This window comes from Agromyces indicus (genome assembly GCF_031432295.1).
In the GTDB taxonomy this organism is placed as follows: domain Bacteria; phylum Actinomycetota; class Actinomycetes; order Actinomycetales; family Microbacteriaceae; genus Agromyces; species Agromyces indicus.
This window is the reverse complement of the sequence record NZ_JAVKGS010000001.1, coordinates 110137-225479: the sequence shown is the minus strand read 5'-3', so window position 1 is coordinate 225479 and position 115343 is coordinate 110137. Positions and strand designations below refer to the sequence as shown.

Sequence of the window (115343 nt, the reverse complement as noted above, 5' to 3'; positions counted from 1 at the left end):
GTCCCGACGGGCTGGCATGCACCGGTCCGGCGATCTCGCCCCATGTCTTCTTCGAACTTCCCCCGGACTGGCCACCGGGCGAGCCGTTTCCGCGACGCAACGTCCGGGACTGACCTGCGCAATGAGGGATCGAGATCGGACATAGGGTCGAGGCATGAAGGAGGCGGCATCCTCAGCGCTCGGAGGCATCAGCGTCTTCGCGCTGCTGGTCGTTCGAGGCCTGCTTCTATGGATTGTCATCCCGGTCGGCTTCATCGCTTGGTTGCTGTTCGGCTGGGTTCTTGGCGCCGGACCAGGTCAGTTCCTCGGATGGGTCGACCTCAACATGATTGCCGCGCTCCAGCGGGTCCTTGTCCACCGCGTCAACGGCGACTGGCCGATGGCACGAGTCGCTTTCGTCCCGATTGGCAAGCTGCAATCCGTTCGTCATCGCGTTAGCGTGCTCGATCCCGTCTGAGGGCGTCGTCATTGAGGGATCCCTCCACGGAGTGAGTTTCGGGTTCAAGCCCCGTTTCAGTCGGACTCGTGGCGGCGATCGGACTGGGTGCGGATCGTGTGTTCAATGATGCGGGCGGACGCGGCCGCTCCGTCCTCGCGCGCGTATGCAGCACGCACGCGTTCGGCCGCGGCGCGGATTGTGTCATCTCGCACGGCGCCGGCAACTGACGCCCCGCACACCTCTGAGCGTGACGCGAATCGAGGGCCCTCCCCGAGCACTTCATCGGACAGGGCCTTCTGCGAGTGACTCGACGTCCCGGCACCGCCGACTCTCGGCGGCGCCGCCGGCCGGCATCGATGTCTCGCGGAGGGACTGTGTTTGCGTGTTACCCGGTCGAATTCCTCGACCCGGCGCCCAGCGGCTGGGGGGCGTGCTCCCCACGATCCTGCCGCGCGTCGCGCTGGCGCTTGCGCTGGCCGCCGCGCTGTGGGGCCCGGACCAGAATCGCCCGGCACGGCATTCGAGGTGTCAATCCCCGTCCGCAACTCGTGAGAACCGGTGGCACTCTTTCACGCTTCGCACTACCGTGCGGAATATGCCCGAGCACGCCGCGCGACGGAGTGAGCGACCGTGACGTTCGACGTCACCCTCTTCGTGGTGATGGCGGAGATCGCGGGCGTCTTCGTCGGTTTCGCCGCGCTGATCAGCGTCACGGGGCGCGACGAGGTGTCACCGGCGCAGTTGGCGCAGGTACGTGCAGTGGTCACGATCGGCTTGGTCGTGATAGTCGCCTCTCTCGTGCCGATCGTGCTGGACAGTTATGGGATGCCGTCGTCGTCGATGTGGCGGATCAGCGGTCTGCTCTTCCTGGCGCTGGTCTGGGTCGTAATCGTGCTGGCACTGCGGCGTCCGGAGAACCGAGACACGGCGCGTGCGCAGGCTCGGTCGGCTCCGGGGCTGGCGGTCGTGTTCTGGGGCGTTCTCGAGGTCGCGATCCAGGTGCCGCTGGTGCTCGTCGTGGGGGGCGTGGTCCCCGAACTCGCCGCCGCGTTCTATATGACCGCGCTCGTCGTGCATTTGTTCGAGGCTGCGTTCGTCCTCGGCCAGTTCGTATACGCCCGCATGTCGTCCTCCGCCGACTCGTGACGGCGATGGACTGACGGCCTCAGAGGCCGAGGAGTACGAGGTCCTCGGGTGGAGGCTCCGCTGCGGCAGCCGCGAACACCGCGAAGGCGCGCGCGACGATCTCGGCATCCTCGGGCGTCAAACGGCGGAGGACCTCGGAGATCTCGCTCCGACGCCGGTCGGTGACTTCCGCGACGAGTTGCGCACCTTTCGGCGTGAGGTGGACAAGCACCTCACGCCTGCTGGTCGGGCTCGCTTCCCGCACCACCCATCCCTGCTGCTCCATCCGGTCCATCGAGCGGGTGAAGGTCGATGGCACGGAGCGGACGCGCTTGGCCAACTCCCCGATCCGCATCGGCCCGTTGCCGGCGAGGATAACCAACACCCGGAACTGCGGCAGGGTGACCAGATCGAGCGTCTCGGACAGGGAGCGGGCGACCAGGCCTAGGAGCGCCCGCGACGTGGTCAGGGTGGCCTCGACCGGGTCGCCCTGCAGTGCCCGCTCGATCCGTACCGGATCGTGGCCGGACTCGTGTTGCATGTCGGAAGTGTCGCACACCCCGGCGGCGACTGGACCGTGTCGCGTGCAAAACGCAACACTACGCATTGCGCAACAGTTGCATCGATGCAATCATTGCGGTATCAACCCGCTGCCCTGACTGGTTCGCTGTTGCGTCACCACGGGTAGGCGTCTGGAGATCGCGAATCACCTGGGCCTGGCCAGCGAGGAGTGATCGCTGATGCAACGTCACGCAGAGTCCACCCGGACGACGGCACCAACCACAGTACGGATGAGAGCGGTCGTGCGTCACGACTACGGCGGCCCCGAGTCCTTGCAGCTCGCCGAAGCCGCCGTCCCGACCCCGACCGCGGGGCAGGTTCTCATCGAGGTCCGCGCTGCGGGATTGGATCGGGGCGCGTGGCACCTGATGGCGGGGCTGCCCTACCTGACCCGGCTGATGTTCGGTCTGCGGCGGCCGAGGCAACCGATTCTCGGGATGGAGGTCGCAGGAACCGTCGCCGCCGTCGGCGACGGCGTGTCCCGATTCGCCGTCGGTGACGACGTATTCGGAACCGCCGACGGCAGCTTCGCCGAGTTCGCCGTCGCCGACGCGGCGAAGCTCGCCCTGAAGCCGGCGTCGGTCGATGTCGAGGGCGCCGCGGTCGTCGCCGTCTCTGGTTTGACGGCGCTGCAGGCGGTTCAGGACGTCGGCGAGGTTCAGGCGGGGCAACGCGTGCTCGTGATCGGCGCCTCGGGCGGTGTCGGCAGCTTCGCCGTGCAGATCGCCGCGCACGCGGGGGCGGCGGTCACCGGCGTCGCCAGCGGAGCCAAGGCCGACTTCGTCAGGTCACTGGGCGCGACCGACGTGATCGACTACACGAGCACCGACATCACCGCGACGACCGATCGATTCGATCTCATCATCGACACGAACGGACGCCGCAAGGTGCGGCTGCTGCAACGTATCCTCACCCCCACGGGCACGCTCGTCATCGTGGGCGGCGAGGACGGCGGAAAGCTCACCGGCGGCATCCAACGACAACTCGGCGCGCCGATCCGGTCACTGTTCACCCGCCGCCGCCTCACCTTCTTCATCTCGACCGCGAACCCTGCCCGGATGGAGCAACTCGCACACCTCCTCGAAGACGGAGTCATCACCCCCGCGGTGGGCGCCCGGTATTCGCTGGGTGAGGCGCGTCGTGCGATGACCGACCTACTCGCGGGCCGGATCGCCGGCAAAGCCGTCATCCGGATCCCCGACGCCGCCTGACATCCAGATCGGAACGAACCCATGACTGCTACCACCATGACCCGCGCCATCGACGACACGACGTCCAGGACCGCCGCACGCACCGCCGGCATCGGCTACCTGGCGATCTTCGTCCTGGCGATCTTCGCCAACTTCCTCGTCCGGCAGACGATGATCGATCCCACTGACGCCGCGGGCACGGCGACCAACGTGTCCGAGTCCGAGCTCCTCTTCCGATCGGGCATCGCCGCGTTCGTGGTGATCTTCCTCGTCGACGTCCCCGTGGCATGGGCCCTGTACGTGGTCTTCCGCCCCGGCGGTGCATTGCGATCGCTGCTGGCCGCGTGGTTCCGGATCGTCTACACCGTCTTCCTCGGCGTCGCCGCGGTGTTCCTGTTCCTCGGCCTGCAGCTGGTGACCGATCCCGCGGGCGAAGCGGGGAATGCCGACGCCGGGATGCTGATGTTCGAGGGCTTCAACTACACCTGGCTGGTCGGACTGATCGCGTTCGGGGTGCACCTGATCCTGCTCGGCCGACTCATCGTGAAGTCGGGACTCGCCCCGAAATGGATCGGATGGGCGCTGACTATCGCCGGGGTCGCCTACGGGATCGACACGCTCGCCTACACGTTGCTGCCCAACTACGCATCGATCGCCGGCGTCATGCTCGCCCTCGTCGCCATCCCGTCGGTCATCGCCGAACTGTCGTTCATGGTCTGGCTGCTGCTGACCGGGTTCAAGCGATCGCCGTCGACCGCATCATGACCGGGGCCCCCATGCTGGGCCTGCTCGCCGTCCTCACGCTCGGGCTCAGCGGGGCGTCGCCCGCGAGTGCCCCCGACACCACGTCGATCGACGCGTTCATCGCGCAGGAGATGCCGGTCGCCGGAGTGCCGGGACTTGCGTATGCCGTCGTGGAAGACGGCGAGGTCTCCGCCGTCGGCGCACACGGCGTGGTCCGAGCCGGCAGTGACGTCGACGTGACAACGGACACGCCCTTCCTTAGCGGCTCGATCGCCAAGAGCTTCACCGCGCTCGCTGTGATGCAGCTCGTCGAGGCAGGCTCCGTCGGGTTGGACGAGCGGTTGTCGCGGCACCTCGCCGACTTCGACGGCCAGCCCGCCGGCGACATCACCATCCGGGAACTGCTGAGCCACACCAGCGGATACTCCACCCTCCAGGGCAACGCGTCCCACACCGATACGGGCGGCGGGACGGATGAACTCGCGCGGATCGTCGACGCACTCGCCGCGGTGGCGCCCGCTCACGCCCCCGGCGAGCGGTGGGAGTACTCGAACACGAACTACCAGATCCTCGGCCGCGTGATCGGAGGTCGCCAGCGGCGAGGAGTACCAGGCCTACGTCGAGGGGAACATCCTCGACCCCATCGGCATGATCGACAGTCTCGTCGCCGACGGCGGCACCTACGACACCATGGCCACCGGTCACCGGCCTTGGTTCTGGACCAAGCTCCCGCTCAGCGAGAACACCACCGACCGAACCACCGCGCCGCAGGGTGGGATCATCGCGAGCGCCACCGATCTCGCCCGATACCTGCAGACGATGATGAACGGCGAAGACGACATCCTCACCGCCGAGAACAAGGCGCTGATGATGCGCCCCGCCAGCACCGCGTCGCCGTTTTACGGCCTCGGCTGGTTCATCGACTCGGACAACGGGACCGTCTGGCACTCCGGGGCGACCCCGGGCAACGAAACGCTCGCCACGATGATGCCGACCGAGAACCGGGCCGTCGTCGTGCTGGTCAACGGAGGAAGCGGCATGGGGTTCGGGGAGACCACCGAACTCCGCAACGGCATCACCGCCCGAGCGCTCGACCTCGAGTACGACGGTGAAGGGTCGCGGTGGTTCCAGCAGATCACCTTCATCGCTCTGGTGCTCTCGCCGTTCGCGTATCTGTTCAGCATGATCTGGGCATGGCGCCGGCGCGAGCAGCTCCGCGCCAAGACGGGCTTCGCGGGGACCTTCAGCCTGTGGTTTCCGCTGCTCACCACCGTCGTCGCGGCCTGGGTGATCGTCAGCCTGGTCCCCGGCCTGCTCGGCTCCCCCATCGGCACCATCGCGCTGTTCCAACCCGATCTCGGCCTCGCCCTGATCGCCACCGCCATCACGGGGGTGCTGTGGGCCGTCTTCCGGCTCGGGGTGGCATACACCGGCCGATCATCACGACAACGGCGTGACGGCGCGAAGGCCGGGACCGAAGATCAGCCCGAGACCATCACCGACGCATCAGCCGCCGTCGACGGCGCCGAGCCTCACGAGGTCCTCGGACGCGCCCGCCCGTAAGCCGGCCCCGAAGCCAGCGCAGACTTGGCGATTCTTCGAAGTCCACGGTTCGGCGTCGAACGACCCCCTGCGCCGACGCTCGTCGCGCCGCGATTGCCCGTTTCCCATCGCCTGGAGGTGGAAGAGAACGCCAACCAAACGGCGCCTCACCCGCACGCGACGCCCCCAAGCGTGCACCGACCGCACAGGGATCCCCGGCGAGCAGATTGAGTCACGGGGCTTGAACCCGAAACTCACTCCGCGGAGGGATCCTCTCCGGCCGCGATCCGGCGTCGAGTTCTCTGGGCCGCGTACGGTCGAGGTGTGATGGGCTACGAGCGACCCGCGCTCCCGGCGGGTGTGTATGTCGATGAGGATGGCACTCCGATCGAGTACGGCAACCGGTGGGGCGTGAACGGGCCTCCTGAGGACGCCTACTCGCGCACCAGCAACCTCGATCGCTTCGCTGGCATGCACACCGTCGCGTATGCGCTGATCGAGTGGCTACGATTCACGTTCGATGTCGATGTCGAGACCGGCCCGCAGGTGGCGGCGGACCTGCTTCTCCTACCCGTCGATCCGATTCACTCGGTGCGATTGACGCCCAGGTCGACTGAGTCGGCGCCGTTGACGTTCGTGCTGACCTCGTTCCCGGGCGTTTGCCTGCACGCGGGGGTGCTGCATGACTTTCACTTCCCGGTGTGCGGGTGCGACGCTTGCGATGACGATGTCCGTTCCCTCGCCGACGAGCTGGAGTGGACGGTGCGCATGGTCGTCACCGGCCACTACCGCGAGTCCGTGAACCCGCAGGGGAGCGGCTGGCTCGGATACCGCCTGGAGGAGCCCGGCGTCCGCACCAGCTCGGGTCGATCGCGAACAGACGAAGTACCGGTCGAGCGCCTCGAAGGCGCACGCCGCCTCGTTCCCGCTGATGGCTGTGGCGACCGTGGCCGGCGCTGGCGCGCTGACTCAACCTTCGATCGCTCAACCCTCCGCTGCCGGATAGGGCGTGCGGACCGACCCATCCCGCCGAGCTCGTCACACGGTCGGTGAACCAGTGCGCGAGCCCGTGATGACGACGGTGTTGTCACCGATGAGGCGAACGTCAGCTCGAATTTGTGACTATTAAGTGACTACGAGAGCGATTTCGCAATCGAGAGTCGCGGCTACGTTGTAGTCGAAATCCCTGATCAGACTCGTAAACCTATCGAGGTGTATCCGCGTGGACTGTTTCCGTGCGATAGATGGGATCGCGCGCCTGCTGCCGGAGCATGGAAAGCGCGTCTGATCAGGGAATTTACGGAGAGCCGATGACGGGAATCGAACCCGCGCTGTCTGCTTGGGAAGCAGAAGTTATCCAGTAGTGGTTCACTCTGCTTCACTCGGGCTCACGAGCCGCGGAATCACGGGGGAGTGTGAGCTCGAGTGAACCACTGTGATGCCGAATTTGTGACCATTAAGTGACCACTAGGTGTATGAGGCCAGGACGTTGTTGACGCGAATTGGCACGAGCGTGGCCGGCGGCTGACCGTCCGCGGCACCGTGCGGGCGGTGGTAGTTGTAGTGCAGGTTCCAGCGCTCGAGGGCGTTGGCGCGTTCGTCTTCTGAGGTCCATGTCCGTGCATAGAGGAACTCTTCGGTAAGGATCCGGTTGTACCGCTCGATCTTTCCGTTGTGGCGGGGCGTGTAGGGCGTGATCCGTTGGTGCCGCGACCCGGCCAGTTCATCGGCGAACGCTGAGGCGCGGTAACAGGATCCGTTGTCGGTCACGATCCGTTCGATGTGCGTGATGCCATGAGCCGCGAACCATGCCCGCGCTCGCGCGAGGAACGCAACGGCCGTCGCGGCCTGCTCGTTCGGCAACGCCTCGGTGTACGCGAGGCGTGAGTAGCCGTCAATCGCTGAGTGGAGGTAGACGTAGCCGGCTCGCGTGCCGCGGGTTTTCGTCCGCGCGACGGCGCGAGCTTCCGGGCTGTCCTTGCCATGAGCCCGCCATCCGCCGCCATCGGGGATTCGGCCGACCTTCTTGACGTCCAGGTGAACCATGTGGCCGGGGCACCGAGCGACAATCTTCCTCGCTTCGCGGTTACTTTCCCCGGTCGGGTCGATGAAGCGGCGCCGGTTGAGCTGCAGGTCGGTGAGGATGCGACTCACCGTGCGCCGACTGATCTGAATGCCGACCTGTTCGAGCTCGAACGTGATCCGAGCCGCTGACCACTTGTGCTCGCGCCGCATGCGTTCGACTTCGCGAACAACGACGTTGGGGGTGGCTGTCGGGGATTGCTTAGGCGTCGATGAGCGGTCGAGCAGACCGACCTCACCGAACTCACGATGGCGATGGACCCACTTTGACGCGGTAGCGCGGGAGATTCCCATCTCAGCTGCCACGTGAGCGATCGGCCGGGTCTTGCAACGCTCGACCAGCCGCCGACGTCCCTCGACTGACAGTGGCGAGTTGCGGTGAGTCATGCACGTCCTTCGAAGAATGTTCCAGTCGAGTCGCTGAGTCCCGGACCAAGCCCCCCATTCAGCCGTCGGCTACTGACCCTCGTGGTCGCCGCCTGACACGCCGAGCCCGACGTTCGTGGTGTCGCAGCAGGCCTCCGGCGATTCGGAACTGGCTCGACGCCGCCTATGGGCGGCGCCATGGGCGAGTACTACGAGGAGGGAGATGACCGCGAGCGCCGCGATCGGCGCCGTGTGAGCCTGAACCCAGCCGGACAGGGTCGTTGAGAGCCTGGCGACACCGCCGGCACGGCCGGTCGCGACGAGGTTGTTGTCGGCGGTGGCGGCGGGCCACCAGTACCACGCGAGGTAGACGCCGGTGAGCAGCAAGACGGCGCCGGTGATCCGGGGGCCATAACTCCCGAGGCGTGCGACGTGGCGGGTTAGGCCGGTACCCGCGGCGGTGGTCGCGAGTGCGAGCAGCAGCAGGATGCTGGCTGAGCCGGCGGCGTAGACACCGAAGACCAGCAGCAGCCCCGCGTAGCTGGCGGTGGCCTGTGCCTGGGCGATGACAGCAAGGATCACTCCGAAGGTGCACGACAGGGAGGCGAGGGCGTAGCCGATCCCGAAGACCAGCATCCGGGCGGTTGGCGGGAGGCCTTCGGTTGCTCGGCCGGTGATCCGGGGCAACCGCACGGAGATCGAACGGCCGGCCAGCATCCACAGGCCGAGGAGCACCAGTAGGACGCCTACGGCGAGACCGAGTTTGGGCGCTGCCTGGATCAGGCCCCGAGCCCCGGCGCTCACCAGCAGGCCCGCAGCTGCGAGGGTGCCGGCGAACCCGATCGCCAGTGCGATTCCGGACCGCAGGGCCCTCAGCAGCCGCACCGGGACGGGCGAGGCGTCAGCGTCGCCGAGGGTCTGGCTGATCCAGGCCGGCAGCAGCGCGAACCCGCATGGGTTGACCGGCGCCACCATGCCGGCGGCGAAGGCGAGGCTGAGCAATCCGCCCATGGATCAGGCTCCGGCCTTGACGAGTTCGGCGGTGATCGTCTTCGCGTCGGGCTCGGTGGCACGGAAGGTCACCTTGCCGTCGCCGTCGATGACGATGAGGGTGGACAGGGCGGCAACGTCGAATCGCTGGGACAAGGCGGCACCCTCGTCTATGGCGGCCGGGACGTGTTCGGCGTCGACGTACTCCATGAATCCCTCGATGGTCTCCTTGGACTCGCCGGGGTCCATGTCGACGGCGAGGAAGCTCGCCCCAGCACCCGACTTCTCGGCAGCGGTGGCGGCCTCGCCGAGGGAGCGGACGCCTTCAACGCATTCGCCGCAGCCGACGGAGAAGAAGAACACCGCGGTCGGCTTCCCGCTGGCGGGCAGGCTGACCATCTGGCCGTCGATGCTAGTAACCGCCGCTGGCGTGCCCGCATCTGCGGCTGGTGTGGCGTCGGTGTTTCCGCAGGCGGTCAGAGCCAGGGAGCCTGCAAGCAGGAGGCCGGCGACCGAGAGGGGCGCGCGGCGGGTGCGGGTAAGCGTCATCGGTTCTGGTCGTCCTTCGTGTCGCTGGGGTGGGTGGAGTTCACAGGCGGGCAACAGCCATGCCTGGCGTTGTTGCCGCCGCTGCGGCGCCGCGTGGTCGCGAGGACCGCGAGCACCAGGACGGCGATGCCGGTGCCGATCACCCAGGGGTTGCCGAGGAACCCGCCGACACTGGCCAGCAGACCACCGGCGAGGAGCAAGGGAAGTAGGGCGCAGCAGGCGACCATGAGCAGCGCGGCCCCGGCTCCGAGGAGCAGGCCGCTGCCTCCCGGTTGGTCGTCGTGGTTGGACTTCATCGGAGTGGAGTTCCCTTCGGTGTTCTTGGTCAGCAGCGGCAGTGGCCGTCGTCGGCCACTGCCGCGTTGGCCTGGAACTGGTTGAGGAAGCCGGTCGTGAGGTCGGTACCGATCCGATAGGCAACGGCCACGGGCACGACCTCGGCGCGGGGGTGCTCGGCCAGCCAGCCCGCGGCGTCCTCATCGGAGGTGAAGTAGTGGACCTGGTTGCAGAAGGAGGACCGGATCGAGGTGATCTGGTCGGGGTTGACCAGCGACACCACCGCGGTGGCGGGTTCGACGCTGGTGACGCCGGCGACGGGGTCGATGGTGACCCGGATCGGCTCGCCGCTGGTCGGGGAGACCGACTCCACGCTCGCCGCGCGCTCGAGCAGGGTCGGAAAGATCAGGGTGTCCAGGGCGCACCAGGTGTAGAGCTCCTCACCGGCCACGGTGAACCGGTGAGGGGTGGGGCGCAGGGTGAGGCCCTGGCCGATGATGCGGCCCTGGTCGTCGTACTCGGTGTCCGGCACCGCGGCCAGACCCGTGCGTACGTCGTCGACCGGACGGCCGGCGGCCGCGGCGAACTGCTCGACGGTGACCGGGCCGCCCTCGACGATCAGCCGCAGCAGCGGGATCAATAGGACGGCGTCAAGGCCGGTCTCTTCGGTGTTGTTGAGTCGTTCGGGCAGTTGCGTCGTGAGCTCCGACATGGCGGTACCTTCTTCATGAGTCGGGTGGAGGCTGTCGGCTGCGGGTCACGCGCAGCAGGACAGCTTGGAGATGTCGGTGGTGAAGGCCTTGGCGGCGATCCGGATGCCTTCGGTCATGGTCAGGTAGGGCGCCCATGCGTCGGCGACCTCGGTGACGGTCTTGCCGAGGATGTGGACACCGGCGGCGGCGAGCTCGCCGGCGTCTTTGGCGACGGCGGTGAGACCGAGGATCTCGCCGGTCTCAGCGTTGGCGACGATCTTGATGAAGCCGCGGGTGTCGCGGTTGACCAGCGCCCGGGGCACGTAGTCCAGCGGCAGGACGCGGCAGTCGCAGCGGATCCCGGCAGCGAGCACCTGGGCCTCGGTCATCCCGACCGCGCCGATCGCCGGACTGGTGAAGGTCACCCGCGGCAGCCGGCTGTGGTCCACCGACCGCTCAGCGCCAGCGAACGTGTTCTCGGCGACCATGTTGCCGTGGTGGGCGGCGACGTAGACGAACTCGGGGTGCCCGGTCACGTCGCCGGCTGCCCAGATCCGGGGGTTGGAGGACTGCAGTTGGTCGGTGACCACGATCTCGCCCGTGTCGCCGGTCTTCACCTCCACCGCATCGAGGTTCAGCCCATCGGTGACCGGTCGGCGGCCGAGGGCGACGAGGACCTGTTCGGCGTGGAATTCCTGCTCGCCGCCGGAGATGTCAGCGGTGACAACAACCTGGCCCCTGACGTCGTCACGGGCAACGCGGGTCGGGACCGCACGGCGGACCACGCGGATGCCCTCGTCGGCGAAGACCTCCTGCAGCGCCTTGGATACCTCCGGCTCCTCCTTCGACGCCAGCCGGGAACGAACCAGCAGGGTGACCTTCGACCCGAGCCGGGCGAACAGTTGGGCCTGCTCCAAGGCGACGTAGCCGCCGCCGAGCACCAGCAGCGAGTCGGGAACCTCGGTCAACTCCATCGCCGTGGTCGAGGTCAGGTAGCCGGCCTCCTCAAGACCGTCGATCGGTGGGGCCCATGCGCTGGCGCCGGTGGCGACCAGGTAGTGATCAGCGTCGATCGTCTCGACCGCACCGTCAGTCGCGGTGACCTCAAGAACGGGCGCTTCTGGCGTGCCGGCGAACGCAGCGTCGCCGTGGCGGATCTGCCAGCCGTAGGCGTCGGCGACGTCGACGTACTTCTCACCCCGAAGTTCCTCGACGAGGTCCTGCTTGCTGCTGATCAGCGCGGGCATGTCTACGTCGTCCGCTGTGGTGGCGATCCCCGGGAAACGGTTGCCCGCCTCGGCAGCGGTCTGGCGGGCCTCAGCGGCGGCGATGAGCGCCTTCGACGGCACGCAGCCGGTGTTCACGCACGTGCCGCCGAAAGTGCCGCGCTCGATCATCACCACCGACTTGCCGAGCGTGGTCGCGCGGATGGCGGCGGCGAACGCGGCGCCACCGGATCCGATGATCGCAAGGTCGTACCTGGACTGCATCCCGATTCCTCCCCTGAGTCTTGGGAATTGCTCTTGATGCAGCCACAATGGACCTTCCAGTACGGGGGAAGGTCAAGTGCGACCTGTGACACATCGGAGACCCAGATGAGGATCGGCGAACTCGCCGAGGCGGCCGGCACCACCGCCAAGACCCTGCGGTTCTACGAGGAGCAGGGCCTGCTTCCCGCGGCCGAGCGCACCGCGTCGGGATACCGCGACTACGATCCGGAAGCAGCGACTCGGATCGACTTCATCCACCGCGGCCAGGCTGCCGGACTTACCCTCGCGCAGATCAAACAGATCCTCGACATCCGCGATGGAGGCGAGATTCCCTGCGGCCACGTCCGGGACCTCCTAGACGTTCGTCTGAAGGACATTGAGCGCCAGATCTCGGATCTCGTCTCCCTCCGCGACAACGTTGCCGCCCTCCGCGACGCAGCCGCAGAACCCGAACCCGAGACGTGCAACGCCGACGAGGTCTGCAGGTACCTGTAGCCAATCCGAGATGACGCGCGCAGAGGCGGAGCCTCCTGCCGCGACCTTCCTACGTGACCACAACGTTATGGCCAGCAACAACTAGGCGATTGGAGACGTCCTTCCGATAGGGCGGCAACACCCTGTGACCGATGTCAGAGGCTGGCAAGCAGTTCGGCACATGCCTGCTCGCAGCGGCGGCACGCGGCGGCACAGATGCGGCAGTGCTCGTGCATGTCGGCGTGGCTTTCGCATTCCTCGGCGCATGAGGCGCATGCGCTTCGGCAGGCTTCGAGTGTGGCGCGCGTGAGGTTGGCGTCGTAGCCGGTGTGCCGGGATAGGACGTTCGCGGTGGCCGCGCAGAGGTCTGCGCAATCGAGATTCGTGCGGATACACTTCGTCAGTTCCGCGACCATGTCTTCGCTGAGGCATGCGTCGGCGCAGGCGGTGCAGGCCTGCGCGCATTCGATGCAGGCTGCGATGCATTCGGAGAGCTTCGCCTGGTCGATTCCGCCGAGGTCCTTCGGATAGGTGCGCAGCATTTCGCTCGCGGTGGACATAGGGATGTCTCCTTCCGACGTGAGTTGCGTGCCTGCGACGTTAGTCACGCCGGTCGCGCGCTTCGACGGGCTTGACAAGCCCGATCGCGTCGTTGGGGGGAACGTTGAACTACCGGCGAAGGTCACCCATCGGAATTCTCTGCCTCCATACCGCAGGGGTATCAGACGCCGCTACACGTTGCAACGCCCTTGCGGCTGAGCCGTCCGTTCGCTCGCATGGAACGACTCGACCGAGGAGGAATCATGTCCGCGAACCCGAACACTCCGAGCCGGCAGGCGGAGGACGCGCGCTCCCACGGCGGCGACGACCAGCACGGAAGAAGGGATCACGACGAGCAGATGAATAAGGAGATGCGGTCGCGTCACACGCTCAACATGTACCTGCGATTCGCGGCGATGATCCTGACCTCGATGGTGGTCATGTACTTCGTGATGTTCGCCGGTTCGTGGGAGTGGACGCACATCCGGTTCAGCCAGAGCCGTATCTTCATGGCGATCACGATGGGCGGCACGATGGGCCTCGTCATGCTCGCGTGGATGCTCGGCATGTACAAGAGCACGAAGGGAAACATCGCCGTGGTCGCGGTGAGCGTGCTGCTCATCGGGGGCGGCATCGCGCTGGACCGCAGCCAGGTCACGGTGAACGACACGTCGTTCATGCGCGCGATGATCCCGCACCACTCGCTGGCGATCACCCGGGCGGAGCGGTTCCAGAACCAGGACGTGCGGGTGTGCGAGCTCGCGGTGGAGATCAGCGAGGCGCAGCGCCGCGAGATCGACGAGATGGACTGGCTGATCCGCGACATCGAGGAGAACGGCATCGCGGCCACTGCGGAAGAGGCCGAGGAGCGGGAGGTCCCGGACTTCCCGGCAACCGCCGACCGGCAGTGTCCCGCCGAGTGAATCCCGCCGCCAGCTCGACCGGTCTAGTCCGCCATCGGTAGGAGGATTGTCGCCGTATCGCCGTAGTCCTCGGTGGCGACAAGACCACGCTGATCCGCGATGAGCAACCACGGCGCCGCACCGTCCACGTACGCGAACGCCTCCGGCGTGCCGTCGGTGCGCCCGTGCGCGGTCCAGGTCGTCCCGTCGAAGGTGTGAATCACACCCTCGACATCGATGCCTACGATCGCGCCGGCATCGGTGATCGTCACCAGGAACAGCGCCGGGGCGCCGGAGACTGGAGCGAAGGTGGTCCCGGCATCGTCGCTGCGCAGGAGACCCTCGGCAGTCGTGGCATAAAGGCGGTCGGGTCGCTGGGGGTCGACGGCGAGGTCTCGGGCCTGGACGGAGGGCATCCGGTCCCAGGTCTTTCCGCTGTCATCGCTGACCAGGATCGTGGCATCCGCAGCGTCATGCCCGTAGATGCGGAGCTGTCCGTCGTCGAGTTCCACGGCCTCGAGGTCGTGGAAGTCCGTCTCACCGCGGAGGGAAAGGGGCATCCAGGTTTCCGCGCCGTCGACGCTGCTGATCAGGCCGAGGTTGGGCGGGTCCAGTTGTGTCTGCTGGGCCGGGTCCGGGTGTCCCGAGCCGAGCAGCAGCCCTGGCCGGGCGACGGTGAACCCCATGGTGTCCTGAGCCCTGCCAGCGATCTGCGTTGCAACGTCGGGTCCGGTGTCGCCGGCGGGGTAGCTGTCGGGCAGGTCGTCGGTGGGAACGAGCCAGACCCCATTGTGCGCGGACGCGTAGGTGCGTCGAGTCGCCGGATCGTAGTCCACGGCGTGGATGTGACCTAGTACCGGATCTTCTTTCGACGGTGCAGCGACCGGGGGCGCGAGCGTGCAGCCGGTGAGGACCAGTGCGGTGGAGGTGAGCCCGGCAAGCCCCCAACGGGCACGGCGAGGCGCGTAAGTCGAGGCGCGGTTCATGGGGTGACCCGTTCGCTCAGCCACGCGTACGGATCGGTCGGTGTGGTTCCGTCGAGGAGAATCTCGAAGTGAAGGTGGGGTCCGGTGCTCTGCCCGGTGTTGCCTACCAGCCCGATCATGTCGCCGACTTCGACGAGCTGTCCTTGGTCGACATTGACCGAGCCCTCCTGCATGTGCGCGTAGACGCTCGTGATGCGTCGTCCGTCGATGACGTGGTCGATCATCACGTACGCGCCGAGGCCGCCGTTGTCGACGCGTGAGATCTCCCGCACGATGCCGTCGGAGATCGCTTGGATCGGGGAGCCGTTGCCGGGGTTCATGTCGATGCCCTTGTGGAAGCTCGAGCACCCCCAGCAGGGCGGGATCCGGGGCCCGAAGTCGGTGCTGATCGGGACGCCGGTACGGAAGGGCCACTGGATCGGGCCCGAGTAGTTGACGAACGTCCCGGCGACCTGTGCGTAGTCTCCTGTGGTTCGTGCGTTCCCGGTGTTGTAGCCCTCCTGCGGAAGGGGGCTGATGCTGATCTCCGAGGACACCGCGATGGACTGCCCGTCGGTCGGACCGGAGGCCGCCGCCGGCCACGGTCGGCTCGCGGGGGAGATGGCGAGGGCAGGCACGGAGAGCCCGACGGCCATCAGCGAAACGGCGGTGATCGCAGTCGCCGCAAGAAGCGGGCTCTTCCGCTGGCGGCGTGAGCGCCCGCCCGATTGCGGAAGCAAGGCGGGCTCCGATCGGATGATCCGGCGGCGCCGATGCCGCACGGCGGCGTCGGCCTCGCGCGCCTCCCGGCGTGTGGAGGGACGCGCGGTCGTCTGCGGATTGCAGGCCGGCGGAAACGGGGGCATGGGGCGAGAGGGCATGGAGGTTCTCCGGTGGGCGGGTGGGGACCCGTGGCTTGGACACACGGCGGGCCCCCACCCTGGTGGACGTGACCAGGGGGGAGCAGGTCACGCCCGGTCTGCGGAACGGGGGGTCAGATCGTGGCGAGGAGATCCTGCATGGTGGCAATCTCCTCGGTCTGGTCCTCGACGATGCGTTCGGCGAGGGCGACGGCGTCGGGGTTCTCGCCCTCCTGCACCTGGTACTCGGCCATCTGGATGGCGCCCTCGTGATGAAGGATCATCTGCTCGAGGAACAGTCGGGATGCCTCTGCGCCGGAGGCGTCCTCAAGCTGCGCCATGTCCTCGTCGGACATCATGCCGTCGCCCATACCGCCCATGTCGTGGTCCATGCCACCCATGTCGCCGAGCTCGTCCTCGCCCCACGCGTCGAGCCAGTCCTTCATCTGGTCGATCTCGGGCTGCTGGGCGTCCTTGATCTGCTGTGCCAGGTCACGAACCTGCTCGTCGACCCCGTCCTTCTCGAGGAGGCTGTCGCTCATCTCGATGGCCTGCTCGTGATGGGGGATCATCATCTGCGCGAACATCACGTCGGCGTCGTTGAACTCCGCCTCTGCAGCCGGCGAACTCGCGGCAGGGGGTGCTTCGGTCTGGTTCTGCTGGCCGGTCGCGCAGCCGGCGAGGGTCAACGCCGCGACCAGGGCGGTGGCGGCGGTCAGGGTAGTGCGTGCGGTACGCATGCGTCACATCCGTTCTCTCGAAATCTTGGACTCTGAATCGGGGGCGCTGCCCGCGCGGTGGCGCGGTCGAGCGGAACCGGCGAATCAGGTTCGGCTGATCGAGAGAACGTGCAGGTCGGGTTGGAGATGTGCGGCAACGCTGTCACGGAGCACCGCGAGCACCGCGCGCCCCGCATCGCGAAGCCGGGCGAACATCGCGGGTCGGGCGGCGAGCGCGAGCACCACCGCGAACGCGATCATCATCGCGCACGCCATCGCGACCGCGGCGCAGTCGAGTAGGTCCGCCATGCAGGAGGTGTCGCACTCGGCGATCATCGTGGACACAGGGACGGGGGCAGCAATGGGGACGGACTCGGTCGGAGACGGCGCGGCGTGGACGAGATGCCCATCGTGCGGGGCCGATTCCGTGGCGACGGACGCGCCATCGTGAGCGAGGTGCTCGCCGCCGGAGTCGTGCATCGCGACCAGGCCCAAGACCACTGCGGTCATCAGTACGACGCTGAGGAGTGTCGAGCGGATGGTGCGGGAGCCGGGAAGGGCGGCACGACGTATCGCGTCCAGGCTCATGACACCTCCCGATTCGTCGCGCGGCGGGGCCGGAATACCGGCATAGAGTATCCCATCAGTCAGGGCGTCCGCCCGGGAGCCGGAATGGTTCGCGGGCCCTCAGTCAGACACTCCTCGTACGACGACGACGGTACACATCGAGTGATGGACCACCTGGCTCGATACCGAGCCGAGCATCAGTCCGACGAACCCGCCGTGTCCGCGGGAACCCACGACCAGCAGGTCGGCTCGCGCCGACGCATCGATCAGGATTCGGGCCGCGCCACCTTGGACGACCTCGGAAGTGACCTCGACGTCCGAATGTGGCACCCGGAGAAGCGTCGCGTCCAGGCCGTGTCGTGCACCTGCTTCGATCTCGCGCGTGTCGAGCGTCCCCTCCATGCCGACGACCACCGCCGGATACTCCCAGGCGGTGATCACATGCACCGCCGCCGAGCGTAGCCGCGCCTCAGCCACAGCCCACTCCAAGGCGCGCCGGGAGAGTGCCGAGCCGTCCACCCCGACGACGATTCGACTTGGGGCAGGGACTGCGGCGGCATCCTGCGGGTTCGTCACGCAGATCATTCTTCCCGAAGCCACCATGGCCGAGCATGTCGAAGGTCCTTCGCCTCGACGACTGCTCGAGGCTCGGCTCCGGCACACAACGGGCGCCGGTGCCCGGCCGGCCGGACACCAACCCGCGGGCAAGAAGATAACGTTCTGATAACACGGAACACTCAGGTTCGGCACGTACGTTGCTCCGGTCCCCGCCCCCTACTGGATACCCCCACTCCATGCGCAATGCCCAACGCGGTCGCCGCGCGGCCGGTCCCCCTACGACGCCGTTTCGACTCCGAAGAAGCGATCTCCCCGAAGCAACGCGTCGCACTGCCCACAGCCCAACAGTGTCACGCGCCGCTCGGCGCCCGCCCGCGCGAGGGATTCGATCCCTGTGGGCGATGGCATTCGCTGGGGGCATCCTCGTCACGACGAGCGTGCCGGCCCTGGCCATCAGTTCCAATCCGGCACAGAGCAGCGCCCTGGCGTCGTCGGCTCGAAGCGACAACCTCGACTCCCAGACGCTCGATGTCAGTGCCGCCGTGGAGGTGGCGACCATCGAAACCGATGGCTACACCGTCGAGGCGCCTCCTCCTCCTCCGCCCGTCGAAGTGGCGGAGGTGCAGGCCGCTCCGGTCGGCGTGCTGACCTCGGTCGCCTGGCCGGTGCTGTACCCCGACCGGATCAGCGACAGGTTCGGTCCCAGGATCGCCCCGTGCAGCGGGTGCTCCACCGACCACGACGGTGTCGACTTCAACTCCGGCGACGGCACGCCGGTGATGGCAGTCGCGGCCGGAACGGTGATCAGCTCGACGGACGCCGGCGGCGGCTACGGGGTGATGATCGAGATCGAACACCAGGTCGACGGAGAGACCATCACCAGCCTGTACGCGCACATGGGCTACGGTTCGCGCCTGGTCGACGTCGGTGACGCTGTCGTCGCCGGTCAGCAGATCGGCTCCATCGGGTCGACCGGTCAGTCCACCGGCGCCCACCTGCACCTCGAGATGTACGGGATCGACGGAGTTCGGTTCGACGGCTACGCCTGGTTGGCGGCCCGGCTCGGCTGACCCACCGTATGCCGAAGAGATCCGCTCCCTCGTGAGTTCTTACTCCACCGGCTGCCGGTGCGCGACAGGCACCTCCTCCGCGGCATCGGGGAGTTGCGCGGGCAGGCGAAGCCGCTTGAGCAGCAGTGCGTTGACGGCGACGATGACGCTCGAGCCCGACATGGTGATCGCCGCGATCTCGGGGCTGAGCATGATGCCGAACGCGGGATAGAACACGCCGGCGGCGATCGGGAGCGCGATGGCGTTGTAGCCGATCGCCCATCCGAGGTTCTGCCGCATCTTGCGCAGCGTGCCCTTGCCGATGCGGAGGGCGACCGCGACATCCATCGGGTCGGACCTCATCAGCACGACGTCGGCCGTCTCGATCGCGACATCCGTGCCCGCACCGATCGCGACACCGAGGTCGGCTTGCGCGAGCGCGGGAGCATCGTTCACTCCGTCGCCGACCATCGCGACATTCTTCCCCGCCTGCTGTAGTTCGGCGATCTTGGCGCTCTTGTCCTCGGGCAACACCTCGGCGATCACGGTGTCGATTCCCAGCAGGCCGGCGATCCGCTCGGCGGTCGGCTGGTTGTCTCCGGTCAGCATGGCCACCTCGGCCCCTGCCTCGTGGAGGGCGTCGATCGCGGCCTTCGCGGTCTCGCGGGGAGCGTCGGCCAAGGCGATGACTCCGGCCGCCTTCCCATCCACCGCGATCAGGATGGCGGTGCGTCCTGCCTGTGCCCAGGTCTGCTGGGTCGTCAGGAGGGGGCCGGCGTCGACGCCTTCCTGTGCGAGAAGCCGTCCGTTGCCGAGGAGGATGGCTCGACCGTCGACCGTGGCGGTCGCACCTTGTCCGGTCACGTTCTTGAACGAGCTGGCCGCACGGTGAGGAACGCCCGCCTGCTCGGCGTACGTGACGATCGCCTTCGCGAGTGGATGCTCGGATTCGCGTTCGGCGGCGGCAGCCAGGGCGAGCAGCTCGTCGCCGTCCATGTCGAACGACTGGTAGTCGGTGACTTCCGGTTCGCCCTTGGTCAGCGTTCCGGTCTTGTCGAGGACGACGGTGTCGATCCGAGCCGCGGTTTCTATGCCGGTCGCGTTCTTGAAGAGCACGCCCCGCTTGGCCCCGAGTCCGGTGCCGACCATGATCGCGGTCGGCGTCGCAAGCCCGAGCGCGTCCGGGCAGGTGATGACCACGACGGTGATGGCGAACAGGATCGCCTCCGGAACCGTGGCGCCGGCGAGGAGCCAGACGAGGAACGTGCCCGTTCCGCCGATCAGGGCGACCAGCACCAGCCAGAACGCCGCCTTGTCGGCCAACCGTTGGCCGGGCGCCTTCGAGTTCTGCGCCTCCTGCACGAGCGCGACGATCTGCGCGAGCGCCGTGTCGGCGCCCACCTTCGTCGCCCGCACTCGAAGGGTGCCGACCGTATTGACGGTGGCGCCGATCACGTCGGAGCCGGGGGCCTTCTCGACCGGCATACTCTCGCCGGTGACCATCGACTCGTCGACCTCGGATTCCCCGTCCTCGACCTGGCCATCGGTGGGGACCTTCGCGCCGGGTCGCACCAGCATGAGGTCGCCGGGCACCACCTCGGAGGTGGGGACTTCGAGCTCGCGGCCGTCGCGGATCACCACGGCGCGCGGCGGGGCCAGCTCGAGCAGTCGCCGGATCGCGTCGTTCGCGCCGCCGCGGGCGCGCATCTCGACCCAGTGGCCGAGCAGGACGAAAGTGGCGAGCACCGTCGCGGCTTCGTAGAAGACCTCGCCGCCGCCCGTCAGCGTCACGACGACGCTGTAGATCCAGCCGGCACCGACGCCGACGGCGACGAGGACCATCATGTCCAGCGTCCGCGCGCGGAGCGCCCGCCAGGCGCCGTCGAAGAAGATCCAAGCGGAGTAGAAGATGACGGGCAACGACAAGATGAGCGAGAACACGTCGTCGCGCAGCCCGAACGGAGTTGGAGCCTCGAATCCGAGCACGTCGTGTCCGATCGGCGAGTACAGCGTGATCGGAATCGAGAGGATGAGCGCGACCAGGAACCGGTTGCGCATGTCCCGGACCATCGCGTCCATGGACATGCCGGCATGACCGCCGTGGCCCATCATCGCCTCAGCGCTGTGCGCCGCCGCCGCGTGCTCATGCTGGGCCCCGGGCGCTGCCACCGGTGGCGCTGCGGTCGTCGGGGCCACGTGGTCGGCGTGGCGGGCCCCCGTTGCACTGGTGTCAGCTGACGTGCCATGCCCGGCGTGCCCGGCATGGTGCTGGGTCGTGACGTTGGAGTCGTCGCCCGGGTCGCAGATGTGGTCGGGTACTGACTGGCCGGCGCAGTGGTAGCCGCAGTCGCGCACCCACGTGCGGAGCTCCGCCACCGACGTGACATGCGGGTCGAAGGTGACATTGGCGGTCTGCGCGACGGGGTTGGCCTCGACGGCGAGCACGCCGGGCTGGCGAGAGAGATACGACTCGGCTATGGACTTGGATGATGCCCAGTGCACACCCGACACCTCGAGCACGACAGTTGATGTGGTTCGTTGCTTCACGATTGCTCCTCGCTTGAGTGGATTGCGAGCCCCAGTCACCGGCGTGATCACACGCTCCGGGCAGGTCGCGATCCGTGCCTACTGATGCTGCTCCGCTCCGTCGCGTGCGATCGACAGTCGTCGGAAGCGGAGCGGTGGGAAACCGGTCATCGTGCTGCACGCAGCGAGCGAACATCGGCCCCGACCGGACCACACGGATCAGGTGCGACTGACGGAGAGCATTGGAAGCGATGGCCGACTCGCCAGGCTCGGCCTGCCCGCGGGTCTACTCGACCACGGCGCAGGCTGCAGGGCGATGGACGCCGATCGTCGATCGGGCGGAGTGACCAGCAGCAGCATGACCACCAGGGCCAATACGCAGGCAGCCAAGAGATCGTGCTCGGGCGCGTTGACGGGCACGCTGCAGTCGCCTGCGCAGTGGGTGTCGCGGATCGCCGGGGCCGCGGCCGAATCCGCGAGTGCATCGCCGTGGGGCTGGCCCGCGGTAATTCCGCCGATCACCGCATGTGAAGCGTGCTGAGCGCCCGTGCCGTGCATCGCGAGGAGTCCGGCGACAATCGCAGCGGCGGCGACGAGTACCACGATCACCGGGGCCGAGCGCACGCGATCGGTGACGAGTGCTCGGATGCTGCGCATAGCCAGGTCCCTCTCGTCACGACTTCGCGCCTGTCGGTCGATGGTGCCACCCTACGCTCGCGGATGGTACCGAACTACCTCCCGAGCGAAGCCACCACCCCGCCGTCGCGATACTCACTCCCGCTGGCACGTCGATCGCAGGTGGGTCACGGGGAGGCGAGCCGGTAGCCGGCCTCCTCGACGGCCTCTTGCACGAGGCGTGCTTCGACGGGGCGCCGGCTGATGATGCGCACCTGCGATGCGACACCGCGGTTCAGTTCGACGCTGACGTCGAGCACACCCGGGATTGCCGTGAGCTCCTCGGTCACGCTGCTGACGCAGTGCGAGCAGGTCATGCCATCGACCGAGTACTCGGCCGACGCCGTTCCGGCGATCGCGTCAGCCTCCCTGTGTCGAGTACCGCCGGTCTCGGTCTGCTGGATGGGGGAGCAGCAGGCGCAGCCGGCGGTCTTCGCCGTGAGGCCGAGGTCACTGAACGCTGAGCCGGTCACAGAGGGATCCCTTCGATCGAGTTCTGCCATGCTGCGGCGTCCCCGTGCGCGGGCTGCCGATGTAGCGATCGTACTACCCCATGGGGGTACCCGGGTCATGCGCCTGACGTTCGGTCCGATGGGCCGAAGGGCCCTGACCGAAGCGCTGTCTGGTGGTTGTCTGGCTCTCGACGAGCGAGTGGCCTGACTTCTGACCTCGAGGGGAGCGGCATGTCTGCATCGTCGTCGGGGCCTCTCCTGTCCGATCATGTCCTCTCGGCCAGCCAGGTCTCCAAGGCGTACCGTCAGGGCGTCTGGCCGTTCCGTCGGCGGAACCAGGTGCTCGACGGCGCGGCGGTGACCCTGCATCGGGGCGAGGTGCTGGGACTGGTCGGGGAGAACGGTTCGGGCAAGTCCACCCTGATGCAGATCCTCGTCGGCCTCTTGACGCCGGATGCCGGCGAGGTCGACCTGCGTGGATCGCTGGGCTACTGTCCTCAGCGTCCGGTGGTGTTCGACCGGCTGACGTGCGATGAGCACTTCGAGCTGTTCGGCGTGGCGTACGGACTGACGCGCGAGGAGAGGCGGCGGTCGCAAGCCGAGCTGTACGAGGAGCTCGACTTCGCAAGGTACGCCGGTATGCGGGCCGACCGGCTGTCCGGTGGGACCCTCGCGAAGCTGAACCTTGCTCTGGCGATGCTGCCCGACCCCGACATCCTCATGCTCGATGAACCGTACGCCGGGTTCGACTGGGACACCTACGTGCGATTCTGGGACCTCATGGGCCGCCGCCGGGCGTCGGGCCGGGCGGTGCTCGTGATCAGCCACTTCATCGCCGACGAGGAACGGTTCGACCGCATCGTGCAGCTCACTGCCGGGAAGGCGGTCGAGAAGTGACGGCCTTCCCGGTGCTTCTTCGCCGGTTCCTGCTGGAGTACCTGCGCAACCCGGTGAACCTGCTCGTTTTGGTTCTCGTGCCGGTGGTGTTCGTGCTGGTCGCGGCAGAGCCGATGGCGGATGCCGCGGAGCTCCTCGGTGGCACCGGCGTCGCCGTCGAGACCGCCACGACGGGATGGGCGGCCGCGTTCCTGGCCGCGTTGGCGATGTACTTCCAGACCAGACAGGCCCGCTCAGCCGACCGGCGACTCGTGCTCGCCGGTCTCCGAGTCTCGGTGCTCGTGGCCGCACGCCTGTCCACCGGCCTGCTGATCGCGGTGTTCGTATCGGCCGCCGCGCTCGCCACGCTCTACCTGCGAGCCGACGTGGACGATCCGCTCCGGGTGGCGGCGGGAACGCTGATGTTCGCGGCCATCTACGTGGGCATCGGCGCAGCTGTCGGCGCCGTCGTCCAGGAGCCGGTCAACGGCACCGTCGTGATCCTGCTGATCTGGATCCTCGACGTCTTCTTCGGTCCGGCGCTGACCTCACCCGACCGGGTCGAGCTGACCCGGTGGATGCCGACGCACTTCACCACGCTCTGGATGGTCGACCTGCCGTCCGGCCACGGCGGCCGGCTCGGCGACCTGGGCCTGGCGCTGCTGTGGGTCGCTGTCGCGCTGATCGCCAGCTGGCTGCTCTTGGCCCGCGCGACGCGGGTGGGGCGGGCGAGGCGCCCGGAGCGCCACCCCGGCTGGCTGCGGCAGGCGGGTACCGCGTTCCGTCTCGGTGTGCGGGAGTACGGGCGGAATCCGGCGCTGTGGTTCCTGCTCGTGACGGTCCCGGTGATCTTCATCTGGCTGTCCAAGCTGATCACCGAGGAGCAGTACGCGGTCATAAGGGTGATCGATGACGGACGGACGGTGGACCTGCGCTACTGGCTCCCAGACACCCACGCCGGAACCATGGCGCCCATCGCGGTGGCATCCCTCGCCACGGTCGCCGGACTGTTCATCGCGCTGAATGCTCGCGACGGCGACCGCAGGCTCGTCCTCAGCGGGTTGCACCGGTCCGCGCTGCTGACCGGCCGGTTCGGGGAGGTCGCCGTCGCGGTCCTCGTGACCACGACCGCGTCGCTGGTCGTGACCGCGCTGGTCTTCCCAGCCGCGCAATGGGGCGCGTTCATCGGTGGGATGCTGCTGCTCGCGATCGTCTACGCGCTGTTCGGAATGTGTCTCGGATTCCTGCTCGACCGCGTCAGCGGGGTCCTGATCGCGTTCGTCGTGCCGTTCCTCGACCTCGGCATCACGCAGAGCCCGATGCTCAGGCTCCAACCACCCGGACCGGCACTCCTGCTGCCGGGCTACGGACCGTACCGCTTGCTCATCGACGCCGGGCTCACCGAGACCTTCGACGAGTGGGTGGGGCTGTCGATCGGCCTCACGTGGGTGCTTGGACTCGGCCTCGTCGTCGGCTTGATCTTCGTCGCCCGCACGCGAGTGGCCCACCGGGCGGCGCGCCATCCCAAGCACGTGCGCATGCAGAATCGTGCGGTGCAGGCCGGCCGGTGAAATGGGGAATCGGGTGACGAATTGGTACGTGCTCACGGGTGGGCCGAGTTCCGGCAAGACGACCACGGTCACGCTGCTGCGCGAGCGCGGATACACGACCACGATCGAGCACGCCCGGCACTACATCGACCTCCAGCGCCTCGGCGGCCGATCCGTCGACGAGATCCGCAGCCGCCAGCTCGAGTTCCAACGGGGCGTGGCCACGATGCAGATCGCTCAGGAAGCCGAACTCGACCCCGACGCGCTCGTGTTCCTCGACCGCGCCCTGCCCGATTCCCTGGCATACCTCCGGTTCCTCGACCTCGAACCCGATACGGAGCTTGTGGAGGCCGTGCGGCGGGCGTCGTATCGCAAGGTGTTCCTCCTCGACCTGCTCCCGCTGGCCGCCGACTACGCCCGTACCGAGGACGCTGAAGCCCAGCACCAAATCCACCGGCTGCTCGGGGGCGTGTATCGCGAGCTTGACATGCCGGTCGAGTCGGTGCCGGTCCTTCCGCCGACGGAGCGGGTCGACTGGATCCTCGCCCGACTCTGACCACGGCGCGCAGAGGGACGAACGACCTCGGAGCGGCGCCCGGACTGCGGTACGACGAGAGCATGATCCAGACGCTGAGGAAGCACCACTTCCACGAGGAAGCGTCGGCCGTGCTCGCCGCAGGCATGGACGAGGTCTTCGGATACCTCGACGACCACCGTTCGCTCGCCGGTCACATGGGATCCCGCAGTTCGCCAATGATGGGCGGCGGGGAGATGAGCCTCGAACTCGATGCCGGCGGCGGGCGTGAGGTCGGTTCGCGCATCCGCATGGGAGGCACCGCCTTCGGGCTGAGGCTCTTCGTCGACGAGGTCGTGGTGGAACGCATACCGCCACGCTCGAAGACGTGGCAGACGGTTGAGGAGCATCTCGTCGTGATCGGTGACTACGCCATGGGGTTCCGGATCGACCCGCATCCCGACGGATGCGCGCTGACGGTGTGGATCGGCTACGACCGGCCCGAGCGGAACCGTTGGCTCGGCGTGATCGGCGGACGGATGTACGCCCGATGGTGCGTGCGCCAGATGCGAGACACGGCGGTCGCGCGCTTCACCGGGTGATCCCTGCGGTCGCTGCGACCGAATTCACCTGTGACGACCCGACTCCAACGTCTCGATCAGCTCGCGGAACTGATCCGGTGTGATCTCGCCGCGCGCAAGTCGATCCTCGAGGATCCGCCGCGCCGAGTCGGGCTCGACCTGGCCCGGCCCGCCGGGGGTCTGGCCTCCCGACCTGGTCGCGCGCACGGCCAAGACGATCGCGACCACGATCCCCGCCACGATCAGCAGCGGGATGAGCACGCTCGGGATCCACATCCACCAGGCCCCGTACCCGTAGTCCCACATCATCAGCCCTGCCCACCTCTCGGATCCAACGGCGACATGGCCAAGTCAAGCCGGTCGGGACTGTGCCCAGAAGGGTCCTAGGGCCTCCAATGCCAGTGCCGCCGTCACCGACCGACCGGTGGTCGGCCTCCGCACACGAAGAAGGGGGCGGTTGCCCGCCCCCCTCAGGTGATGGCCGATCAGTCGATCACGGGTCGACGAAGATCCAGAGGCCGCTATCGCGGTCGCTGGCGACGACGTAAGTCATCCCGTCTTCGCCGACGAACGTCTCGACGCCCCAGAAGTCGTTGCCGGCCTCGTCGAGGTAACCCCCCACCTCCACGAGTTCGCACGTGCTGGTGTCGGTCACGGTCGCCGGGTCGTACGGCTCGCCGGCGCACATGATCTGGATGGCGCGGAGGCCGCCCGAATAGTACGCGAGGTACGCGAGCGACGGATCCTGCGGATCCACGGCCACCTCGTGCACCGAGAGGTCGCCGTAGCCGAACGCATAGTCCGGGTCGTGCGCCTCGTCGATGGCGAAGGTGTCGAGCTCGGCCATGGTCTCCGCATCGTAGAGGTGCACGTAGCCCCATCCGTCGAAGATCGAGCCGACCTCGATGCGCTCACCGATCGTGCCGATCGCGATGTCCTCCGGGTAGCTCCACGGGCCCTCGACCGGCTCGAGGCCGAACATCTTGTGGAACGCCTCGTGCGTGGTGCAGACCGCGACAACCTCGTCGACGAAGGCACCCGACCCGCAGAACGCCGTGTCATCGGCCACGTGCCGCTGGACGAAGACCACCGAGTCCCAGCCGGCGAGGACGGCCTCGTGGGCCTTCTCACCCGGGAAGCACGCCTCCTCGGTCGCGCTCGGGTCACCGGTCGGGCCGCGCTGGAGCACGATGATGGTCTCGTCGCCCTCCTCGAGCAGGTCGAGATATCCGGGGACGTCCTCGGGGCTCGGGATCGCCGCCGAGTCGGGGCAGCCGTAGCCGCCGTAGACGACCGGGCCGCTGAGGGTCAGGTCGTCGAGCGCGGCCGGCGGCTGGCCGCCGCCGACGATCACCGAGTCGTATTCGCCCGCGTAGGGGCCGGTGGTGATGTTGAAGGCGTCCGCGCGGTACGGCGAGAAGTCCTCGTCGGTGCCGATGAAGAGCCCGCCGTCGATCGTGTACTCCGCCTGGTGGGCGTTGCCCTCGGGCGTGAGGGAGACGCCAAGAGACTCGAGCAACTCGGGGTCGACCGCCGGGAAGTCGGTGTCGGCGACGAACTCGGCGTTGGCCGGGTCGTCCACGTCCAGGATCACGAACCCGCCGTCCCAGTAGGACAGCAGCATGTACCACGTGCCGTCGATCTGCTTCACGACCATGTCGTGGAGGAACGAATCAGTGAGTCCGAGCTCCGGCTGGTCGACGTCGAAGTCGTTCAGGTCGTACTCGGCGATGAGCTTCGGCCGCTTGGGGTTGGTGATGTCGAGGATGTCGACGTCCTGGCCCTCCACGTTGTCGGTGAGGACGACGTAGGCGTTGTCACCGGTGTCCCAGGCGAACGCGCTGTGGATCTGGTTCACATCGGAGCTGCCGGGCTCCTTGTCGCCGACGTTGGCGGCGAGCTTCTTGGGCTTCGACGGGTCGGAGACATCCCACAGGCTGACCCCGCCCTTGGCGTTCTTGCCGCACGGCTCGTTGTTCATCAGGAGCACGTCGCCGCTGAACTGCTTGGTGGTCATCTCGATCACCTGCATGCCCTCACCGGGACGCGTGTCCTGATGCGAGGGGATGAAGCCGATCAACTCGGGCTCGACCATGGGATCGCGGTCGACGCCGGAGACGTCGACGATGTAGGCACCGGCATCCGGGCTGTTCTGACCGCCGCGCTCGCGACCGGCGCAGTCCGGCTCCCCCCAGTTCGCGAGGTAGGCGGTGTTGCCGTCGGGGGAGACGGCGACATCGGCGACCAGGTCGTCGATATCGGTGAGCTCGAGGACCGTCTTCAGGTCGATCTTGCCCCATTCCCCCTCGCCCAGGAGATGACCCTCGAGTTCGCCGTGCTGATCGTCTGGATGCGCCGCGGCCGGTGCGCTGAGCCCGAGCGTTGTGAGCCCCAGGGCGCAGACGGCGGCCGTGATGAGTGACGCGCGTCGTTGCATCGTCGTTCTCCGGTTCCGTGTCATGTTGTGACGCCTGACGGTTGCCAGACACGGCAGAGGATAGGAGACCGGCGGAGCCAGATGCACCCTCTGGCGACCGCGGCGCGAACGGTCTACTATCGGCCGGTTGCCCGGATCGGGCCGTGCCCCTACGAGCTGGGCGGGTCACGACATGGCAGCGATCAGGATCGAACGAGGCGGGCGATCGCGGCGCTCGCCTCGCGGAGCTTCTCGTCGGCGACCGGCCCGCCTTCCGCGCTCGCTTCCGTGACGCAATGACTGAGGTGATCGTCGAGCAACGACAGGGCGACAGTCTCGAGTGCCTTCGTGGCCGCGGAGACCTGGGTCAGGATGTCGATGCAGTAGACGTCCTCGTCGACCATCCGCTGGATGCCGCGCACCTGCCCTTCCGCGCGCCGAAGCCGGTTCAACAGCTCTTCCTTGTTCGCGACGTAGCCGTTCATGCGACTCCTCCAATACCCTATAGGGGTATTAGTATAGCAAGCTTCGCGCTTCCGGGCGGCTCGGTGCAAGCAAGCGGCTACGCGGTCGGCGGTCGGCGGCCGCGGCCGTGGCGCGAAGGGAGCGCGGGTCGTGCGACCCGCGCTCCCCTGGAGCCTGCGAACCTCAGGCGTCGACCGTCGCCAGCTCGGCCTCCGGAGTGGAGGCGTTGGGCTGTGCCCCGCGGAGCGTGACGACGGCGATGAGTCCGCCGACGGCTGCCACCACGGCGGCACCCATGAACGCCGCTGCGTACCCGCTGGTCAGCGAATCCGCCCCCGTGCCGCTCCCGATGACCACCGAGCTGAGCGCCGTCACCGCGGCCAGGCCGACCGCCGAACCGATCTGGTAGCTGGTGTTGACGAGGCCGGATGCCACGCCGGTCTCCTCGGGGCGGGCGACACCGATGGCCGTGCCGAGTGAGGGCACGAACGCGAGCGCCATGCCGAACGCGGCGACCAGCGAGGCGGGCAGCACGTCGACGGCGTAGTTCCCGTCGGGCCGGACGAAGCTGAGCCAGACGAGTCCCGCGGCTAGGAAGGCGAACCCGGCGACGATGAGCGACTTCGCGCCGAAGCGTGCCAGCAGGCGCGGCGCGACCGTGGTCATGCCGAGCACGATGAGCGCCGTCATCGGCAAAAGCGCCGCGCCCGCGGCGAAGGAGCCCGCACCCAGCACCTGCTGGAGGTAGAGGTTCAGGAAGAACCACATCGGCACCCACGCGGCCCCGAGCAGCAGCTGTGCGATGTTCGCCGCGCCGAGCTGGCGGGTGCGGAAGATAGCGAGCCGCAGCAGGGGCTGGCGGGACTTGGCCTGAACGACGAAGAACAGGGCGAGCAGCACGACGCCGGCGCCGAGGGCGACGAGGGTCTCGACGGCGTTCCAGCCGACCTCCGTCGCACGGACGATGCCGTACACGAGCGCCGCGAGTCCCGCGGTGCCGGTCACCGCGCCGAGGATGTCGACCGAGCCGCGCTGGCCCGCGATGCGCGGCAGCGCTCCGGGGGCGAGGGCGATGACCCCCAGCGCGATCGGCACGGTGATGTAGAACACCCACGGCCAGCTCGCGTACTCGGTGAGCACGCCGCCGAGGAAGACGCCGGCGGTTCCGCCGATCGGGGCCGCGGCTCCGTAGACGGCGAACGCCTTCGGCAGTTCGGCGGTCCCGCCGAACAGGGCCATGAGCAGGCTGAGCGCGGCCGGGGCGATCAGCGCGGCGCCGGCCCCCTGGACCGCGCGGCCGGCGATCTCGATGCCGGCGCTCGAGGCGGCGCCTGCGAGCACCGAGCCGAGCGCGAGCACGATCCATCCGGTGATGAACACCTTGCGCGCCCCGAACAGGTCGGAGAGCCGTCCACCGAGCAGGAGCAGCCCGCCGAAGGCGATGACATAGGCGTTGAACACCCAGGACAGCGACTCGGCGGTGAAGCCGAGTTCCGCCTGCATGTCCGGGAGGGCCACGCCGATGATCGACGTGTCCATGATGACCACGAACTGGGCTGCGGCGATGAGCGCGAGCCCCAGCCATCGGCGTTTCGCCGGGGCCGTGGTTGATTGCGACATGATCCGTTCTCCTTCCGGGGCAATACCCCACTGGGGTATTAAACATATACCCCCCTAGGGTATTCCTTTGCAAATCCTTCCACTCGAGTCCCGCGCGCGATGTCGGTGCTGCCGCCGACGGCGGGCACGAAGCCAGGGGCGAATCCTTGCAAGCGAGACGAAGGGGTCGACGGAGTGTCCGTCGACCCCTTCATGGCGTGAGCCATCAGGCCATCGCGTACCTCTCCGGGTCGGCGTCGAAGAGCGGGCCGCAGGCGGCGCAGCAGAACCAGTAGCGCTCTCCGTCGTGATCGCGGTAGAGACCGGCTTCCTCGGCGTCGGCCTTGACCACGACGCTGCCGGGCATGACCCGGCATTCGGCGAGGTCCTCGGGTCCGCGGAGCAGGTCGGTGGCGTCGGCGGGCTTCGCCGCGTGGCCGTGGGCGTTGCCGGCGCCGGTCGCGTTGCCGGTGCTGCAGCAGTGTGCACTCATGAGGGTGTCCTTTCAGTTCGCGTGCGTCACGCGTGTTCGAGTTCCCGCGCCGAGGCGGCCGCGGTGGGGGTGGCGTCGGTGGCGCCGGTGGTCCGCGAGCGGAAGGTGCGCAGGCGGAGGCTGTTGCTGACGACGAAGACGCTGGAGAAGACCATCGCCGCGCCGGCGAGCATGGGGTTGAGCAGGCCGAGTGCGGCCAGCGGGATCGCGGCCACGTTGTAGGCGAACGCCCAGAACAGGTTGGCCTTGATGGTCCCGAGGGTGCGGCGCGACAGTCGGATGGCGTCGGCCACGGCCCGGAGGTCGCCGCGGACGAGGGTGATGTCGGCGGCTTCGATCGCGACATCCGTGCCGGTGCCCATCGCCAGGCCGAGGTCGGCCTGCGCGAGGGCGGCGGCATCGTTCACGCCGTCGCCGACCATCGCGACGACCTTGCCCGACGCCTGCAGATCGCGCACGATGCGGACCTTCTCGGCGGGAAGGACGTCGGTGATGACCTGGTCGATGCCGACCTCGTCGGCGACGTGGCCGGCGACGGTGGCGTTGTCTCCGGTCAGCAGCACCGGCGTGAGGCCGAGCCGGCGGAGCTCCGCGATCGCCTCGCGGCTGGTGTCCTTCACCCGGTCGGCGACCACGAGTACGCCCCGGGCGGCGCCGTCCCATGCGACCAGCACCGCGGTCTGGCCCGCTGCTTCCGCAGCGAGCTTCGCCGCGCGCAGGTCGTCGGGCACCGATATGACCCAGTCGCCGAGCAGTGACTCCCGGCCGACGACCGCGAGGCGGCCCTCGACGATGCCGTGCACGCCCCGGCCCTCGTCGTTCTCGAACGACTCGACCGCGGCGAGGTCGCCGACCCGCGCGGTCGCGCCGGCGGCGATGGCGCGGGCGATGGGGTGCTCCGAAGCGTTCTCGAGCGCACCGGCGATGCGGAGCACGTCGGTCTCGGACTCGCCCGCTGCCGTGTGCACCGCGAGCAGCGTCATCCGGCCTGTGGTCACGGTGCCGGTCTTGTCGAGCACCACGGTGTCCACCTTCCGGGTCGACTCCAGCACCTCGGGGCCCTTGATCAGGATGCCGAGCTGCGCGCCGCGACCGGTTCCGACAAGCAGCGCGGTCGGTGTGGCGAGGCCCAGCGCGCACGGGCAGGCGATGATCAGCACCGCGACGGCGGCCGTGAACGCGGCGGCGAGCGGGAACCCGGCGCCGATCCAGACGCCGAGCGTGACGACGGTGAGCGCGAGCACGACCGGCACGAACACGCCCGAAATCCGGTCGGCGAGCCGTTGCACCTGCGCCTTGCCCGACTGGGCGTCTTCGACGAGCCTGGCCATCTGCGCGAGCTGGGTGTCTGACCCGACACGGGTGGCACGCACCACGAGCCGCCCGCCCGCGTTGACGGTGGCGCCGACGACCGCGTCGCCGACCGCCACCTCGACCGGCACGGACTCGCCGGTCAGCATGGACTGATCGACGGCGCTGCGGCCCGCGACGATCACGCCGTCGGTGGCGATCTTCTCGCCCGGGCGCACGACGAACTCGTCGCCGGCGGTGAGCCGATCGATGGGAATCCGCTGCTCGAGGCCGTCGATGAGCACGGCCACGTCCTTCGCGCCGAGCTCGAGCAGGGCCCGCAGGGCGGCCCCTGCCGTGCGCTTGGAACGCTTCTCGAAGTACCGGCCGGCGAGGACGAACATGGTCACCCCGGCGGCGACCTCCAGATAGATGTTGGCGGCGCCGTCCGAGGGCGCCACGGACAGCTCGAACGGGTGGGTCATGCCTGGCAGTCCGGCGGTTCCGAGGAACAGCGCGTAGACCGACCACAGCAGGGCCGCCGTGGTGCCGACCGACACGAGGGTGTCCATGGTCGCGGCACCGTGGCGCAGGTTCACCCAGGCGGCACGGTGGAACGGCCAGGCCGCCCACACGATCACCGGGGCGGCGAGCACCAGTGACAGCCACTGCCAGTACGGGAACTGCAGGGCCGGGATCATCGCCATCAGGATGACCGGGACCGACAGAACGACCGAGCCCGCGAGCCGCTGCCGGAGGGACCGCAGTTCGCCGTCCTCTGCCCGGTCGGCGGCGGGGGCGGGCTCCGTGCTCGCGGGTGCGGGCAGTTCGGCCGTGTAGCCGGTCTTCTCGATCTCAGCGATCACCTCGGCCGTGCTCACGCCGGCCGGCACCTCGACGCGGGCCTTCTCGGTGGCATAGTTCACCGTCGCGCTGACGCCGTCGAGCTTGTTGAGCTTGCGCTCGATCCGCATCGCACAGGATGCGCAGGTCATCCCGCCGATCTCGAGTTCGATCACACCGGACGGCGGTGGATTCTGCGGGGGTCTCGCGTTCATCGCGCGTTCCTTCCTTCGTTGTCGGATGTCAGTGCTCGGCGCCGTGCCCGCCGGTATCGGCGTGCTCCCCGGACGTGGGCTCGACCGACGCGGCGCTGGCGCCAGTGGCGACGTCGACGGCGAACGACGCCGTGTGCACCTGCCCGTCGACCTGGAAGTCGAGGGACAGGAAGTATCCGCCTGCGGTCGGGGGCGTCGCGCCGAAGCGGATCTCGGGTCCGAGGGCGGTCGCGCCCGACGTCTCGGCCTCGTCGAGCGGGTGCACGTGCAGGTAGCCGAAGTCGCCGGCTCGCAGCATCACGAGGTGGCCCGCCGCGCCGAGGTAGGGCTGGACGTCCGTGACCGGCCGCCCGTCACGGCGCACCGTGAAGACGAGTTCCGTCGCCGTGCCCGCCTCGAGGTCTCCGGCAAGCTCGACGGTGAACGGTCCCGCTTCTGCGAAACGGTCGCCGGATGCCGCCACCTCCCCGGCGCGCACGTGCCCGTTCACCAGCGCGGTATTCGTGAGCGTGAGCGTGCGGTCGTGACCGCTGGGACGGAAGTCCGCGAAGAGCCGGTAGCCGCCCGCAGCCTCCCAAGCCCAGGGGATCCTCCACGTGCCATCCGGGCCCAGTTCCGGGTGCACGTGCCGGAACGAGCTGCCATCGGTGCGCACCGCGATGAGGTGCAGCTGCTTCTCGTGCGTCACGTCGAACTCGGTCACCGGCTCCCCGGCGGGGCTGAGGATCCGGAACTGCAGCTCACCCGGTTCGTCCGTTCCGGCCGGCGCAGTCAGGTCGGCGAACCGATACCCGTCCGCCTCGATCGACAGGCCCGGCACCTCGGCCGGCACCGGCTTCTCGTTCTGCATGTCGTGCTCCTCTTCTTCGTGCTCGCTCTGCTCAGCCCACGCGGTGACGGTGGTCGGCGGAACCACGATCGGGCCGATCGCCAGGGCCACGCCGAACGCCGCGGCAAGGCCCGCTCCGTACAGCCCGAGTCGGAGCGGCGTGCTCATCTCACGGGCACCGCGCTCCGCGGCCGGCCTGATCTTCGAGCTCTGGTCGCTCATCGCCTGATCCTTCCAATACGGGGGTGGGGTATAGGTTATGATTCCAAGCATATACCCCCATGGGGTATTCCGTGCTAGGGGGTTCTCATGGAGTCGAATCACGTCCTCGTCGTCGGGGGCGGGGCAGCCGGTTGGTCCGCGGCAGACGCGCTGGTGCGTTCCGATTGGCCCGGGCCGGTGACGATCGCCGACCCCCAGTCGCCGATGAACCGCACACTCGTGAACACGGGCGTGCTGACCGGACTGCTGACGCCCGGGCAGATCGCCCGCCAGGCACCGGCAGGCACCGAGCTGGTACGGGACGAGGTGGACGCGATCGAGCATGACGGCGCCGTCCGATTCCGGTCTGGGAATCTCGTCAGGCCCGCAGCCGTGCTTGTCGCCTCGGGGAGCGCTCCCCGGCCGTACGCGGACCAGGCCGGCGCGGATGGCGCCAGCACCAGTGAGCGCCTGACGCACCTTCACTCGATTGAGGACGCGCAGCGGGTCCGCACCCTGCTGCCGGCGAGCGGCGGGAGCGTCGTGATACTTGGCGCCGGCCTGATCGGATCCGAGACCGCGTCGTTGCTCGCGGAAGCCGGAGTCGATGTGACGCTCGTGTCCCGCTCACCGGTGCCCTTGCGTCGCGAACTCGGTCCGGTCATGGCGTCCGCCCTGCTCCATCGACACGACGCTCACGTCCGCACGCGCTTGGGCCATCCCGTGCGAAACATCACCGCGGGATCCGGATCCGCGGTCATCGAACTCGAAGACGGAGAGCGGCTCGAAGCACACGTCGCGCTCGTCGCCCACGGCACCGTCGCCCGTCGACCGGCTCTCCCCGGATCTCGCGAAGGAAGCATCGCGGTCGACGGGAGACTGCGGACCGGGCTACGCCATGTCTACGCCGCCGGCGGCGTCGCGGCCGTCCGCACCGGCGGCGTCTCCGTGCGGGTCGATCACTGGGAGGACGCGGCCGCGCAGGGCGCGCACGCTGCACGCTCGATGATCCATGACGTGCTCGGCGGTCCAGATCCCGGCGAGTACCGCTTCACTGCGAGCTACTCCAGCCGCATCCACGGCTCGACCCTCACTGCGTGGGGGGCCACATTCCCGGGGTCCCGCTGGACCCAACCGATTGACGGCACGGCCGTCGCCGTCAGTACCCACGGAAGACGCGCAACAGCAGTCGTCGGGCTCGACGCCGCCGGGACCGTCCGCACCATCGCCGCGGAGATCATGGCCGCCCGGCAGAACGACGACGGCGTTGCCGATGGGGCACCAGGGTGAGGGAGACACAACCCACTCGAGCTCGTCCTCTCGACACCCGGAACACGTTGAAGTACTGAGCTGGTCGAGGGCGGCACGGCGAGCACGTGATCGGGGCGTCGCGGGCTGCGGACCTGATCGTCAACGGTTCGCATTTCACCGCGGCGTCGCGCGCTTCTGCTCGGGTCCGCCTGGGCTCACGTCGCTCGGCATTGCCGAGTGCTCTGCGCATGTCGCGGGGAGTCACGCACCGGTCGATCGAGGGTGGATCTACGTCGCGGTCGTGCTCTCGCTCGCCCGACGCACGCTGCGGCGGTGGCCGGCCAGAGCGGCGCGGCGAGGGCGGTGTGTCACACGAAGCGGGGACGCCACGTCGAGTGCACGGCGCGCGCCGCCGCGGGCCTCCTCCGGCCGCGCCGGGAAGGAGGCTCCGCCCTCGCGGGCGGTGATGCGCCGCGGCCAGAGGGCCGGTGCCGCGATCGCGCCCGCTGCGGCGAGGACCCCGAGGATCGACCATGCCGTCATGACGCCGGCGGTCGCGCCGACCCAACCGACGAGGGGATACGTGACGAGCCATGCGAGGTGCGACAGCGAGAACTGGGCGGCGAAGGCCGCGGGCAGTCCCGCCGGGGTCGTGGCCGAGCGGATCACGCGGCCGGTCGGGGTGACGACCATCGCCGTGCCTGCGCCGATCACCGTCCAGATCGACGCCATCAACACCCAGGAGATCGTGCCGGTTGCGCTCATGACGACGGCCGCGATCATGCCTGCGACGAGCACGCCGGCGCCGGCGGTCATGACGGTGCGTTCGGCGATCCGGTTGAGGAGGCGGGGAACCAAGAGCGCGACGACGAGCGTCCCGCTGCCGGAGGCTGCGAGCATCCATGCGACGTCGGACTGAGCGCCGCCGAGCTCGTCACGCACGACGTTGACGGTGCTGACGATGACGATCGACCCGGCCGACGCGACCACGAGGTTCAGCGCGAGTATGCCGCGCAGCCGGGGAGTGGCAGCGAAGGTGCGGATGCCCGAGGTGAGCCGGTCCCGGACCCGGGTCTGGCCCGTGGGGCGGGCGTTCGGCACCCGCGCCGTGAGCACGAGGATCGCCGAGATGATGAAGCCGACCGACGTCCCGACGAACAGCACGTTGAAGCTCATGAAGGCGAGGGCGACGGCCGCGAGCACCGGGCTGAGCAGGCTCTCCATCGTGTAGGCGACCTGCGACGCGGAAAGTGCCCGCGTGTACGCGGCCTTGTCGGTCACGATGTCCGGGATGACGGCTTGGAACGTCGGTGTGAATGCGGCCGAAGCGGACTGCAGCACGCCGATCAGCACATAGACGTGCCAGACCTCCGTCACGAACGGCAGCGCGAGGACGACCGCGGCCCGCACGACGTCGAGCAGGGTCAGGAACAGCCGCCGCGGCAGGCGGTCCGCGTACGCGGCCGCCAGCGGCGCTATGACGACGTAGAGCACCATCTTGATGGTCAGGGCGGTGGCGAGCACCGCGCCGGCGCTCGGGCCGGCGAGATCGTAGGCGAGCAGGCCGAGCGCCACGGTTGCCAGGCCCGTGCCGAACAGCGCGATGATCTGGGCGCCGAACAAGTGGCGGTAGTCACGGATCTGGAACAGGCGCATGATGACGACTCCCTGAGAGGTGTGCGATGCACAACGCAACGAGATACCCCTGGGGGGTATTCCCCGGGAGCGCAAGGAATCCGCAGGAAGTCTCTTGGGCATTTTCGTCGCCCAGAGTTAAGCCGATCATCGAGAGCCGGATGCCACGCCTCGAGTCGTGCGCGACGTGTCGGCGCGTCGCGGTCGATCGCGGACCGCCTCGATCACCGCGGCGACGTCTCCGATGGGAGAGGGGATCACGCCCGGCCCCCTGACTGGGACCGGCGTCCTGAGACATCGCAGTCGGCGCCGTGAGTTTGAGAACAAAGTGACGATTAAGTGACCACTACGGGCATTCTGAGATCGAAATGGGTGCGCATTCTCGCGCTAAAACTCCTGATCAGAGCCGATGACGGGAATCGAACCCGCGCTGTCTGCTTGGGAAGCAGAAGTTATCCAGTAGTGATTCACTCGGTTTCACTCGGGCTCACGAGCCCCGGAATCGCGGGGAATCGTGAGTTTGAGTGAACGACTGTGATGCCGAATTTGTGACCATTAAGTGACCACTAGCCCGTGCTTGTCGCCATCGAGGAGTCCGACCGCATCGGGAGCGCGACCGAGGGCTCGTCTGCCACCTTTACGCGAGACCCGCTGATGGAGGACGCGACGACGGCGTCGACGATACGCGCAGAGCGGACGCCGTCGGCGAAGGTCGGGAGTCCGTCGCGGACGTCCCCGCGGACGGCCGCGTACGTGTCGTCCACGAACGCGTCGAAGCATTGGCCGTAGCCCTGCGCGTGCCCGGCCGGAAGTGAAGAGAGTCGACGGTGATCGGGGGAGCCGCGCGAGGGGTCGCGACGGAGTATCTCCTCCGAGTGTTCGGCGCCCATCCATGCTGTCTCCGGGTTCTCCTGGTCGAACACCGCTGATCGGTGAGCGCCATCGAACTCGAACCAAAGTCGGTTCTTCCTGCCGGCAGAGACCTGCGACACGTTCACCGAACCGAGAACGCCGCTGCGCGTGCGGAACATCACCGTCGCGGCGTCCTCCGTGTCCACCGTCATCGATTCTCCTGCGCTATCGCCACCGGCAGGGGGCCGAGGGCGCTGCGAAACGGTGGTGGTCACGTCAGCAACGACGGATTCGATCCGTTCGCCGGTGATGAACTCCATCAGGTCGCACCAGTGCGAGCCGATGTCGGCGAACGTGCGGGATGGTCCGCCGATTGCGGAGTCGATGCGCCAGCTCGTGGCCGTCGGAGAGAGCAGCCAGTCCTGGAGATAACTGCCGTGCAGCAACTGCCAGCTGCCGAACTCGCCCGCCTGCACGCGAGCACGGATTTCGCGCACGAGTGGATGGAATCGGTACACGAACGGGACGGTCGCGGTACGGCCCAGCGACTCGGCGAGATCGGCGAGTGCCTCCGCCTGTGCCGTGTCCACTGAGAGCGGCTTCTCGCAGATGACGTGCGCACCGGAGGAGAGAGCGGCCTTCGTGTGCTCGACATGTCGCTGGTTCGGTGTGCAGACGTGGACCACGTCGGCGCCGAGGTCGGCCAGCTCGTCGAGGTGACGTATCGGAGTCGTTCCCCACTCGACGGCCGCTCGTTCGCTGCGTTCGGGGGTGGATGCCATCACCCCCGCGATGTCGGCGCCCGCGAGAAGCGCCGCCCGCCGGTGGATGGCCCCGATCATGCCCGTGCCGAGGATCGCGACCCGCATGCTCATGATCCGAGCTCCGCGAACTCGATGAAGGCCGGATCCGCGACCTCGCTATCGCCGAGGTGTTCCAGACGGCCGTCAGCGCCGTCGACGCGGTATGCGCGGACGAGGTTCGCCGGGCGATCGGCGACGAGGAGCAGCGATCCGGACGGAGCGAAAGCGAAGCTGCGGGCGGCGAGCCCGGGATGGATGGACCGGCTGAGGGGAACGTGCCCGACGCGCGTCATCCGACCCGACTCATCGATGTGGAACCATGCGAGCGAGTCCTCGCCGCGGTTGTTGACGTAGACGAAGCGACCATACGGGTGGAGGCGCAGGTCGGCGGGCTCGTTGAGGCCGGTGAATCCCTCGCCGGTCGTGGTGACCTTCTCGATCAGCTCGAGCGTGCCGTTCTCGGGATCGAACGTGAACGACGCGACCTCGGACGAGAACTCGCAGGTGACGTACGCGCGGGTTCCCTCGATGTCGAAGACGAGGTGCCGCGGCCCGGTTTGCGGCGGCATTCGGTACTCGCTCGTCTTAGTCAGCCGGTCGCCGAGCGTGAACACGGTGATGAGGTCGGTCGCCTTGTCGCAGACGACGACGTACCGGCCCGATCGGTCGATCACCGCGCAATGTGCGTGCCCGCTCGCCTGGGCGTGCCCGCCGGCTTGCGGCGACGTATTGGGGTCGGGGCCGTGGCCGTCGAAAACGACCACGTCGCGCAGCCTGCCGATGGCGCCGTCCGACTCGAGTCCATAGAGCAGCACGGTGGAATCGTCGTAGACGTACTCCACGTCCCAGCCCTCGGCCGTGCGGATGATCCGCTCGACGTGTTCGAAGTCGCCGTGGTTCGCGCAGACAAGGACGCCTCGGTCGGCATCGAGCGCGAGGTAGGTCGGGCGTGGTCCCGGTGCCGCGCGCCAGTTCAGGGGAGTCAGGCCTCCGTCGGCTTGGTCGACCCGGAAAGCGTGCACCGCCGCCGGCGGGTCGACGGGTCCGCGGCCGTCGGTCTTGCGTTCGTCGACCGAGTACAGCGTGCTCGTCGACGGTGAGTAGACGAGGTAGCCGGCTTCCTTCGGTTCCGTTGTCCCGCTCAGCCGTGTGATCCGGTCGCCGTCATGTTCGACGGCGAGGACCGTGATCCCTCCGTCACCGCCGGCAGGGCCGCTGGCGTAGGCACCGACGAATGCGACGAGTCGTCGTGCGGAATCATCGTGCGTCGTCATGATGCGATCAGTCTCGTGAGCATCTCCTGGTGTCGCCGCACCTGCTCCACCTCGTCCTCGAGGTCGTCGATGCCGCGATCCTGGAAGTATCGCTGACCCTCGTACTCGGAGTCGATGTACCCCTCGAACCCGCCGGCCCTGAGTGCCGCGATGACGGGTTCGTAGTCGATCGAGATCTCCTGGTACCGGTCCGCCTCGCCGGGCACCGGCGACATGTTGTTGAACTTCCCGTGGACGTGGGTGATGCGGTCGGCGGCGGCGAGCTCGCGGAGCGTGTCGACCGAGGTGTGCGAAAGCATGAGTGCCTCGGCGACGACGGTGTAGTCGAGCTCGGTCGGGGCTTCGACGTTGGCGTCGGCCCAGGACTTCACGCCGTGGAACGCGTCGGCGAACTCGGGAACGAGGCCACCGGTCTTCAGGAACCGGCCGAACTCGGCTCGCAGATTGCCTGCGGTGTGAGCGGACATGTCGATGTGGCCGAACGGCGCGTTGTCGTCGCGGAGCAGCACGGCCAGTTCGACGGCGGCGTCGCAGGCGCTGCGCTGGGCGCCGCGCCGTACGAACCACTCCAGCTGCACCTCGGAGGGGCGGAACTGGAAGATGCCGAGGTCGGGGACGATCCCGACGTGCCGGCTGCCGGTGCGGTCGGCAAGCTCGAGGATCTCGTTGACCTGCTGGCCTTCGAGCACCATCGGCTGGTGGATCTCCTTGCCGAGACGGATGTCGAGCTTCTCGGCGTGCGGCAGCGCCATCTCGATGATGTCGATCGGCACGACCGAGAGCGTGCGGACGATGCCGAACCCGAGCGATTTGGCCAGCTCGATGTCGTGGATGAGCAGCTCTGCGCACTCCTCGTGGGTCATCACGTGGTCGCGGAACTGGAGCACGTCCATCTGCACGTCCAGCGCGACGGGGGTGGTGCCGTATTGGTCCATCCACGAGAACCAGCGTCGGGTGAATTCCTGACCGGGATCGGGGTAGTGCAGCGACATCTCGTCGATGAGCTCGATGCCGTCGGCTCCGAGGTTGGCGCCGACCTCGCGGACCTGCCCTTCGAGGTCGAGCTGCTTGAAGAACTGGGACTGCTGGTAGCTGTACAGCGAGACGCCGCGCTTGATGGTCATCGGTCGTCCTCGTCGTCGTTGAGGGTCAGCTGGTAGCTGACGATCTGCGGGGTCTTCTCGGAGCCCGCGCCAGTGCCAGGGATCGGCGGGTTCTTCACGAACTCCTCGTCGGTAGGCAGGTAGCCGTAGGCGGCCAAGACGGACTGCTGGAGCCGGACGGTGTGGTCGCCGGGGATGAGACCGCCAGGTGCTGCGACGTGCAGGATGCCCTCGTCGTCGTAGTCCCAGTGCTCCCAGACCGCCTGCTTGGTCTCCTCGAAGCTTCGCGGTTCGCGTCCGTTGATCTCGAACGCCTGGATCGACGTCGGGTAGTTCACGCCGTCGACCTCGAGGAAGTAGCCGTTGTGGAGCGAAAGGAACACGCCCCGGTAGTTGGCGTGACGGACCGCGAGGGAGAATCCCACGATCTGGCCGTCGCGGGTTTCGTTGCGGAGGCTGTCGGATCGGATGAGGAAGTTGTCGAACATCGCGCTTGCCTCCTCAGATCCGCTCGGCAAGGTTGCGGGCGCCGACCACCGACAGCGCGACGTTGGTCAGGGTGGGGTTGCACGCGGCGGGGGTGGGGATGGTGCCGTTGCCGCCGACGTACACGTTGTCGGTGCCCCAGACCCGCATCCTCGTGTCGAGCGTGCTGGTCTGGTCGTCGGTGCCGAATCGCGTGGTGCCCTGGTAGTGCAGGGATGCCCCGTGCGGCATCACGACCGGTTCGAGGCCATTGATCGCCGAGCCGAGCAGCTCGCCGACGCGGCCGGCCTCGCGGACGGCCTGGTCCAGTCGAGCCTGATCGTTGTCGGTGAATGTGTAGTGGATCCGGATGGCGGGCATTCCGAAGAAGTCCAGCTCGTCGTCGTCGAACTCGACCCGGTCCTCGAACCGCACGTCGACCTTGCCCATGAACAGGGAGCACTCCACGACGGAACCCGGCCATGCCTCGAACGACGCGTCGACCGGGATGGGGGAGGCATCCCATTGGGTGATCTGGCCGTGGAACGGGAAGGTCCGCTCGTCGAACGGGATCCAGCTGACCCCCGCGAGCAGGTCGACGGCGCCTTCGCTGGTCTTTCGCACTCCCTCGGCCGCAGCGCGCAGGGACGGGTCGAGCTGGATCGTGCTCGTAGTCATGGTGTGCTCGTTCAAGTAGTGACCGAGCGCGGTCGGCCGGATGCCGGACGCGTGGAGCAGCTGCGGTGAACGGAGCGAGTCGGCGGCGACGACGACGAACCGTGCGCCGACCTCGTACTCGCGATCCTCGCGCCGGTCGTACAGGAGCACCCCGTCGGCGTCGCCGTTGCGGGTCAGGATCCGGCGTGCTGTGGTCTCCGCGCGCAGCTCGAAACCATCGGCGTCGGCCGCAACCAGGAGGTCGCCGAGCATCGCGCCGGGCCCGGTCCAGTACCGCTCGCCGGTCTGCTGGACCTCCATCGCGAGCGGCATCGGCTGCACGCGCCGGTCAGCACGCCGGCCGGCGTCGTAGTGGTTGCCGAGCAGGTGGCGCACCTCCGCGCCGAGCGGAGCGTGGTCGAACGCGTGCTGGGTAACCAGCAGCAGACGCCGTGCCTCATCGAGCGCGGAGTCGAACTCGCGATCGCTGAGGTCGGTGCTACGTTCGCCGATTCCGGGCCACGGGCTCGCGCCGGACCAGTGGATGCCCATCCCGCCGACGTTGCTGGAGAGCGCGGCGGCCTGGAAGCCGGTCTCGCCGTTCGAGGTCGGGGTGGGGTTGAGCAGCCAGGTGCCGGGTCGTGCGGCGAGCCCGCTCGAGCGACCGCGGGACGGGGAGAGCGCCCGAGCCACGGCCTCGTCGTAGTCCGCCGGGTTGGCTGCCGGGCCCTGCGAGGCGAACTGCGCAGCGACGCGTTCGCGAGGCTCGGAGATCGTCCGGACGTGGCGTCCGAGCGGATCGGTGACGGCGGGACCGGACTCGACCATGAGTATCCGAGCGTTGGGAGCCGCGGTCCTAATGGTGCGTGCGTACGTGGCGCCGGCGGGGCCGCTGCCGATGACGACGACGTCGTAGGTGTCCTTCATGAGTGGTGCTTTCCGTATCGGGGCGCGCTTGCGCCTGCTTGCGAGTGGCGAACGAACGTGTTCGTTCAGTGCGCGACGGCGGAGTCCCGGGCGGGCGCCTCTTCGTCAGTGCCAAGGATCGTCAGCGGTTCCTTGCGGTTGTACCGGAAGAAGACGGTCCAGATGATCGCGGTGAGAATCGCGGACACGATCGGGATGAGCCACATCGGGGTCCATGCGGTGGGGCCGGCGTCCGGATTCGCGGCGACCGTGTTGGCGAACACCCAGCCGGAGAGCAGCGAGCCGAAGAACTGCCCGAAGCCGGAGATGACCAGGATCAGCATGCTCTGCGCCTGCGCGGAGAACTGGACCGGCGCGACCCGCCCGATGTACATCGCGGCAAGGACCAGGAAGAAGTCGACGCAGATTCCCTGCAGCGCGATCGCGAGGATGGCGACCCACGTCTGGCCGTCAGCGGCGACGATGAACAGTGCGAAGCGGACGCCCCACATCACCATGCCTGCCAGCAGCGCCCACTTCATGCCGACGTACTTGAGGACCAGCGGGATGGTGACAATGAATAGCACCTCGCCCGCCTGGCCGATGGCGAGCACACCGGCCACGTTCTCGATGCCGAGTGCGCCGAGGAACGGCGACGCCCACGCGTTGTACACGCCGAGCGAGATGGCCGTGAGCAGCGCGCAGATCATCAGTACGGCGAAGTTGCGGTAGCGGAGCAGCGTGAACGCCTTCGCACCCACGAGGTCGCCGATCGAGAACCGCACACCCTTCGCCGGCGCGGGGGTCGACGGCAGCGTGAACGCGTAAAGACCGAGCGCGATGCTCGCGCCCGCCGTGACATAGAACAGGTTCACCGAAGCGGACAGACCGAGCGCGCCGACTCCGAGACCAGCGATCACCCAGCCGAGCGTGCCGAACACGCGGATGTACGGGAACAGCTTCTGGTTCTCGCCGAGATGCCGGAAGGCGATCGAGTTCGTAAGACCCAGGGTCGGCTGGAAGAAGATCATGTAGGCGAAGATGAGCCCGAGCGCCACCGCGCCACTGCCCGCCGTGACGACGAGCGGCAGGGAGAGCATCACGAGTCCGCCGAGGATGTGGGCGATGCCGAGCGCCTTCTGCGAGGCCAGGAAGCGGTCGGCGATCGCCCCGAGGAACATCGGCGACACGATCGCCGCGACCGCGGCGAGCGAATACGCGAGACCGATGATGTCCGCGAGCCCGTTCGTGGCGAGCACGAGTCCGAAGGTCGCGAACCAGGATCCGAACACCATGAACTCGAGCAGCATCATCAGGGTCAATCGCACGAAGATCGTACGATTGCCGCTCACCGTTTCGTCGGTGGGTAGGGAGGAGAACGCCGCCGTGGGCGTCTCGTTGTCGCTTGTGAGTTGATTTCTCTTCATCGAGATCACCAGACCATTCGGTTTTAGAACATTCAGGAAGCCCCTCAAGGCCAGAGCATGCTAGAACTGAATCATTCTTGTGTCAACACACACGTGATCGTTTGTTTCTCAAGCGATGAGATCGCGCCGTGTCCAGTCGGGGAGCTCGCTGAGCGGGGTTTCGCGGTGCTCGAGTCCTGCAACGAGGGCCCCGAGCAGCACCACGTCGGCGGTGAGCTCAGCGGGCCGGAACTCAATGGTGGGTGAGACCGCTCGAAGGCTCGCGACTTCGACGGCGGAACCGAGACTTTCGAAGAGGGGCCGGCCTGCCGTGCGGAGTTCGCCGCCGATGACGATGACCTCTGGCGCCATCATCTTGCCGACGTTGGCGAGGGCCCGACCGAGCAGGCGGCCGACGTCATAGAGCACGCCACGGGCGGCGAGGTCGCCGTCCCGGGATGCCGCGATGATGTCGGTCATCGAACGCATGTCGCCGTTGCTGGAGGTCAGTGCGGCGAGCATGGCCGGCTCGGAGGCGTACATGGTCAGGCAGCCCCGGCTTCCGCAGACGCAGATCGGTCCGGCGGGATCGACGACCATATGGCCGATCTCGCCCGCCAGCCCGTCGCCGCCGCGGTAGACACTGCCGTTGAGGATGAATGCGCCGCCGACGTGGCTCGAGCCCAGGACGTAGAAGAAGTCGTCGCTGCCGCGGCCCGCGCCCCAGGTCCACTCGGCCAGACCGGCACAGTTGGCGTCGTTGTCGACGACGACCTCGACCTCGAGCGAGCGCGACAGTTCGTCGCGGATGACGGCGTCGCGCCATCCGGGCAGCTGCGCCGCGGCCCACGATGCGACGGTGCCGGCGTTCCGCGCGATCGGCGCCTGCATCGCCACGCCCACCACGTCGACCTGCGAAAGCTCAAGCTCGCTTTCGGCGACGAGTTCGCGCACGAGGGCTGCGGCCATGCCCGGCCCCGCGGCGCTGAGATCGTCGATGACGGCCCGACGGCGGTCGACCCGACGCTCCCGCTCGAAGTCGAACAAGGCTGCGTGCAACTCGGTCGCGCCGACGTGCAACGCGACAACGGCGCCGCGCCTCGCAACCAGCGCGACCACTGACTCGCGGCCGTTCAGCGACCTCGACTCGATGAGCTCCTGGTCGCGCAGCGACCTCACGATCGCATTGATGGTGGATGGCGACAGGCCGGTCGTACGGGCCAGAGCGGCCTGCGAGGCGGGCCCACCGACGCGAAGCGCGTCGAGCACTCGCTTGACGTTGGCCTGCCGGAAGCCAGTCTGGCCACGCTTGCCGGCGGGCTCCTGCTGGGGTGCGGAATCGGATTGACGCATGATCTCACTATACCGTTCGAGAACAGAATGATTAGGCACCACGGACGGGACTGAGCAACACTATCTCGTATGATTCGCGGCATGCCATCCCGCCCCTCGCGTTATGGCGAGTGGCGGCAGGCTGCGCGCGAGGTGTGGTCGGAAGTCATCCGGATCGGCCCGTACGCTCAGAATCATTGGGGCGCGCTGCAGGTCGCCATCAGCGTCAGCGTTCCCATCGTCGTCCTGCTCGCACTTGACCGTGCCGATCTGCTTCCGTATGCGGTGTTCGGGTCACTCAGCTCCGTGTACGGGAAGCGACTGGCCGGCCGCGATCGACTTCGTGTTCAACTTGGAACGAGCGCGATTCTCGTGCTCGCAGTCTGCCTCGGTGTTTCAGCCGGCGCCGTTCCTCAGCAGCCGTTGTTCGCTGTGCTCGCGATGGCATTCGTCTCGCTGCTCGGACTCGCCTGCGCCGAGCGCTTCGGATGGCTCCCCGTTCCGTCACTCTTCCTCGTGTTCGCGACCGGCACCGTCTCGTCCCTACCTCAGTCCTGGTCCTCCCTGCCGGTCGCCTTCCTGGCATCCACGATCGCCGCGCTGTTCGGCGTCGTCGTCGGTCAAGCAGTCCTCGTCGCGCAACGCGTGAGCCAGGTCGCGCTGATTCCGGTCACGACTCGCGGTGCACGTTTCAGGTCAGTTGAATTCCTCGAGAAGTCCTTCATCTACGCTGGCGCACCGTTGCTCGCCGGCGGCCTCGCGTTGACCCTGGAACTGGGACACGCCTATTGGGCGGCGGTGTCCGCCACCGTGCCCCTAGTAGGTGCAAGCCTTACTCAACATTTCGGCAGAGCGATCCTCCGCGTCGCGGGCACACTCGTCGGCGTCCTGATCGGGTACGTGCTGCTCATGTTCTCGCCTCCCCTCTGGGTGCTCGCCGCGGCCGTCGCGGTACTGCAGTTCCTCACCGAGATGTTCGTCGAACGGAACTACGGCATCGCCGTGGTCTGCATCACCCCGCTCGCCTTGATCCTGAGCTATATCTCGCACCCCACGGCGCCGGACGGACTCGTACTCGACCGGGTCCTCTCCACCCTGGTCGGAATCGCCGTCGCTGTGCTCCTGCTCGTTGCCGCGCGCGTCTTCATCCGTCGATTCGCGGGAGATGATCTCTCGGAGCGTGCTGGCGAAGACTGACGAGTGACGTGGGCGCTATCGTCAGCAACCCCACATTGACCTGCCGCTCCCCCGCGTATCCGGGCCGGAGCCTCGTCGTGCATAACGTCGCCAACCGTGCCGAACATGGCGGATCAATGGAGTGAACCCTGCGTCAGGGCTTGCCGCGCGAAGTCGCGCAGACCCGGTGCGAATCACTCCGACGCCGAGGCACGCGCCGACCGGGATCGATGAGTTGAATGACCGTCTCCGAGGGCCGCCCAAACGATTGTTCGCTCGAATTTGTGACCATTAAGTGACTACCAGAGCGATTTTGCAATCGAGAGTCGCGGGCGTGCTGGCTTGAAAATCCCAGATGAGCCCTGCGAACCCGTTGAGGCCCCGCCGCGTGGACTGTTTCCGCGCCATCCCCGGCGACCGGTTCGCTTCCATGCGAACTTCGGGAGCGGAAAAAGTGTCCTTGATCAGGCAATATACGAAGAGCCGATGACGGGAATCGAACCCGCGCTGTCTGCTTGGGAAGCAGAAGTTCCTAAGTGCCGATTCATAGTGCTTCACTCGAACTCATGAGCCGCGGAATCACGCGGAATGTGAATCCGAGTGGGCCACCGTGAACTCGGCAAAACCGTGAGTTAATCGTGAGCGGCCCGTTCGTTGAGGCCTGTCGACTTGCCGCGGTCACCGAGCCAAGGCAACGGCGAGATGCCGGAAAGGAACTGGGCGATCGAGCTGCGCTGACTCGCCTCGGGGCGAGAGATCGCGCGCTATCGAAGCGCTGTGGCGTCGCGCGGCGCCGTGGATGCGCGCTCGACCAGCGTCGCGCGCAGCTCGGGGGCGACACTCGGCGCGGGGCGCCCCTCGACCGCGCTGAGCGCGAGGTCGGCGAAGAAGCGGCCGAGGCCGGCCGTATCCACACGGATCGTGGACAGGGTCGGCTCCAGCATCGACGCGAGGGGGGTGTCGTCGTGCCCGATGACGGAGAGCTCGCCGGGCACGGAGAGCCCCGTGCGAAGCGCGGCGCCTACCAGGGCGCCGGCCACATCGTCGTTGTACGCCGCCACGGCCGTGACCCCCTGAGCGCGCCAGGTGCTGAGCGCAGCACGGGCCGAGGCATCCGTCAACTCGAGGTCGTCGGTGGGCAGCGCATCGAGGCCGAGCGAATCCGCGGCCTGCTCCGCGGCACGTCGCCGCAGCCGCACGAGGTCCGCGACGCGCGGGTCGGCTGAGCCGGCGAACGCGATCGCGCGGTGCCCGAGGTCGTGCAGGTGGCGGATCTGCAGGCTGGGCCCGTCCTCGGTCCACTCCTCAACGGTCGCATGTTCGGGGTCGGGGATGATGCGTGCGACTCCGGCCGCTCGGATCGCGGCCGCCTGCCCGGGAGCCCAGGGTGTCATCGACATGACCAGGTCGGGTTGCAGGGTCTCCCAGAGCGGGCGGGCGTGGCCGGTGGGGTGCGGCGTGTAGGTGATGAGCGCGTAGCCGGCCTCGTCGAGTGCGAGCGACGCCTCTTCGATATTGCGCCGGAGGTTGAAGTCGAGTGGCCAGTCAGGCAGCACGAGCAGCACGATGCGCGAGCGTCCGCTGGCGAGGGCGCGGGCCGCGATGTTGGTGCGGTAGCCCAGCCGCTTGGCTTCATCAAGCACGCGGGTGCGGGTCGCCTCCGAGATGGTCTGGCCGGGCGTGTCGTTCAGGACGAAACCAACCGTTGCGCGGGAGATGCCGAGGGAGCGGGCGATATCGGCTGCCGTGACCCGGCGTGGACTGGTCGTCTGCGACATCGGCTACCTCCTCCTGTGTCGGTACTTGCGCGCGCTAGTTCCCCAATGTAGCATCGGCTGCATTCGCTAGCACGCGCTAGTAGCGAGTCGAGCGGATATCGCAGACACTGTCCCCACTCACCTGACAACGGAGTCCTGATGAATCCCATCGACCGCGACGACGAGCCCATCGTCACCCCGGTGCCCTCCCCGCTGCCCACCGCGACCGTCGACCCCGAGGCGATCGCCGAGGAGCGGGATGCCGAGCGGCGGCACGACGCCGCCGGCGACCTGCCCAAGGTGAACGCCCGCTACATCTGGTTCATGGTCCTGGCGCAGTTCGGCGTCTTCATGGCCTTCATCACCCCGCTCGCCATCTCGCTGTCGATCCGGCTGAACGAGCTCGCCCCCGGTCGCGAGGAGGTGCTCGGCTACATCACCGGTGCAGGCGCGCTGTTCGTCATGCTCACCGCGCCGTTCATGGGCGTGTGGAGCGACCGCACCCGGACGGCCATCGGCCGTCGCCGCCCGTTCATGATCGGCGGCATGGTGGTCGGCGTCCTCTCGCTCGTCGTGATGGCCCTCGCGCCGAACGTGTTCGTCCTCGGCCTTGGCTGGGTGCTCGCGCAGTGGGGCTGGGGCACGGTGCTCGGCAACCTGCAGAACTCGACGGCCGACCGGCTGCCCGAGGAACAGCGCGGCAAGGTCGCCGGGCTCACCGGCTTCGCCACGCAGGTCGCGCCCGTCTTCGGCGTGATCCTCACCGTCGGGTTCACCGGCGACGCGCTGCTGCTGTTCCTCATCCCGGGCGCCGTCGGCGTCGTGCTCGTCACGCTCTTCGTCACGCTCGTGCACGAGGACGACAGCCGCGGTCTGCCGAAGGATGCGCTGACCGTCGGCGGCCTGCTGCGCAAGTACGTCTACGACCCGCGCCGCTACCCCGACTTCTCGTGGAACTGGCTCGGCCGCTTCCTCTTCTACTTCGGCCTCACGCTGAACACCACGTTCACGGCCTTCTTCTTCGCCAACCGCCTCGGCGTCGACGTCACCGAGGTGGCCGGCATCATCGCCACCCTTGGCGGCGTCGGCGTGCTCGCCGTGACCGCGGGCGCACTCGGCGGCGGGTTCCTCTCCGACCGGTTCCGTCGCCGCAAAGTCTTCGTCGTCACTGGTGGCGCGCTCATGGCCGTCGGCATGGTGCTCATGGCGCTGTCATCCGACCTGCCGCTGCTCATCGCCGGGTCGCTCATCGTCTCGACGGGCATCGGCATGTTCTCGGCCGTCGACCAGGCGCTCCTACTCGACGTGCTGCCCGAGAAGACCACCGACGCCGGACGGTTCATGGGCATCACCGGCTTCGCCACCTCGATCCCGCAGTCCGCCGGCCCGCTCGTCGCCTCCGCGATCCTCCTCGTGGGGGTCACGGGCGGCGACAAGAACTACTCGCTCCTCTTCATCGTCGCCGCGGCGCTCGTGCTCGCCGGCGGCCTCGTCATCCTCCGCATCCGCTCGGTGCGCTGAGCCGCCCGCGACCTCCGACCTCCGAACCCCGTGAAGGACCCCTCGTGAACATCACCATCACTCCCGTCCGCTTCGAGCACCACCGCGACGCGCTCGGCATCGGCGAGGCCGAGCCCCGCCTCAGCTGGATCGTCGAGTCGGCGCCCGCCGGGTGGCGTCAGGCGCGTTACGAGGTCGAGTCGAGGGCGACGGATGGCGCAGCGCCGGCCGTGCATGCCGTCGACAGCGCCGATTCGGTGCTCATGCCGTGGCCGTTCGCCCCGCTGGCTTCCCGCGAGCGGCGCGAGGTGCGGGTCCGAGTGACCGGGGAAGGCGGCGCGGCGTCGGAATGGAGCGAGTGGTCCGCGGTCGAGGCCGGCCTACTCGAGCCGTCGGACTGGCAGGCGCGGATGGTCGGTCCGGACCCCGATGGCGCGTTCGCGGGGGAGCGATCGCCGCTGGTGCGCGGCATCGCCGACCTCGACGACGTGCCGATCGTCCGGGCGCGCCTCTACGCGACCGCCCACGGGCTCGTCGAACTCGAGATCAACGGGGTGCGCGTCGGCGACCACGAGCTGACGCCGGGCTGGTCGGCGTACGAGTCGCGCCTTCGATACGCGACGTTCGACGTGACCGACCTGCTGCGTCCGGGTCGCAACGTGCTCGGCGCGTGGCTCGGCGACGGCTGGTGGCGCGGTCGCCTCGGCTGGGACGGTCGCGACGGGTTCTATGGCGATCGGCTGGGCGTGCTCGCGCAGCTCGAGGTCGAGTACGCCGACGGGCGGCGGCAGGTCGTGGCATCCGGCACTGATTGGATGGTCGGCTCGAGTGCGATCCGGGCGTCCGACCTCTACGACGGTGAGGACTTCGACGCACGCGCTCACGAGGCGGCGTGGTCGACGGCCGGCGTCGACGACGCGGGCTGGGAGGCATCCGTCGCCCAGGATCGAGACCCCGCCACGCTCGTCGCGCCCGATGGCGCGCCGGTGCGCGTGGTCGAGACCCTGCCCGTGCGGGAGGTGATCACGAGTCCGTCGGGCAAGCGGATCCTCGACTTCGGGCAGAACCTCGTCGGTCGCCTACGCATCACGGTCTCGGGCGAGGCCGGCGACGTCGTGACCTTCCGTCACGCCGAGGTGCTCGAGCACGGCGAGCTCGCGACCGAACCGCTGCGCACCGCGAAGGCGACCGACCGCTACACGCTCCGCGGCGACGGAGAGGAGACCTGGGCGCCGCGGTTCACGTTCCACGGGTTCCGCTACGCGGAGGTCGACGGCTGGCCGGACGAATTCGATCCCGCCGCGATCGTCGCCGAGGTGCTGAGCAGCGACCTCGAGCGCACCGGCGAGTTCGCGGCATCCGACCCGCTCGTCGAGCGCCTGCACGAGAACGTCGTCTGGAGCATGCGCGGCAACTTCGTCGACGTGCCCACCGACTGCCCGCAGCGCGACGAGCGCCTCGGATGGACCGGCGACCTGCAGGTCTTCGCACCGACCGCATCGTTCCTCGCCGACGCGTCGGGCTTCCTCGCGTCGTGGCTGCGCGACCTCGCGGCGGAGCAGACCAGGTATGGCGGCGTGCCGATGATCGTGCCGGCGATCACGGTCGGCAATACCGGCCCGACGGCCGGCTGGGCGGATGCCGCGACCGTCGTCCCCTGGACGATGTACGAGCGCTTCGGCGACCTCGGCGCGCTCGAGCGTCAGTTCGACAGCATGGCGGCGTGGGTCGACCAAGTCGAGGCGGCTGCGGGGGAGGACCGCATCTGGAGTGCCGGGTTCCAGTTCGGCGACTGGCTCGACCCGCTCGCACCCGCCGGCCGGCCCGAGGCGGCGCAGACGTACCCCGAGATCGTGGCGACCGCGTACTTCGCCCGGTCGGCGCGCATCGTGGCGGATGCAGCGGCGCTGATCGGCCGCGATGACGATGCCGCGCGCTACGGGGCACTCGCCGACGAGGTGCGTGCCGCCTTCCACCGGGAGTACGTCGCGCGGTCGGGGCGCCTGCTCTCCGACTCGGCGACCGCGTATGCGCTCGCCCTGCAGTTCGACCTGATCCCCGATGACGGCGAGCGCCGACGCGCCGCCGACCAGCTCGCCGACATCGTGCGCGGCAACGGATTCCGCATCGCGACGGGCTTCATCGGCACCCCGCTGATCACCGACGCGCTGAGCGCCAACGGCCACGCGGATGTCGCGTACCGCCTGTTGCTGCAGACCGAGGCGCCGTCGTGGCTGTACGCCGTGAAGCAGGGCGCGACCACCATCTGGGAGCGCTGGGACTCGATGCTGCCGGACGGCACCGTGAACCCCGCAGGGATGACCTCATTCAACCACTACGCGTTCGGCGCGGTGGGCGACTGGCTGCACCGGGTCGTCGCGGGACTCGCGCCGGACGCCCCGGGGTACCGCCGGATCCGGTTCGCACCGCAGCCGCCCCGGCGCGGCCTCACGTCGGCATCGGCGAAGCTGCGCACGCCGTACGGAACGGCGTCGAGCGCGTGGCGGCTCGCCGACGGCACGCTCGAGCTCGAGGTGACCGTGCCGGTCGGCGCGACCGCCGATGTCGTGCTGCCCTCGGGCGCCGAGCACCTCGGCCTCGAGCACGGCACGTACGGGTTCACCGAGCCGTTCGAGGTCGAGTCAGTGGAGCGAGCCGTCGTCACGGTCGACACCTCGCTGGGCGACCTCATCGACGACACCGCCGCGCTCGGTGTGCTGACGGGCGTCATCACCAAGTACGTGCCCGAGGCCGCCGAGCACATGTCTGCCGGATTCCGCGGCCAGGACGAGCTCACGCCTCGGCAGATCGCGGCTCTGCTGCCCCATCCCGATGCCGTGCTCGCCGACCTCGAGCGCGGGTTCGCCGCCGTCTCGGCGGGCGAGGAGGTGCCCGCGGACGTCCTCACCGCGCCCGAGCCCACGGATGAGGAGGCAGCGGCCGCCGACGCCGACCTCGCCGAGCAGGCGGCACTGCTGAGCGGCGCGAGCTTCTGGGCGACGCGCGAGGGCCGCGGCATCCGTTCGCTCACGCTCGTCGACGGGCCGCACGGCATCCGCCTGCAGCGCGAAGGCGAAGATCACCTCGGTCTCAACGCGAGCGTTCCGGCGACGTGCTTCCCGCCCGGGGTCGCGCTCGGCTCGAGCTGGGACCCGGTGCTCGCCCGTGAGATCGGCGAGGCCATCGGCCGCGAGGCCCGCGCGCTCGGCGTCGACGTCGTGCTCGGGCCCGGCATCAACATCAAGCGCTCGCCGCTCGGCGGCCGCACGTTCGAGTACCTCTCCGAGGATCCGCGCCTGACGGGCGTGCTCGCCACCGAGTGGGTGCGCGGCCTGCAGTCGACGGGCGTCGGCGCGTCGCTCAAGCACTTCGCCGTGAACAGCCAGGAGACCGACCGCATGCGCGTGAGCGCCGAGGTCGACGAGCGCACCCTGCGCGAGATCTACCTGCCCGCATTCGAGCGGGTCGTGAAGGATGCCGCGCCGGCCACGGTCATGAGCGCCTACAACGCGATCAACGGCGTGTTCTCGTCGGAGAACCGGTGGCTGCTCACCGAACTGCTGCGCGACGAGTGGGGGTTCGACGGCCTCGTCGTCTCGGACTGGGGCGCGATCAAGGATCGGGTCGAGGCGCTCGCCGCCGGGCTCGATCTCGAGATGCCGGGCACGGGCGACGAGGGCACCGACGCGATCCTCGCCGCGGTGCGCGAGGGGCGGATCGACCGTTCGGTGGTCGAGGCGAGCGTCGAGCGGCTGCGCCGTCTCGCCGAGCAGACGGCTCCGTCGACGGATGTCGCGGACGCACCCTCCGCGTTCGACGTCGACGCGAACCACGCGCTCGCCCGACGCGCGGCCGCGGCCTCGGTGGTGCTGCTCCGCAACGAGGACGCCACCCTCCCGCTGCGCGCCGGCCGGCGCGTCGCCGTGATCGGCGAGCTCGCGGTCGACCCGCAGTACCAGGGCGGGGGCAGCTCGCACGTGAACGCGACCCGCGTCGACGTGCCGCTCGACGAGCTCCGGCGCTCGCTCGGCGACAACCAGATCGCCTACGCGGCCGGGTACGCGCGTGGAGCCGGCGACGAGACCGCCGGCGCGCTGCTCGCCGAGGCGCGCGCCGCCGCGGCATCCGCCGACGTCGCCGTCGTGTTCGCCGGGCTGTACGAGATCGACCAATCGGAGGGCTTCGACCGTGAGCACCTCGACCTGCCCGCCGCGCAGGTCGCCGCGATCCAGGCGGTCGCCGCCGTCGCGAAGCGCACCGTCGTGGTCCTGTCCAACGGCGGCGTGGTCTCGCTCGACCCCTGGCACGACGACGTCGACGCGATCGTCGAGGGCTGGGCGCTCGGCCAAGCCGTCGGCGGCGCGCTCGCCGACGTGCTCACCGGTGCGGTGAACCCATCGGGCCGGCTCGCCGAGACCATCCCGCTCGCGCTCGCCGACACCCCGGCGTACCTGAACTTCCCCGGTGAGCAGGAGATCGCGCGGCACGGCGAGGGTGTCTTCGTCGGCTACCGCTACTACACGAGCGCCGACCGCGCCGTGCGGTACCCGTTCGGACACGGCTTGAGCTACACCGGCTTCGAGGTCGAGGTGTTCGACGTCGAGGCGAACGGGCCCGACACCGCCGTGGCGCGGGTCACCGTGCGGAACACCGGTGACGTTGCCGGCGCCGAGGTCGTGCAGCTCTACGTCGCGCCCGCGTCCTCGGAGGTCCGCCGCCCGGTCCGTGAACTGGGCGCCTTCGCGAAGGTCGAGCTCGCTGCCGGCGAGGCGACCACCGTCTCGCTCGAACTCGAACGCCGTGCCTTTGCGCACTGGGATGCGCGCGGCTCCCGCTGGTGGGTCGCCCCCGGCACCTACCGCCTGGAGCTCGGCCGCTCGGCGAGTGACATCGTCGCGGCACGCGACCTCGCCCTCGACGGCGACGTCGACCGGCCCGCGGCGCTCAGCCTCGACTCGACGGTCAAGGAGTGGTTCGGCCACCCCGTCGTCGGGCCCGCGCTCATGCAGGGCATGATGGCGAACGCCACGGCCGAGCAACAGGCCGCCGCCGAGGCGAACGCGAACGCCCTGAAGATGGTCGAGTCGATGCCGATGGGCCAGTTCGCACGGTTCCCCGGTGTCGACCTCGCCGACGACGTGCTCGACCGGTTCATCGCGCTGAGCCTCGCCGCGGCCCAGCCGGAGCCGGTCGCGTGAGCCGTGCGCCCGCGCCGGCCGCCGCTCCGGGCTCGGTGACGGCCTGGGACGACGTGCTCCCAGGTCGTCACGGCCCGATCCCGGTGCGCCGGTACCAGCCGCAGGCCGCCATCGCCGGTCCGGGCAGCGGCGCCGGGCTCGTGATCTGGCTGCACGGCGGCGCGTTCTCGCACGGCGGGCTCGACCAGCTCGAGTCGCACGCCGTCGGGCTCGCGCTCGCCGCGGCCGGGCACCCGGTCGTCGCGGTCGACTACCGCCGGGTGCCGCCGTGGAGCTGGTGGCGGCGTCCGCGCCCCGGCGTGCTCGAGGGCATCCGGTACCCGGTTCCGGTGGAGGACGTGATCGATGCGGTCGCCACCCTGCGCCGTGAGGCGGATGACGCGGGCCGCGAGCTCGTGCTCGGCGGCGCGAGCGCCGGCGCATGCCTCGCCGCGGCGGCCGTGCTGCGGCTCGGCGCCGAGCGCGGGCCCCGCCCCGACAGGCTGCTGCTCGTGTACGGGACTTACCACGCGGCGCTGCCGCCGATCTCCCGCGCGCTGCGGGCCCGCATCCGCGGACGTCACTCGCTCATGCAGTTCCGGCCGTCGACGGTGGAGCGCATGAACCGCAACTACGCGGGCCGCGCCGAGGTGATGGAGGACCCCTGGGCGTTCCCCGGCGGGCACGACCTGAGCGGGGTGCCGCCGACGCTCGTGCTCGACGCCGACCGCGATTCGCTGCGCGCATCGGGCGAGGCGTTCGCCGCCGAGCTCGGGGAGGCCGGAGTCGACGTGACGAACGAGATCGTGCCCGAGTCCTCGCATGGGTTCCTCGACCGGCCGGGCACCGCCGCGTTCGACGAGGGGATGTCTCGCGCCATCCGCTGGCTCGACCGCCACTGACCTACCGCCACCGCCCATCGCCATCGACCATGGAGGCATCCGCCATGACTGAAACGTTCCAATCATCACGGGGCCGCCGCCGTGTCCTGCTCACCGGTGCGTCCGGCAACTGGGGCCGCGCCACGCTCAGGGAGCTGCGCGAGCGCGCCGATCGGATCGACGCCATCGCCCTCGCCCTGCCGACTGAGCGCGACCGAGCGGCGCTCGCCGAATTCGACGACATGCCCAACCTCGAGATCGTATGGGGCGACCTCACCGACGCCGCGACCGTCGCCGCCTGCGTCGCCCGCGTCGACGTCGTGCTGCACGTCGGCGCGGTCGTCTCGCCGCTCGCAGACGAACGCCCCGAACTCGCGCACCGCGTGAACGTCGGCAGCATCCGCAACATCGTCGAGGCCGTGCTCGCCCTGCCCGACCCGGCCTCGGTCGCGATCGTCGGCGTCGGCTCGGTCGCACAGACCGGAAGCCGCAATCCGCCGCGCCACTGGGGACGCGTCGGCGACCCGATCCGGGTCTCGCAGTACGACGAGTACGGGCAGAGCAAGGTCGTCGCCGAGCGCATCCTCGTCGACTCCGGACTGCCCAAGTGGGTGCAGCTCCGGCAGACCGGCATCTTCCACCCCGGCATGCTCGAGATCCGCGACCCGATCATGACGCACTCGCCCTTCGGCGGGGTCATGGAGTGGGCGAGCGCCGAGGACTCGGCCCGGCTGCTCGCGAACCTCTGCGAAGCCGACGTGCCCGACGAGGTCTGGGGCGGCGTCTACAACATCGGCGGCGGCGAGGGATGGCGGCTCACGAACTGGGAGCTGCAGACCGCGATCGGGCGGGCGATGGGGGTCCGCGACATTCGCCGCTGGTACGACCGCGACTGGTTCGCCACCCGCAACTTCCACGGCCAGTGGTACGTCGACAGCGACCGGCTGGACAAGCTCGTGCCGTTCCGCCGCGACACGTTCGACGACGCCCTAGCCCGGGCCATCGCCGCGGCGCCCGCCTCGGTGCGCTCGGCCAGCCGGGTGCCGGCCTGGGTCGTGAAGCACCTGGTCATGAAGCCGCTGACGCGCAAGCCGCGCGGCACCATGGCCGCGATCCGGCGCGGCGACGACGCCGAGATCACGGCGCACTTCGGCTCCCGCGCCGAATGGGAGGCGATCGGCGACTGGTCGACATTCGAGCCGCCGAGCCCCTCGCGCGTTCCGAGCCTGCTCGACCACGGATACGACCAGTCGAAGCCCCCCACCGAATGGTCGGCGCTCGACTACCTCGAGGTCGCGGCCCACCGCGGCGGGCACCTGCTCAGCACCGAGATAGTGCGCGGCGACGTCGCGACGCCGATCGCGTGGGCGTGCGCATTCGGGCACGAGTTCAGTGCCAGCCCTCGACTCGTGCTCACCGCGGGCCACTGGTGCCCGGTCTGCGTGACGGATGCCGCAGGGTACGCGGCGCAGGCCGAGCGCAACGCATTCCTCGCGCAGGTGACCGGGGAGGCGACGTGACCGGCGACGCCATGGGGTCGGGGCGCCGGGTCGTTCCATTCACGGATAGCTGGACCATCGACTCCACGGGCGCGCCCCGTCGCGCGGTCGACCTCCCTCACGACGCCATGCTGGCCGAGCCCCGCTCGGCGGCGGCGCCGTCCGGCTCGCACGGCGCCTACTTCCCCGGCGGCCGCTACCGGTACCGCAAGGTCTGGCAGGCGCCGGCGGATGTCGCCGCGCAGCGGCTCTCGCTGCGCTTCGAGGGGGTCGCCGGTCGCACCCGGGTGCGCGTGAACGACGTCGATGCCGCCACGTGGGACAGCACCTACCGAGAGGTCGAGGTGCCGCTCGGCGGACTCGTCCGGGCCGGTGCCGAGAACGTCATCGAGGTCGACGTCGACAACTCGGCCCAGCCGAGCTCGCGGTGGTACACCGGCAGCGGCATCTACAGGAGGGTCTGGCTGGAGGCGGTGCCGGCCATCCATGTCGACCGTCACGGAGTCGCGCTCACGACACGCCGCTCCGGGTCGGATGCGACAGTCCGCGTAGGGGTCCCGGTTCTGGGGGACTCTGAGGACGGCGACGTCGTCTCGGCGGCCCTGTTCGATGCGGATGTGACCGTGGCGAGGGCGACCGGATCGGTCGCACACGGTGTGGCGCAGCTCGAGCTGCCTGTTCCCCAGGCGACTTTCTGGTCGGCCGAGCGCCCTCACCTGTACGAGCTCGCCCTGCGGCTCGCCCGGCACGGCCGTGAACTCGATGCAGTGACGCTTCGCATCGGCTTGCGCACCATCGAGGTCGGCCCCGAGTTCGGGCTCCGCGTCAACGGCGAGACGGTCCTGCTGCGCGGCGCCTGCGTGCACCACGACAACGGCGTACTCGGTGCGGCGACGTTCCGGGCGGCGGAATTCCGTCGGGCGAGGCTACTCAAGGACGCCGGGTACAACGCCGTCCGCAGCGCCCACAACCCGCTCTCACGCGACTTCCTCGACGCCTGCGACGAGATCGGCTTGTACGTCGTCGATGAGCTCACCGATGTGTGGTTCCGATCGAAGACCGCGTTCGACGGTGCCGACCGGTTCGCCGAGACCTGGCGCGATGACGCACGTTCGATGGTGCGCAAGGATCGCCTGCACCCGAGCGTAATCATGTACTCGATCGGCAACGAGAACGCCGAAACCTCCACCGCCGACGGGGTTGCTGTCGCCCGCGACCTCCGTGCCTTCGTCCACGATCTCGATGCCGACCGGGCGGTGACCGCCGGGGTCAACTTCATGCTGAACGCCATCGCAGCGCGCACCGGCATGAAGGCCGACACGACACCGCCGAAGGCGGACGGAACTCAGAACCGGCCCTCGTGGATCTCGAGCACGATGATCAACGCGATCGCGAATCGGCTGGGGAGGCTCACGCAGCTCCTGTCGCGACTGCCCGGCGCCGATCGCGCGACGCGGGATGTCATGGCCGAGCTCGACGTCGCGGGCTACAACTACGCGTGGTCGCGCTATGAGGCCGACGGCAGGCGCTATCCGACGCGCGTGATCCTCGGCACCGAGTCGCTCTTCGGCGAGCTGCCCGAGATCTGGTCGCGCGTCGAACCGCTCCCGCACGTGATCGGCGACTTCGCCTGGACCGGATGGGACTACCTCGGCGAGACCGGCATCGGCACCTGGGAGTACGACGCGGGCCGACGCTCGTCTCTGCTCGCGAAGCCCTACCCGGCGCTCGTTGCGGGCTCCGGCGCGTTCGACATCACCGGAGTGCCGGGCGCGCCGCTCGCCCTCCAGCGAGCGGTCTGGGGCCTCGCATCGGTCCCGGCGATCATGGTGCGTCCGGTGGACCTGACCGGCGCAAAGGTCCAACGCACCTCATGGCGCAGCTCGGATGCCGTCGCCAGTTGGTCGTGGTCGGGCTGCGAAGGTCGCGTTGCAGAGATCGAGGTGTACTCGGCAGACGAGTCGGTCGAGCTGCTCCTCAACGGCCGGCGCGTCGGCCGACGTCCCGCGGGCCCCCGCGCCGGGTTCGTGGCGCGCTTCCGGGTGCCCTACGAGCCGGGTGAGCTCGTGGCGGTCGGGTACCGCGACGGCCGCGAGACCGGCCGGTCCTCCTTGCGTTCCGCGGAAGCGGTATCGCTGCGCTTGCGCAGCGAGGCGGCGGCGATCGAAGCCGACGGAGATGACCTCGCATTCGTCTGGCTGGAGCTGGCCGACGAACACGGTGAAGTCGAGATGTGCGCGACGGACACGGTCTCGCTCACGGTCACCGGGTCGGCTCGACTCGCGGGCTTCGGTTCAGCCGCGCCCGCCACCGAGGAATCGTTCGCGGATCCCGAGCACACGACGTACCGCGGTCGTGCACTCGCGGTCCTGCGTGCGGCACGCGGCGCCGGTGTAACGGAGATCGAGGCGACGGGTGCGCACTTCGGTTCCGATCGGCTGCTGGTCCAGGTGATCGAGCCTTCGGGACAGCGCTATTGACCCGCGGCGGAGAGACCGAAAGTCGGAAGGTGTGACCATCAAGTGACTACGAGAGCGGCTCTTGCACTCGAACCCTGTGGCACACGGATGATGTGATCTCGGGATCAACGGGCGAACCCCGCCCGCTGAAGCGCGAGCGGGCTGGTTCCGATCACATCCGCGACGCAGCCCTGATGTCCCGTATCCCTCGCCATCAGATCAGGAGGGCCCTGGCGGAGTCGCCCTTGTCGCGGCGATCGACAAGTCATCAAGCGGACCGGGTGATGAGCCCAAGGTGCCTACCGAGCTGGCTGGCGACGTTGACCGCCTCGGGTTCAAGCAGCCATTGCAGCTGTAGCCCGTCCCAGATCGCGAGGGTCGAGGTTGCGGCGTAAGTCGAGTCGACGCCCGGCGCGAGGAGCCCCTGCTTCTCCATCGCCGCGAACACCGAATCGAAGCGCATTCGGAGCCGTCGGTAGCGGTCGCGGAAGTACTCCTTCCCGGGATGCTCCGGAGAGGACGCCTCGGCCACGAGTATCGAATAGAGCCGGATGAACCCGGGAGCCGACTCATTGTTCCTCGCGATCCGAAGGATCGCCTCGGGAATCTCTGCCGCATTCTCTGGAATCGGTCCGGCGATCTCATCTGCAATGCGGTCGCGATTCGCGAGCACCGCCTGAAGGATCGCGGTCTTGTCGGGAAAATAGTAGAACACCTGCGCTCCTGAGAGCCCGGCCCGCTCGGCAATCTCCGTAGTGGACCCGGCCAAGTATCCGTGGACGGAGAAGACCGCTGTGGCGGCCTCGATGATCCGCTGTCGCGTCACCGCCGACTTGGCATACGGGCCGCGCGGACGCGATGGCGCATATGTGCGGGCGTCTTCAGTCGGCGGCATCTCAGATGACCTCGAGGATGGCAAGGCTGAGCGTGCCGAACACGACGATGAAGACGATGTCGGGCACCTTGAGGCGGATCCGGACGAGCGGTACGAGTGCCGCGAGCGCGATGCTGGCGAGCACGGTCACCCCCGCTGGTGCACCGGCCTCCTCGGCGATTCGTACGTTGGACTGCAGCATCGCGACGGAGGTCGAGGCGAGGAGCCCGCAGATCACCGGCATGATGTACGTCGACACGTTGCGGACGAGCAGTGAGTTGCGGGCCCGGTCGTACCCGGCGAGAACGGCCACCGCGATCGCGCTGCACGATCCGACGGCGACGAGGAAGGCGGCGATAGCCGCCGGCAGCCCCGCCTCCCCGCCGAGCACGTATCCGATGCCTGCGGCGATCTTCACGAGGATCGGCCCGGGCAAGGCGTTGGCGACCGGCACGATCTGGCCGTAGAACACGCTCGACTCGAGGTCCCCGCCGGCAACGAAGAACCCGTCCGCGACGCCGACGTACGCTTCGCCACCGCCGAAGGATGTCACGGTCGACGCGAGCACCAGGCCGAGGAAGCGCAGCGTGTCCCCGGCCGGGGGTACGAGGACCGACACGGACAGGCCGACGGCGGTCATCCCTGCGAGCATGACGACCGAGCGGATGGCACGCCGGATCTGACCCGGACGCGGTTCATGCGAGTCGGACTCATCGACCCGGTGCCGCCGCAGGTACTGCCACAGCGACAGGATCGAGATCGCCACGAGCGCCACCAGGACGAGCCCCAGTGCCGAGAGTTCCGGAACGGCTCGGACCGCGTCGACGCCGATCAGCTCCTGCCCCAGCTCGACCGTCTTGCCAGCACCGCCCGCGAGGAATGCGATCACCGCGATCACGATCGGAATGGTTCGCACCCGGTGCTCCGGCGCGAGCACCTTCACTACGTAGTGCGCGAGCAGATACAGGATGAAGGCAGTCACGCCCAGCGAGGCGAACTCGATCGAGCGGATGGCGCCCGGGCCGAGCTGTGCGAACAGGGCCAGTAGCGCGACCGTCGCAGCCGTCCCGGGCAGCGCCACGACGAGCGCGCTCATCGACGAGAGCCGGGATCCACCGAGGCGGGCCCCCGAGAGCGCAGCCAGTTTGACCGGCAGCGCCCCCGGGGTGATGTTGGCGATCACGGTGTCTTGGACGAACTCACCGTCGGAGAGCCGCCCCGGCCGGACCAGTTCCTTCTCCATCACGGGGATGAGTGCGCTGCCGCCCCCGAATCCGATGACGCCGACCTTGAGCATCGCCGCGAGCTGACGCAGCCAGCCGCCCACGACGCGCTCGCTTCCGATCCGGTTGGTCATACCGTGACCGTGACATCCGCCGGCAGGTCGAGCACGGACGATCCGATCCGGAGCCGGTACTCGCCCGGCTCCTCGATCCAGCCGTCCTCCCAGTAGGCCAGGTCCCTGCGAGACACCCGGATGGCTGCATGCGCCGAGCTTCCTGCCTCGGCTCGGACCACGGCGAAGCCGACGAGCCAGCGGACCGGTCGGTCGACGCGCGAGTCGGCGCGTTCGGCGTAGACCTGAACGACATGCTTGCCGGCGCGATCGCCGGTGTTGACGACGGTGACGTCGACCGTCGCATGCTCGCCTCGGAAGCCTCCGGTGCTCACGTCCCTGATCTCCCAGCGGGTGTAGCCGAGTCCGTATCCGAACGGGTAGGCAGGTCGACTGCCGGCTCGGAGCCAGGCGCGGTAGCCGATGTGGATGCCCTCGTCGTAGGCGAGGACACCGCCGGCCGGGGTGACCGCGATGACCGGGACATCTTCGAGGCGTGCGGGCCAGGTCGTGGGCAGCCGCCCGCCGGGCTCGCTCTCGCCGCTCAGCAGCGCGCCGATCGCGGTGCCGTACTCCTGTCCGCCGAACCAGGTCAGCATCACCGCTGCGACCTGCGCTCGCCAGGGCAGGAGCACCGGCGAGCCGGAGTTCACGATGACGATCGTGCGCGGGTTCGCCTGGGCGACGGCGCGGACGAGATCGTCCTGTCGGCCGGGGAGCGCCAGATCCGCGCGGTCGAAGCCCTCCGATTCCACGCCGGAGTTGGTGCCCACGACGACGACCGCGACGTCGGCGTCGGCGGCAGCGGCCGCCGCCGCCGCGATCAGCGCCTCGGCGTCGGTGCCGGCGGGTTCCGTGCCGACCGTGATGCTGAACGCGTTCCCGAGGCCACCGCCCAGCCGCCGCGGTGTGAACTCCACTCGGATCCGGCGTGGGCGGCCGGCTTCGAACTCGACCGGCAGCGACGCCGACGGCGGATCGAGGAACGCACCGGCGACATCGTCGCCGGGCTCGGTCGGCGAGAGCTCGCCGAGCAGTTCACCGTCCAGCATGATCCGCCCGGCGCCGACCGAGGCGAATCCAAGGCGGACGGCACCGGTCTCGCTCGGCTCGTAATCCGTCTCGAGGACAAGCGAGCTCATCCGCGAGATCGGCGCGTCGCCTCCGAAGTAGACGAGTCCGCTCGCGAAGCGGTCCTCCGCGAAGATCACCCTACCGGCGGCGTCGAGGAATTCGACGCGCGCACCCGGTCCACCGGTCACGGGGTTTCGCATGCTCTCGCGCTCGAGTTCGGCCAGCCCCTCTTGGACGATCGCGCCGATCGAGTACGTGATCTGGGCGGCCGGGTACGCCGCGGCGATGCCCTCGAGCGGTGAGACCACTTTCTCCGGCAGGACGGTCGCGCTTCCGCCGCCCTGCGTGCGCGCGTTCCGCGCGTTGTGTCCGATCACCGCGATCCGCTTCGGCGCCGGCAGCGGCAGGATGCCGTCGTTCTCCACGAGCACGGCACCCTCGACCTCCGCTTCGCGTGCGAACGCGACCCCGTCGTCGACCTCCAGCGGCATCGGCGCCACAGGCTCGAACCCTTCGAGCGCGCCGACACGAGCGGCGAGCAGAAGGATGCGCCGCACCTTCCGGTCGATGGCGGACTCATCGACGTCGCCGCGTCGGACGGCATCGACAAGGGCATCGCCCCACGCGCCGACCGGACCGGGCATGGCGAGGTCCTGCGCGTGCTTCGCGCTCTCGATGCTGCGCACCGCCGTCCAGTCGCTGATGACGACGCCGTCGAAGCCCCACTCGGAGTTCAACGGCGTCTCGAGCAGCTCGTTCTCACTCGCGGTGGCACCGTTGATCGAGTTGTACGCGCTCATCACGACCCAGGCGTGCGCCTCGGTGACGGCGTCCTCGAACGCGCGGAGATACACCTCGCGAAGCGCCCGGCCGCTCACCCGGACGTCAGCCGTGAACCGCTCGGTCTCGAAGTCGTTGGCGACGTAGTGCTTGGGCGTCGCGCCGACGCCGTTCCGCTGCACGCCGTCCACATACGCCGCCGCGAGCTGGGCGGTGAGGACGGGGTCCTCGCTGAACGCCTCGAAGTGCCGCCCGCCCAGGGGCGATCGGTGCAGGTTGATCGTCGGCCCGAGCACGACGTCCACGCCCTTGCGTCGGGCCTCGACGGCGGACGCCGCACCGTAGCGGGCCGCGACCTGAGGATCCCACGATGCCGACAACGCGGTCGCGGAGGGCAGGTTCAACGACGGGGAACGCTCGTCCCACACCTCGCCGCGGACGCCGCTCGGTCCGTCCGAGACCACCATGGCGCGCAGTCCGATCTTCTCGATCGGCCAGGTCGACCAGAAGTCGCGGCCGGTGAGCAGCCGCACCTTCTCCTCGAGCGTGAGCCGGGCAAGGAGATCGTCGAACTCGGGGGCGTCGGGGCCGAGGGTGCGGGAGTCGCGTGCGGTCGCAGTGGCGGTGATGTCGTTCATGCTTCGTTCCAATCGTCAGTGTCCGAGCACGGGCAGCGGGATCTCCTCGCTGCCGCGGAATCCCAGGCGCCACGCGCGCGCCCACCGGGGAGCGTCGCTCGCCGGGAGCGGGTCGGTGAAGAGGCGCCAATGACGACCGTCGGGTTCGGGGTCGCCGTTGATGCGCTGCTGTCGGGAGCGTCGCGGGGCGGAGACGAGGGGCGGGTCGGCGGTCCACGCGATGAGGGCGCCGGGCGTCACGCAGGAGAGCCGGACCGCGCCATCCGCATCGGTCTCAGCAGCGGGTGGACCGGTGATGCGCCACCTCCCGCCGGGCCGCCACGTCGCGATCAGCTCGTCCTCATCCATCGGACCCAGGTCGCCGAATCGTTCCGTCCAATCATCGAGTGCTCCCGCCAGTCGCGCGAGCGTCTCAGCGTGGGCGGGGTCACCGGCGAGATCCCGCGTCTCGTGCGGGTCTTCCGCGATGTCGTACAGCTCCTCCTCGGGCTTGTACGGACCCGTGACGCGTCGCTGAAGGGCGGTGAGGCGGTCCGGCCTCTCTCCCGCCGCGCGCTGACGGGCCTCCTCATTCACGTGCTCCCGCAGTTGCCGCCACGTCGGGAACCGGTCCGCGAAATGCTGGTACTGCATGGGCGAACGATCCGGATGACGATGGCGCACGTACCGGTAGCGCCGGTCGCGCACCGTCCGGGAGCAGTCGTGCTGCTCGTCCATACGGTCGCGGCCGCCGAACGCGTACTCGCCCTGCTCGAGGTCGCGACCGGCCGCGTCGAACAGCGGCTTCGCGTGCATGTGCGCGGGCACCTCGAGCCCGGCCATTCGTAGCATCGTGGGCGCAAGGTCGGCGAGATGGACGACGTCCGTCCTGGCCCTGCCGCCCTCGATCCGGGCGGGCCACCGCACGATCACCGGCACACGCAGGCCGGCCTCGGTGGCCCAGCGCTTGGCACGCGGGAATCCCGCCCCGTGGTCGCTCCAGAACACGACGATCGTGTCGTCGGCCAGCCCGTCCTCATCGAGCTGCCGAAGCAGATTTCCGGCCCAGGCGTCCATCACGGTGACGAGGTCGTGATAGCGGGCCCATGCGGTGCGGAACACGTCCGTGTCGAGGTGGTACGGCGGCACGGGCACCGAGTCCGGATCGTGCCGGTCCTCCGCCGCGAGTCCGACGGTGATCTCGGCGAACGCGTCATCCGACACGTAGATCTGCGACTCGTGGGTGACCATCCCGTGGAAAGCTGCGAAGAACGGCTGCTCGGGATCGGGTCGATCCCGCCAGTGCGCGCTGGGCGTGCACGCATCGAACGCGGTACCCGGGACCTCGACCTGGAAGTCGGTGAACACGTTGTTGGTCGCGTAGTACCCGGCCATTCGGAAGTACTCGCTCAGCAGGCGCACCTCGGGCGGCGGCACCGCCTTGGAGCGCATGTGATGCGTCCCGATCGCGGTCGGGAAGCACCCTGTCATGATCGCCGAACGGGATGGCGCGCATACCGGCGTGGTCGCGAACGCCTGGTCGAACCGCACCCCTTCGGCGGCGAGCCGGTCGAGGTTCGGCGTGGTTGCGACATCCGCCCCCGGCCAGACGCCGCGATAGCAGCCCAGGTCGGGGTTGATGTCGTGCGTCGAAATCCAGACGATGTTCGGTCGACGCCCTGTGCCACCGCTCATCGCGATACCGACGGCGCCGCCGGGTTGGACCCCCCGGCGCCGGTCAACCGCGCCAGCACCGGGAAACGGTCGTCCCCCGTCACGGCGGCGCGATCCCATGGCGCGTCGTCGACCGCAGCCTGGGCCTGTGCGAGCTTGGCGCTCAGTCGTTGGCGGATGTCCCGGTACTCCGGGTCCCCGTAGACGTTCCGGAGCTCCTCCGGGTCGCGTTCCAGGTCGTAGAGCTCCCACTCCACCGGGTACTCGAAGAATCCGGCGCCCGCGAGGCCGAGGCTCTTGTTGTAGAAGCAGATGAGCTTGTACCGGTGATCGCGATACCCGTAATGGGCGGGCGCCTTGTGGAACCAGTCGTCGTTCTCCCAGTACCGGTAGTACATGCCGTCGGCCGGCGGGCTCGACGGCTCGCCCACGAGATCGCCCCAGAAGCTCCGGCCCTGCATCCGAGGATGGTGCTCGGCGCCGACGGCATCCAGGATCGTCTGCGCGAAGTCGACGTTCGTGACGATCCCGTCGTGCACCGTGCCAGCTTCGACCGCTCGCGGGTAGCTCATGATCAGCGGCATGCGCAGCGATTCCTCGTACATGAAGCGCTTGTCGAACCACCCGTGCTCGCCGAGGAAGAAGCCCTGGTCGGAGCTGTACATCAGCACCGTGTCGTCGAACTCATCGCGCTCGCGCAACCAGTCGATGAGCCGGCCCACATTGTCATCGACCGATGCCACGCACCGCAGATAGTCCTCCATGTACCGCTGGTACTTCCACAGGGCGAGCGCCTCGTAGTCGAGACCTTCGGGCGGGTCCACCTTCAGGTCCTCGCTGTTGATGTAGTCGGCGATGCGCATGAGCGCGCGACGGGCGGACGCCGACCGCGTGTCGTAGTCGTCCCAGAACGTGCTCGGCAGCGGGATGGGATCCGAGTACAGGTCCTTGTGCTTCTCGTCGGGCTCCCACGGGCGGTGCGGTGCCTTGTGCCAGACGAGAAGGCACCAGGGTTCGTCGCCGTCGAGTCCCTCGACCCACTTCATGGCCAGGTCGGTGATCACGTCCGTCGCGTAGCCCGGCTCGTGGCGGATGCCGTCTGCGGAGAGGAACCGCGGGTCGTGATATTCGCCCTGGTTGATGAGCACGTCCCAGTAGTCGAAGTGCTTGGGATTGGCGTCGGGTTCCTCGCCCATGTGCCACTTCCCGACGATGCCGGTTCGGTAGCCCGCCTCCTTCAACTGCGAGATGAAGGTGGGCTGGCTCGCGTCAATGGGGGTGAAGAGCGTCGTCACGCCGTTCACGTGGCTGTACGTGCCCGTGAGGATCGACGCACGGCTGGGTGAGCACAGCGAGTTGGTGACGAAGCAGTTGTCGAACCGAACGCCCTCCCGTGCGATCTCGTCGATCCGCGGCGTCTCGTTCACGACCGAACCGTACGCGCCGATCGAATGGGCGGCGTGGTCGTCGGTGAGGATGAGGACGATGTTCGGGCGGGGGTGGGGTGCATCTGGCACGATTGCTCCTTGATCGGCTGCGTGGGTGGTTCAGAGCGGCTGCGTCGCCGCCCGGGTTACTGCGAATTCGTCCTCTCGGACGGCGGCGACCGGGATCTCTCGAGCGGCGCGGCCAACCAGGTCGCGAAGCTCCGTGACCTGGTCGCGATAGCGCGGATCGCCGGCGAGATTGGTCCGTTCCGCCGGATCCACGAGCGTGTCGGCGAAGAACACGTCCTCGTCCTGCTCGGACGCGGGGGCGCCGCCCAGTCGACTCGTGAGGTCGAGACGGTAGCGGTTTGTCCGGGCGCACACCCGCTGGGGCCAGCCGCGCCCGTCGGGGCCCGCGCCGGTGTCGCGATTGGGGAAGGCCCGGCTCGTGGCGTGGCCGTACCCGATGGCCGACAAGACGACGGATGGCGCGACATCCGCGAAGAGGTCTCGGGCGGTGCACGTCGCCGGCTTGGCCAGGCCGGCCAGCCCGAGCAGGGTGGCGGCCAGGTCCTCGCTGACCGTGAGGTCGCCGCGTCGCTGTCCCTCGGGCAGGACACCCGGCCAGGAGACGATAAACGGGACGCGGTGGCTCTCGGGAGCGAAGGTGTGCTTGGCCATGATGCCGTACTCGCCGAGCGACGCGCCGTGATCGGTGGAGAAGACGACGATCGTCGACTCCCGCAGTCCCGACTCGTCGAGCGCCCGCATGATCGCGCCGACCTGATCATCGAGCCAGGCCACGGCAGCGTGGTACATCCGGAACGACGCCTGCACGTCGCCGACGCTCAGGGCATGGCCCTGGGTGAGTCGACCCCACTCGCGCTCGAACTCGTTGCCGGAATCGTCGGGCGAGCGAGGCACGTCGAACTCCACGTCGGCGTATCGGCTCGCCCACGGCTCGGGCACGACCATCGGCTTGTGCGGCTGCACGTAGGACGCGCGGAGGACGAAGGGACCCTCGGCCGCCGCGAGTGCCTCCGCGGTGGCGCGCGTGATCGTCTCGGAGCCGAGCTCGGAGCCCTCGGGGAGGACGGCTGAGAACACGTGGCCGATTCCGGGCGAGCGCCGGATCTCCACCTCGTTCTCGGCGGCACGTTGCAGCAGCTCACCCATGCCCGAACCGGCGTGGTCGTCGTGCTGCCAGGGCGAGCGCGCACCGGGGAGGTGCTCCTTGCCGAAGCTGGTCGTCGTCCAACCGCTTCGCGCGAACGTCTCGGTGAACATCTCGACGCGAGCCGCGTCCTCGGGTGCGTACCCTTCGTTGTTCAGGATGCCGCTCGCGAGCGGGCTCTGACCCGAGAGCATCGCCTGACGGGCGGGCACGCACACCGGAGACGAGGTGTAGGCGCGCTCGAACAGCACGCCGCGCGCCGCGAGCGCGTCGATGTTCGGCGTGGAGATCTGCGGCTGCGCGTTGCCGTAGCAGCTCAGCGCATCAGCGCGGAGTTCATCGGCCATGATCCACAGCACGTTCGGCTTCTTCGTCGACACGAACCACCCCTTCGTCGGAGGAAATGAGGAATTCTCGCTTGCAAACTTACCGAGTACTCACTAGGTTATGGGTTGCAAACCTACTAAACACTCACTAGGTTTGCAATCCCAGCACCATCTCAACGATGAGGAGTGAACACGATGTTGAAGCCACGGCAGCGCACCATCGCCGCCTTCGCCGCCGGCGCGGCCGCGCTCGCGATGACACTGAGCGGCTGCCAGTCCGCCGTCGACCTGGAGACGGAGGCGACGTCCGAGCCGGTCGAGGGCGGCATCCTAACCATCGCTCAGGCGTCGGACGCCCAGCCCGCCAACCTGCTCGCGGGTCGCCTCGGCAACCAGGCCTGGGCGTCCAACGTCTTCGAGACGCTGACGTACCAGGACGCCGACGGAGAGCCGCAGCCGCTCCTGGCGACAGAATGGGCGTTGTCCGGGGACGGGCTCAGCATGGATCTGACGATCCGTGACGACGTCACGTTCCATTCCGGCCGGGCGATGACGGCCGAGGACGTCAAGTTCTCGTTCGAGCAGGCCGCCGCTCCGGAATGGAACTCCCAGGTCGGCTACATCGCGAAGTCGTTCGAGGGGATCGACGTCGTGAGCCCGACCGAGCTAACCATCCGGTTCTCCCAGCCCACGCAGAACATCTTCGACTTCCTCGAGTATGCCTTCATCATCGACTCCGAGACCTATACGGGCTTGGCCGACGGTTCCCAGGTCATCGGAACCGGGCCGTTCCTCTTCGAGAGCTGGTCCCCCGGCACCGAGCTGACGCTCGTGCGCAACGACGAATACTGGGGCGACGAGGCGTACCTCGACGGCATCGAGATCGCCGTTATCAGCGACAGCACGGCCATGCTCAACGCCGTGCGCAGCGATCGCTCGCAGATCGCAGTCGGTATGAACCCCGTGGACGTGCAGTCGATGGCGGCCAACGACGCGTTCACGGTGGAGAACCTGGTCGGCAGTGTCTACCCGCTCGGCCTCAACGTCACGCAGGCTCCGTTCGACACCAAGGAGGCCCGTCAGGGGGTCAACTTCGCCATCGACCGGGAGCGCATCGCCGAGCAGATCTTCGGCGACGCCGGGGTGGTCACGAACCTCTTCTGGTCGGAGGACACCCCGGGCTATCCCGAGGACCTGGCGAACGCGTACGCATACGACCCCGAGAAGGCCCGAGAACTGCTCGCTGACGCCGGTGCCGAGGGCGCCGAGGTCACGATCAACGTGATCAGCCTGCCGCAGAACACGAGTGTCGCCGAGATCGTCCGAAACAACCTGGAAGAGGTGGGTCTGAAGCCAACCATCAATGCGGTGGAGACGCAGAGCTTCGGCCAGCGCCAGATCGCCGGCGACCTCGGTCAGGCATTCATGCCGCTGCACGGACTCAACGGCCTCGGCCCCGTCACGCTCATGGACACGCTCCCGTCGCTGCGGGAGGGCAATTCCTCACAGTTCTGGACGGATGAGTACGTCGAACTCCGAACGGCTCTCGCCGAGGCTGAGCCCGGTGACGAATTCGAGGAAGCGCTGCACGCGCTCTCCGAGTACATCGTGGACGAGGCATTCACGTCCGTGATCGCGCAGTCGAACGGTCAGGTCGTCGTTGCCGAGACCGCCCACGATCTCCGCTGGTCGTCCAGGGCATACCTCGACGCCAAGTCGGCCTTCGTCACCGAGTGAACCGCCGGTGCCCCCGCGGCCGCACCGCGGGGGCACCGCACCCAGAAGGGACTGTCGTGAACACCACCCCAAACGTGCTGCTGGTCATCGCCGACCAGCACCGCTTCGACTGGCTCGAGGGCCAGGATGAGCTGCCGGTGCGGACGCCGAACATCCGCCGCCTCCAGGAGATGGGCGTCACGTTCCGCCGCGCGACCACTCCGGCGCCGCTGTGCGCCCCCGCGAGGGCCTGCCTGGCCACCGGACTCGACTACCAGTCCGTGCCGGTCCCCAACAACTTCCACGACCTTCCGGTGGATGCCCTCACCTATTACCGCCGGCTGCGTGACGAGGCGGGATACCACGTCGCCGGCGTCGGCAAGTTCGACCTGCACAAGGCGACGTTCGATTGGAACCTCGACGGCTCCCGGCTGCTCGGCGAATGGGGGTTCTCGGACGGCATCGACAACGAGGGCAAGTTCGACTCGCTGTGGTCGACGATAGACGACAGTCCGCACGGGCCGTACATGAAGCACCTGTATGACCATGGCCTGGCCGAGGCCCATCGGACCGACTTCGACCGCCGCAGGCACGCGCCGTACGCCGACGTCTCACTCAGCCCCCTGCCCGAGGAGTCGTACCTCGACAACTGGATCGCGGCGAACGCGAACGTGCTGCTCGATCGCCGCCCGAAGGATGTCCCGTGGCATCTGGTCGTCAACTTCGCCGGGCCGCACGACCCGATGGACGTGACGGAGCGCATGCGCGATGCTTGGGCTGACGTCGACTTCCCGGCGCCGCACGACCCCGGAGACTTCGACGGGGACCACAACGAGGTGCGCCGCCGCTACGCTGCGATGATCGAGAACATCGACCGGCACCTCGGCCAGTTCCTCGACCGCCTCGAAGCGGAGGGCGACCTCGAGAACACGGTCGTCATCTACACGAGCGACCACGGCGAAATGCTCGGTGATCACGGGATCTGGGGCAAGCAGATCGCCCTCGACCCGAGCGTGCGCATTCCGCTCATTGTCGCCGGGCCCATCGTGACGGCTGCCGGTGCGTGGACGGACGCGCTCGTCTCGCTCGAAGACCTCGCTGCCACCATCCTCGACATCGGTGGCGTCGAGGTGCCCGATGCGATGACGGCCAGGTCGGTGCTCGACGTGCTCCGCGGCGTCGCCGACCACCACCGCGAATGGGTCGTGTCCGGCCTGGACCGGTCGGACGACGAGATCGCAGCGGCCGTGCGGCACTACGGCGCGAATCGCTGGGTGCAGCTGCGGAGCTGGCGCACCGTCACCACGGACGACGCCAAGCTCATCACCAGCCCAGACCTCGACGCGCCATACCTCGTCTCGGTCACCGATGACCCATACGAGGAACACGACGTCGCGGCCGAGCAGCCGGACACCGTCGCTCGGCTCCAGTCCTACCTGACCCCCACCAGTCCTCTCCGGGAGCGTGCCTGATGCTTCGCTTCTTCCTCCGCAAGCTCCCGTCGATCATCCTGGTCCTCTTCGCCACGTCGGTGATCGCATTCCTCCTGCCACGCTTCGCGCCCGGCGATCCCGCACAGACCATCGCCGGCTCCGACGCCACGCCGGAGCAGGTGGAGACGATCCGGCAGGCGCTCGGCCTCGACCAACCGCTGATCGTGCAGTACTTCACCTGGCTCGGTGGGGTGCTCCGCGGCGATCTGGGCATGTCGTACATCTTCAATCGGCCGGTCGGCGACCTCATCGTCGCACGCCTCGAGAGCACGATCGAACTGGCATTGCTCGCGTCCCTCTTCATGATCGCGATCGGTTTGGGGCTCGGCATCCTGGGCGGTTCCGCGATCTCGCGCTTCGCTCGCGTCGCCGCGGACATCACCAATACGCTGTTCATCGCGACGCCCGCGTTCCTCGCCGGCCTGCTCCTCATCGTCCTCTTCGGTGTCACCTGGCGGCTGCTCCCGGTCAGTGGCGAAGTGCCGTTGACCGAGAATCCAGGCATCGGCATCCAATACCTCCTGCTGCCCGCATTCGCGCTCGGCCTCGCCCAAGCGCCGGCGATCTCCCGACTGCTTCAAACCACCATGCGCGCCACATACGGTGAGGAGTTCGTCGACCTCGCGCGCGCGAAGGGCGCGTCTCCGAAGCGGATCACGTACCGGCACGTGTTGCGCACCAGCCTCGGGGCGGCGGTCGTCGCGATCGGCATCCGCGTCGGCGAACTGTTCGGCGGCGCCATCATCATCGAGGCCATCTTCGCGCGCAACGGCCTGGGCCAGCTCGCGGTGCAGGCCGTCAACTCGCGCGATTACCAACTCGTCCAGATCCTCATCATGGGCGCCGTCCTCATCGCGGTCCTCTCGCAACTGGTCACCGAGGTGATCCTCGCCGGCCTCGACCCTCGAGTCAGATTGGACTCCTGACATGTCGAACTCACCACGCACTACCAACGTGCCCGTTCCGCCCAGCACTGAGTCGATCCAATCGCTTCAGCGCCGGCAACGACGACTCACGCCGAACGCGACGATGCGTCGGTACATGGCGGCATTCAAGACACCCCGCGGCATCATCGGTTCAGCCATCCTGCTCATTCTGCTCGCGCTCGCATTGCTCGCGCCGGTGCTCTTCCCCGGCGGATACGACCAGCAGAGCGGCGACGCGTTGCAGGGACCGAGCCTCGCGCATCCCTTCGGCACAGATGAACTCGGGCGCGACCTGTTCGTCCGCACCGTCTACGGTCTCCGGATGGACTTCTCGATCATCTTGGTCGCGGTCCCGCTCAGCATGGTACTGGGCACGGCCCTCGGCCTCCTGGGAGCGATCTCGAAGGTGGCCGGCTCCATCGTCCAGCGGGTGCTCGACATCATCCTCGGCTTCCCCGGCGTCGTGCTCGGCGTCTGCATCGTCCTGATCATGGGAGCGGGCTGGGCGGCGCTCGTCGTCGCGATCACGATCAGCGGCCTTCCGGCCTTCGGCAGGCAGGCCCGGGCGGCCCTGCTCGAACAGATGCAGCGGGAGTATGTGACCGCGGCGAGAGCGCTCGGCGTGCCGAAGGGCACGGTGCTCGTGCGGCATATCCTTCCGAACGCGGTGGATCCGATCCTCGTCGGTGGTGCGCTCTTCGTGGTCGCGGCCATCTTCATCGAGGCCGGCCTCAGCATCATCGGCCTCGGCATCCAGCCGCCCGAGCCGTCCCTGGGTTCGCTGCTGAACGTCGGCATCCGCTTCATCGAGCAGGCGCCGATGTACATCATCGGACCGACCATCGTACTCATCCTCCTGGCGATGTCGTTCAGCCTCCTCTCCGACGCACTCAACGAAACGGTGATCCGCAAATGAACACCACTGGCACGCAGGCTCCGCTACTCCGCGTCCGCGATCTCGAGGTCACCTTCGATCTGCCCGATGGCCCGCTGAAGGCGGTCGACGGGGTCACCTTCGATCTCCGGCCGGGGCAGATCCTCGGTATCGTCGGCGAATCCGGGTCGGGGAAGTCCGTGACCTCCCGAGCCGTGATGCGCATGATTCGGCACCCCGGCCGGGTGACCGGCGGACGGGTCGAACTCAACGGCCGCGAGATCCTCGATTTCACCGAGAAACAGATGCTTGACGTCCGGGGCAAGGAGATCGCGATGATCTTCCAGGACCCGCAGGCGGCGCTGAACCCGGTCATGCGGATCAAGGACCAGATCGTCGAGGCGATGGTGATCCACGGCCTGCCCGGCGGGGACGCAGAACAGCGTGCGATCGACCTGCTCACGAAGGTCGGCATCCCAAACCCGGCGGAGGCGGCCGAGAAGTTCCCGCACCAGTTCTCGGGGGGCATGCGCCAGCGTGTAGTCATCGCCATCGCGCTTGCGAACAACCCCTCGGTGCTCATCGCGGACGAGCCGACGACGGCGCTCGACGTGACGATCCAGGCGCAGATCCTCGACCTCCTGCGACGGCTGCGGGATGAGCTGGGCGTCGCGATCCTGTTCATCACGCACGACATGGGCGTGGTGGCCGAACTCTGCGATGACGTGGTCGTGATGTACAAGGGCCGGATCGTCGAGCGCGGCCCGGTCCGACAGGTGCTCGCGGCCCCGACCGACGGCTACACGATCGGGCTCATGGACGCCATCCCGAAGATGGACTCGCCGCTTCGGGACGATCACCCCGCACAGGGCATGCCCGTTCTCGAGGTCCGCGACCTGCGGACCGACCTCAACGCGCACCGGAAGAGCCTCTTCAAGGCTCCCGTGCCGTTCTACGCCGTCGACGGCGTGTCGCTGCGGGTCGACGCCGGTGAGACGCTCGCGCTGGTGGGCGAATCGGGCTGCGGCAAGTCGACGCTGTCGCGCACGATCGTCGGCATCAACGAGGTGACCGAGGGCGAGATCCTCGTGAGCGGGCACCCGATCCACCGCATGACGCCCGACCAGCGTCGTGGCGTCGCCCGCACCATCCAGTACGTCTTCCAGGACCCCTACTCGTCGTTGAACCCGCGGCGCACCGCCGGCCAGTCGCTCGAGGAGGCGCTGCGGATCGCCGGCGTGCCCAGGAGCGAGCTCCGGGATCGGAGCGTCGAACTGCTGGACCGGGTGAGCCTCGGGCCCGAGCACCTCGATCGATACCCGTGGGCGTTCTCGGGAGGTCAGCGCCAGCGCATCGGCATCGCGCGGGCGCTGGCGACCGAGCCGCGGCTGCTGATCCTCGACGAGCCGGTCTCCGCGCTGGACGTCTCCATCCAGGCGCAGATCCTCGAGCTGCTCAAGCGCCTCCAGCGGGACTACCACCTGGCCTACCTGTTCATCTCGCACGATCTTTCGGTGGTCCGCGAGATCAGCCACCGGGTGGCCGTGATGAACAAGGGCAAGATCGTGGAGATGGGGCCGACGGCCGACATCTTCGAGCGAGCGGAACATCCATACACCCGAACGCTCCTGGCCGCCACGCCCGATATCGACAAGGCCATCGCATGAGCCGGCCGACGCAACACCGTCCGCAGGAGGCACCTTGAGAAAGATCAGCACGTTCGACGCATCGGATGCCCCCTTCCGCGCCGGGACGGCCACCAAAGCGCGTGGCGAGGCACGACGCAGGGAGATCCTCGACACCGCGATGTCGCTGTTCGCGGAGGGCGGGTTCAACACGGTGAGCCTGGCCGACATCGCCAACGACGTCGGGATCACGCAGGCGGGCATCCTGCATTACTTCCCGAACAAGGCCGCCCTGCTCGTGGCCGTGCTGCAGGAACGCGAAGCCCGGAACATCGCGACGCGCGAGCATCTCGAAGCCGACGGGGTTCCACCACTCGAGGCATACGTCCGGACGCTCGAGGAAAACGACGCCACTCCGGAACTCGTCCGCCTCTTCGTCATTCTCTCCGCTGAGAGCACGGCTCCGGGCCATGCCGGGCACGAGTGGTTCATGGAGCGGAACGACGCACTGATGGACGGGATGACGGAGCGGGTCCGGGCCACCATCGACGAGCGGAAGCTGCCGCCGGGGATCACTCCGGCGGTGATCACCCGCTGGCTGCTCGCACTCGCGCACGGGCTCGGGGCGCAATGGGTCCTCGACCCGTCCGCCTTCGATCGCGCCGGTCACGTCAGGCAGTTCCTGGAGCTCCTGGAACCATACCTTCGGGACCCGTTCGGCCGAGACGACACGACTCCAGACCGCCCCACCGCCGAGAAAGACTACCCATGAGCCGACCCAACGTGATCATCATCCTCGCCGACGACCTCGGCTTCTCCGATATCGGCCCGTTCGGCGGTGAGATCGACACGCCTTCGCTGCAGCGCCTCGCGGACCGGGGCATCCGGATGAGCTCGTATTACGTTACGCCGCGCTGCTCTCCGTCGCGGGCCGCCTTGCTCACGGGCCACCACCCCCACTCGGTCGGCATCGGCGTGCTCACGACAGACAACCGACCCACGGGCTATCCCGGATCGCTCACCACCACCGTGCCGACGCTCGCGGAACGGCTCTCCGAACAGGGTTACACGACCGGACTGTTCGGCAAGTGGCATCTGGCCTCCGAGTTCGTCACGCCGAGCGAGACGTGGCCCACCCGGCGAGGCTTCGACGAGTTCCGCGGCATCCTGCCCGGTGCCTCGAGCTTCTATCAGCCCCCGCTGGTCTCCGGCGAGGAACGGCTTCCGAAGGAAGCGCTGGGTGAGGAGTTCCACTTCACCGACGACATCTCGGAGCACGGCGCCGACTTCGTCCGTCGTCACGCTGCGACCGGCGACCCGTTCTTCCTCTTCCTCACCTACACGGCGCCGCATTGGCCGCTGCACGCGCGCGACGAGGAGATCGCCAAGTACCGCGAGCGGTTCGCCGACGGGTGGGATGCGATCCGGTCCGAGCGCCTGCGACGCCTGCAGTCCGACGGCCTCATCCCCACGGTGGATCACCTGCCGCCCGGCGTGATCCTTCCCGACTGGTCGGACGTCGACGGCCGCGAATGGCAGACCGAGCGCATGGCCGTCTACGCCGCGCAGGTCGAAGCGCTCGACCGCGGCGTGGGCCGAGTCCTCGACGCCCTCGCCGACGCCGGTGTCGAGGACGACACCCTGGTGCTGTTCATGTCGGACAACGGCGGATGCGCCGAAGAGCTGCCGCCTGGGATCTCCATCTTCGGGGAGCTCACCTGCCCGACGAAGACCAGGACGGGCGAACCGGTCGTCGTCGGCAATATCCCCGACGTAATGCCCGGTCCGGAGAACACCTACCAGAGCTACGGTCGGGAGTGGGCGACCGTCTCGAACACGCCGTTCCGGATGTGGAAGCGCTGGGTGCACGAGGGCGGGATCTCGACACCGTTCATCGCCTCGTGGCCTTCTGGAGGGATCCCGACAGGCAGCGCGATCAGCCACTCCATCGGACATGTCATCGACATCGTCCCATCGGTACTCGAGGCCGCCGGGTCGTCGTCGGACACGGAGGGTGAGAGCCTGTTGCAGCTCTGGCGCGACCCAGCCGCTTCCTCCGGCAATCGGACCCTGTTCTGGGAGCACATCGGCAATGCGGCGGTGCGTCGCGGTCGATGGAAGCTCGTTCGCGAATGGGGCGGCAGCTGGGAGCTGTACGACATCGAAGCAGATCGCATCGAGTCCGACGACCTGTCGGGCAGTCGTCCGGACGTCGTCGCGGAGCTTGCCGCGGCCTACGACGAGTGGGCGCGATCGCACGGAGTCATCCCCTGGCAGGACGTGCTCGACGACTACGAGAGCCGCGGTGTGCCCGCCGCCCACGCGGTCGGCTGAGCGCGCACGACGACGAGGAGATCCGAACGTGACGACACCCGTGAACATCATGTTGATCACGGCCGACGACATGGAGGGCACGACGCCGGGCGCCTTCGGTGGCCCGGACGGGGTGACCCCCCGTCTCGACGCCCTCGCAACCGAGGGGATGGTGTTCGATCGCGCCCACGTCGCGATCGCGGTGTGCCAGCCGAGCCGATCGGCCATCATGACCGGCCTCTGGCCGCATCGCAACGGCGCGGAGGGATTCGAGCCGATCGACGACGGCGTCCCGTTGCTGACCGAGCTGCTCGCCGACGCGGGCTATGCCACTGGCATCCTCGGGAAGGTCAACCATCTGCAACCGATCGACCGGTTCGGGTGGGACACGGCGGTCGGCATCACCGGTCTCGGGATGGGCCGCGACCCGAGGCGGTATGCCGACGAGACGGCCGCGTTCATCGGAACGGCGGGCGACCGGCCGTGGTTCCTCATGGTGAATGCCCACGACCCGCACCGGCCCTTCCACGGCGCCGACGACGTCGGACGCTTCTTCGACGAGCAGCAGCGGGCCGGCATCCCCGAGCCGAGTCGGATCTTCACCCCCGAGGAGGCGTCGCCCCTCCCCGGCTACCTTCCGGACCTGCCCGACGTGCGGACGGAGTACGCCCAGTATCTGAGCTCCTCCCGGCGATGCGACGACGTCGTCGGCGGGGTGCTCGACGTGCTCGACGCCGCGGGCCTGGCCGATACCACCCTCGTCGTGTTCCTGTCGGACAACGGCATGGCCTTCCCCTTCTCGAAGGCGAACTGCTATCTGCAGTCCACTCACACGCCGCTCATCGTGCGCTGGCCCGGGGTGGTTGAGCCCGGACGGCGCGAGCACGAGGAGTTCGTGACGATGCTGGATCTCTTCCCCACCTTCTGCGAGGTCGCCGGCCTCACCCCACGCGAGACGGACGGCCGGAGCCTGCTCGCGGCGCTCCGAGGCGCAGACGTTCCGGCCCGTGAGCAGGTCGTGACGGTGTTCCACGAGACTTCGATGGGCCGCCGCTACGAGATGCGCTGCGTTCAAGACGCCCGGTACGGCTACATCTGGAACGGCTGGGCAGATGGCTCGGAGGAGTACCGAGCGGAGAACATGATCGGTCTGACGTGGCCCGCCATGGTCGCGGCGGCGGAGTCGGATGCGGCATTGGCCGAGCGCGTGGCGTTCTACCGGACGAGGGTCGTCGAGGAGCTCTACTCCTTGGATGAGGACCCCGCCAGCCTCGTGAACCTGGCGGACGACCCGGCCCACGCACCCGAGCTGCGCGAGAAGCGCGAGGCGCTGCGCTCGTGGATGGCCGCAACCGGCGACCCGCTTCGCGACCGCTACGAGTCGCTGGTCTCGAGCGCGGCCTAGGGTGGAAGGCATGGCCGATTCGAGTGCCGCCCAGGGCTGCGGCCCGTCCTGCTCGTGCGGTGCGCCGGGGCGCGCACAGTTCCTCGAGTTCGGCGCCGGCCCGGTCGTCGCCGGGCGGGCATCGGTGCCCGCGGGCCGTCATCCGATCGAGCAGGCGCAGATCCCCGCCGGTCGGTTCGTGATGGGGGACTCGTCCGGGGACCGCAATCCGGGCGACGGCGAGGTGCCGATCCATCCGGTCGAGCTTGACGCGTACGAGATCGACGCCACCAGCGTCACCAACGACGCGTTCGCCCGCTTCGTGGAGGCCACGGGGTACCGCACGGAGGCGGAGGTCTTCGGGTTCTCGGCGGTGTTCCACCTCGCGCTCGCGGCGCCCCGGGAGGACGTGATGGGCCCGGCCGCGGGCACGCCGTGGTGGTTCGGCGTCCGTGGCGCCGATTGGGCGCACCCGGGCGGACGCGATTCGAGCCTCGACGGGCTGGGCGACCACCCGGTAGTCCATATCAGCTGGAACGATGCGACCGCCTATTGCGAGTGGGCCGGCCGCCGTCTGCCCACCGAGGCGGAGTGGGAGTACGCGGCTCGCGGCGGCCTCGAGTCGAAGAAGTACCCGTGGGGTGACGACGATGTCGATGCCGGCGGGTGGCGCGCGAACATCTGGCAGGGCGAGTTTCCGCGCCGCAACACGATCGAGGACGGCTTCCTCACCACTGCCCCGGTCCGCACGTTCGAGCCGAACGGGTATGGGCTTTGGCAGACCGTCGGAAACGTATGGGAATGGTGCCACGACTGGTTCGATCCCGGGTACTACGGCGCTTCTCCTGCTGATGATCCGCAGGGACCGGCTCGAGGCGGTTCCCGTGTGCTGCGCGGCGGAAGCTATCTCTGCCACATCTCGTACTGCAACCGCTACCGCAACTCGGCACGCTCGCAAAACACGCCCGACTCCTCCATGGGCAACGCCGGATTCCGCACCGTCGCCGCCCGCTGAGGACGACAGTTGCGGCCCCGGCTTCATCGGAGGCTCATCATCGCCCGCGCGGGGACGTAGTGAGCGCCATCGGCGGCGGCAGCACGTGCAACCCCTTCGGCGCCGATGCGTCGATCGACAGAGTTGAGCGGAGCCCGCTCAACAAAACAAGTTGAATCATTAACCGTGAGGTTAACCGTGATCTGACCAAAACAAATCGAATCGATGTCGGTCGATATTTCAACAAAAATTCCAGCTGATCAGGCAATTTTCACGAGGAGCCGATGACGGGAATCGAACCCGCGCTGTCTGCTTGGGAAGCAGAAGTTATCCAGTTGTCGGCGGCGGTCGAAAAGTGAACGGTCGCGGGCAGAGCCCGGTGGCCAGGTGCGTCTTGCCCGTGCCTGGCGGGCCGAGCAGCACCACGTTTCGGCCCTCGGTGAGGAACGCCCCGGACGCCAGGGCGCCGATCTGCTGCCGGACAGCGGGTTGCGCGTCCCAGTCGAAGTCCTCCAGCGTCTTCCGGGCGGGGAACCCGGCGGCGCGGATCCGCAGTTCGGCGCCGGACGCGTTCCGGGCGGCGACTTCCCGCTCGAGCACGGCAGCGAGGTAGTCCTCGTGGGTCCACCCGGCGTCGCGGGCGTGGTCGGCCAGCCGGGTGGCGGCCTCGGTGATCCGCGGCGCTTTCAGCGCGGCGGCGAGGTAATGGATCTGCTTGACCGTTTCGGACGGCACCTTCGACGCGGCCATCAGGCGCTCACCTCGTCCAGCCCGAACGCCCGGTCGTAGTCCGCCAGGTCCCGGCGCAGCCCATCGTCGACGGCTGCGAGGGTCCGGGGTTGCTCGAACTGGCGGCGCAGCACCGCGGCTTCGTCCACATGGCCCGGGTCGGTGATCGTGAGCCCGCGCGCCCACGCCCGCTCGTGCGCGGCGATGATCCGCCCGCCCATCCGGACGCGGACCCGCTCCAGGTCCGCGGCGACATCGACGACGCGGCCGATCGCCGCGGGGCCCACCGAGTAGTCGTTGGTGTCGACACGGACGTAGTAGTCCCGGCCCAGCCGCACCTGGTTGCGCCAGCCCAGGTGCAGCACGACCGGCGGCAACGGCAGCATTCCAGCCCGGTCGGCATCGACAAGGTCGACCGGGCGGGCCTTGATCGTACGCACGACCCGCTGGTTCGCGACAGCGAGCCAGTCGGTGAACTGGGCGTTGAAGTCCGCCGGCGACGCGAACGAGCGGCCCGGCATGAACGACGTCTCGAAGTACCCGTTGCGTCGCTCGACGATGCCCTTGGACTCCGGATCCCGCGGCCGCAACTGCACGATCTTCGTCGCGAGCGTCCCGGCGAACTCCGCCACCCCAGCGGCACGGCGCTGGCCACGGCCGATGCCCGGCTCGTTGTCCCAGATCAGCCGCCGCGGCACCCGCCCCAGCTGCTGCAAGAGCTCCCACGAGCCCAGCAGCAGATCCTCGGTCTTGCGGGTCGGGAGCATCCGACCGGTCATGAACCGCGAGTGCGCCGCCGTGATCACCAGCACCGGCAGCAGCACCCGCGTCCCGTCCTCGAGCGGGATCTTCCTCGGCGGGAACCACAGATCGCACTGCGCCGCATCGCCCGCCGCCCACGACAACCGGTCCGCCGGATCCGGGCGGGCCACGTCGCGGCGCACCCGGCGCACGTTCTCGCGGAACCACGTGATCGACCCTTCCCAGCCGACCCGCTCAGCGAGCACCGTCGCCGGCATCTCCGGCGTGTCAGCCAGCAGTTGCCGCACCCGTTCCTCGAACGGTGTGAACGAGGTCGACACCGCGGGTTTCCGCTCGTACCGCGGCGGCGCATCCGACGCGGCAGCCTTCACCACCGTCGTGCGCGAGATCCCCAACCGCTCAGCGATGCGCGCCTTCGGCACCCCATCCTTCACCAGCCGCCGGATCAACGCCCAGTCCTCCAAAGTGATCACACTCCAATCGTTGAGTGTTCACTTTTCGACCGCCGCTACTGTCCAGTTTTCGAGCGCCGCCGACACCAGTAGTGATTCACTGCGCTTCACATACGCTCACGGCCCTGCAATTTCGCGGGAGTGTGAGCTTGAGTGAACCATTGTGATTGAGTCCCCCCGGCGTGTCCGGAGACGGAATTCCTTGGAAGGATCGTCTTCATGGCACGTCCCAGCAAGTATCCGCGCGAGCTTCGCGAACGCGCCGTCCGGATGGTCGTCGAAGTGCGGCCGGATTATCCGAGCGAGTACCAGGCGATGACCGCGGTGGCGCAGATGCTCGGCATCGGCTCCCCGGAAACGGTGCGCACCTGGATGCGCCGGCACCAGGTCGACACCGGGGTCCGGCCCGGCGTCACGACCGAAGCTGCTGAGGAGCTCAAGCGGTTGCGGCGGGAGAACGCCGAACTGCGGCGGGCGAACGAGATCTTGAAGGCGGCTTCGGCTTTCTTCGCGGCCGAGCTCGACCGGCCACAGAAGCGGTAGTCGCATTCATCCAGGAGCACAAGGACCGCCGTGACGGTGGGCTCCGGTGGGGTGTCGAGTCGATCTGCGCCGTGCTCACCCAGCACGGCTGCAGCATCGCCCCATCGACCTACTACGACGGCCGCAACCGCGCGCCGTCGGCGCGGCAGCGTTCGGACGAGCGGTGGAAGCCGATCATCCTGACCACCTGGCAGCAGCACCACCGCCGGCTCGGGGCCCGCAAGCTCTGGCTCCGGTTGCGTCGCAACGGGCACGAGATCGCCCGGTGCACGGTGGAGCGGCTGATGCGGGACCTCGGGATCGGCGGCGTCGTGCGCGGCAAACGCAAGCATCCGGCCAATGTGGATCCGCGAGAGACCCGGCCGGCTGATCTCGTCGACCGGCACTTCCGACGGTTCCGCACGAACCAGCTCTGGGTGGCCGACTTCACGTACGTGTGGACGTGGTCGGGGTGGGTGTACGTCGCGTTCGTGTTCGACGCGCACTCCCGCCGGATCCTCGGCTGGCGCGCGGCGACGAGCATGACCACGCCGCTCGTGCTGGACTGTCTCGAGATGGCGTTGTGGACCCGACGCCGCGAAGGCACGGCCGGGTTCGCCGGGCTGACGCATCACACGGACGCCGGCTCGGTTTACACGTCGATCGCCTTCACCGACCGGCTCGTCGACGAGGGCATCGACCCGTCCGTCGGGTCCGTCGGCGACGCGTACGACAACTCCCTCGCGGAGTCACAGATCGGGCTGTACAAGTCCGAGCTGATCCATCACGAGGGCCCGTGGCGCGACGTCGATCAGGTCGAGGCCGCGACCGCGGGCTGGGTGCAGTGGTTCAACACCGACCGGACCCACGGGTCGATCGATGACCTCACACCGCTCGAGCTCGAACAGCTCGACTACGCTCGCACCGAACCCCTCGAACGAGCGGGCTGACACCAGCAACACGCTCTCCGGACACGCCGGGGGGACTCAAAGTCGTGGGTCCCGACACGATGTAGACACCGCCGGTTGCCAGCAGAAGTAACTTCGCACTCCTGCGGTGCTGGATGTGAACCCTCCAGCGTCGGTCGCTGATGGCGTCGATTGAATAGGAGTGGCCGCCGAGAGCGATCGTCAGGGGCGGTTCTCCGAGCGCGCGAAGGTTCGGCGCTGGGTCTCGCTCCGTCGCGGGCATTCCTCACAGTAGGGCCGCTTCATGCTGGAAGCGATGGGTAGAAGGTCCTCCCGGGTCCATTCCGCTTCGTATCCTGGGATGCCCTGGCAGTCTGGGGATCGGAGCCAGAACCCGGCCCCGGCGTCGCCTATGTAATAATCTGCGTATGAATGCAGATACGAGGTGTGGTCTGACTCCGGAGAGCCAGTACGTCGAGCTGGCGGTGGAGGTGTTCTCGATGCTGGCGGATGCGACCCGGGTGCGGATCATCCTCGCGCTGCGCGATGAGGAGATGTCGGTGAACCACCTCGCCGAGATCGTGGACAAGTCGCCTGCGGCGGTGTCGCAGCACCTCGCGAAGCTGCGGCTGGCCCGGATCGTCGCGACCAGGCAGGAGGGCACCCGGGTGTTCTACCGGCTGGCGAACGAGCACGCCCGCCAGCTGGTGGCGGATGCGATCTTCCAGGCCCAGCACGCGCTCGAGGCCAACCCCGCCCACCACCGCGGCGAGCACTCCGCACCCGCCGCGGTGAGGAGTGCCGCGAGTGCGTGAGGTGTTTCGGAATAGGTCGTACGCGAAGCTGTTCGCGGCGCAGGTCGTCGCGCTGCTCGGCACGGGCTTGCTGACGGTGGCGCTGGGCCTGTTGGCGTTCGATATCGCCGGCGGCGATGCGGGCGTGGTGCTCGGCACGGCGCTGACGATCAAGATGCTCGCCTACGTCGGGGTGGCGCCGGTGATCGCGGCGCTGACCAGTCATGTGCCGCGCAAGCTGCTGCTGGTCTCGGCGGACGTGCTGCGGGCGGGGGTGGCGATCAGCCTGCCGTTCGTGTCCGAGGTGTGGCAGATCTACGTGCTGATCTTCGTGCTGCAGGCCGCCTCGGCGACGTTCACCCCTGCGTTCCAGGCCGTGATCCCCGAGGTGCTGCCCGATGAACGGCAGTACACCCGGGCGCTCTCGCTGTCACGGCTGGCGTACGACCTCGAGGCCCTGGTCAGCCCGGTGCTCGCCGCCGCGCTGCTCACGGTGATCAGCTACCACAACCTGTTCGTGGGCACCTTCGTCGGGTTCGTCGGGTCGGCGGTGCTGGTGCTCGCGACCGCGTTCCCGAAGATGGCCGCATCCGCGCCGGCACCGTTCTTCGACCGGCTCACCCGCGGCGCCCGGGTGTTCGTGCGCACCCCGGAATTGCGCAGCTTGCTGGCGATGAACCTCGTCGTCGCGACCTCCACCGCGATGGTCATCGTGAACACCGTGGTGCTCGTGCAGGGCGACCTGGGTCGGCCGCAGACGGATGTCGCGCTGCTGCTGGCCGCGTACGGCGCCGGGTCCATGGCCGTCGCCCTGATCCTGCCGAAGCTGCTGGACCGGTGGCCGGATCGCCCGTTCATGCTCGCCGGCGCGACCGCGCTCCCGGTCGGCCTCGCCGCGGCGGCGCTGCTGATCGCCCTGCCCGCCGGGCCGGTGACCTGGGTCGCGTTGCTGCTGCTGTGGCTGTTCCTCGGCGCGGCGACCTCGCTGATCCTGACCCCGTCGGCGCGGCTGCTGCGCCGCTCCTCGGATGAGACCAACCGGCCTGCGGTGTTCGCCGCGCAGTTCTCCCTCTCTCACGCGTGCTTCATCCTCACCTACCCCACCGCGGGCATCCTCGGCGCTTCGCTCGGCCTCCCGGCCACCGCCCTGATCCTCGCGGGCATCGGGCTGCTCGCCGCGATCGCCGCGCGCGTCGCCTGGACTCACACGGCAGACTTGCGCCGCCCGGTGTCGAGCACGCACGGGTGAGCGCGGGGCGGCGGGGCCGTGTTCTGGTCGCGTAGGCTCGGATGCGTCATGGTTCGGGTTGCCACGGTCGGGTCCAGCCGGGCGGCGCGGACCGTGCGCGGCTCGGCCGCTGCCGCGATCGCCTTGTTCATCGCAGCGTTCTCGCACGGCATCGCCGGCGGCGTCCCGCCGGGAACGGTCGGGTTGCTCGTCTCGGCCGCGTTCGCCGTCCCGGTGTGCGTGTTCCTCGCCGGTCGGCGACTGTCGGTGCTCCGCCTTGCCGTGGCAGTGGCCGCAAGCCAAGGCGTGTTCCATGTGCTGTTCGGCGTCGGCGCCGGTGTCCCGCTCGGCGCACCGGTCCGGCACCTCCACGGTGACGAACTCCGCAACGCACTCGACGTGCTCGCGAGCACACCGGCGCACGCCCACGCCTCCGAGTCGATGTGGGGGTGGCACGCCGTCGCGATGCTGATCACCACGGCGCTGATCGCATGGGGCGAGACGGTGCTGTGCGCCGTGCTCGGCGCCCTCGACATGCCGTTGCCTCGGGCCCTGACCGCCGGACCTCCCGCCGCGCCGACCGCGACGCGGCGTTGGATCCCGGCGGCGACGGACGAGGGGTTCCGGGTCCTCTCGCTGGTGCTTCTTGGTTGCCTGCGGTGGCGGGGGCCGCCTGTCCTGGTGCGTTCCTGAATCGTGCGGTGCACGGCACCGCACCCTCCGTCGCCGTAACCGCGACACGCTCACCAGCACAGAAAGCAGACCACATCAGCATGCGTACGCACACCCTCCGCCGCGCCGGGATCGGCCTGGTCGCCGGCACGTTCCTCGCCCTGGCCGCCCCGCTCGCGGCATCCGCCCACGTCGGGATCGAGCCCGCCCAAGCCGAACCCGGCGAGCCGGCCACCTTCACCTTCACCGCACTGAACGAGAGCGAGACCGCCTCGACGATCCAGCTCGAGGTCGAACTGCCCACGGACACCCCGATCCTCAGCGTCCGCTACGCGCCGCTGCCGGGCTGGACGATCGAGGTCGTCGAATCCGAGCTGCCCGATACCGTCGAGGCGGAGGAAGATGAAGCACCGTCGCGGATGGTGCTCACCGCCGACGAGGGCAACGGCCTGCGACCGGGCCAGTTCCTGGAGTGGACGGTCTCGTTCGGCCCGATCCCGGACACCGGGCAGATCAGCTTCCCCACCACCCAGACCTACGACGACGGCGAAGTCGTGGAATGGGCCGCCACCCCCGACGAGGTCGAGGAGGACGACAGCCTGCTGCCCGCCCCGACCCTGTTCATCAACGACGACCCCAACGGCCACGGGCACGGCGAGACCGCCGAAGCCGGCACCGACGACCACGGCGAGGACACGCACGCCGTAACCACGGCCCAGCCCGCCGATGGTCCCTCACCGGTCGTGAGCTTCGTGCTCAGCCTGATCGCGGCCGTTGCCGCCGTCATCGCGCTGGTCGTCACGCTCGTGCGCACCCGCAAGGCCGAATAGCCGAAACCGTCCGGTGCCGGGGTGGTGGACTCGCGCCACCACCCCGGCAGGCGCGGGCTCCAAGGTGCGTCACGTACGGTGAATGATGTGAACTCCAACTCCGACTCTCCCTCCGACAAACCCAGTGCCCGGCGCACGCCGGGCACGGCCCTCTCGGCCGGTGGCACCCGATGAACGGGGACCTGCTGCTGAACATCGCGCTGGTCGTGGTGTTCGTCCTGATCGGCGGCGTGTTCGCCGCGACCGAAATGGCGTTGGTGACCCTGCGCGACAGTCAGGTGAACGCGATCGAGGCGCGCGGGCGCCGTGGCGCGAAAGTCGCCGCCCTGGCGCGCAACCCGAACACCTTCCTCTCGGCGGTGCAGATCGGCGTGACCGTCGCCGGGTTCGCGTCCGCCGCATACGGTGCCTCCTCCATCGCCCCCTCGGTGGCGCCACTGCTGGTGCCGCTCGGGTTCAGCGAGCAGGCCGCGTCGACGATCGCGACGATCCTGCTCACCCTCGTCATCGCGTACCTCTCCCTGGTCTTGGGCGAGCTCGCGCCCAAGCGGCTCGCGATCCAACGCAACGCGCAGTTCGCGTACGCGGTCGCGCCGGTGCTCAACGGATTCGCCCGGTTGATGCGCCCGGTGATCTGGCTGCTGTCGGTCTCCACGAACGCGGTGGTGCGGCTCCTCGGCGGAGACCCGAACCAGACCAGCGACAAACTCAGCGAGGAGGAGCTCCGCGACATCGTCTCCACGCACGAAGGGCTACCGGAAGACGAACGCCGCATCCTCGACGACGTGCTCTCGCTCCGCCACCGCCAGCTGAGCGAAGTGATGCGACCCCGGCCCGAGGTCGTCGCGGTCGACGGCGCCGGGACGGTCGGTGAGGCGACCGCCCGAATCGAGGAGCTGCCATTCTCCCGGTACCCGGTCGTCGACCAGTCGATCGACGACATCACCGGCTTCGTTCACGTTCGCGACCTGTACGACGCCGCCGCCGAGAACGCCGAAGCGCCGCTCGCGCAGGTGGTCGGTCCCATCCCGTATCTACCCTCGACCGCGCGGGTGCTGCCGACGCTCACCAAGCTCCGCGCGCAGAACACCCACATCGCCGTCGTCGTCGACGAGTACGGCGGCACCGACGGCGTCGTCACCCTGGAAGACCTCATCGAGGAAGTCGTCGGAGAGATCTTCGACGAGTACGACACCCGCGCAGCCGCCACAGAACTGCCGGAGGATGGCGGCATCGTGGACGCCCGACTGAACCTGCAGGACTTCGCTGAGGCCACCGGGATCGAACTGCCTCGCGGCACCTGGGACACCGTCGCGGGCTTCGTGCTCGACCGGCTCGGACGACTCGCCCAAGTCGGCGACGCAGTCGAAGTCGACGGCGCCACCCTCAAGGTCGTAAGCGTCGACCGCCGGCGCATCGCCGAAATACTCGTCACCCGCCGGCCCACGCTCGAGACCGCGGAGCGCTGACCTTCTCTTCCGGTCGGCACTCCGAGCAGTGGGGAGGTCGGCACGGAGTCAGGACGCCTCCGCGACCTCCAGCGCGCGATCTCACTTGAGCGTCCCAGCTGCACGTCCCGCCCGGGGACGCTCGGTGCAACGATGACCTAGTGAGAGGTGGGCGACCGCGAAAGTGGTCTGCGATCCTGTGCCGCTGACGACTAAACCGGTTGTCTGACATGCCAACTCTTGAACCTCGCAGCACGTCCCGTCACGCCGCCTCGCCCTCACCTTCCAGGTCCTCAGGGCCCTCGATGAGCAGGGGAGGGAGGTACTCGGCGTGCTTGCGGCGAAGGTAGTCGAGACCAGCTTCGGTGCTCGGATCGTAATCGAGCGATTCACGCACAAACTGCAATCGGTGTTTCGCGTCGCGTATTACCTGCGCCCAGGTGACTGCCCGTACAACCATGTTGGGGTTGTCGGTCGCGAGCGTCACCCCGGGTTCACGACCGCTCTGGTTCGTGCGGCCCCGTGAACTGTCCGCGATCTTGTCACCAACGATCCAGAACTCCCACCTCGTGTCGGTCGCCGCAAATCGGGTGTCATTTGCGACTGCTTCGGCGTACGCCTCAATCTGGTTGATCTCATCCCGGCCGATATGGACGCTCGGGCGCTTCAATTCGATAACGAGATGCTCGCGGTGGTCCCGTCGCTGTTCGACTACCTTGCTGAGCATCAGGTCGATGACCCCGACCCGTCCGTCACCGTCCACGACCTCAGCACTTTCGACATCCTCGACCGTGACAACCTCACCGCCGAGTTGGCCAAGGTTGTTCCGAAGGACAGTGCGAAGCGTCTGGTCATCCCCCACAAGTGCGTACTCCTCCCGAAATACCCACGTCTCGTTGGCGAGGATCCGATGCAGCTGAGAGCGTTCCTTCACGACCTTCTTCAGGTCCGGCTCATTGACAATCGCTTCGAGCGATGCGAGGAACTCCAGTCGATCTGTGATCTTGCGAGCTGACGAGATGAGCTTCGACAATGACGATTTCTGCGCTAGCTCTCGAAGGTCCGCTGCGTCCTGGTCACTGAGCTTCAGTACCTCTCGCAGCAAGGCATCCACCGAACCCGGATTCGTTTCCACGGCCTCCTTCAGCAACCGCAGCGAGAACTTTCTCGACGTTGGGTCCACCTTCTCGACCGCCGGCGCCGCCGCGACTGCGACGATGTCAAAGAGCTCCCGAGTAGCCCTTTCCGCCGGTTTGGTCGCTTCGCCTTCGAACGGATAGGACTGTTCCTTCTTCCACTTCTCGAGCATCCGGGTATGACGTTCGTCGGTGCGGCTCTTGAAGTGGGCGCGCAGGGCGTCACGCGCGGCTTCGACAACCGACCGCACTGGTTCGTCTGCTGCTCCCTCGATGAGGAGGTCGTGCGGCCGGTCCGCGAACCCGTCCCAGTTCACATATGCCGTGAACGTGAATCCCGGCGCCTGAATGCCGGGCGGCACCTCCTGGATGGCGATGCCGCTCGCGTTGCAAAGGTGGAGCGCCCTGTCAACGTTCGTGTTCCATTCGATAATCGTCACCGGAACGGTCGTGTCGGCGCCGAGCGTGGGAACTGGCACGTCGATGGTCGTCCGCTGACTGATCAATGCCTCAGGTTCCAGGACGCGCTCACGCCAGGTGATCCGCGGCTTGTACTTCAATAGGTACACCGCTAAAGCAGAGATCAGGCCGTCCGCGACACGGTCCGAATCCAAGTACTTCCGCGCTTGGGGGGTGAGATCGGTGACGCTGACGACTGTGCCCGTCGCCGACGCCTCGGATTTCTCGGTGACGACATCGAACTCATCTGGCAATGAATGCGACCCGTTGATAACCGTCAGTCTCCGCCCCGTTGTAGCGTCGCTGACCGACTCCCATCGGACGTCGTTGCCAAGTCCGTAGGCGGCAAAGCGCCCGCCGCCGAGCTTGCCATGCAAGGCACGGCCTGCGTCCGTGACCGTCGCCGCCCGTTTCCAAGATCCGCCCAACGCGCCGAACTCCTTCGCTGCGCGGTCAGCTGAGATCCCCCTGCCGTTGTCGGTTACGGTGACCGCCAGAGCACCACCCAAACCGTTGTCGGTTATGTCCGCGCGAACCTCCGTGGCGTCCGCGTCTAAGGCATTCCAGATCAGCTCGAGCAGGCCGACGCGGGGCGACGAGACCAACCGGTCGAGGTGGTCAGGCTTCGCCTCGACCTTGATGCGCGTCATTGCCAGATTGTCGCATACAGGTCGGACGCGGAGTCATGCTCGCCTGCGAGGGTAATCTGCGGGAACTGGCACGTGTGCGTGCTGGCGCGAGGGCACGGCCCTCTGAAGTTAGGACTCGACGCCGCGAGCGGCGAGCTCTCAAGGACGGTCGCCGGTGGAAAGTTGCCACGAGTGAGCCGGCGGCTCGACGCGGAGCGCGCGAGACGACTGCCCCCTGATTATCCGATGAGCGGAAGCTGCCTGCGCTCGACCGAGGCTCGATGGAGGCCTGTCGCGTATCGAAGCAGAACACGTCTGGCACTTGAGGGTCGTTGCGTCGCAACCGCGTTACGTCGAGTGCGCGCTGACGTCCATCGGGCGAGTGTGGAGCAGGAACAAGGAGCAGACGTTGAAATCGAGCACGGCGGAGAATGGTTCAAGCGAGCCGACGCGACGTCCGCAACCGCTGCCGCCGTGGGGGAGCAACCGTGACGCGCCACCTGTCGCGGGCGATGTCGACGCTCGGCGACGCGGCGCATGCGCCGCAGCGGATCGGGTACCGACGTTTCGCGTCGTGGTGTCGAGAGTGTCGCGGCCGCTTTGTCGCCGGCACGCAGCACGCGGCGTTCTGCTCGCAGCCGTGCCGCGACGCGGCGCGACGTCGACGGTTGCGTCATGGCCGTGACGCCGCGACATCCGTGCTGGTGCGACGCTGCGAGGCTTGCCTGTCGCGGTACGTGTCGGCGATTGGGCGTCAGCGATTCTGCTCGGCGACATGTCGCAAGCGTGCCTGGCATGACGCGTCGCGTGTCGCATCACCGCGCCGCACGACGTGCGCGAACGCCGCGTGTCGCGGCGACTTGCGGCAGCCCCGGGCGGGGCAGCAGTACTGCTCGACGCGGTGCCGTGTCGCGGCGCACCGGGCGGCACGACAGGGGGCGGCGACATGATCTCGATGGTGAAGATCGCGTCAGGCGAGGATGCGTGGCGCTACTTCCACGAGTCTGTCGCGGTCGAGGCCGGGCGTGGCGACGCCCTCGACTACTACGCCGCAGAGGGAACGCCCGCGGGCCGGTGGTACGGCGCCGGTGTCGCGGGCCTCGGTGTCGCCGAAGGTCGGACCGTGACCCCAGCGGAACTGTCGCAGCTGTACGGCGCCGGCGCGCACCCACTGACCGGTGAGCCGCTGGCGCGGAAGTACGTCGTCGTCGCGACACTCGAAGAACGAGTCGACGCCCGCGTCAAGCAGCTCGACACCTCGCTCGATGACGCGACACGCGAGCACGCCGTCACCAAGATCATCGCCGAGGAGACAGCGCACACTCCGCCATCATCCGTCGCCGGATTCGAGCTGGTGTTCAACCCGCCGAAGTCGGTGAGCGTGCTCTGGGCGCTCGCGCCGCCGTCCCTGCAGGAGCAGATCAAGGCCGCGCACGAGCAGGCGCTGCACGAGACTCTTGCGATCCTTGAGCGCGACGCGCTGCGGACCCGTGTCGGATCCGGTGGGGTCGCGCAGCTCGAGGTGCTCGGCGCGGTCGCGACCGGATTCGATCACTGGGATTCGCGGGATGGTGACCCCCAGCTGCACACCCACCTGCTCATCGCGAACCGAGTGCAGACGCCGGACGGCCGGTGGCGCACCATCGACTCCCGTCACGCGCTCTCACCGCACGTCGTCACCCTCTCGGAGACGTACGACGCGGCACTGATGGATGCGCTCTCGAACCGGCTCGGCGTGGAGTGGACAGAGCGGACCGCCGCCGTCGACGAGCGCGGCTACGCCCGCTTCCTGCAAGCCCGTGGGCTGTCCGATTCGCAGGAGGCACGGGGGCTATTTGCCGATGCGACCGGGGTCGCAGCGCGGAACCGGAAGTGGGAGATCGCCGGCATGCCGCCACGGCTGCTCGATGAGTTCTCGCAACGATCGACGGCGATCGCGAAGGCGAAGGACGACCTGATCGAGGAGTACCGGGCGGCGACCGGCAAGGAGCCGTCCCGGTTCCAGGTGTGGCGGATGCGCAACCAGGCGACCCGCCGCACGCGCGCCGCGAAGACAGTGCGATCGCTCGAACAACTGAGCGAGGACTGGCGGGAACGCGCCGCTCGGATCACCGACCCCGACGAGCTCGTCGCCGACATCGTTCGTGCCGGATCCGCCCGGCTCGCGGAACAGGGCCGCTGGTCGGTGCGTGGCGACGACCTCGCCGATGCGCTCGATATCGGGGAAGTCGCCGGCCGGGTGCTCGCGACGCTGGCCGAGGCGCGGGCGACGTGGACGCGGGCGAACGTGATGGCGGAGATCCACCGGGCGCTGAAGCCGCTCACGTTCCGCAGCATCCTCGACCGCGACGACGCATCCCGGAGGGTGCTGGAGCGCGTCATCGACCAAGCGGTCGCGGTCACCCCGCGAAACCCGTTGCATGCGCCGCGCGAATTTCGGCAGTCGGATGGTGCGTCCGCGTTCGCGCCGACCTCCCGCGAGCTATTCACGACACAGCGATTGCTCGAAGCCGAATGCCGGCTCCTCGATGCCGCATCGCGCCAGACCACGCTTCGAGTCGACGCCTCGATCTTGGAGGCACGGCTCGACAGGCCGGACCCGCAAGGGCGCATGCTCGGCTCGGACCAGCGCGACGCCGTCGCGATGATCGCCGCATCCGGGCTCGCGGTCGACGTGCTCGTCGGGCCGGCCGGTGCGGGGAAGACGACTACCCTCGCGAAGCTCCGCGAGCTCTGGGAGGAGCAGCACGGGCAGAACTCCGTCATCGGTCTCGCCCCGTCAGCATCAGCCGCGAGAGTGCTCGGCGAGGCGCTCGAGATCGAGACCGAGAACACCGCCATGTGGATCACCGGCTCAACCGGCCCCGCCCGCCGATTCGCGATGCGCTCGGGACAGCTGGTCATTGTCGACGAGGCCGGCATGAGCGGCACTCTCGCACTCGACGAGCTCCGCGCGCAGGCCGAGCGGGCAGGTGCGAAGCTGCTACTCGTCGGCGACTGGGCGCAGCTCGGCGCTGTCGACGCCAGCGGGATGTTCGCGACGATCGCCGCCTCCCGTGGAAAGGACGTCGCCGAACTCGACCAGGTGTGGCGATTCACCGCGGACTGGGAGCGCGACGCGTCCGTGCTGCTCCGCCTCGGCGACCCCGCCGCGATCGACGCCTACGCGGCGCACAACAGGGTCGAGTCGGGCACGAGCGAGCAGATGCTCGCCGACGCGCTCTCCGCATGGAAACAGGATGTCGCTGACGATCGCGACGCCCTCCTGATCGCGTCCGACAACTCGCAGGTCCGTACACTGAACGAGCAAGCCCAGCAATGGCTTCGCGACGCTGGCCGACTCGGCGAGGCATCCGTCGAGATCTCAGAGCGCATGCGCGCCCACATCGGCGACCGCATCGTGTCTCGGAACAACAACCGCACCCTGCGCGACAGCGCCGGCGACTGGGTTCGAAACGGACAGGAATGGGTCATCGTCCGGATACGGCGCAACGGAGAAGCCGTCGTCGAGAACGCCGACCGGGCCCGCGTGACGCTGCCGGTCGACTACCTGCGCGACCACGTCCAACTCGCGTACGCGACGACCGCGCACCGCTCCCAGGGCCGCACCGTCGACACGGCACACGTCCTGGTCGATGAGAGCACCTCCCGGGAGATCTTCTACGTCGGCATGACCCGCGGCAAGCACTCCAACCGGGCCTATGTCACCGCCGGTCTCGCCGACACCGACGCCACCCGGCAGCTCGAGCGCGGCTGGCGGGATGTGCTCGAGTCCGTATTGCGCTCGACCGGCGCCGAGACCTCGGCGACGGCAACCATCACGCGTGAGCATGAGCGCGTATCCAGCCTCCGTCAGCTCGCGGCTGAGTACGAGACACTCGCTGCACACGTCGCGCACGAACGCTACGGCCCACTGCTCGCCCACACGCTCGGCGACCAGTTGCACGACCAGCTTCTGCACCACGGCGGGTACGACGCACTCGTCGCCCTCATCCGCCGCGTGGACGAGCAAGGCCTTTCCGTCCGTGAGGTGGTGAGCGACGCCGTCCGCTCGCGTCAGCTGCATGATGCGACGGATGCTGCGGCCGTGGTGCATCAGCGGCTGACCGATCGCCTCGCGGTCGCCGCGGCATCCCGGCCTGACCGCCACAGCGAACACATCGCAGGCCTGATTCCGAGCATCACGACGGACAACGCAGACATGCGCCGCGCGCTCGAGGAACGCGCGGCCGCGATCGTCACGCGAGCCGACACCGTCCTTGACCGTGCGCTCGCGGATCGCGAGCCATGGGCGGAGCGACTCGGCGACGCATCCGGTGAAGGATGGCGATCCGCCGCCATCGCGATTGCCGCCTACCGCGACAAGTGGGGCGTGACCGCCGCCGACCCCCTTGGGCCCATCGACGACCTGAACCATCAGCGCCGCGCCGATTACACCGTGGCGAAGGGCGCGCTCGACCGTATCGAGCAGACGAGCCCGGATTCACCGAGAAGCCCGCGCCGAGGGCTGGTAGGCTCCCCTTCACAGGTTCCGACCGAACTGCACGAGCATCGTGGACCGCGGCTACAGTCGGCGCCATGAGAGGCGATCTCTACCGGTCGCTCGGCGTCGACCGTCACGCATCCGCCGAAACCATCGCGCGCGCCGCAACCGAGCGCGCCTTCGCGACCCATCCCGACCTGGCCGGCTCCCGCCGTACGCGGCGCGAACATCGCCGGGTCCTGGCTGCGGGTCGAGTGCTCACGGATCCAGATCGCCGGCGAGCGTACGACGAACGGTGCGGCCGAGGGGAGGGCCGCCGGCGGGCCCGAGGCTGGTTCCGTGCCGTTCTAGCCATCGCGATACCGGCCGCGCTGGTCGTCGCGTCGGCCGTTGCGATGAGCGTGTCGAGCAGCCGTCTCGCCGCCATCGGGGGCGAGCCTGCCACGGCCATGGTTCGGCTGGCCGGCGCCCAGCTTGCGTATGCGGCGTTCGTCCTCGGCGCCATCGTGGCATTCGTCCCGAGCCGGCGAAAGGTTCGCCGGGGCTTCCTCGGCATGATCATCGCCGGCGCCGCACTCACGCCCATCCTGACGTCAGCAGCGACCACTGACATGACGGATGCCGCGACCACCGCGTTCACAATCACCGGCGCGCTTCTCCTGGGCGCCGCGGCAGTTGTGGGCGGCGCCACGACACGTCATATCGCGGGCGCGTTCGCCCGCTGGCGCTGGGCGCGACTCGTGCGCATGGCCGAGGAGGGTTGCCACGGGATCCTCTACATAGAGCGAGCGGTACATGCTCGCGAACGCTCTCGTGTTCTCGCTCTCGATTACGCGACCGGAGAGTGGGTCGAGGAAGACCTCTGGGGCCGGGCCGCTCAGGGATACTGGCAGCTCGTCGATCGAAACCGCGGTGTCCTACTGACCCGGAGGGTTCGAGTCGGGTAACGCGACATCGCACGGTGACCAGACTGCCTACCGACGCGGGGCCGCCGCCGTGCGGGGCGACGTCACGGACGGCGGCTGTGACATCGATCCGATGCGAGTAGCCACCGCTGAAGGTCCGGCCGGCGACGCCTCGCTCCCGCCATTCCACATCCTGAGGTACGTCGATCGTGCCTCCGCACTGTCGAACTCCCGGACCTCGGGTCCGCCACGACTGATGGTGAGCAGCCGCGGGGAGTCGAACGCGTCGCTCACGAGAAACAGCTGCTGCGGCGCGACGCCGGCGCGCGAGGGGACGACGCGCCATCCGGCCCTCACATTCGCCTGCACCAGTTCACGAACGCTCCCGGCTCTCAGCACCGCTCCGCTCCGGTGCGGCTCGACGAGGCGTCCGGCGCCGCTCTGGCGGGCCTGCGCCTCACGGACCTCGTTAGCGGCGCGCCGACGGACCTCGAGCAACGTGTCGTAAGGCGGCTTGCCGGCAATCTCGCGCGCCCGTGAGTCGAGGAGGACGTCTCGGTGAAGCCGGGTGGCGTGGGCAAGCTGGTGGGTGTCGACGGCGCGCCGGAACAGGAGCCGCTCCCGAAGGCGAGCGTTCGTCTCGGTGAAGCCCTCGAGCAGCGCTTGGGGAGTCGGCCCGTCCTGCCCCCGGATCTGCGCGACCTCCTTGACGGTTCGCCGCCGGTCGAAGAACTCGTCCGCCGCAGCCGCATTGTTCCGCTTCTCGAACGCGAGCACGCGCTGCAGTCTCCGCGGGGGAAGCCCGGCCCTGGCGAGGGCTCGTTCGACGCGCTTCTTCTCGCGCTCCTGAGCCTTGTGCCGCTCGCGTTGCTCCGGCGACGGCGGCTTCGCAGGCTTGGACCGATCCCGCTTCTCGTAGTCGCGTCGCGCGCCTGCGCGCACCTGCTCAGCTGTGCGCGCCGCATCGCGCCGAGCTCGGATCGCCTCCTTGTTGCGGTGGTAGTACTCCCGCTGGGCTTCGCGATACTTCTCCGGGTTAGCCGCCTTGTAGCGCGCGCGCGCAGCACGGCGCTTCTCGGGATTCTGTTTGCTCCATTCGCGGACGCGCTCGACTTCGCGCGCCCGCCGCTTCTTCTCGGCGGCTTGAGCGCGCATGTACTCGCGGTTCTGCTCGCGGAGACGCTCGAGGTTCTTCTCACGGTGCTCCGCCCGGTATGTCGGGTTGGCGTCCCACCATGCCTGCTTGCGCGCCCGGTCCCGGGCAATGCGCTCCTCTTCCGGGAGGGGGCGAGTCATTCGGGCTGGGCGTCTGCGTCGGCCAGACCCGAGAGGATTGCGAAGAGTTCCTCGCGGTACTCGGTGGGCTCGACGATCGCTCGCCCGACGGTCTCCCTGACCGCGGTGAGAGCCGCTGGATCGAGTTCGCCGAGCGGTTCGACACACCAGGCAAGATCCTCATCGAGCCGGTAGTTCGGCTGGTCGACGTGGATCTGCGGGTAGTAGATGAAGGATGCGATCGCGGTCCGCTGCAGGGCGACATCGATCTGGTCCTGTGCGGTCATTGTGGTAGGTCCTTTCGGTCGTGTGGTTGAAGGTATGGACGGGGTCGGGTGCGCGGGCGCGGCCGGAGAGGGGTCGATCTGTGGATGGGTGCCCCAGCTGCGGAACGTCGGAGGCGTCAGCGCCGCCCGAAGGAACGTGCGGTGGATGGTGCCTCGCGCATGGAGGGCACCGATCTCGCCGACCGGCCGACAGGTCCCGTGGCCGGTGACTCCTGCGCTCGAGGGACTGGCCCGCGGTATTCGGCGGGCAGCTCGCCGGCCGGATACGCGGCGACATCGCGAGGCCCGTCAGCTTCCCCGGTGCGCCAGAGCTCCTCGGCGACGTCATCGAGGAACCGCGTGCGCTCGTCGACGGTGTCGAACTCTCGTGCCTCCACGTCGCCCTCCAGGTAGACGAGGGCGCGCGGCCGGCGATGCTCATCCGAGGCCATGACGATCGCTATGGGCCATCGGCCGAGGTCCCAGCCGTTCCTGCCCCAATCCGGGATGGCGTGCCATCCCGCCCGCTCGTTCGCGGCAAGGAAGTCATACCCATTCCCGTGGGTCTCGACGATTCCTGCCCTTGCCGGCGGAAGAGGGACGCCGCGGCGTACGTGCGTGCCAGATGGCGAGTCGGGGGCGGATGTCGCGGACTGCTCCTCGAACTCGGGGGCCTGCATCGCGTTGTCCTCTCGGCTGAAGTCGACGGCGGCCCCCGCGTGTTGCGGGAGGCCGCCCGTGGGTCACCGTGCGAGGTGACGTGTCTGCTCAGGAGCGAGTTGCTGTTCCGCCGTCACCGTGGCCGCCTTCGGGGCGCGATCGATCACCACCCGGCCGCTGGCGAGGTCGGGACCGATCGCTCGGAGCGCGAACTCATGCGAGGGACGGGTGTTGCCGTCCTTGTCCTCGTAGGTCGAGAACTTCAAGTCACCCGTCGCGACGAAGGCGTCGCCGGACCGAAGGGTGCTCGCGATCCGCTCGGCGAGCGGCTCATGCCAGACGACGGCGTCGTGGAACGCGATGTGCGACACGATGGGGTGGCCGTTCTCGTCCCGGACGAGTTGCCCGTTCTCACGCTTGTAGTCCTCCTCCACGAACCGGAAGCGGATCTTCGGACCGTTCTCGTGCTCCAATCGCTCTGGATCGGTGACCGGCCGCCCCTTGAGCGGGATGTTCTCCTTCGTGGTTGCCATGAATCTTCGACTCCCTCCAGGGCCAGCGGGTGCAGACCTCACCCTTCTGATGCCACCCGTCGCGCAGCGACGGCCGCGTCGCAGGGTGGTGTGCGTCGGGCGAGCGCAAGCACATGGAGATTCGCGAGACGAAGCGGCATCCGTCGTCGCAGCCCGAGTCGATCGAGCAGATGGTGCACCTCGTCGTGCGCCCGCCGATGGAGCGGAACGAGGTCTTCGTGTCGCTCCGCGCCGAGCCTTGAGTACTCGACGTGATGGAGATCGTCGCGGCGAAGATCCCACAGGTTTCCGCACGCGGCGCATACCGGCCTGGCCGGCGATCGCCGGCGCTGCTCCGCGTCCCACTCTTCGCGGCGCTGTCGCCACTGAGGCGAATCGATGTACGCGTCATACCGCTGCTTCCGCGCAAGCCCGAGACCGGCCCGAGGGCGGCTCGCGGGTGCCGTCGGCATCAGGCTTGCGACTTGCTCCATGCGTCTAGTCGCGCGGCGTACGGGCTCGCGGCCTTCAGGCGTGCGGCAACGAACTCGCGGTCTCGCTCGAGCTGCTCGGCGATCGGCAGCTTGATCCAGGGAGAGAGCTTCACGATCGCGGGCTTGAGCTGCCGGAAGAACACGAGCGAAGTGCCGAACGGCAGGGTTCGGATCTCGCTCGCCCTGAGCACTCGCTTCTCCTCACGCGCGTATTGGTGTGAGACGCCGCTCTCCGACGTGGAGTACGAGCGGCGCTCGAGCTCGACCTCTCCGACGAGCGTCTCGAGATCCTTGAGGTCGGATGGATCGGATCCGCCGGGAAGCACGATCTTGAGGCTCGCCGCGCCCCACATCGCCCGGGCGCCCTCTCGTCCCCACGTCATCTCTGCCTGCGAGATCGACTGCAGCACCACGATGACCGTCAGCCCCGACCCACCGCTGTAGCTGATGAGCTTCGGCAACGTCGGGATCTTGAAGTTCGCCGCTTCGTCGAGGATGAACTGCACCGGAGGATCCAGCCGCGCACCGGGCGACGCGCCAGCGATGCCCTGAGCCACTGCGGAGATCTCCTCGACCAGAGCGACGATGAGCGGTTCGAAGGCCGCGGCCGACGCGGCATCCCCGATCAGGTAGAGCGTCCCGCGCGACATGATGAAGTCGAACGGGTCGAATGCCGCGTCATCCTCGTCAGGGATCATTGACGTCCTCACCTTCGGCGACGCCATGTAGGCGACATCCGCATATGCCGCAGCCCAGTCGTTGCCGCGCTGCTCGGGGCTGCCGGTGAGCACAGCGTTGAGCGACCGCGCTGTGGCTCGGTCGGCGTCGGGGGAGCTGTTGAGGATCTCGAGCGCTTCGGTCTTCGCGAGGTTCGCGTCGCTCATCCATCGCCAGAAGTCCTCGATCGTGCGGCCGTCGAGCGCGGCCGCGTGGAACAGCGCGAGGATGATCTTCTTCGACGTCGCTTCCCAGTAGCCGGCGTTCTGAATTCCCTCGAACCGGTCTCCGGGGATGAGCGACGCAAGCCGTCGCATCGCGACGTCGAGGTCCTCGGCCCCTTCGAGCGGCGACCAGCGCAGCTGGTTTCCGGCGCCGGCTGCGACACCGCTCGGGTCGAACACGAACACCGGCCCGCCTGTCCGCTTGCGGTGCTCGATCGTCAGGAGGAGGTTGTCCGCGCGAGTGGATGTCGTCACGACTGCGCCCATCGCCTTGGTGAGCATGGGCACGATGAAGTTGAACCCCTTGCCTGACCGGGACGGGCCCACGAGGATAGCGGAGTCCTCGACACTCATCCATATCGGCAGCCGTTGCGAGCGGCCGATGCAGTAGCCGACGTCTTCGGGGCGCGCTGCCTTCACATTCACGGAGGGGCGGAGGGTGCGCGCTCGGGCGACGAGTTGATCGGCGCCTGCGTGCTTCGCAAGCTCTGCTCGCCGGGCGGTTCCCTTGCGGAGGCTTTCCGTCTTCGCCGATCCGCGTCGGCGCGAGTTCCAGTACGTAGTGCACACGAGGATTCCGGCGACGATTGCTATCACGAGTGTCCAGTGCACGAGCGCGGGAACGGGCTGGGTGGTAACGGATGTCGGGTCAGGCTGGGCGTAGAGACCCAGCAGTTCCCACACTGTGAGCCTGGGGGAGACGGTCGACGTGAGCGTCGCGAGCGCGAAGACCACTCCGCCCTGGATGGCAGCCAGGGCGGCGGCGATGACGACGGTGGCGAGTGCGATGCTTGCGCGCAAGGAATTCGGTGATCGCATCGGTAGTTCCTCTCGGTCACCAAGCTGATCCCAGGGCCGGCGCACCTCGCCTGGCCGGCTGACGACGAGGCCACCTTGAACGAGCCGGCTGGCAGCGAGCTCCGGTCGGTCACCGCGTATGCGACTGGCCGCGGGCTACGTGCCGGCCACGTAGCCCCGGCCGCCGTTGGGCGCACCACCAGGCGCGTGCGCCCTAACGAACGCCAGGTGCACCGCCTCCAGGGCGGCGCGCAGCGTCGTGTAGCGGCCGACCGGCACAGCCCTAAGCGTCGCGAGATAGCCCACTTCGGCTCCTATCCGCACTATGCGGACTGTGCCGTAGTCATGTCCAACCGAGTCGACGAGGGTCCAGACGCCGGGAGTGTGTTCTGAGGTGGCCAGGAAGGGATGCCAGCGAGGAAGGGTCTCGGCCATGGTGCTCCAGAAGTCAGGTGCACGCCGGCCCGCGCGGATACTCAGACTCTACCGACGACCTCTTCCTTCATATGGAAGAGGTCGTCGGGGAGGCCGCATGCGCCGTTCGTTGACCGAGTCTTCGCCCATGCGGCCTCCGACTGTAGTTCGCCCCGCCGGCAGCATGCGCTCCGGTCGCTAGTTGCAGACTCCGTCCTCGTCTGTCCCAGCGACCCGATAAGTCGAAGGGGTCGTCCTCAATTCTCCCGGCCTAATCGAGTCCCGGAATCAGTCTCACGAAACATTGGGTGGCGTCCCCAGTGGTGGTGGACTTTCCGGCGGGGCTCGCCAGTGTCGTAGACGCTGGTGAGCCACCGTGCGATGGTCAGTGAGAACTGTCTAGGAATCTCACGGAAGGACACATCGCACGATGGCTCTTGACCAGTCTGCACTCCTCGAGCTGCTCGGGGAACTCAAGCTCACCGATGTCAGTGACCGGATCAGGGTCGCGACCGAAACGTTGTACCAGGAGCTGATCGACGCGGAAGCAGCCGCGTTCATCGGCGCCGCGCCGTACGAACGCACCGATACCCGCACCGCCCAGCGCAACGGCAGCCGGCCGAGGGTGTTGACCACGACCGCGGGCGAGCTCGATCTGCGGGTCCCGAAGCTTCGGACCGGGTCGTTCTTCCCGTCGCTGCTGGAACGGCGTCGGCGGGTCGATCAGGCGCTGTTCGCGGTCGTGATGGAGGCGTACGTGCACGGCGTGAGCACCCGCAAGGTCGACGACCTCGTTAAGGCGCTCGGCGCGGACACCGGCATCTCGAAGTCCGAGGTGTCGCGGATCTGCGGCAACCTCGACGAGGACGTCGCCGCGTTCCGCGACCGGCCGCTGGCGGACACGACTTACCCGTACGTGTTCCTCGACGCCACCTACTGCAAGGCGAGGGTCGGCCGACGGGTGGTGTCCCAGGCCGTGGTCGTCGCGGTCGGCGTCGCGGCGGACGGGCGGCGCGAGGTCCTCGGCTTCGAGGTCGGCGACACCGAGTCGCAACCGTTCTGGACCACGTTCCTGCGCTCCCTGAAGGCGCGCGGGCTGGACGGTGTGCAGTTGGTGATCAGCGACGCGCACACCGGACTGGTCGCCGCGATCCAGACCGTGATCCAAGGCGCGGCCTGGCAGCGCTGCCGGGTGCACTTCATGCGGAACGTGCTCACGAACGTGCCCAAGACCGCGGGCCCGATGGTCGCGTCGATCATCCGCACGATCTTCGCCCAACCCGACGCGCAGCACGTCCACGCCCAGTACGACGAGGTCGTCCGGATGCTCGGCCGGTCGCACCCGAAGATCGCCGGCATGCTCGAGGACGCCCGGGACGACCTGCTCGCGTTCGCTGGCTTCCCGCATCAGCACTGGCGGCAGGTCTGGTCCACGAACCCGCTGGAACGGCTCAATAAGGAGATCAAGCGCCGCACCGACGTCGTGGGCACGTTCCCGAACCCGGCCGCGCTGCTGCGCCTGGCCGGGCACGTGTTGATCGAGCAGCACGACGAATGGGACGGCGCTGACCGCCGCTACTTCAGCGAGCACTCCATGAAGCTCCTCACGACCAGCCACGAGGAGGTAGCGATCCCGGAACTCGCAGCGGCATAATCAACCCCAGCTGACCCGCACGGTGTCGAGAAACTCCACCACACAGCGGGACGCCACCAAACATTGCCCCAAGCGCATGGCTTGGGCTTCGCTGCGGCGTCTCGCCACGCAACCGAGAGTGCGTGGCCGATAAGGTGAACTCTTGTGGGGCGCGCGGAGAGCAACGATGGCGGGATGGCCCTTTGTCTAGGCTGAGCGACCTCATCCACGCAGCCAAGAGGCTCGACCCGCAGCTCGGCGCTGACCTCGAAGCCGAGATTATGCCCCTCCAAGAGCGGCTTCCGTTCGGCCTGAATTTCGAGCGTCACAGACCAGAAGCGGTTGAACTTCCTGGTCACCAGATCCGCAGGGGCTCGAAGGTGAGGATCCTCCCCCCGCGAGGTTCGACGACGCCGGGAGATGGGCGGATCTGGAGCGTCGATTCGGTCACGGAAGGCATGGCCTCGTTGACGGAGCGGGGAGTTGCCGAGCCGGAGCGGGTCTGGCACGCGATCGACGACCTGGTGACCGTCGCCGAGTTCCGCGACAGGATCTACCCGGGCCTACGCTCCACGGGCCGGGTCGATCGCGGCGGCGACAAGCCGTTCCACACAGTCATCAACGGCGAGAACTTCCACGTGTTGGAAACGTTGCTGTTCACGCACGCGGGCAAGGTGGACGCAATCTACATCGATCCGCCCTACAACACCGGCGCACGCGACTGGAAGTACAACAACGACTATGTCGCGGCGGACGACCTCTACCGGCACTCGAAGTGGCTCGCCTTCATGGAGCGCCGGCTAAAGCTCGCTGGAAAGCTTCTCAACCCTGAGGACTCAGTGCTGATCGTCACCATCGACGAGCATGAAGTGCATCGGTTACGGATGCTCCTAGAGCAAACCTTTCCCGAGGCATACCTCCAGATGGTAACGATCGTCATCAATCCCAAAGGCGTCGCGCAGGGCAGATTTGCGAGGGTCGAGGAATACGCCTTGTACTGCTTTTTTGGCGCTGCCGGCGTTTCTGCGACATACGACGATTTCATGTCTGACTCAGCGACTCAACGCAACACGCGATTCTGGAAGGGTCTGCTTCGAGCGGGTACCAACGCTCAGCCCTCAGACGGCGCCGGCATGGCCTACCCGATCTACGTCGATACGGCATCGTCTCGAATCGTTGGAACGGGAAGAACCCTTCGAGCCCGGGTAGCGGCTGGAGAAGTTCATGGCGACCTCGACGCCTGGCTTCCCCAGATGGTTGAGCCCGACACGGCGCCCGACGGCGCGGCGGTAGTGTGGCCGATTCGGCGGGATGGTTCCCTCGGTGTCTGGCAGGCCGTCCCTGAGACGTTGATGGCCTTGGTAGACAGTGGGTTCACCAAGTGTGTCCTACGCCCCGAAGGCTGGGCCTTGAGCTACGTACCCAATGGTGTCCGATCGAAAATCGAGTCGGGCGAGATCGAAGTGACTGGCCGCGATGAGATCACGGGCTCGGTGAATCTCAGGATGGTGAGGGATCTCACCCGCGCAAAGACGGTATGGAAACGTCCTCGTCACGACGCAGGCTGGCATGGTTCAGTGCTGCTTCGGAAGCTTCTCGACGCTCGCCTGTTTGACTTCCCGAAGTCGCTGTATGCCGTCAGGGACGCGCTCGAGCCGGTGCTTGCATCGAAGCCCGACGCGACAGTCCTCGACTTCTTCGCCGGATCCGCTACCACAGCCCATGCGGTCGCCCTACTCAATCGAGCAGACGGCGGGCACCGCAAGACAATTCTTGTGACGAACAATGAGGTGTCCGACGCGGAATCTCGAAGGCTACGCGCAGCGGGCTGGAGGCCTGGAGACCCGGAATGGGAAGCGCGAGGCATATTCGGGATGGTCACGGAGCCCCGCGTGCGGGCAGCATTCACTGGCCTCAAGCCAAATGGTGAGCCGATAGATCTCGAGTATGAAGACGGCGAGCCTGCGTCCGATGGTTTCAAAGAGAACGTGGAGTTCTTCACGCTCTCGTATGAGTCGCCCTTCCGCATCGCAGCAGACCGCGCGTTTGCCTCCATCGCGCCGATGCTCTGGCTTCGGGCCGGCGGGGAGGGTCGGCGGATCGAGTCGCTGGACGGTGGTTGGGACATAGCCGAGACCTATGCGATCCTCCGAGATCTCGACCAGGCCGCGGCCTTCGTGCGCTCCGTCCAAGACGCTCCTGGCGTGCGGATCGTCTTCGTTATCACTGACGACGAGCGGCGATACCAGCTTGTTGTCTCCGAACTGCCCGAGCGTGTCGAGCGGGTGCGACTGTATGAGGACTACCTGCTCAACTTCGCGATCGTGACGGACGACTGATGGAGTACACGCTAAAGGACTACCAAGACGACGCCGTGAAGGACGTTCTAGACGAGCTCGCCTCGGCACGCGACCTCTACCACGGCGCTCGTTCCCGCGTGAGTTCGGTCGCTCTGACCGCCACGACTGGCGCAGGCAAGACCGTCATGGCTGCCTCCGTTATCGAGGCGCTGTTCTTCGGCAACGATGAGGCCGACTTCGCGGCAGACCCGGGCGCTGTGGTGCTCTGGTTCAGCGACGATCCGTCCCTCAACCAACAGACCCGCAACCGGCTCGACCGAGCGTCCGGGCGCCTGCGGAACCGCCTCGTCACGATCGAGCATCCTTTTCGATATCGGAAGCTGCAGCCTGGCACGGTCTACTTCTTGAACACGTCGAAACTCTCAGCCAACAGCTTGCTCGTACGTACTGCGGCGATGGTGGATTCAGGGAACGCGCTGCCGGGCCTAGAGAGCCGGCCTGATGAGGTGCCGTTCACGCTCTGGGACACTCTGCGGGCAACGATAGAAGATCCTTCGCTCACGCTGTACATGGTGCTCGATGAGGCGCACCGCGGGTTCGGCGTGAAGACGAGCGCCGACAAGCCAACGATCGTCCGCCGGCTCATCAACGGACATTCCGGCGTTCCCCCGATGCCGATCGTGTGGGGTATCTCCGCCACGGTGCGCCGCTTTGAGGAGGCTATGCAGGCAGCCCAAGTGCAGGACACGCGCATCAGGCTGCGGACGGTCGCCGTCGACCCGGTGCGCATTCAGGAGTCTGGCCTGCTGAAGGACAGCTTGGAGTTGGAGTTTCCCGAGGAAACCGGCGAGTTCAATACGGTCCTGCTTCGCAGAGGCGTGCGACACGTCAAGGAGATGACCGAGGCTTGGGCGGCTTACTCGGCTGCCCAGCGCGAGCCGGAGCCTGTGGTTCCGCTGCTGGTCCTGCAGGTGCCGAACAAGCCTGATCCCGAGGCCATGGCACGAGCACTAGATGTGATCTTCGATGAGTGGCGCGAGCTGCCACCCGACGGCATCGCGCACGTGTTCGGCGAGCACACGCAACAGGTGTTCGGGCCGCACGCCGTGCCGTACGTCTCCCCAGAGCGGGTGCAGGACGCCACCCACATTCGGGTGCTGCTGGCGAAGGACGCGATCTCCACCGGTTGGGACTGCCCTCGCGCTGAGATGCTCGTCTCCTTCCGTCCTGCGGAGGATGAGACGCACATCACGCAACTCCTCGGACGTATGGTGCGCACCCCGCTCGCTCGTCGGATCGAGGGCAACGACGTGCTCAACAGCGTGAAGTGTGTCGTGCCGCGCTTCAACCGTCAGGCCGCAGAAAAGGTCCTCGACGCGATCATCACTTCCGGGGAGCTCGGCAACGACGGCGAAGGTATGTTCCGCGTGCTCGTCGAGCCTGAGCTCATGACGCCGAACCCTTCAATCCCTGAAGGTGTTTGGACCAAGTTCGCCGAGCTACCGACTCAGACTCTCCCGCGCAAGGGAGCAAGCCCGGTGAAGCGGCTGACCGCTATTGCGCACGCCCTGGCTGCGGACGGACTGGTTCCCGAGGCGGGCCGATTCGCTCACGATCGGCTACACGGCGTCCTCGCGGGCCTCGCCGCCCAGTACGCGTCCGAGCTCGCCGTAGCCGAGGAGGAAGTGCGTACCGTACGCGGCGGCATGATCCGCGGGACAGCAACCTACGGGATGCGGAGCGAGGGCGACTTCACCGAGGCAGCCGACGACATGGCTATCCGCGATGCCTATCGACAGGGGACGAGAGTCATCGCTCCAGACATCGCCCGTAGCTATGTCGACGTGCTAGCACCAGACGACGATGACGAGCAGATCCGAGACGCCTACGTACGCGTTGCAGCCCTGGCGCTGCTGCCGTACACCCGTGATGCGATCGATGCTGCGGCCGACGCGATAACCCGCGGATGGCTATCGGTCCACCGCGTCGCGATCAAAAAGCTCCCTGAGGGCCGGCAGAGCCTCTACGCCGAGCTAACAGCGCTAGCGAAAGCCCCGCAGACTGTTCCGATTGCACTCCCGCAAAATCGCATGGAGGAGACGCGTACTCTCACAGGCGAGGTTCTGGCTGCGATTCAGACGCGGCCGAAGCACCTGCTTTCCGACTCCCTCGGGCTATTTCCTATCGGCAAGCTCAACCCGGACGAGATCGCCGTGCTCGACACCGAGCTCGCCCGCTCCGACATCATGGCGTGGTACCGGAACCCGATCGGTGGTCGCGACGCGCTCGGTATCGCTTACCAAGATGCGCGCGCTGCGTGGAGGCTTCTGCGACCGGACTTTGTGTTCTTCACCGAGTCCGGCGGGGACGTGAAGCCGAGCATCGTCGATCCTCATGGCGCATGGCTGCCTGACTCCCTCTACAAGCTCCGCGGCATGGCCGACTTCGCAGAGGAGCACGCAGACGGCTTCCACAGGCTGGAGTCCATCTCCCGGATCGAGGGCGAGCTGATCGTGCTCGACTTCACGCAAGAGGGCGTACGTGGCGTAGTCCGGAACGCGCAGGACGCCGACGCGGCCTACCGCCTGGCCGGTGTGCGGTACTGATAGCGGTGGTGGTCTTCCGGGGGTGCGAGGCTGACGCGCCCCGACGTGGCCGCGGCGTTCGCCGCGACCTCGGGCCTCCGTGCTCCACATCGGACGCAGTACTTACGTTGGCCCGTCGCCGCGTGAATCGCCGCCGAGTCGCAGCTGGCTATGGTGCCCATCTGCGTCCAGCGGTCGGTGGAGCGCGTCTGGCCCGCCACGGTCTGCATTGTCGGTTCGGGGTCGACCAGTATCTCGTCCGGAATCTCGACCTCGAACCGACCGCTGGTCTTGAAGACCTCCAGCTCCTGCTCGGTGAGTACGTTGCTCACCACGAATGGTCGCTTGCCAATCTTCCATAGACCCACTCCCCTAGGGAGAGACGAGACCTCGTCGATCTCTCGATCGGTGAGCCCGAGGGATTCTTTCGTGGCCTCGAGCACGTCGGCTTCCTGTCGGTAGACGATGCGAATCTCGGCATCTGAGAGCAGCCCCTGCGCGAGCGCTCGGGCGGCCGAGCCCTGGTCGCCGACCATGTCGAGGTCGGTGATGCGGTGCATGATCAGCAGGTTGCAGAGGCCGTACTGCCGGGCAAGCTTCCATTGCTCGCTCATGCGCAGCAACATGAGTTCGTCGCGCAGCATCCGCCACCCCTCGTCGTAGACGAGGATGCGGCGCCCGCCTTCAGGATCCATGACGGCCGCCTCAACCCAGGCAGCGACGACGGTCATCGCGACCGAGAGCAGCGTCCCGGATGCGCCCATGAATCCCGAGGTGTCCATGACGACCATCGGCGCATCATCGTCGAACAGGACCGTGGACTCGCCGTCGAATACGCCCGCAAGGTCACCCTCGACCAGTCGACGCATGCCATGGGCCACGTCGGCATCCGTGTCCGGCTCTGCAGGAACGCCAAGTTCGGGGTCGACGAGCCACCGGTAGACATCGCGGATCGTGACCACACCGGCGCCAGCGCTGTCGGCGACGGCGCGGTCGAGGGCGATATCGAGCTGTGTGTGCTCGGCCGGCTTGAGATCGCGATCGATCAGCGACGGGATGATCGACGAGAGGAGCAGCCGCCGACGCGACTTCACTAGCCGCGCCCAGGCTGCGTCGCTTAGCCGCGAGTCGCGCGGGCCTTCATCGAGCGGGTTCAGACGATGGTCTCCTGAGGGCGACAGAGCGATTACCTTCCCGCCGATGGCCTCGGCGACGGGCGCCCATTCCCCCTTCGGGTCCGACGCGACGGTGACTTTGACACCCATCGTCGCCATCCGCGTGGCGAACGACTTCGCCCCTGCGGACTTCCCGGTCCCGACCGTACCGATCCAGACCATTGACGTGCCGGTCACGTGGCCGGCGTTATACAGCTCGTACGGGTCGAACACGAAGTCGCCGCCGCCGCTGACGTCGGCGAGTTTACCCATCCACACGCCTCGGGTTCCGAGGCCCTCTTCGGTAAGGAACGGGTAGGCATACGAAGTGACGAGGGAGCTGGCGCGGTGCGGACGGGGGGTCACCTGCGCCGGCCCCCACCACGCCGATCGTCCCCGATCGCCCCACGCTTTCGCCCGCGGCTCAGTACTTGTAGCCGGTCCTCGCCGCGTCGGCGCCGTCGCGTTGACACGCTCGCGCATCTCCGCCTCGCGCACCTTCCGGGCCTCGCGCGTCTCGTTCTCCGGGATGACCCGGCCGGCGAATGCCTTGCTCTTCATCCCGTATCACCACACCTTCACGCCGCGCGTCTTCGCCGGCGCCAGCGCAAAGGGCAGGCCGCTCGAGTTGAACGCGGCAAGCTGCTGCCCGAACATGGGGCGAACCTCCATACCCTTACTCTCGACGGCGGTCCGCAGCTCGCTCGAGTAGGCGTCGAGATCCTCGAGGGTCGTCGCCGTCACCGAGATGAGACCGATGTACTCGAGGTCACCGAACCCCTGCGTGAGCTCCTCCTCGCGCTGGTCGATCGCGTCACGCTCGCGCCTCTCGAACGCATTGTCTTCGCGGTAGTTGCCCCGCTTCTGCCGCAGTTCCCGGTTCGAATCGATCGCGCCGCGCTCACGCTTGATCCGCGAGATCGACTGCCTGAGCTTGACCGGAGAGAAGTACAAAGACATCGCGTGCTGGAACGGCAACGTGTTCACGGCATTCAAGAAGTCGGGGAGGGTCGGGATGCGCGGCCATTCGGTGATCTCAAAGGTACGGTGTAGCACGCCGTCGACTTGGATGTGGTCCCATTGCTCTTCGCCGGCCATCGGTCCGGCCGATTCCGGCGCCACGCCGACTCGGTCGGCGGTGCGTTCCTCGATCAGGTCGCCCGTGGTGGGGTCGTAGCCAATGCGCGTCACCGCGGCGAGTTGCCGGGATCCGAGCCAATGTCGAACGGTCACCGAGCAGTCCGCCAGGCCGCGCCTCAGCGCCGCTACCTCACGGGCCATCACGGAGACGAGCCCGGCCCTGCCGCCGCCCTGCGCCCGGATCTCCTTGCCGATCCTCGACTTGTCGAGGACGACGGCAAGGTACTGCCGATGCGTGGTGGTCGTCGCCACTCCAGCCTCGAGCAGAGTCTCGTACTGCTCGCGAGCCCAGCTCGACACCGAATCGGAGACGCGGCGCTCGTAGTAGTCCCGCAACTGCTTTGGCTGCGCGACACGAGATATGCTCAGCACTTGTACGCGAGCGAGCCCGACGTGGTTGACGAGGCCAGACTGCAATTGCGCCCAAGCTGCCACCCGACCCTCCTGATCGCGGTCGTCGAGGAGGCCGTAGCCCGGTGACGTCACCTCCACGACGGCCGTCGCGGTTCCGGATGCGGCATCCTCGATGATCGCTCCTCCGCCCTGCGTCTCGAGCAGGCGAAGACTTCCCAGCGCCCCGGGCAGCTGCAGCTTTCCAGCTTCAGCGATCGGCATGCCCGCGGTACGGCGATAGCTGGTCTGACGGAGGAGCTTCCTCATGGTGAACAACGCTCTCTGCTGAATGGTCGAAAGGAGCGGGTGGCCGTGCTCGTCGAACCAGAGGCCGACGGCGATCAGCACCGCTGCAGGAATGAGCGCCATCGTGAGGCCCTGGACCGGGTCCGGTGCAGTGAACATGCTCAGGATGGCGAGCCCGGCCCCGGTGCCGGCAAGAGTGAGCTGGGCGGTGTTGTAGTTGCCGAGCACGCCCGTTCGACGGCGACCGGGGAATCCGAGGCGGGGAACGCCCGTGGGAGCTTCTCGTGTCATGGTCAGCCTCGTTTCAAGGGACTACCGCTTGGGCGCCGGTCTCGGTTGATGGCTCGGCCTCGAGGGCCCGGGCGCCGGTCGCGACGGCGGGCCCGGGTTCGGCCGCGGCGCCGGGCTCGCGGATGGCGCGGAGTTCGGCCGGTTCGCCACAGGCTCAGGTCGATTTCCGCGCGAACCGGAGCTGCCCGAGCGATTCGGCACCGGCTTCGGAGCGCTTCGGCTAGCACTGCGACCGCCACCACCGCCACGTCCCATTGCGATCACGGATGTCGCGGCCCGGCGTGTCCTCTGCGCGCCGTTCTTGAGGTTGCCCTCGCCTGCCGCCCGTGCGTAGGCATCCGCGACCTCAGTGCCGAGGAAGCCGAAGAACTTCATTGCGATCATCGGTGCGAAAGCCGCGACGAGCAGGCCGACGAACGCCGCGATGAACATGACCAGGTTCATGCCGGCTGAGACGGAGACCATCTTCGCCGAGAGCGAGAGGATGATCGCCGCGAGCGGTTTCGCTGCCACGAGCGAGATGAAGATCTTCATCCAGAGGCCGATCATGTTCCTCGACGCCTTCTCCGCAGGCAGGAACATAAGCGCAAGCGGAGCGAGCGCGATCATCGCGACGATGGCCCACCTGCGGAAGGCGAGCATCATCATGAGCGCGAGGGCGGCACCAGCCATCAGCAGCCAAAGAATGAGAGGGATGCCCAGCGGGTTGCCGCCAGCCGCGCTGAACACCATCCACATTGGAGGCTCGTACTCGCCGCCGTCGGTCGACTGCCACTCGTCGCCGACCTTGCGGAGGCCGACACCTTCCATGAGGGTCGTGCCGAGGCCGCCGGGGCCGGACTCGAACGCGTCGAGGAGGGCGATCGTCGTTTCGTCGAAGCCACGCACCAGCTCTGGGCCGTACCAGAAGACCACCCTGGTTCCGGCGACCATTGCCACCCCGCCGACGAGGGCGCGCAGCACGCCTTGTACCCGGCCCCGGGCGGCCGAGCGCATGATCTGCCAGATCATGGCGGCGATCGTCAGCGGCACCGCGAGATAGAGCACGACGTTTCCGACGCTCGTCGCTGCGTCCAGGTCAGCGTTTGTCGGCCGGCCGTCGGTCGTACGCGAGTCGATGGTGAAGATGCCGTTGAGGATGTCGCCCACGAATGCCGCGAGTCCAAGAATCCCAGCCCGGAGCAGGTCGAGAAACCCGTCACCGAACCAGTCACCGAGCCAGCCCATGTCGCGCCTCCTGATCAGCCGATCGGGTTCTGGCCGGATGCCCACTTGATGATGGCCGGTGCCGCGCCGATAACGACGGCGCCGATGATCGAGAGGAACACCATCCACTTGCCCGCGGTCTGCTGCCTCGAGTTGTCGCTTCCCGACCCGGCGACCCAGGTGAAGATGCCGGCGATGAGCAGCGCGACCATCGCGACGACCCCCAGCGTCTGGAAGTTGCCGACCTGCTGCCCGACCCAGCTGAAGATCGGCCACGAGCTCGAGGGGGTCACCCCGGGGTCGATCTCGCCCGCGATCGTGAGGGTCTCCGTGTCCATGTGAGTTGTGCCCCTTCCGAGCCGCTCATCGGCTCGGAACACTGATCGATCGGACGGCGCACTACGCGATTCGCCTACTTCCGGCCCGTGCAGGTCTCGGAAGCGCAGAGGTCGACACCAAACGCCCGTGTGAACTCCTCGGGGTTCACCCATCCGCCCGCGCCGGGGTCGGGTACAAGCGCGAGCACTCGCGGGTCGGTTGCACCGGCCGGATTCACGCGCACGTCGAGGTGACAGCCGGTCGACGGCGGCTGATTGCCGACCGCGGAGATCTGCTGACCAGCCGCCACTTCGTCGCCGACGCGCACGAGATGGTCGGCGGGGGCGGTGTGCAAGTAGCCGATCTGCCCCACGCCAGGCGTCTCGATCAGCATGGTGAGGGGGCCCGCGGATAGGACTCGGCCACTCATCATCGCGTAGACCGGCGTACCGCATTCGGCTGCGAGGTCGACGCCCCGATGATACGGGTTCGTTCCCATCCCGAGGTTGCGCCATCCGTAGCCGTCGGTGAGCGAGTACCCGGCCGGCAGCGGCAGCACGAGTTCGCCCGATGCAATGCACCCGCCAGTGCCCATGGCGTCCTCCGCCTCTGAGCCGGCCACGCCACCCCAACCGACCTCTGGGGGGATCGAGATGGGGCCTTGCTGCGACCACAATGCGTCGACCGCGCCTGACGCGGTGCTTTCCCACTTCTCATACGCGTCGGGGAAGCCGGATTTCTGTACGCGCTGCGCCGCCACGGTGACCGGCAGCTGCTGCCATCCCGGCACCTGATCGAGTGCCTTGTAGAACCGGCCAGCCGCATACGTCGGGTCCATGATCTGCTCGGGGGTGCCCCACCCCATCGACGGACGTTGCTGGAAGAGACCGAGCGAGTCGCGGTCGCCGTACTCGATGTTTCGCAGTCCCGATTCCTGCAGGGCTGTGGCGATCGCCACGATCCCCGCTCGCTGCGCGGTCGCTTCGTCGGGGAAGAGTGCCTTCGCCGCACCGATGAGGATCCCCGCGTTCTGGGTCTGCTCCCCATCGAGCTGTGCGACCACGGCATCGACTGGCCGCGGTGGCGTGCACGAAGCGGCCTGCGCTCCGCTCGCCAAGAGGATGATAACGAGCGCGATCGGGCCGACGACGGCAAGCGCCACCAGGGCGAGCAGAGCACCGGCGACCCGCAATGGGTGCTTCACGAGTTACTCCGAGCCCCACCCGCGGAAGTCGAACAACTGCAGACCGGTCATGTCCCATCGCGACGCGGGGCTCGGCCAGTTGTCATGGGCGCACGGCGCCGTGAGGACAATCGTGACGTTCTCCACCGCGGACTCGGGGGCGAGGCCGTCGCCGGCCCGGGTGATGGTCACCGTGTAGTCGAGTTGCACCAGCGAGCGGTTCGGAGCGGTGGTCACCACCTGATTCACACGAACCTCGCTTCGGACGCCGTTCTGCGCCCAGCCCGTCCATGCGGATTCGCCAGTGCCGATCGACGTGAATCGGTCCTCAAGTCGACCGGTGTCGCCTTTGCCATTCATCCCTTCGCCGCCGTAGTAGCCGGTCAGCCGATTCCATTCCCTGTCGACGGGCGCTGCCCACTCGTCGAAGCTCGCCACACGGCTGTCCCAGGTGAACAGGTAGGCGACGATGTCGTTCGCCATCGCGCGTGCTTCGGGAATCTGCGGTGCAGCGCATTCAGCAACGGTCACCTCGGTGTAGCTCGGAATCGTGAGCTCGTCGAGCGGAACCTCCGATGGCCATGACGCGAGTCCGCTCTCCGCGTGCGGCTTGGCCTCGGGGGCATCCGGCT

General features: G+C 68.1%; 92 protein-coding genes, 1 tRNA gene and 2 pseudogenes (1 of these 95 running past the window's edge). 42 read left to right on the top strand and 53 right to left on the bottom strand.

Annotation, left to right across the window (positions count from 1 at the left end; all coding sequences use genetic code 11):
- Positions 1-154: 154 nt before the first annotated feature.
- Positions 155-457 carry a hypothetical protein gene (locus RH861_RS01015; protein ID WP_310519365.1) on the top strand — a complete coding sequence of 101 codons (303 nt, stop codon included), beginning with the start codon at positions 155-157 and terminating at the stop codon, positions 455-457.
- Between the two features lie 612 nt (positions 458-1069).
- Entirely contained in the window at positions 1070-1585 is a 516-nt protein-coding gene (locus RH861_RS01010; RefSeq protein ID WP_310519364.1) for a hypothetical protein, read from the top strand.
- A 19-nt stretch (positions 1586-1604) separates the two neighbouring features.
- Here RH861_RS01010 and RH861_RS01005 read toward each other — a convergent pair whose 3' ends face one another.
- Positions 1605-2105: a MarR family transcriptional regulator gene (locus RH861_RS01005; RefSeq protein WP_310519363.1), complete on the bottom strand. Its 501-nt coding sequence runs from the start codon at positions 2103-2105 to the stop codon at positions 1605-1607.
- A 262-nt stretch (positions 2106-2367) separates the two neighbouring features.
- On the opposite strand from RH861_RS01005, the gene RH861_RS01000 reads away from it, so the two are divergent.
- From RH861_RS01000 to RH861_RS00985, 5 genes and pseudogenes are all read left to right on the top strand, one after another.
- Positions 2368-3336, top strand: a complete 969-nt coding sequence (locus RH861_RS01000; protein WP_310519362.1) for an NAD(P)-dependent alcohol dehydrogenase — start codon at positions 2368-2370, stop codon at positions 3334-3336.
- Between the two features lie 21 nt (positions 3337-3357).
- Positions 3358-4080, top strand: a complete 723-nt coding sequence (locus RH861_RS00995) for a DUF4386 domain-containing protein (RefSeq protein WP_155050027.1) — start codon at positions 3358-3360, stop codon at positions 4078-4080.
- Positions 4077-4640: pseudogene (locus tag RH861_RS16335) on the top strand (serine hydrolase domain-containing protein); the annotation flags it as partial. The gene RH861_RS00995 and the pseudogene RH861_RS16335, both read left to right, overlap by 4 nt.
- Before the next feature lie 25 nt (positions 4641-4665).
- A pseudogene (locus tag RH861_RS00990) lies at positions 4666-5622 on the top strand (serine hydrolase domain-containing protein); the annotation flags it as partial.
- 306 nt (positions 5623-5928) lie between these two features.
- Complete coding sequence (locus RH861_RS00985; RefSeq protein WP_310520259.1) at positions 5929-6654, top strand: DUF6226 family protein; 726 nt, start codon at positions 5929-5931, stop codon at positions 6652-6654.
- A gap of 414 nt (positions 6655-7068) precedes the next feature.
- Here the strand turns inward: RH861_RS00985 and RH861_RS00980 are convergent, their stop codons facing one another.
- The 6 genes from RH861_RS00980 to merA form a co-directional block, all read right to left on the bottom strand.
- On the bottom strand, positions 7069-8070 hold the full coding sequence (locus RH861_RS00980; protein WP_310519361.1) for an IS481 family transposase: 1002 nt from the start codon (positions 8068-8070) through the stop codon (positions 7069-7071).
- A gap of 69 nt (positions 8071-8139) precedes the next feature.
- The gene (locus RH861_RS00975; protein WP_310519360.1) at positions 8140-9060 is read right to left on the bottom strand and encodes a cytochrome c biogenesis CcdA family protein; all 921 of its coding nucleotides are present in this window, start codon (positions 9058-9060) and stop codon (positions 8140-8142) included.
- 3 nt (positions 9061-9063) lie between these two features.
- Positions 9064-9588 carry a TlpA family protein disulfide reductase gene (locus RH861_RS00970; RefSeq protein WP_310519359.1) on the bottom strand — a complete coding sequence of 175 codons (525 nt, stop codon included), beginning with the start codon at positions 9586-9588 and terminating at the stop codon, positions 9064-9066.
- Positions 9585-9884 carry a mercuric ion transporter MerT gene (merT, locus tag RH861_RS00965; protein WP_005882715.1) on the bottom strand — a complete coding sequence of 100 codons (300 nt, stop codon included), beginning with the start codon at positions 9882-9884 and terminating at the stop codon, positions 9585-9587. The genes RH861_RS00970 and merT overlap by 4 nt, the downstream gene beginning before the upstream one ends.
- Before the next feature lie 29 nt (positions 9885-9913).
- The gene (gene merB / locus RH861_RS00960) at positions 9914-10576 is read right to left on the bottom strand and encodes an organomercurial lyase MerB (protein WP_155048750.1); all 663 of its coding nucleotides are present in this window, start codon (positions 10574-10576) and stop codon (positions 9914-9916) included.
- A 45-nt stretch (positions 10577-10621) separates the two neighbouring features.
- Positions 10622-12046, bottom strand: a complete 1425-nt coding sequence (gene merA, locus RH861_RS00955) for a mercury(II) reductase (RefSeq protein ID WP_310519358.1) — start codon at positions 12044-12046, stop codon at positions 10622-10624.
- Between the two features lie 105 nt (positions 12047-12151).
- On the opposite strand from merA, the gene RH861_RS00950 reads away from it, so the two are divergent.
- The gene (locus RH861_RS00950) at positions 12152-12541 is read left to right on the top strand and encodes a heavy metal-responsive transcriptional regulator (RefSeq protein ID WP_040347802.1); all 390 of its coding nucleotides are present in this window, start codon (positions 12152-12154) and stop codon (positions 12539-12541) included.
- A 134-nt stretch (positions 12542-12675) separates the two neighbouring features.
- Here the strand turns inward: RH861_RS00950 and RH861_RS00945 are convergent, their stop codons facing one another.
- Positions 12676-13080: a four-helix bundle copper-binding protein gene (locus RH861_RS00945; protein ID WP_310519357.1), complete on the bottom strand. Its 405-nt coding sequence runs from the start codon at positions 13078-13080 to the stop codon at positions 12676-12678.
- Between the two features lie 243 nt (positions 13081-13323).
- Here RH861_RS00945 and RH861_RS00940 point away from each other — a divergent pair, with 243 nt between their 5' ends.
- Positions 13324-13983: a DUF305 domain-containing protein gene (locus RH861_RS00940; protein ID WP_310519356.1), complete on the top strand. Its 660-nt coding sequence runs from the start codon at positions 13324-13326 to the stop codon at positions 13981-13983.
- A gap of 23 nt (positions 13984-14006) precedes the next feature.
- Here RH861_RS00940 and RH861_RS00935 read toward each other — a convergent pair whose 3' ends face one another.
- From RH861_RS00935 to RH861_RS00915, 5 genes are all read right to left on the bottom strand, one after another.
- Positions 14007-14948 (bottom strand): F510_1955 family glycosylhydrolase, encoded by a 942-nt coding sequence (locus tag RH861_RS00935; protein WP_310519355.1) that lies wholly within the window; start codon positions 14946-14948, stop codon positions 14007-14009.
- The gene (locus tag RH861_RS00930; protein ID WP_310519354.1) at positions 14945-15565 is read right to left on the bottom strand and encodes a M23 family metallopeptidase; all 621 of its coding nucleotides are present in this window, start codon (positions 15563-15565) and stop codon (positions 14945-14947) included. Before RH861_RS00930 ends, RH861_RS00935 begins: the two co-directional genes overlap by 4 nt.
- Before the next feature lie 356 nt (positions 15566-15921).
- Positions 15922-16527, bottom strand: coding sequence for a DUF305 domain-containing protein (locus tag RH861_RS00925; RefSeq protein ID WP_310519353.1), 606 nt, complete (start codon positions 16525-16527; stop codon positions 15922-15924).
- Positions 16528-16611: 84 nt separating this feature from the next.
- Positions 16612-17016, bottom strand: coding sequence for a hypothetical protein (locus RH861_RS00920; RefSeq protein WP_310519352.1), 405 nt, complete (start codon positions 17014-17016; stop codon positions 16612-16614).
- A gap of 177 nt (positions 17017-17193) precedes the next feature.
- Positions 17194-17649 carry a universal stress protein gene (locus RH861_RS00915; RefSeq protein ID WP_310519351.1) on the bottom strand — a complete coding sequence of 152 codons (456 nt, stop codon included), beginning with the start codon at positions 17647-17649 and terminating at the stop codon, positions 17194-17196.
- Positions 17650-18032: 383 nt separating this feature from the next.
- On the opposite strand from RH861_RS00915, the gene RH861_RS00910 reads away from it, so the two are divergent.
- The gene (locus RH861_RS00910) at positions 18033-18701 is read left to right on the top strand and encodes a M23 family metallopeptidase (RefSeq protein WP_310519350.1); all 669 of its coding nucleotides are present in this window, start codon (positions 18033-18035) and stop codon (positions 18699-18701) included.
- 39 nt (positions 18702-18740) lie between these two features.
- On the opposite strand, the gene RH861_RS00905 is transcribed toward RH861_RS00910, so the two are convergent.
- The 3 genes from RH861_RS00905 to RH861_RS00895 all read right to left on the bottom strand — a co-directional run bounded on the left by RH861_RS00905 (position 18741) and on the right by RH861_RS00895 (position 22384).
- Positions 18741-21227: a heavy metal translocating P-type ATPase gene (locus tag RH861_RS00905; protein ID WP_310519349.1), complete on the bottom strand. Its 2487-nt coding sequence runs from the start codon at positions 21225-21227 to the stop codon at positions 18741-18743.
- Positions 21228-21425: 198 nt separating this feature from the next.
- Positions 21426-21863 (bottom strand): hypothetical protein, encoded by a 438-nt coding sequence (locus tag RH861_RS00900; RefSeq protein WP_310519348.1) that lies wholly within the window; start codon positions 21861-21863, stop codon positions 21426-21428.
- 146 nt (positions 21864-22009) lie between these two features.
- The gene (locus tag RH861_RS00895; RefSeq protein ID WP_310519347.1) at positions 22010-22384 is read right to left on the bottom strand and encodes a heavy-metal-associated domain-containing protein; all 375 of its coding nucleotides are present in this window, start codon (positions 22382-22384) and stop codon (positions 22010-22012) included.
- A gap of 180 nt (positions 22385-22564) precedes the next feature.
- Here RH861_RS00895 and RH861_RS00890 point away from each other — a divergent pair, with 180 nt between their 5' ends.
- The 4 genes from RH861_RS00890 to RH861_RS00875 all read left to right on the top strand — a co-directional run bounded on the left by RH861_RS00890 (position 22565) and on the right by RH861_RS00875 (position 25875).
- Complete coding sequence (locus RH861_RS00890; RefSeq protein WP_310519346.1) at positions 22565-23230, top strand: ATP-binding cassette domain-containing protein; 666 nt, start codon at positions 22565-22567, stop codon at positions 23228-23230.
- Positions 23227-24780, top strand: a complete 1554-nt coding sequence (locus RH861_RS00885; RefSeq protein WP_310519345.1) for an ABC transporter permease — start codon at positions 23227-23229, stop codon at positions 24778-24780. The genes RH861_RS00890 and RH861_RS00885 overlap by 4 nt, the downstream gene beginning before the upstream one ends.
- A 13-nt stretch (positions 24781-24793) precedes the next feature.
- Positions 24794-25315 (top strand): AAA family ATPase, encoded by a 522-nt coding sequence (locus tag RH861_RS00880; RefSeq protein ID WP_310519344.1) that lies wholly within the window; start codon positions 24794-24796, stop codon positions 25313-25315.
- A 62-nt stretch (positions 25316-25377) separates the two neighbouring features.
- The gene (locus RH861_RS00875) at positions 25378-25875 is read left to right on the top strand and encodes an SRPBCC family protein (protein WP_310519343.1); all 498 of its coding nucleotides are present in this window, start codon (positions 25378-25380) and stop codon (positions 25873-25875) included.
- A 24-nt stretch (positions 25876-25899) separates the two neighbouring features.
- On the opposite strand, the gene RH861_RS00870 is transcribed toward RH861_RS00875, so the two are convergent.
- The 7 genes from RH861_RS00870 to RH861_RS00840 form a co-directional block, all read right to left on the bottom strand.
- The gene (locus RH861_RS00870; protein ID WP_310519342.1) at positions 25900-26163 is read right to left on the bottom strand and encodes an SHOCT domain-containing protein; all 264 of its coding nucleotides are present in this window, start codon (positions 26161-26163) and stop codon (positions 25900-25902) included.
- 184 nt (positions 26164-26347) lie between these two features.
- On the bottom strand, positions 26348-28291 hold the full coding sequence (locus RH861_RS00865; protein WP_310519341.1) for an LVIVD repeat-containing protein: 1944 nt from the start codon (positions 28289-28291) through the stop codon (positions 26348-26350).
- A 182-nt stretch (positions 28292-28473) separates the two neighbouring features.
- A complete protein-coding gene (locus RH861_RS00860; RefSeq protein ID WP_310519340.1) occupies positions 28474-28755 on the bottom strand; it encodes a metal-sensitive transcriptional regulator in 282 nt (93 codons plus the stop codon).
- A gap of 163 nt (positions 28756-28918) precedes the next feature.
- Positions 28919-30355, bottom strand: a complete 1437-nt coding sequence (locus tag RH861_RS00855; protein ID WP_310519339.1) for an MFS transporter — start codon at positions 30353-30355, stop codon at positions 28919-28921.
- Positions 30356-30560: 205 nt separating this feature from the next.
- A complete protein-coding gene (locus RH861_RS00850) occupies positions 30561-30827 on the bottom strand; it encodes a YHS domain-containing protein (RefSeq protein ID WP_310519338.1) in 267 nt (88 codons plus the stop codon).
- A gap of 26 nt (positions 30828-30853) precedes the next feature.
- The gene (locus RH861_RS00845; RefSeq protein ID WP_310519337.1) at positions 30854-33175 is read right to left on the bottom strand and encodes a heavy metal translocating P-type ATPase; all 2322 of its coding nucleotides are present in this window, start codon (positions 33173-33175) and stop codon (positions 30854-30856) included.
- A 28-nt stretch (positions 33176-33203) separates the two neighbouring features.
- On the bottom strand, positions 33204-34226 hold the full coding sequence (locus tag RH861_RS00840) for a DUF8832 domain-containing protein (RefSeq protein WP_310519336.1): 1023 nt from the start codon (positions 34224-34226) through the stop codon (positions 33204-33206).
- Between the two features lie 87 nt (positions 34227-34313).
- Here RH861_RS00840 and RH861_RS00835 point away from each other — a divergent pair, with 87 nt between their 5' ends.
- Entirely contained in the window at positions 34314-35495 is a 1182-nt protein-coding gene (locus tag RH861_RS00835; RefSeq protein ID WP_310519335.1) for an FAD-dependent oxidoreductase, read from the top strand.
- 249 nt (positions 35496-35744) lie between these two features.
- Here RH861_RS00835 and RH861_RS00830 read toward each other — a convergent pair whose 3' ends face one another.
- The 8 genes from RH861_RS00830 to RH861_RS00795 all read right to left on the bottom strand — a co-directional run bounded on the left by RH861_RS00830 (position 35745) and on the right by RH861_RS00795 (position 45910).
- Positions 35745-37112, bottom strand: a complete 1368-nt coding sequence (locus RH861_RS00830; protein ID WP_310519334.1) for an MFS transporter — start codon at positions 37110-37112, stop codon at positions 35745-35747.
- 545 nt (positions 37113-37657) lie between these two features.
- Positions 37658-38818, bottom strand: a complete 1161-nt coding sequence (locus RH861_RS00825) for a Gfo/Idh/MocA family protein (RefSeq protein ID WP_310519333.1) — start codon at positions 38816-38818, stop codon at positions 37658-37660.
- Positions 38815-40020 carry a lactonase family protein gene (locus tag RH861_RS00820; protein ID WP_310519332.1) on the bottom strand — a complete coding sequence of 402 codons (1206 nt, stop codon included), beginning with the start codon at positions 40018-40020 and terminating at the stop codon, positions 38815-38817. Before RH861_RS00820 ends, RH861_RS00825 begins: the two co-directional genes overlap by 4 nt.
- A complete protein-coding gene (locus RH861_RS00815; protein ID WP_310519331.1) occupies positions 40017-41144 on the bottom strand; it encodes an IolE/MocC family protein in 1128 nt (375 codons plus the stop codon). Before RH861_RS00815 ends, RH861_RS00820 begins: the two co-directional genes overlap by 4 nt.
- Positions 41141-41611 (bottom strand): C-glycoside deglycosidase beta subunit domain-containing protein, encoded by a 471-nt coding sequence (locus RH861_RS00810; protein WP_310519330.1) that lies wholly within the window; start codon positions 41609-41611, stop codon positions 41141-41143. Before RH861_RS00810 ends, RH861_RS00815 begins: the two co-directional genes overlap by 4 nt.
- Before the next feature lie 13 nt (positions 41612-41624).
- Positions 41625-43172 (bottom strand): GMC oxidoreductase, encoded by a 1548-nt coding sequence (locus tag RH861_RS00805; protein ID WP_310519329.1) that lies wholly within the window; start codon positions 43170-43172, stop codon positions 41625-41627.
- A 65-nt stretch (positions 43173-43237) separates the two neighbouring features.
- Positions 43238-44503 carry an MFS transporter gene (locus RH861_RS00800; protein WP_310519328.1) on the bottom strand — a complete coding sequence of 422 codons (1266 nt, stop codon included), beginning with the start codon at positions 44501-44503 and terminating at the stop codon, positions 43238-43240.
- Between the two features lie 183 nt (positions 44504-44686).
- Positions 44687-45910: an ROK family transcriptional regulator gene (locus RH861_RS00795; RefSeq protein ID WP_310519327.1), complete on the bottom strand. Its 1224-nt coding sequence runs from the start codon at positions 45908-45910 to the stop codon at positions 44687-44689.
- A gap of 81 nt (positions 45911-45991) precedes the next feature.
- On the opposite strand from RH861_RS00795, the gene RH861_RS00790 reads away from it, so the two are divergent.
- On the top strand, positions 45992-47086 hold the full coding sequence (locus RH861_RS00790; protein WP_310519326.1) for an FUSC family protein: 1095 nt from the start codon (positions 45992-45994) through the stop codon (positions 47084-47086).
- A gap of 743 nt (positions 47087-47829) precedes the next feature.
- Here the strand turns inward: RH861_RS00790 and RH861_RS00785 are convergent.
- Entirely contained in the window at positions 47830-48843 is a 1014-nt protein-coding gene (locus tag RH861_RS00785) for a LacI family DNA-binding transcriptional regulator (protein ID WP_310519325.1), read from the bottom strand.
- A gap of 138 nt (positions 48844-48981) precedes the next feature.
- Here RH861_RS00785 and RH861_RS00780 point away from each other — a divergent pair, with 138 nt between their 5' ends.
- Genes RH861_RS00780 through RH861_RS00760 form a run of 5 tightly spaced genes read left to right on the top strand, consistent with a single transcriptional unit; the run spans position 48982 to position 60359 of the window.
- Positions 48982-50343, top strand: coding sequence for an MFS transporter (locus tag RH861_RS00780; RefSeq protein WP_310519324.1), 1362 nt, complete (start codon positions 48982-48984; stop codon positions 50341-50343).
- Positions 50344-50387: 44 nt separating this feature from the next.
- Positions 50388-55520, top strand: a complete 5133-nt coding sequence (locus tag RH861_RS16370) for a family 78 glycoside hydrolase catalytic domain (RefSeq protein ID WP_310519323.1) — start codon at positions 50388-50390, stop codon at positions 55518-55520.
- Positions 55517-56401, top strand: coding sequence for an alpha/beta hydrolase (locus tag RH861_RS00770; protein ID WP_310519322.1), 885 nt, complete (start codon positions 55517-55519; stop codon positions 56399-56401). Before RH861_RS16370 ends, RH861_RS00770 begins: the two co-directional genes overlap by 4 nt.
- Before the next feature lie 44 nt (positions 56402-56445).
- Positions 56446-57900 carry an NAD-dependent epimerase/dehydratase family protein gene (locus tag RH861_RS00765; RefSeq protein WP_310519321.1) on the top strand — a complete coding sequence of 485 codons (1455 nt, stop codon included), beginning with the start codon at positions 56446-56448 and terminating at the stop codon, positions 57898-57900.
- Positions 57897-60359, top strand: coding sequence for a glycoside hydrolase family 2 TIM barrel-domain containing protein (locus RH861_RS00760; RefSeq protein WP_310519320.1), 2463 nt, complete (start codon positions 57897-57899; stop codon positions 60357-60359). The genes RH861_RS00765 and RH861_RS00760 overlap by 4 nt, the downstream gene beginning before the upstream one ends.
- Before the next feature lie 247 nt (positions 60360-60606).
- Here the strand turns inward: RH861_RS00760 and RH861_RS00755 are convergent, their stop codons facing one another.
- The 6 genes from RH861_RS00755 to RH861_RS00730 are packed head-to-tail and all read right to left on the bottom strand — an operon-like array spanning position 60607 to position 69674.
- On the bottom strand, positions 60607-61233 hold the full coding sequence (locus RH861_RS00755) for a TetR/AcrR family transcriptional regulator (protein ID WP_310519319.1): 627 nt from the start codon (positions 61231-61233) through the stop codon (positions 60607-60609).
- A 1-nt stretch (position 61234) separates the two neighbouring features.
- The gene (locus RH861_RS00750; RefSeq protein WP_310519318.1) at positions 61235-62539 is read right to left on the bottom strand and encodes a chromate transporter; all 1305 of its coding nucleotides are present in this window, start codon (positions 62537-62539) and stop codon (positions 61235-61237) included.
- A 26-nt stretch (positions 62540-62565) separates the two neighbouring features.
- Entirely contained in the window at positions 62566-65040 is a 2475-nt protein-coding gene (locus RH861_RS00745; protein WP_310519317.1) for a beta-glucosidase H, read from the bottom strand.
- A 15-nt stretch (positions 65041-65055) separates the two neighbouring features.
- Positions 65056-66714: a sulfatase family protein gene (locus tag RH861_RS00740; RefSeq protein WP_310519316.1), complete on the bottom strand. Its 1659-nt coding sequence runs from the start codon at positions 66712-66714 to the stop codon at positions 65056-65058.
- Complete coding sequence (locus tag RH861_RS00735) at positions 66711-68210, bottom strand: sulfatase family protein (protein WP_310519315.1); 1500 nt, start codon at positions 68208-68210, stop codon at positions 66711-66713. The genes RH861_RS00740 and RH861_RS00735 overlap by 4 nt, the downstream gene beginning before the upstream one ends.
- Positions 68211-68240: 30 nt before the next feature.
- Positions 68241-69674 carry a sulfatase-like hydrolase/transferase gene (locus tag RH861_RS00730; RefSeq protein ID WP_310519314.1) on the bottom strand — a complete coding sequence of 478 codons (1434 nt, stop codon included), beginning with the start codon at positions 69672-69674 and terminating at the stop codon, positions 68241-68243.
- Positions 69675-69815: 141 nt separating this feature from the next.
- Between RH861_RS00730 and RH861_RS00725 the strand changes: the two genes are divergently transcribed.
- The 9 genes from RH861_RS00725 to RH861_RS00685 all read left to right on the top strand — a co-directional run bounded on the left by RH861_RS00725 (position 69816) and on the right by RH861_RS00685 (position 80966).
- On the top strand, positions 69816-71357 hold the full coding sequence (locus RH861_RS00725; protein WP_310519313.1) for an ABC transporter substrate-binding protein: 1542 nt from the start codon (positions 69816-69818) through the stop codon (positions 71355-71357).
- Between the two features lie 56 nt (positions 71358-71413).
- On the top strand, positions 71414-72808 hold the full coding sequence (locus tag RH861_RS00720) for a sulfatase family protein (RefSeq protein ID WP_310519312.1): 1395 nt from the start codon (positions 71414-71416) through the stop codon (positions 72806-72808).
- Positions 72808-73755: an ABC transporter permease gene (locus RH861_RS00715; RefSeq protein WP_310519311.1), complete on the top strand. Its 948-nt coding sequence runs from the start codon at positions 72808-72810 to the stop codon at positions 73753-73755. The genes RH861_RS00720 and RH861_RS00715 overlap by 1 nt, the downstream gene beginning before the upstream one ends.
- A gap of 115 nt (positions 73756-73870) precedes the next feature.
- The gene (locus RH861_RS00710; RefSeq protein ID WP_310519310.1) at positions 73871-74671 is read left to right on the top strand and encodes an ABC transporter permease; all 801 of its coding nucleotides are present in this window, start codon (positions 73871-73873) and stop codon (positions 74669-74671) included.
- On the top strand, positions 74668-76296 hold the full coding sequence (locus tag RH861_RS00705; protein WP_310519309.1) for an ABC transporter ATP-binding protein: 1629 nt from the start codon (positions 74668-74670) through the stop codon (positions 76294-76296). The genes RH861_RS00710 and RH861_RS00705 overlap by 4 nt, the downstream gene beginning before the upstream one ends.
- Before the next feature lie 34 nt (positions 76297-76330).
- Entirely contained in the window at positions 76331-77026 is a 696-nt protein-coding gene (locus RH861_RS00700) for a TetR/AcrR family transcriptional regulator (RefSeq protein WP_310519308.1), read from the top strand.
- A complete protein-coding gene (locus RH861_RS00695) occupies positions 77023-78588 on the top strand; it encodes an arylsulfatase (RefSeq protein ID WP_310519307.1) in 1566 nt (521 codons plus the stop codon). Before RH861_RS00700 ends, RH861_RS00695 begins: the two co-directional genes overlap by 4 nt.
- A gap of 28 nt (positions 78589-78616) precedes the next feature.
- The gene (locus RH861_RS00690) at positions 78617-79972 is read left to right on the top strand and encodes a sulfatase family protein (protein WP_310519306.1); all 1356 of its coding nucleotides are present in this window, start codon (positions 78617-78619) and stop codon (positions 79970-79972) included.
- Between the two features lie 10 nt (positions 79973-79982).
- Positions 79983-80966: a formylglycine-generating enzyme family protein gene (locus RH861_RS00685; protein WP_310519305.1), complete on the top strand. Its 984-nt coding sequence runs from the start codon at positions 79983-79985 to the stop codon at positions 80964-80966.
- Between the two features lie 258 nt (positions 80967-81224).
- On the opposite strand, the gene RH861_RS00680 is transcribed toward RH861_RS00685, so the two are convergent.
- From RH861_RS00680 to istA, 3 genes are all read right to left on the bottom strand, one after another.
- Positions 81225-81288: transfer RNA gene (locus RH861_RS00680), tRNA-Ser, on the bottom strand.
- On the bottom strand, positions 81273-81695 hold the full coding sequence (locus RH861_RS00675; protein ID WP_374760938.1) for an ATP-binding protein: 423 nt from the start codon (positions 81693-81695) through the stop codon (positions 81273-81275). Before RH861_RS00675 ends, RH861_RS00680 begins: the two co-directional genes overlap by 16 nt.
- Positions 81695-82909, bottom strand: coding sequence for an IS21 family transposase (istA, locus tag RH861_RS00670; protein WP_310519304.1), 1215 nt, complete (start codon positions 82907-82909; stop codon positions 81695-81697). Before istA ends, RH861_RS00675 begins: the two co-directional genes overlap by 1 nt.
- A 198-nt stretch (positions 82910-83107) precedes the next feature.
- On the opposite strand from istA, the gene RH861_RS00665 reads away from it, so the two are divergent.
- From RH861_RS00665 to RH861_RS00640, 6 genes are all read left to right on the top strand, one after another.
- A protein-coding gene (locus tag RH861_RS00665) for an IS3 family transposase (protein WP_310519303.1) occupies positions 83108-84360 on the top strand; the annotation gives its coding sequence in 2 pieces (ribosomal slippage) (positions 83108-83390 and positions 83390-84360; 1254 coding nt in all).
- 386 nt (positions 84361-84746) lie between these two features.
- Complete coding sequence (locus tag RH861_RS00660; RefSeq protein WP_310519302.1) at positions 84747-85133, top strand: ArsR/SmtB family transcription factor; 387 nt, start codon at positions 84747-84749, stop codon at positions 85131-85133.
- Positions 85126-86361 carry an MFS transporter gene (locus RH861_RS00655; RefSeq protein WP_310519301.1) on the top strand — a complete coding sequence of 412 codons (1236 nt, stop codon included), beginning with the start codon at positions 85126-85128 and terminating at the stop codon, positions 86359-86361. Before RH861_RS00660 ends, RH861_RS00655 begins: the two co-directional genes overlap by 8 nt.
- 48 nt (positions 86362-86409) lie before the next feature.
- On the top strand, positions 86410-87033 hold the full coding sequence (locus RH861_RS00650) for a hypothetical protein (RefSeq protein WP_310519300.1): 624 nt from the start codon (positions 86410-86412) through the stop codon (positions 87031-87033).
- A gap of 80 nt (positions 87034-87113) precedes the next feature.
- Positions 87114-87842 (top strand): YcnI family copper-binding membrane protein, encoded by a 729-nt coding sequence (locus RH861_RS00645; RefSeq protein ID WP_310519299.1) that lies wholly within the window; start codon positions 87114-87116, stop codon positions 87840-87842.
- A 170-nt stretch (positions 87843-88012) separates the two neighbouring features.
- Positions 88013-89311, top strand: coding sequence for a hemolysin family protein (locus tag RH861_RS00640; protein WP_310519298.1), 1299 nt, complete (start codon positions 88013-88015; stop codon positions 89309-89311).
- Positions 89312-89552: 241 nt separating this feature from the next.
- Here RH861_RS00640 and RH861_RS00635 read toward each other — a convergent pair whose 3' ends face one another.
- Positions 89553-91535, bottom strand: coding sequence for an ATP-binding protein (locus RH861_RS00635; protein WP_310519297.1), 1983 nt, complete (start codon positions 91533-91535; stop codon positions 89553-89555).
- Positions 91536-92346: 811 nt separating this feature from the next.
- Here RH861_RS00635 and mobF point away from each other — a divergent pair.
- Positions 92347-96096 carry a MobF family relaxase gene (gene mobF / locus RH861_RS00630; RefSeq protein WP_310519296.1) on the top strand — a complete coding sequence of 1250 codons (3750 nt, stop codon included), beginning with the start codon at positions 92347-92349 and terminating at the stop codon, positions 96094-96096.
- Positions 96093-96944 (top strand): DnaJ domain-containing protein, encoded by an 852-nt coding sequence (locus tag RH861_RS00625; RefSeq protein ID WP_310519295.1) that lies wholly within the window; start codon positions 96093-96095, stop codon positions 96942-96944. The genes mobF and RH861_RS00625 overlap by 4 nt, the downstream gene beginning before the upstream one ends.
- Positions 96945-96971: 27 nt before the next feature.
- On the opposite strand, the gene RH861_RS00620 is transcribed toward RH861_RS00625, so the two are convergent.
- The 4 genes from RH861_RS00620 to RH861_RS00605 all read right to left on the bottom strand — a co-directional run bounded on the left by RH861_RS00620 (position 96972) and on the right by RH861_RS00605 (position 99636).
- Positions 96972-98198: a hypothetical protein gene (locus RH861_RS00620; protein ID WP_310519294.1), complete on the bottom strand. Its 1227-nt coding sequence runs from the start codon at positions 98196-98198 to the stop codon at positions 96972-96974.
- A complete protein-coding gene (locus RH861_RS00615; protein WP_310519293.1) occupies positions 98195-98464 on the bottom strand; it encodes a hypothetical protein in 270 nt (89 codons plus the stop codon). The genes RH861_RS00620 and RH861_RS00615 overlap by 4 nt, the downstream gene beginning before the upstream one ends.
- Before the next feature lie 116 nt (positions 98465-98580).
- Complete coding sequence (locus RH861_RS00610; RefSeq protein WP_310519292.1) at positions 98581-99123, bottom strand: hypothetical protein; 543 nt, start codon at positions 99121-99123, stop codon at positions 98581-98583.
- Positions 99124-99186: 63 nt separating this feature from the next.
- Positions 99187-99636, bottom strand: coding sequence for a single-stranded DNA-binding protein (locus tag RH861_RS00605; protein ID WP_310519291.1), 450 nt, complete (start codon positions 99634-99636; stop codon positions 99187-99189).
- A 113-nt stretch (positions 99637-99749) separates the two neighbouring features.
- Here RH861_RS00605 and RH861_RS00600 point away from each other — a divergent pair, with 113 nt between their 5' ends.
- Positions 99750-99878, top strand: coding sequence for a hypothetical protein (locus RH861_RS00600; protein WP_310519290.1), 129 nt, complete (start codon positions 99750-99752; stop codon positions 99876-99878).
- A 209-nt stretch (positions 99879-100087) separates the two neighbouring features.
- Here the strand turns inward: RH861_RS00600 and RH861_RS00595 are convergent, their stop codons facing one another.
- Positions 100088-101914, bottom strand: coding sequence for a type IV secretory system conjugative DNA transfer family protein (locus RH861_RS00595; RefSeq protein WP_310519289.1), 1827 nt, complete (start codon positions 101912-101914; stop codon positions 100088-100090).
- Positions 101915-102692: 778 nt separating this feature from the next.
- Between RH861_RS00595 and RH861_RS00590 the strand changes: the two genes are divergently transcribed.
- From RH861_RS00590 to RH861_RS00580, 3 genes are all read left to right on the top strand, one after another.
- On the top strand, positions 102693-103916 hold the full coding sequence (locus tag RH861_RS00590) for an IS256 family transposase (protein ID WP_310519279.1): 1224 nt from the start codon (positions 102693-102695) through the stop codon (positions 103914-103916).
- A 182-nt stretch (positions 103917-104098) separates the two neighbouring features.
- Positions 104099-106234 (top strand): site-specific DNA-methyltransferase, encoded by a 2136-nt coding sequence (locus RH861_RS00585; protein ID WP_310519288.1) that lies wholly within the window; start codon positions 104099-104101, stop codon positions 106232-106234.
- Positions 106234-108801, top strand: a complete 2568-nt coding sequence (locus tag RH861_RS00580) for a DEAD/DEAH box helicase family protein (protein ID WP_310519287.1) — start codon at positions 106234-106236, stop codon at positions 108799-108801. Before RH861_RS00585 ends, RH861_RS00580 begins: the two co-directional genes overlap by 1 nt.
- Here RH861_RS00580 and RH861_RS00575 read toward each other — a convergent pair.
- The 6 genes from RH861_RS00575 to RH861_RS00550 form a co-directional block, all read right to left on the bottom strand.
- Complete coding sequence (locus RH861_RS00575) at positions 108774-110495, bottom strand: putative type IV secretion/conjugal transfer ATPase (RefSeq protein ID WP_310519286.1); 1722 nt, start codon at positions 110493-110495, stop codon at positions 108774-108776. The two genes, RH861_RS00580 and RH861_RS00575, sit on opposite strands and share 28 nt — an antisense overlap.
- A gap of 6 nt (positions 110496-110501) precedes the next feature.
- Positions 110502-112004 carry an SCO6880 family protein gene (locus RH861_RS00570; protein ID WP_310519285.1) on the bottom strand — a complete coding sequence of 501 codons (1503 nt, stop codon included), beginning with the start codon at positions 112002-112004 and terminating at the stop codon, positions 110502-110504.
- A 21-nt stretch (positions 112005-112025) separates the two neighbouring features.
- On the bottom strand, positions 112026-113231 hold the full coding sequence (locus tag RH861_RS00565) for a TrbL/VirB6 family protein (protein WP_310519284.1): 1206 nt from the start codon (positions 113229-113231) through the stop codon (positions 112026-112028).
- Between the two features lie 14 nt (positions 113232-113245).
- Positions 113246-113548: a hypothetical protein gene (locus tag RH861_RS00560; protein WP_310519283.1), complete on the bottom strand. Its 303-nt coding sequence runs from the start codon at positions 113546-113548 to the stop codon at positions 113246-113248.
- Positions 113549-113622: 74 nt separating this feature from the next.
- On the bottom strand, positions 113623-114732 hold the full coding sequence (locus tag RH861_RS00555; RefSeq protein WP_310519282.1) for a M23 family metallopeptidase: 1110 nt from the start codon (positions 114730-114732) through the stop codon (positions 113623-113625).
- A gap of 3 nt (positions 114733-114735) precedes the next feature.
- Positions 114736-115343: the 3' portion of a hypothetical protein gene (locus tag RH861_RS00550; RefSeq protein ID WP_310519281.1), read on the bottom strand. It continues 310 nt past the right edge of the window; 608 of the gene's 918 nt are visible here — the last part of the coding sequence; its start codon lies beyond the right edge, outside the window — the gene reads right to left on this strand; it ends in the stop codon at positions 114736-114738.

Excerpts from the sequence above, each read along its gene's own strand:
- RH861_RS01015 (WP_310519365.1), top strand. The coding sequence starts at position 155 with ATGAAGGAGGCGGCATCCTCAGCGCTCGGAGGCATCAGCGTCTTCGCG.
- RH861_RS01005 (WP_310519363.1), bottom strand. The coding sequence starts at position 2,105 with ATGCAACACGAGTCCGGCCACGATCCGGTACGGATCGAGCGGGCACTG.
- RH861_RS00995 (WP_155050027.1), top strand. The coding sequence starts at position 3,358 with ATGACTGCTACCACCATGACCCGCGCCATCGACGACACGACGTCCAGG.
- RH861_RS00985 (WP_310520259.1), top strand. The coding sequence starts at position 5,929 with ATGGGCTACGAGCGACCCGCGCTCCCGGCGGGTGTGTATGTCGATGAG.
- RH861_RS00980 (WP_310519361.1), bottom strand. The coding sequence starts at position 8,070 with ATGACTCACCGCAACTCGCCACTGTCAGTCGAGGGACGTCGGCGGCTG.
- RH861_RS00975 (WP_310519360.1), bottom strand. The coding sequence starts at position 9,060 with ATGGGCGGATTGCTCAGCCTCGCCTTCGCCGCCGGCATGGTGGCGCCG.
- RH861_RS00970 (WP_310519359.1), bottom strand. The coding sequence starts at position 9,588 with ATGACGCTTACCCGCACCCGCCGCGCGCCCCTCTCGGTCGCCGGCCTC.
- merT (WP_005882715.1), bottom strand. The coding sequence starts at position 9,884 with ATGAAGTCCAACCACGACGACCAACCGGGAGGCAGCGGCCTGCTCCTC.
- merB (WP_155048750.1), bottom strand. The coding sequence starts at position 10,576 with ATGTCGGAGCTCACGACGCAACTGCCCGAACGACTCAACAACACCGAA.
- merA (WP_310519358.1), bottom strand. The coding sequence starts at position 12,046 with ATGCAGTCCAGGTACGACCTTGCGATCATCGGATCCGGTGGCGCCGCG.
- RH861_RS00950 (WP_040347802.1), top strand. The coding sequence starts at position 12,152 with ATGAGGATCGGCGAACTCGCCGAGGCGGCCGGCACCACCGCCAAGACC.
- RH861_RS00945 (WP_310519357.1), bottom strand. The coding sequence starts at position 13,080 with ATGTCCACCGCGAGCGAAATGCTGCGCACCTATCCGAAGGACCTCGGC.
- RH861_RS00940 (WP_310519356.1), top strand. The coding sequence starts at position 13,324 with ATGTCCGCGAACCCGAACACTCCGAGCCGGCAGGCGGAGGACGCGCGC.
- RH861_RS00935 (WP_310519355.1), bottom strand. The coding sequence starts at position 14,948 with ATGAACCGCGCCTCGACTTACGCGCCTCGCCGTGCCCGTTGGGGGCTT.
- RH861_RS00925 (WP_310519353.1), bottom strand. The coding sequence starts at position 16,527 with ATGCGTACCGCACGCACTACCCTGACCGCCGCCACCGCCCTGGTCGCG.
- RH861_RS00920 (WP_310519352.1), bottom strand. The coding sequence starts at position 17,016 with ATGACCGCAGTGGTCTTGGGCCTGGTCGCGATGCACGACTCCGGCGGC.
- RH861_RS00910 (WP_310519350.1), top strand. The coding sequence starts at position 18,033 with ATGGCATTCGCTGGGGGCATCCTCGTCACGACGAGCGTGCCGGCCCTG.
- RH861_RS00900 (WP_310519348.1), bottom strand. The coding sequence starts at position 21,863 with ATGCGCAGCATCCGAGCACTCGTCACCGATCGCGTGCGCTCGGCCCCG.
- RH861_RS00895 (WP_310519347.1), bottom strand. The coding sequence starts at position 22,384 with ATGGCAGAACTCGATCGAAGGGATCCCTCTGTGACCGGCTCAGCGTTC.
- RH861_RS00890 (WP_310519346.1), top strand. The coding sequence starts at position 22,565 with ATGTCTGCATCGTCGTCGGGGCCTCTCCTGTCCGATCATGTCCTCTCG.
- RH861_RS00875 (WP_310519343.1), top strand. The coding sequence starts at position 25,378 with ATGATCCAGACGCTGAGGAAGCACCACTTCCACGAGGAAGCGTCGGCC.
- RH861_RS00870 (WP_310519342.1), bottom strand. The coding sequence starts at position 26,163 with ATGATGTGGGACTACGGGTACGGGGCCTGGTGGATGTGGATCCCGAGC.
- RH861_RS00865 (WP_310519341.1), bottom strand. The coding sequence starts at position 28,291 with ATGCAACGACGCGCGTCACTCATCACGGCCGCCGTCTGCGCCCTGGGG.
- RH861_RS00860 (WP_310519340.1), bottom strand. The coding sequence starts at position 28,755 with ATGAACGGCTACGTCGCGAACAAGGAAGAGCTGTTGAACCGGCTTCGG.
- RH861_RS00855 (WP_310519339.1), bottom strand. The coding sequence starts at position 30,355 with ATGTCGCAATCAACCACGGCCCCGGCGAAACGCCGATGGCTGGGGCTC.
- RH861_RS00850 (WP_310519338.1), bottom strand. The coding sequence starts at position 30,827 with ATGAGTGCACACTGCTGCAGCACCGGCAACGCGACCGGCGCCGGCAAC.
- RH861_RS00845 (WP_310519337.1), bottom strand. The coding sequence starts at position 33,175 with ATGAACGCGAGACCCCCGCAGAATCCACCGCCGTCCGGTGTGATCGAA.
- RH861_RS00840 (WP_310519336.1), bottom strand. The coding sequence starts at position 34,226 with ATGAGCGACCAGAGCTCGAAGATCAGGCCGGCCGCGGAGCGCGGTGCC.
- RH861_RS00835 (WP_310519335.1), top strand. The coding sequence starts at position 34,314 with ATGGAGTCGAATCACGTCCTCGTCGTCGGGGGCGGGGCAGCCGGTTGG.
- RH861_RS00830 (WP_310519334.1), bottom strand. The coding sequence starts at position 37,112 with ATGCGCCTGTTCCAGATCCGTGACTACCGCCACTTGTTCGGCGCCCAG.
- RH861_RS00825 (WP_310519333.1), bottom strand. The coding sequence starts at position 38,818 with ATGAGCATGCGGGTCGCGATCCTCGGCACGGGCATGATCGGGGCCATC.
- RH861_RS00820 (WP_310519332.1), bottom strand. The coding sequence starts at position 40,020 with ATGACGACGCACGATGATTCCGCACGACGACTCGTCGCATTCGTCGGT.
- RH861_RS00815 (WP_310519331.1), bottom strand. The coding sequence starts at position 41,144 with ATGACCATCAAGCGCGGCGTCTCGCTGTACAGCTACCAGCAGTCCCAG.
- RH861_RS00810 (WP_310519330.1), bottom strand. The coding sequence starts at position 41,611 with ATGTTCGACAACTTCCTCATCCGATCCGACAGCCTCCGCAACGAAACC.
- RH861_RS00805 (WP_310519329.1), bottom strand. The coding sequence starts at position 43,172 with ATGAAGGACACCTACGACGTCGTCGTCATCGGCAGCGGCCCCGCCGGC.
- RH861_RS00795 (WP_310519327.1), bottom strand. The coding sequence starts at position 45,910 with ATGCGTCAATCCGATTCCGCACCCCAGCAGGAGCCCGCCGGCAAGCGT.
- RH861_RS00790 (WP_310519326.1), top strand. The coding sequence starts at position 45,992 with ATGCCATCCCGCCCCTCGCGTTATGGCGAGTGGCGGCAGGCTGCGCGC.
- RH861_RS00785 (WP_310519325.1), bottom strand. The coding sequence starts at position 48,843 with ATGTCGCAGACGACCAGTCCACGCCGGGTCACGGCAGCCGATATCGCC.
- RH861_RS00780 (WP_310519324.1), top strand. The coding sequence starts at position 48,982 with ATGAATCCCATCGACCGCGACGACGAGCCCATCGTCACCCCGGTGCCC.
- RH861_RS00765 (WP_310519321.1), top strand. The coding sequence starts at position 56,446 with ATGACTGAAACGTTCCAATCATCACGGGGCCGCCGCCGTGTCCTGCTC.
- RH861_RS00755 (WP_310519319.1), bottom strand. The coding sequence starts at position 61,233 with ATGCCGCCGACTGAAGACGCCCGCACATATGCGCCATCGCGTCCGCGC.
- RH861_RS00745 (WP_310519317.1), bottom strand. The coding sequence starts at position 65,040 with ATGAACGACATCACCGCCACTGCGACCGCACGCGACTCCCGCACCCTC.
- RH861_RS00740 (WP_310519316.1), bottom strand. The coding sequence starts at position 66,714 with ATGAGCGGTGGCACAGGGCGTCGACCGAACATCGTCTGGATTTCGACG.
- RH861_RS00725 (WP_310519313.1), top strand. The coding sequence starts at position 69,816 with ATGTTGAAGCCACGGCAGCGCACCATCGCCGCCTTCGCCGCCGGCGCG.
- RH861_RS00715 (WP_310519311.1), top strand. The coding sequence starts at position 72,808 with ATGCTTCGCTTCTTCCTCCGCAAGCTCCCGTCGATCATCCTGGTCCTC.
- RH861_RS00710 (WP_310519310.1), top strand. The coding sequence starts at position 73,871 with ATGGCGGCATTCAAGACACCCCGCGGCATCATCGGTTCAGCCATCCTG.
- RH861_RS00705 (WP_310519309.1), top strand. The coding sequence starts at position 74,668 with ATGAACACCACTGGCACGCAGGCTCCGCTACTCCGCGTCCGCGATCTC.
- RH861_RS00695 (WP_310519307.1), top strand. The coding sequence starts at position 77,023 with ATGAGCCGACCCAACGTGATCATCATCCTCGCCGACGACCTCGGCTTC.
- RH861_RS00685 (WP_310519305.1), top strand. The coding sequence starts at position 79,983 with ATGGCCGATTCGAGTGCCGCCCAGGGCTGCGGCCCGTCCTGCTCGTGC.
- RH861_RS00675 (WP_374760938.1), bottom strand. The coding sequence starts at position 81,695 with ATGGCCGCGTCGAAGGTGCCGTCCGAAACGGTCAAGCAGATCCATTAC.
- RH861_RS00660 (WP_310519302.1), top strand. The coding sequence starts at position 84,747 with ATGAATGCAGATACGAGGTGTGGTCTGACTCCGGAGAGCCAGTACGTC.
- RH861_RS00650 (WP_310519300.1), top strand. The coding sequence starts at position 86,410 with ATGGTTCGGGTTGCCACGGTCGGGTCCAGCCGGGCGGCGCGGACCGTG.
- RH861_RS00645 (WP_310519299.1), top strand. The coding sequence starts at position 87,114 with ATGCGTACGCACACCCTCCGCCGCGCCGGGATCGGCCTGGTCGCCGGC.
- RH861_RS00640 (WP_310519298.1), top strand. The coding sequence starts at position 88,013 with ATGAACGGGGACCTGCTGCTGAACATCGCGCTGGTCGTGGTGTTCGTC.
- RH861_RS00635 (WP_310519297.1), bottom strand. The coding sequence starts at position 91,535 with ATGACGCGCATCAAGGTCGAGGCGAAGCCTGACCACCTCGACCGGTTG.
- RH861_RS00625 (WP_310519295.1), top strand. The coding sequence starts at position 96,093 with ATGAGAGGCGATCTCTACCGGTCGCTCGGCGTCGACCGTCACGCATCC.
- RH861_RS00620 (WP_310519294.1), bottom strand. The coding sequence starts at position 98,198 with ATGACTCGCCCCCTCCCGGAAGAGGAGCGCATTGCCCGGGACCGGGCG.
- RH861_RS00615 (WP_310519293.1), bottom strand. The coding sequence starts at position 98,464 with ATGACCGCACAGGACCAGATCGATGTCGCCCTGCAGCGGACCGCGATC.
- RH861_RS00610 (WP_310519292.1), bottom strand. The coding sequence starts at position 99,123 with ATGCAGGCCCCCGAGTTCGAGGAGCAGTCCGCGACATCCGCCCCCGAC.
- RH861_RS00605 (WP_310519291.1), bottom strand. The coding sequence starts at position 99,636 with ATGGCAACCACGAAGGAGAACATCCCGCTCAAGGGGCGGCCGGTCACC.
- RH861_RS00600 (WP_310519290.1), top strand. The coding sequence starts at position 99,750 with ATGGAGATTCGCGAGACGAAGCGGCATCCGTCGTCGCAGCCCGAGTCG.
- RH861_RS00590 (WP_310519279.1), top strand. The coding sequence starts at position 102,693 with ATGGCTCTTGACCAGTCTGCACTCCTCGAGCTGCTCGGGGAACTCAAG.
- RH861_RS00580 (WP_310519287.1), top strand. The coding sequence starts at position 106,234 with ATGGAGTACACGCTAAAGGACTACCAAGACGACGCCGTGAAGGACGTT.
- RH861_RS00575 (WP_310519286.1), bottom strand. The coding sequence starts at position 110,495 with ATGAAGAGCAAGGCATTCGCCGGCCGGGTCATCCCGGAGAACGAGACG.
- RH861_RS00570 (WP_310519285.1), bottom strand. The coding sequence starts at position 112,004 with ATGACACGAGAAGCTCCCACGGGCGTTCCCCGCCTCGGATTCCCCGGT.
- RH861_RS00565 (WP_310519284.1), bottom strand. The coding sequence starts at position 113,231 with ATGGGCTGGCTCGGTGACTGGTTCGGTGACGGGTTTCTCGACCTGCTC.
- RH861_RS00560 (WP_310519283.1), bottom strand. The coding sequence starts at position 113,548 with ATGGACACGGAGACCCTCACGATCGCGGGCGAGATCGACCCCGGGGTG.